This window comes from Pseudomonas tremae (assembly GCF_001401155.1).
In the GTDB taxonomy this organism is placed as follows: Bacteria; Pseudomonadota; Gammaproteobacteria; order Pseudomonadales; family Pseudomonadaceae; genus Aquipseudomonas; species Aquipseudomonas tremae.
Genome location: NZ_LJRO01000384.1, coordinates 1 through 115,343 on the forward strand (window position 1 = coordinate 1; position 115,343 = coordinate 115,343).

The 115,343-nt window shown below is 57.8% G+C and carries 98 protein-coding genes and 3 pseudogenes (1 of these 101 running past the window's edge); 53 read left to right on the forward strand and 48 right to left on the reverse strand.

The features are described 5' to 3' along the window. On the forward strand, nt 1-3,010 hold a 3,010-nt coding region (locus ALO43_RS21320; RefSeq protein ID WP_157062352.1), incomplete at its 5' end, for an AvrE-family type 3 secretion system effector. Nucleotides 3,011-3,056: 46 nt separating this feature from the next. On the opposite strand, the pseudogene ALO43_RS29400 reads toward ALO43_RS21320, so the two are convergent. Further along, nucleotides 3,057-3,211: pseudogene (locus ALO43_RS29400) on the reverse strand (type III secretion system chaperone family protein); the annotation flags it as partial. A gap of 878 nt (nt 3,212-4,089) precedes the next feature. On the opposite strand from ALO43_RS29400, the gene ALO43_RS21325 reads away from it, so the two are divergent. Continuing rightward, nucleotides 4,090-9,315, forward strand: coding sequence for an AvrE-family type 3 secretion system effector (locus tag ALO43_RS21325; RefSeq protein WP_412778928.1), 5,226 nt, complete (start codon nt 4,090-4,092; stop codon nt 9,313-9,315). A 60-nt stretch (nt 9,316-9,375) separates the two neighbouring features. Here the strand turns inward: ALO43_RS21325 and ALO43_RS21330 are convergent, their stop codons facing one another. The 3 genes from ALO43_RS21330 to ALO43_RS21340 form a co-directional block, all read right to left on the reverse strand. Further along, nucleotides 9,376-9,765 (reverse strand): type III secretion system chaperone, encoded by a 390-nt coding sequence (locus ALO43_RS21330; protein ID WP_005891541.1) that lies wholly within the window; start codon nt 9,763-9,765, stop codon nt 9,376-9,378. Nucleotides 9,766-9,844: 79 nt separating this feature from the next. Continuing rightward, nucleotides 9,845-12,082, reverse strand: a complete 2,238-nt coding sequence (locus ALO43_RS21335) for a hypothetical protein (protein ID WP_054998027.1) — start codon at nt 12,080-12,082, stop codon at nt 9,845-9,847. Further along, nucleotides 12,079-12,579, reverse strand: coding sequence for a CesT family type III secretion system chaperone (locus ALO43_RS21340; RefSeq protein ID WP_054998028.1), 501 nt, complete (start codon nt 12,577-12,579; stop codon nt 12,079-12,081). The genes ALO43_RS21335 and ALO43_RS21340 overlap by 4 nt, the downstream gene beginning before the upstream one ends. Before the next feature lie 295 nt (nt 12,580-12,874). Here ALO43_RS21340 and ALO43_RS21345 point away from each other — a divergent pair, with 295 nt between their 5' ends. Continuing rightward, entirely contained in the window at nt 12,875-13,738 is an 864-nt protein-coding gene (locus ALO43_RS21345; protein WP_054998029.1) for a hypothetical protein, read from the forward strand. Nucleotides 13,739-13,831: 93 nt separating this feature from the next. Here ALO43_RS21345 and ALO43_RS21350 read toward each other — a convergent pair whose 3' ends face one another. Beyond that, nucleotides 13,832-15,292, reverse strand: a complete 1,461-nt coding sequence (locus ALO43_RS21350) for a hypothetical protein (protein WP_054998030.1) — start codon at nt 15,290-15,292, stop codon at nt 13,832-13,834. Nucleotides 15,293-15,644: 352 nt separating this feature from the next. Here ALO43_RS21350 and ALO43_RS21355 point away from each other — a divergent pair, with 352 nt between their 5' ends. Continuing rightward, a complete protein-coding gene (locus ALO43_RS21355) occupies nt 15,645-16,589 on the forward strand; it encodes a bestrophin family protein (RefSeq protein WP_024691729.1) in 945 nt (314 codons plus the stop codon). 122 nt (nt 16,590-16,711) lie between these two features. On the opposite strand, the gene ALO43_RS21360 is transcribed toward ALO43_RS21355, so the two are convergent. Further along, on the reverse strand, nt 16,712-17,629 hold the full coding sequence (locus tag ALO43_RS21360) for a LysR substrate-binding domain-containing protein (protein WP_024671272.1): 918 nt from the start codon (nt 17,627-17,629) through the stop codon (nt 16,712-16,714). A gap of 186 nt (nt 17,630-17,815) precedes the next feature. Here ALO43_RS21360 and ALO43_RS21365 point away from each other — a divergent pair, with 186 nt between their 5' ends. From ALO43_RS21365 to ALO43_RS29405, 8 genes are all read left to right on the forward strand, one after another. Continuing rightward, nucleotides 17,816-18,565, forward strand: a complete 750-nt coding sequence (locus tag ALO43_RS21365; protein ID WP_024691730.1) for an SDR family NAD(P)-dependent oxidoreductase — start codon at nt 17,816-17,818, stop codon at nt 18,563-18,565. Between the two features lie 100 nt (nt 18,566-18,665). Then, nucleotides 18,666-19,967: an MFS transporter gene (locus ALO43_RS21370; protein WP_053480685.1), complete on the forward strand. Its 1,302-nt coding sequence runs from the start codon at nt 18,666-18,668 to the stop codon at nt 19,965-19,967. Nucleotides 19,968-19,985: 18 nt separating this feature from the next. Further along, the gene (locus tag ALO43_RS21375; RefSeq protein ID WP_024671275.1) at nt 19,986-20,834 is read left to right on the forward strand and encodes a transketolase; all 849 of its coding nucleotides are present in this window, start codon (nt 19,986-19,988) and stop codon (nt 20,832-20,834) included. Beyond that, entirely contained in the window at nt 20,831-21,850 is a 1,020-nt protein-coding gene (locus ALO43_RS21380; RefSeq protein ID WP_053480686.1) for a transketolase family protein, read from the forward strand. The genes ALO43_RS21375 and ALO43_RS21380 overlap by 4 nt, the downstream gene beginning before the upstream one ends. Before the next feature lie 47 nt (nt 21,851-21,897). Continuing rightward, the gene (locus ALO43_RS21385) at nt 21,898-22,857 is read left to right on the forward strand and encodes an alpha/beta hydrolase (protein WP_024671276.1); all 960 of its coding nucleotides are present in this window, start codon (nt 21,898-21,900) and stop codon (nt 22,855-22,857) included. A 135-nt stretch (nt 22,858-22,992) separates the two neighbouring features. Continuing rightward, nucleotides 22,993-23,280 (forward strand): YceK/YidQ family lipoprotein, encoded by a 288-nt coding sequence (locus tag ALO43_RS21390; protein WP_024671277.1) that lies wholly within the window; start codon nt 22,993-22,995, stop codon nt 23,278-23,280. 86 nt (nt 23,281-23,366) lie between these two features. Beyond that, complete coding sequence (locus tag ALO43_RS21395; protein ID WP_005891523.1) at nt 23,367-23,852, forward strand: P-loop nucleotide/nucleoside kinase family protein; 486 nt, start codon at nt 23,367-23,369, stop codon at nt 23,850-23,852. Between the two features lie 106 nt (nt 23,853-23,958). Continuing rightward, nucleotides 23,959-24,120 carry a DUF2986 domain-containing protein gene (locus tag ALO43_RS29405; protein ID WP_080268073.1) on the forward strand — a complete coding sequence of 54 codons (162 nt, stop codon included), beginning with the start codon at nt 23,959-23,961 and terminating at the stop codon, nt 24,118-24,120. Between the two features lie 66 nt (nt 24,121-24,186). Here the strand turns inward: ALO43_RS29405 and ALO43_RS21400 are convergent, their stop codons facing one another. The 3 genes and pseudogenes from ALO43_RS21400 to ALO43_RS29410 form a co-directional block, all read right to left on the reverse strand. After that, on the reverse strand, nt 24,187-24,633 hold the full coding sequence (locus ALO43_RS21400; RefSeq protein WP_005891520.1) for a GNAT family N-acetyltransferase: 447 nt from the start codon (nt 24,631-24,633) through the stop codon (nt 24,187-24,189). Between the two features lie 146 nt (nt 24,634-24,779). After that, entirely contained in the window at nt 24,780-25,406 is a 627-nt protein-coding gene (locus ALO43_RS21405; protein ID WP_024691735.1) for a glutathione S-transferase family protein, read from the reverse strand. A 106-nt stretch (nt 25,407-25,512) separates the two neighbouring features. Next, nucleotides 25,513-25,716 (reverse strand): annotated as a pseudogene (locus ALO43_RS29410) (ester cyclase); the annotation flags it as partial. A gap of 139 nt (nt 25,717-25,855) precedes the next feature. Here ALO43_RS29410 and ALO43_RS21410 point away from each other — a divergent pair. From ALO43_RS21410 to ALO43_RS21470, 13 genes are all read left to right on the forward strand, one after another. Next, nucleotides 25,856-27,280 carry a sugar porter family MFS transporter gene (locus tag ALO43_RS21410; protein ID WP_005891516.1) on the forward strand — a complete coding sequence of 475 codons (1,425 nt, stop codon included), beginning with the start codon at nt 25,856-25,858 and terminating at the stop codon, nt 27,278-27,280. Nucleotides 27,281-27,317: 37 nt separating this feature from the next. Then, nucleotides 27,318-27,698 (forward strand): glyoxalase superfamily protein, encoded by a 381-nt coding sequence (locus tag ALO43_RS21415; protein ID WP_024691736.1) that lies wholly within the window; start codon nt 27,318-27,320, stop codon nt 27,696-27,698. Between the two features lie 228 nt (nt 27,699-27,926). Then, on the forward strand, nt 27,927-29,732 hold the full coding sequence (gene atzF / locus ALO43_RS21420) for an allophanate hydrolase (RefSeq protein WP_024671280.1): 1,806 nt from the start codon (nt 27,927-27,929) through the stop codon (nt 29,730-29,732). Between the two features lie 15 nt (nt 29,733-29,747). Continuing rightward, nucleotides 29,748-30,857: a BMP family ABC transporter substrate-binding protein gene (locus ALO43_RS21425; protein WP_024671281.1), complete on the forward strand. Its 1,110-nt coding sequence runs from the start codon at nt 29,748-29,750 to the stop codon at nt 30,855-30,857. 9 nt (nt 30,858-30,866) lie between these two features. Further along, complete coding sequence (locus tag ALO43_RS21430; protein WP_024671282.1) at nt 30,867-31,979, forward strand: ABC transporter permease; 1,113 nt, start codon at nt 30,867-30,869, stop codon at nt 31,977-31,979. Beyond that, the gene (locus ALO43_RS21435; RefSeq protein WP_024671283.1) at nt 31,972-32,892 is read left to right on the forward strand and encodes an ABC transporter permease; all 921 of its coding nucleotides are present in this window, start codon (nt 31,972-31,974) and stop codon (nt 32,890-32,892) included. Before ALO43_RS21430 ends, ALO43_RS21435 begins: the two co-directional genes overlap by 8 nt. Nucleotides 32,893-32,917: 25 nt before the next feature. Then, on the forward strand, nt 32,918-33,934 hold the full coding sequence (locus ALO43_RS21440) for a formamidase (RefSeq protein WP_024671284.1): 1,017 nt from the start codon (nt 32,918-32,920) through the stop codon (nt 33,932-33,934). Between the two features lie 5 nt (nt 33,935-33,939). After that, nucleotides 33,940-34,626 (forward strand): biuret amidohydrolase, encoded by a 687-nt coding sequence (gene biuH, locus ALO43_RS21445; RefSeq protein ID WP_024671285.1) that lies wholly within the window; start codon nt 33,940-33,942, stop codon nt 34,624-34,626. 2 nt (nt 34,627-34,628) lie between these two features. After that, nucleotides 34,629-36,161 carry an ABC transporter ATP-binding protein gene (locus tag ALO43_RS21450; protein WP_005891504.1) on the forward strand — a complete coding sequence of 511 codons (1,533 nt, stop codon included), beginning with the start codon at nt 34,629-34,631 and terminating at the stop codon, nt 36,159-36,161. Further along, nucleotides 36,158-36,835 carry a cysteine hydrolase family protein gene (locus tag ALO43_RS21455; RefSeq protein WP_024671286.1) on the forward strand — a complete coding sequence of 226 codons (678 nt, stop codon included), beginning with the start codon at nt 36,158-36,160 and terminating at the stop codon, nt 36,833-36,835. The genes ALO43_RS21450 and ALO43_RS21455 overlap by 4 nt, the downstream gene beginning before the upstream one ends. Beyond that, nucleotides 36,835-37,230: an oxalurate catabolism protein HpxZ gene (gene hpxZ, locus ALO43_RS21460; protein WP_024671287.1), complete on the forward strand. Its 396-nt coding sequence runs from the start codon at nt 36,835-36,837 to the stop codon at nt 37,228-37,230. The genes ALO43_RS21455 and hpxZ overlap by 1 nt, the downstream gene beginning before the upstream one ends. Continuing rightward, nucleotides 37,227-37,913, forward strand: a complete 687-nt coding sequence (locus ALO43_RS21465) for a GntR family transcriptional regulator (protein ID WP_024671288.1) — start codon at nt 37,227-37,229, stop codon at nt 37,911-37,913. The genes hpxZ and ALO43_RS21465 overlap by 4 nt, the downstream gene beginning before the upstream one ends. Before the next feature lie 364 nt (nt 37,914-38,277). After that, nucleotides 38,278-40,521: a putative bifunctional diguanylate cyclase/phosphodiesterase gene (locus tag ALO43_RS21470; RefSeq protein ID WP_024671289.1), complete on the forward strand. Its 2,244-nt coding sequence runs from the start codon at nt 38,278-38,280 to the stop codon at nt 40,519-40,521. Nucleotides 40,522-40,627: 106 nt separating this feature from the next. Here the strand turns inward: ALO43_RS21470 and ALO43_RS21475 are convergent, their stop codons facing one another. Further along, on the reverse strand, nt 40,628-41,998 hold the full coding sequence (locus ALO43_RS21475) for a GntT/GntP/DsdX family permease (protein ID WP_005891494.1): 1,371 nt from the start codon (nt 41,996-41,998) through the stop codon (nt 40,628-40,630). A 364-nt stretch (nt 41,999-42,362) separates the two neighbouring features. Between ALO43_RS21475 and ALO43_RS21480 the strand changes: the two genes are divergently transcribed. Next, nucleotides 42,363-43,640 (forward strand): sensor domain-containing diguanylate cyclase, encoded by a 1,278-nt coding sequence (locus ALO43_RS21480; protein WP_053931932.1) that lies wholly within the window; start codon nt 42,363-42,365, stop codon nt 43,638-43,640. 33 nt (nt 43,641-43,673) lie between these two features. Here the strand turns inward: ALO43_RS21480 and ALO43_RS21485 are convergent, their stop codons facing one another. Both ALO43_RS21485 and ALO43_RS21490 read right to left on the reverse strand, forming a co-directional pair. Next, nucleotides 43,674-44,693 carry an SMP-30/gluconolactonase/LRE family protein gene (locus ALO43_RS21485; protein WP_005891491.1) on the reverse strand — a complete coding sequence of 340 codons (1,020 nt, stop codon included), beginning with the start codon at nt 44,691-44,693 and terminating at the stop codon, nt 43,674-43,676. Nucleotides 44,694-44,846: 153 nt separating this feature from the next. Then, on the reverse strand, nt 44,847-46,586 hold the full coding sequence (locus tag ALO43_RS21490) for a dipeptidase (protein ID WP_053480695.1): 1,740 nt from the start codon (nt 46,584-46,586) through the stop codon (nt 44,847-44,849). Between the two features lie 285 nt (nt 46,587-46,871). Between ALO43_RS21490 and ALO43_RS21495 the strand changes: the two genes are divergently transcribed. Both ALO43_RS21495 and ALO43_RS21500 read left to right on the forward strand, forming a co-directional pair. Beyond that, nucleotides 46,872-47,852, forward strand: a complete 981-nt coding sequence (locus ALO43_RS21495; RefSeq protein WP_024671292.1) for a YiiG family protein — start codon at nt 46,872-46,874, stop codon at nt 47,850-47,852. A gap of 77 nt (nt 47,853-47,929) precedes the next feature. Continuing rightward, the gene (locus tag ALO43_RS21500) at nt 47,930-48,904 is read left to right on the forward strand and encodes a DUF6508 domain-containing protein (RefSeq protein WP_054998031.1); all 975 of its coding nucleotides are present in this window, start codon (nt 47,930-47,932) and stop codon (nt 48,902-48,904) included. A 93-nt stretch (nt 48,905-48,997) separates the two neighbouring features. Here ALO43_RS21500 and ALO43_RS21505 read toward each other — a convergent pair whose 3' ends face one another. Further along, entirely contained in the window at nt 48,998-49,423 is a 426-nt protein-coding gene (locus ALO43_RS21505) for a GNAT family N-acetyltransferase (protein WP_053480696.1), read from the reverse strand. Between the two features lie 153 nt (nt 49,424-49,576). On the opposite strand from ALO43_RS21505, the gene ALO43_RS21510 reads away from it, so the two are divergent. Next, on the forward strand, nt 49,577-49,786 hold the full coding sequence (locus ALO43_RS21510) for a hypervirulence associated TUDOR domain-containing protein (protein WP_005891484.1): 210 nt from the start codon (nt 49,577-49,579) through the stop codon (nt 49,784-49,786). A gap of 122 nt (nt 49,787-49,908) precedes the next feature. On the opposite strand, the gene sodC is transcribed toward ALO43_RS21510, so the two are convergent. The 3 genes from sodC to ALO43_RS21525 form a co-directional block, all read right to left on the reverse strand. After that, nucleotides 49,909-50,427, reverse strand: a complete 519-nt coding sequence (sodC, locus tag ALO43_RS21515) for a superoxide dismutase family protein (protein ID WP_005891483.1) — start codon at nt 50,425-50,427, stop codon at nt 49,909-49,911. Nucleotides 50,428-50,682: 255 nt separating this feature from the next. Next, entirely contained in the window at nt 50,683-51,693 is a 1,011-nt protein-coding gene (locus ALO43_RS21520) for a zinc-dependent alcohol dehydrogenase family protein (RefSeq protein ID WP_005891482.1), read from the reverse strand. A gap of 56 nt (nt 51,694-51,749) precedes the next feature. Then, entirely contained in the window at nt 51,750-52,058 is a 309-nt protein-coding gene (locus ALO43_RS21525) for an ArsR/SmtB family transcription factor (protein ID WP_080268074.1), read from the reverse strand. Between the two features lie 144 nt (nt 52,059-52,202). Between ALO43_RS21525 and ALO43_RS21530 the strand changes: the two genes are divergently transcribed. Both ALO43_RS21530 and ALO43_RS21535 read left to right on the forward strand, forming a co-directional pair. Further along, a complete protein-coding gene (locus tag ALO43_RS21530) occupies nt 52,203-52,991 on the forward strand; it encodes a transporter substrate-binding domain-containing protein (RefSeq protein ID WP_024671296.1) in 789 nt (262 codons plus the stop codon). 116 nt (nt 52,992-53,107) lie between these two features. Then, a complete protein-coding gene (locus ALO43_RS21535; protein ID WP_005891476.1) occupies nt 53,108-54,088 on the forward strand; it encodes a hypothetical protein in 981 nt (326 codons plus the stop codon). Between the two features lie 88 nt (nt 54,089-54,176). Here ALO43_RS21535 and ALO43_RS21540 read toward each other — a convergent pair whose 3' ends face one another. The 9 genes from ALO43_RS21540 to ALO43_RS21585 all read right to left on the reverse strand — a co-directional run bounded on the left by ALO43_RS21540 (nt 54,177) and on the right by ALO43_RS21585 (nt 62,964). Next, complete coding sequence (locus tag ALO43_RS21540; protein ID WP_024691752.1) at nt 54,177-55,196, reverse strand: branched-chain amino acid aminotransferase; 1,020 nt, start codon at nt 55,194-55,196, stop codon at nt 54,177-54,179. Nucleotides 55,197-55,347: 151 nt separating this feature from the next. Beyond that, complete coding sequence (locus tag ALO43_RS21545; protein ID WP_024671299.1) at nt 55,348-55,989, reverse strand: CatB-related O-acetyltransferase; 642 nt, start codon at nt 55,987-55,989, stop codon at nt 55,348-55,350. A gap of 41 nt (nt 55,990-56,030) precedes the next feature. Then, nucleotides 56,031-56,915 (reverse strand): glycosyltransferase family 2 protein, encoded by an 885-nt coding sequence (locus ALO43_RS21550; RefSeq protein WP_024671300.1) that lies wholly within the window; start codon nt 56,913-56,915, stop codon nt 56,031-56,033. Between the two features lie 253 nt (nt 56,916-57,168). Then, on the reverse strand, nt 57,169-58,056 hold the full coding sequence (cyoE, locus tag ALO43_RS21555; RefSeq protein ID WP_005891467.1) for a heme o synthase: 888 nt from the start codon (nt 58,054-58,056) through the stop codon (nt 57,169-57,171). 10 nt (nt 58,057-58,066) lie between these two features. Further along, complete coding sequence (gene cyoD, locus ALO43_RS21560) at nt 58,067-58,399, reverse strand: cytochrome o ubiquinol oxidase subunit IV (RefSeq protein WP_002552345.1); 333 nt, start codon at nt 58,397-58,399, stop codon at nt 58,067-58,069. Further along, nucleotides 58,399-59,031 carry a cytochrome o ubiquinol oxidase subunit III gene (locus ALO43_RS21565; RefSeq protein ID WP_024671302.1) on the reverse strand — a complete coding sequence of 211 codons (633 nt, stop codon included), beginning with the start codon at nt 59,029-59,031 and terminating at the stop codon, nt 58,399-58,401. Before ALO43_RS21565 ends, cyoD begins: the two co-directional genes overlap by 1 nt. 2 nt (nt 59,032-59,033) lie before the next feature. Continuing rightward, nucleotides 59,034-61,046: a cytochrome o ubiquinol oxidase subunit I gene (gene cyoB, locus ALO43_RS21570; RefSeq protein ID WP_005891464.1), complete on the reverse strand. Its 2,013-nt coding sequence runs from the start codon at nt 61,044-61,046 to the stop codon at nt 59,034-59,036. Nucleotides 61,047-61,049: 3 nt separating this feature from the next. Further along, on the reverse strand, nt 61,050-61,991 hold the full coding sequence (gene cyoA / locus ALO43_RS21575; RefSeq protein WP_024671303.1) for a ubiquinol oxidase subunit II: 942 nt from the start codon (nt 61,989-61,991) through the stop codon (nt 61,050-61,052). Nucleotides 61,992-62,454: 463 nt separating this feature from the next. Next, nucleotides 62,455-62,964, reverse strand: a complete 510-nt coding sequence (locus ALO43_RS21585) for a disulfide bond formation protein B (protein ID WP_005891461.1) — start codon at nt 62,962-62,964, stop codon at nt 62,455-62,457. 566 nt (nt 62,965-63,530) lie between these two features. Between ALO43_RS21585 and ALO43_RS21590 the strand changes: the two genes are divergently transcribed. From ALO43_RS21590 to ALO43_RS21600, 3 genes are all read left to right on the forward strand, one after another. Next, nucleotides 63,531-64,427, forward strand: a complete 897-nt coding sequence (locus ALO43_RS21590) for a chemotaxis protein (protein WP_024671304.1) — start codon at nt 63,531-63,533, stop codon at nt 64,425-64,427. A gap of 65 nt (nt 64,428-64,492) precedes the next feature. Further along, nucleotides 64,493-64,966, forward strand: a complete 474-nt coding sequence (locus ALO43_RS21595; RefSeq protein WP_024671305.1) for a GNAT family N-acetyltransferase — start codon at nt 64,493-64,495, stop codon at nt 64,964-64,966. A 115-nt stretch (nt 64,967-65,081) separates the two neighbouring features. Next, nucleotides 65,082-65,834, forward strand: a complete 753-nt coding sequence (locus ALO43_RS21600) for a YkgJ family cysteine cluster protein (RefSeq protein ID WP_024671306.1) — start codon at nt 65,082-65,084, stop codon at nt 65,832-65,834. A gap of 17 nt (nt 65,835-65,851) precedes the next feature. On the opposite strand, the gene ALO43_RS21605 is transcribed toward ALO43_RS21600, so the two are convergent. The 7 genes from ALO43_RS21605 to ALO43_RS21635 form a co-directional block, all read right to left on the reverse strand. Then, nucleotides 65,852-66,076 (reverse strand): hypothetical protein, encoded by a 225-nt coding sequence (locus ALO43_RS21605; RefSeq protein WP_005891455.1) that lies wholly within the window; start codon nt 66,074-66,076, stop codon nt 65,852-65,854. 104 nt (nt 66,077-66,180) lie between these two features. Next, a complete protein-coding gene (locus ALO43_RS21610; protein ID WP_054998032.1) occupies nt 66,181-67,173 on the reverse strand; it encodes a fimbrial protein in 993 nt (330 codons plus the stop codon). 1 nt (nt 67,174) lies between these two features. Next, the gene (locus tag ALO43_RS21615) at nt 67,175-67,957 is read right to left on the reverse strand and encodes a fimbrial biogenesis chaperone (protein WP_005891452.1); all 783 of its coding nucleotides are present in this window, start codon (nt 67,955-67,957) and stop codon (nt 67,175-67,177) included. Continuing rightward, a complete protein-coding gene (locus ALO43_RS21620; RefSeq protein ID WP_083492222.1) occupies nt 67,954-70,497 on the reverse strand; it encodes a fimbria/pilus outer membrane usher protein in 2,544 nt (847 codons plus the stop codon). The genes ALO43_RS21615 and ALO43_RS21620 overlap by 4 nt, the downstream gene beginning before the upstream one ends. A 130-nt stretch (nt 70,498-70,627) precedes the next feature. Continuing rightward, the gene (locus tag ALO43_RS21625) at nt 70,628-71,380 is read right to left on the reverse strand and encodes a fimbrial biogenesis chaperone (RefSeq protein WP_024671309.1); all 753 of its coding nucleotides are present in this window, start codon (nt 71,378-71,380) and stop codon (nt 70,628-70,630) included. A gap of 62 nt (nt 71,381-71,442) precedes the next feature. Beyond that, complete coding sequence (locus ALO43_RS21630) at nt 71,443-72,027, reverse strand: fimbrial protein (RefSeq protein WP_024671310.1); 585 nt, start codon at nt 72,025-72,027, stop codon at nt 71,443-71,445. Nucleotides 72,028-72,388: 361 nt separating this feature from the next. After that, nucleotides 72,389-72,769 carry a hypothetical protein gene (locus tag ALO43_RS21635; protein ID WP_005891439.1) on the reverse strand — a complete coding sequence of 127 codons (381 nt, stop codon included), beginning with the start codon at nt 72,767-72,769 and terminating at the stop codon, nt 72,389-72,391. Between the two features lie 290 nt (nt 72,770-73,059). Between ALO43_RS21635 and ALO43_RS21640 the strand changes: the two genes are divergently transcribed. The 5 genes from ALO43_RS21640 to ALO43_RS21660 all read left to right on the forward strand — a co-directional run bounded on the left by ALO43_RS21640 (nt 73,060) and on the right by ALO43_RS21660 (nt 81,054). Next, nucleotides 73,060-74,226 carry an efflux RND transporter periplasmic adaptor subunit gene (locus ALO43_RS21640; protein ID WP_054998034.1) on the forward strand — a complete coding sequence of 389 codons (1,167 nt, stop codon included), beginning with the start codon at nt 73,060-73,062 and terminating at the stop codon, nt 74,224-74,226. Next, complete coding sequence (locus ALO43_RS21645) at nt 74,223-77,330, forward strand: multidrug efflux RND transporter permease subunit (RefSeq protein ID WP_054998035.1); 3,108 nt, start codon at nt 74,223-74,225, stop codon at nt 77,328-77,330. Before ALO43_RS21640 ends, ALO43_RS21645 begins: the two co-directional genes overlap by 4 nt. A gap of 10 nt (nt 77,331-77,340) precedes the next feature. Next, nucleotides 77,341-78,018 (forward strand): heavy metal response regulator transcription factor, encoded by a 678-nt coding sequence (locus tag ALO43_RS21650; RefSeq protein WP_024691763.1) that lies wholly within the window; start codon nt 77,341-77,343, stop codon nt 78,016-78,018. Further along, on the forward strand, nt 78,008-79,372 hold the full coding sequence (locus ALO43_RS21655) for a heavy metal sensor histidine kinase (protein WP_024691764.1): 1,365 nt from the start codon (nt 78,008-78,010) through the stop codon (nt 79,370-79,372). The genes ALO43_RS21650 and ALO43_RS21655 overlap by 11 nt, the downstream gene beginning before the upstream one ends. 149 nt (nt 79,373-79,521) lie before the next feature. Next, complete coding sequence (locus ALO43_RS21660) at nt 79,522-81,054, forward strand: sensor domain-containing diguanylate cyclase (RefSeq protein ID WP_024691765.1); 1,533 nt, start codon at nt 79,522-79,524, stop codon at nt 81,052-81,054. 68 nt (nt 81,055-81,122) lie between these two features. On the opposite strand, the gene ALO43_RS21665 is transcribed toward ALO43_RS21660, so the two are convergent. Then, nucleotides 81,123-81,593 carry a PA2169 family four-helix-bundle protein gene (locus tag ALO43_RS21665; protein WP_024671316.1) on the reverse strand — a complete coding sequence of 157 codons (471 nt, stop codon included), beginning with the start codon at nt 81,591-81,593 and terminating at the stop codon, nt 81,123-81,125. 219 nt (nt 81,594-81,812) lie between these two features. On the opposite strand from ALO43_RS21665, the gene ALO43_RS21670 reads away from it, so the two are divergent. Beyond that, complete coding sequence (locus ALO43_RS21670) at nt 81,813-82,052, forward strand: DUF3820 family protein (RefSeq protein WP_007248394.1); 240 nt, start codon at nt 81,813-81,815, stop codon at nt 82,050-82,052. A 133-nt stretch (nt 82,053-82,185) separates the two neighbouring features. Here the strand turns inward: ALO43_RS21670 and ALO43_RS21675 are convergent, their stop codons facing one another. Genes ALO43_RS21675 through zwf form a run of 3 tightly spaced genes read right to left on the reverse strand, consistent with a single transcriptional unit; the run spans nt 82,186 to nt 85,047 of the window. Continuing rightward, nucleotides 82,186-82,860: a bifunctional 4-hydroxy-2-oxoglutarate aldolase/2-dehydro-3-deoxy-phosphogluconate aldolase gene (locus tag ALO43_RS21675; protein ID WP_005891428.1), complete on the reverse strand. Its 675-nt coding sequence runs from the start codon at nt 82,858-82,860 to the stop codon at nt 82,186-82,188. 17 nt (nt 82,861-82,877) lie between these two features. Continuing rightward, complete coding sequence (pgl, locus tag ALO43_RS21680) at nt 82,878-83,591, reverse strand: 6-phosphogluconolactonase (RefSeq protein WP_005891427.1); 714 nt, start codon at nt 83,589-83,591, stop codon at nt 82,878-82,880. Then, the gene (zwf, locus tag ALO43_RS21685) at nt 83,578-85,047 is read right to left on the reverse strand and encodes a glucose-6-phosphate dehydrogenase (protein WP_024643926.1); all 1,470 of its coding nucleotides are present in this window, start codon (nt 85,045-85,047) and stop codon (nt 83,578-83,580) included. Before zwf ends, pgl begins: the two co-directional genes overlap by 14 nt. A gap of 227 nt (nt 85,048-85,274) precedes the next feature. Between zwf and ALO43_RS21690 the strand changes: the two genes are divergently transcribed. Beyond that, on the forward strand, nt 85,275-86,132 hold the full coding sequence (locus tag ALO43_RS21690; RefSeq protein WP_174518517.1) for a MurR/RpiR family transcriptional regulator: 858 nt from the start codon (nt 85,275-85,277) through the stop codon (nt 86,130-86,132). Nucleotides 86,133-86,290: 158 nt separating this feature from the next. Here ALO43_RS21690 and ALO43_RS21695 read toward each other — a convergent pair whose 3' ends face one another. The 10 genes from ALO43_RS21695 to edd form a co-directional block, all read right to left on the reverse strand. Continuing rightward, nucleotides 86,291-87,166: a D-hexose-6-phosphate mutarotase gene (locus tag ALO43_RS21695; protein WP_054998036.1), complete on the reverse strand. Its 876-nt coding sequence runs from the start codon at nt 87,164-87,166 to the stop codon at nt 86,291-86,293. A 109-nt stretch (nt 87,167-87,275) separates the two neighbouring features. Then, nucleotides 87,276-88,637 carry a carbohydrate porin gene (locus tag ALO43_RS21700; protein ID WP_005891420.1) on the reverse strand — a complete coding sequence of 454 codons (1,362 nt, stop codon included), beginning with the start codon at nt 88,635-88,637 and terminating at the stop codon, nt 87,276-87,278. 132 nt (nt 88,638-88,769) lie between these two features. Then, on the reverse strand, nt 88,770-89,930 hold the full coding sequence (locus tag ALO43_RS21705) for an ABC transporter ATP-binding protein (RefSeq protein ID WP_054998037.1): 1,161 nt from the start codon (nt 89,928-89,930) through the stop codon (nt 88,770-88,772). 2 nt (nt 89,931-89,932) lie between these two features. Next, on the reverse strand, nt 89,933-90,778 hold the full coding sequence (locus tag ALO43_RS21710) for a carbohydrate ABC transporter permease (protein WP_005891416.1): 846 nt from the start codon (nt 90,776-90,778) through the stop codon (nt 89,933-89,935). Beyond that, on the reverse strand, nt 90,771-91,679 hold the full coding sequence (locus tag ALO43_RS21715; RefSeq protein WP_005891414.1) for a carbohydrate ABC transporter permease: 909 nt from the start codon (nt 91,677-91,679) through the stop codon (nt 90,771-90,773). The genes ALO43_RS21710 and ALO43_RS21715 overlap by 8 nt, the downstream gene beginning before the upstream one ends. Before the next feature lie 99 nt (nt 91,680-91,778). Next, nucleotides 91,779-93,065, reverse strand: coding sequence for an ABC transporter substrate-binding protein (locus ALO43_RS21720; protein ID WP_024671320.1), 1,287 nt, complete (start codon nt 93,063-93,065; stop codon nt 91,779-91,781). 170 nt (nt 93,066-93,235) lie between these two features. Further along, on the reverse strand, nt 93,236-94,642 hold the full coding sequence (locus tag ALO43_RS21725; protein WP_024671321.1) for an ATP-binding protein: 1,407 nt from the start codon (nt 94,640-94,642) through the stop codon (nt 93,236-93,238). A gap of 61 nt (nt 94,643-94,703) precedes the next feature. Further along, nucleotides 94,704-95,441, reverse strand: coding sequence for a response regulator (locus ALO43_RS21730; RefSeq protein ID WP_005891408.1), 738 nt, complete (start codon nt 95,439-95,441; stop codon nt 94,704-94,706). Between the two features lie 50 nt (nt 95,442-95,491). Then, on the reverse strand, nt 95,492-96,457 hold the full coding sequence (locus ALO43_RS21735; RefSeq protein ID WP_005891407.1) for a glucokinase: 966 nt from the start codon (nt 96,455-96,457) through the stop codon (nt 95,492-95,494). Continuing rightward, nucleotides 96,454-98,280, reverse strand: a complete 1,827-nt coding sequence (gene edd / locus ALO43_RS21740; RefSeq protein WP_005891406.1) for a phosphogluconate dehydratase — start codon at nt 98,278-98,280, stop codon at nt 96,454-96,456. The genes ALO43_RS21735 and edd overlap by 4 nt, the downstream gene beginning before the upstream one ends. Nucleotides 98,281-98,499: 219 nt before the next feature. Here edd and gap point away from each other — a divergent pair, with 219 nt between their 5' ends. The 11 genes from gap to ALO43_RS21795 all read left to right on the forward strand — a co-directional run bounded on the left by gap (nt 98,500) and on the right by ALO43_RS21795 (nt 112,216). Further along, the gene (gene gap, locus ALO43_RS21745) at nt 98,500-99,501 is read left to right on the forward strand and encodes a type I glyceraldehyde-3-phosphate dehydrogenase (protein ID WP_005891405.1); all 1,002 of its coding nucleotides are present in this window, start codon (nt 98,500-98,502) and stop codon (nt 99,499-99,501) included. A 233-nt stretch (nt 99,502-99,734) separates the two neighbouring features. Beyond that, complete coding sequence (locus ALO43_RS21750; protein ID WP_024691770.1) at nt 99,735-100,193, forward strand: YbaN family protein; 459 nt, start codon at nt 99,735-99,737, stop codon at nt 100,191-100,193. Between the two features lie 104 nt (nt 100,194-100,297). Then, nucleotides 100,298-100,654, forward strand: a complete 357-nt coding sequence (locus tag ALO43_RS21755; RefSeq protein WP_005891403.1) for a DUF5064 family protein — start codon at nt 100,298-100,300, stop codon at nt 100,652-100,654. 243 nt (nt 100,655-100,897) lie between these two features. Continuing rightward, on the forward strand, nt 100,898-102,406 hold the full coding sequence (locus ALO43_RS21760; protein WP_005891402.1) for a sigma-54-dependent transcriptional regulator: 1,509 nt from the start codon (nt 100,898-100,900) through the stop codon (nt 102,404-102,406). A 175-nt stretch (nt 102,407-102,581) separates the two neighbouring features. Beyond that, the gene (locus ALO43_RS21765) at nt 102,582-104,312 is read left to right on the forward strand and encodes a PAS domain-containing sensor histidine kinase (protein WP_005891401.1); all 1,731 of its coding nucleotides are present in this window, start codon (nt 102,582-102,584) and stop codon (nt 104,310-104,312) included. Then, on the forward strand, nt 104,297-104,683 hold the full coding sequence (locus tag ALO43_RS21770; RefSeq protein WP_005891398.1) for a response regulator: 387 nt from the start codon (nt 104,297-104,299) through the stop codon (nt 104,681-104,683). The genes ALO43_RS21765 and ALO43_RS21770 overlap by 16 nt, the downstream gene beginning before the upstream one ends. 9 nt (nt 104,684-104,692) lie before the next feature. Continuing rightward, the gene (locus tag ALO43_RS21775; protein ID WP_024691771.1) at nt 104,693-106,810 is read left to right on the forward strand and encodes a putative bifunctional diguanylate cyclase/phosphodiesterase; all 2,118 of its coding nucleotides are present in this window, start codon (nt 104,693-104,695) and stop codon (nt 106,808-106,810) included. A gap of 308 nt (nt 106,811-107,118) precedes the next feature. Then, nucleotides 107,119-107,502 carry a glycine cleavage system protein GcvH gene (gcvH, locus tag ALO43_RS21780; protein ID WP_024671326.1) on the forward strand — a complete coding sequence of 128 codons (384 nt, stop codon included), beginning with the start codon at nt 107,119-107,121 and terminating at the stop codon, nt 107,500-107,502. Nucleotides 107,503-107,512: 10 nt separating this feature from the next. Beyond that, a complete protein-coding gene (gcvP, locus tag ALO43_RS21785; RefSeq protein ID WP_054998038.1) occupies nt 107,513-110,377 on the forward strand; it encodes an aminomethyl-transferring glycine dehydrogenase in 2,865 nt (954 codons plus the stop codon). Between the two features lie 97 nt (nt 110,378-110,474). Next, nucleotides 110,475-111,599, forward strand: a complete 1,125-nt coding sequence (gene gcvT, locus ALO43_RS21790) for a glycine cleavage system aminomethyltransferase GcvT (RefSeq protein ID WP_054998039.1) — start codon at nt 110,475-110,477, stop codon at nt 111,597-111,599. A gap of 404 nt (nt 111,600-112,003) precedes the next feature. Further along, a complete protein-coding gene (locus tag ALO43_RS21795) occupies nt 112,004-112,216 on the forward strand; it encodes a cold-shock protein (protein WP_005891387.1) in 213 nt (70 codons plus the stop codon). Between the two features lie 142 nt (nt 112,217-112,358). On the opposite strand, the gene lptG is transcribed toward ALO43_RS21795, so the two are convergent. Both lptG and lptF read right to left on the reverse strand, forming a co-directional pair. Further along, nucleotides 112,359-113,420: an LPS export ABC transporter permease LptG gene (gene lptG / locus ALO43_RS21800; RefSeq protein WP_024671328.1), complete on the reverse strand. Its 1,062-nt coding sequence runs from the start codon at nt 113,418-113,420 to the stop codon at nt 112,359-112,361. After that, nucleotides 113,407-114,534, reverse strand: coding sequence for an LPS export ABC transporter permease LptF (gene lptF, locus ALO43_RS21805; protein ID WP_024671329.1), 1,128 nt, complete (start codon nt 114,532-114,534; stop codon nt 113,407-113,409). Before lptF ends, lptG begins: the two co-directional genes overlap by 14 nt. A gap of 317 nt (nt 114,535-114,851) precedes the next feature. Here lptF and ALO43_RS21810 point away from each other — a divergent pair. After that, nucleotides 114,852-115,343, forward strand: a pseudogene (locus ALO43_RS21810) (leucyl aminopeptidase); it runs 983 nt beyond the window's last position.

Consider the following 115,343-nt stretch of genomic DNA (forward strand, 5'->3'; position numbering starts at 1 on the left):
TGCCCTCCCGGGAGGGCAGCCGGTCAAAGCGCTCTTCAGCAACGACAACAACGTGCTCAGCGCCCAGATCGAAGACGCCGAGGGCGAGGGCCTGATGCAGCTCAAGGCAGGTGAATGGCAACCTTTCGAGCAGCGCCCGGTGGCAGAAAATGGCTTGAACGATGGGTACTCGCGCATCAAGGGCTCAAACAAGACCTGGCGCCCAAAAGGCGGGATGACCGTCAGGATGGATTACAACTTTATGGGCCGCGGCGGCATGGAGAAACGCCACAAAGCCAGCTCCAGCGAATTCATGCGCGCCAACGTCGCCAAACCCACCCTCGCCTGGCCGCGCTGGATGAAGAACTCCGGTAACCATCTCAAGCATCGTTACCTTGGTCGCGTAGGCTTGAAAGAAGTTTATGAAAGCGAGTCGATTCTGTTCCAGCAACTGGAACTGATACATGAGGCGGGGGGAATGCCACCGGCGCCAGGTAAAGATCTGAAAACGCGCATTGCCGCGCTGGAAAAAAAACTGGGACCCGAAGGCGCCACGCTGATCAAAAAACTGGAAGCTCTGCGCGACGAGCTGGAAAATCACAGTTACACCGCGCTGATGTCTATCGGTCAGAGCTACGGCAAGTTAAAAAACCTCAGGCAGAGGGATGGCATTCTCAATCAGCATGGAGAGTTGGCCAAGCCGGCGGTACGCATGCAGTTTGGCAAGACGCTTGCCGCTAAGTGCGCAAAGCTCAACGTCAAAAGCTCTGGGCATGATTTAGTCAAAGAGCTGCAAGATGCCTTGACCCAAGTCGCTCCGTCCGCTGAAAACCCCACCAAACAATTACTCGGCAAACTCAAGTATCAAGGGCTGAAACTCAGCCATCAGAAAGCCGACATACCCATGGGCCAGCGCCGCGACGCCAACGAGGATCAAGGGTTGAGTAAAGCGCGTCTGGCGCTGGACCTGGTCACACTGAAGAACCTCGGCAATCTTCTCGACGAAGTGGAGAAGCCACAAAGCGATATCGACGTGCTGGAGAAGAAACTGGAGACGCTGCGTGATGTGACCTACGGGAAAAACCCGGTCAAGGTGGTCACAGATATGGGTTTTACCGATAACAGTGCACTTGAAAGCGGTTATGACTCGGTCAAGACATTCCTGAAAGCGTTTAAAAAACAGGACCATGCCGTAAGCGTCAATATGCGCGCAGCCACAGGCAGCAAGGACCAGACCGAGCTGTGCGAAAACTTCAAAAGCATACTCAAGCAACTGGAGCATGCCGACGACGAAATCAGTCTGCAGCGTAGTTATGGACTGAACCTCACCACCCCATTCATGATCCTTGCCGATAAGGCCACAGGCCCCTGGCCAATGGCAGGCGCCACTGCTAATCGTAATTACATACTCAACGCCGAACGTTGCGAGGGCGGAGTGACCTTTTACCTGATGAGCGAAGCTGCGGGGAGCATGAGTGGCGGTTTAGGCGCCGGTCACGATTACTGGCCGGGTTTTTTTGATGAAAAAGATCCTGCACGCAGTGTCGACGTCGGTAACCACCGTTCGCTAATTCCCAACTTTCGCCTGGGCGTAGACGTGACCGCCACTGCCACCGCCAGCCAGCGTGCCGGTGTGGTCTTCAATGTTGCGGATGAAGACCTCGGCTGGTTTGTCGACAACTTGTTCGCGGGCACACACAACCCGCTGAAAATGATGAAAAAAGCAGTAGACCATGAGGCCTATCAGGCGCGACGATTCACGTTTGATATCACCGGGGCCGGAACGGCAGAACTGCGCGCAGGTATCAACCTGACCCCGGATAAAAGCCCGACAGCCGACCCTGACAGCGATTCGTTTTCTGCAGTTGTACGCGCGAGGATCGCTGCAAACCTTACTGTTAATGCGCTGAACTACAACGATTACTCACTGATCCAGAAGAACGACAAGACTGAATTGCGTGAAGGCGGCAAGAACCGCCCTCGATTCTTCAATAGCCTGGCGGCGGGGGGACAGATTCGTGGCCAGATAGGCGCCACCCACACTGAATCTACAGGTCGCCCTGCCTCCACTCCCGGGCCGACAGCCGCCTCCCAGTCAGCCGCCAACAATTTAGGCGCAGCATTCAATTTCAGCGCCGATAGAAAAACTGTCAAACGGGTCAAGTTTCGCTACAACGTAGCCAAGCCGATAACCAACGAAGGTCTGACCAAGCTGTCAAAAAGCCTTGACGGTGCATTCAAGGACAACACGATCAAAGCAAAACTGGCCGAACTGGCCGACCCTCTGAATGCACGCTACACAGGCAAGAAACCTGACGAGGCCATTCAGGCATGGCTCGACGGGCTTGAAGAGTTGTTTGCCGATACACCACCGCCGAACGACGATGACAAGAAGTACAAGGCGCTCCGCCAGCTGAAACGCGCAGCGGTCGAGCATCGGGCGTCCGTCAACAAGCACAGCGTAATGGACAACGCACGTTTTGAAACAAGCAGAACCGATATATCGGGCATGACCAGCGAGAACATATTCACCAGGATCATGAATTTACTGGGCAGCGAGAGCGCTCCAGGTAACGCGACAAGGGTTATCGAACTCATACGCCACGACCCGAAACTTCGTGCCTTACTGAAGGAAATGGAGCACAGCGTCGGAACGTTGGCACGCGTACGACTGGAACCCAAGGACTCGCTAGTCGATAAAATCGATGAAGGCAGCCATGACGGCACCATGACTCAAAACGACCTCTCCCGTCTTCTGGAAGACCGCAACCAGATGCGCATCAAGCGGCTGGTGGTATTCCATACCGTGACTCAGGCTGAAAATTTCAGCTCACCTCTGCCCTTGGTCGGTTATAACAGTGGCGCAAGCTTAAGCATCACTAAAACGCTAGGACGCATCAACTTCATTTATGGCGCCGATCAGGATAAACCGATTGGTTATACCTTCGACGGGGAATTGTCACGACCATCCGCTTCGCTCAAGGAAGCAGCGGCCCAGTTGAAAAAAGCGGGGTTTGAATTGAAGAGTTGACAACGCAAACAGCGAAAAGCGCCGCATTGAAGCGGCGCTTTTTTATTCAGGCGTTTAGAAGAATACGTGCCTCGCGCGCCTGTGAAATAAACCCACTCGTCACGTCGCAGAACGCTGGCTCATCGAGCGCCCCCAGTTAACGCGGCGCACACAGCCGTAGTCACCCTGATCGACGGCGAACCAGCAACCGTGCAGGCGGACAGCAGGCATCTGCAGAGCTGGGCGACGATGTCTGCGCCACGACCTGGGGCTCATGTCGGCTGCGAAAACCCTTCATCTGAAACACTTCGGTCACTCCTTTTTCATGGAACCAGAGCCGCGCGTGCGCCACGCAGTCTTTGGATGATTTCAAGGACTCACCCAGGTATCGCTCGGCGACAGCGAGGACGAGGAGATTCAAAGTGCAGGCACCCACGATCAACCGGAACACCGGAAACGTTATTCAGGCACAGGCGGCTGCAGACCTTCGCAACTCATCCGACTTGCAGCAACGCGCCGAACAGCCCACCCAACGCTCATCACACTCGCTGGGGAGTCTGGGAAAACGAATGCTGAAAAGCGTCGGCAAAGTGTTTCAGAAATCCAGAGCACCGCAGCAATCAGCGGCCAGACCGCCCAGCACAACGAACACCTCAAGCTCACGCCCGCTTTCCAGTGACGCGGCCATCCAAAACGCCGCTCGGGGCTCTCGCCTGACGGGCGCTGACAATCCACCTAAATCAATCCTGCGCAACAGTTCAGATAAAGCGAGCAGCTCCGGGACAGCGGGGCCTGGCGCCGAAAAAGCGCTCAAGCAGACAGAGCCTGCCGACCGAAACAACCGCCGTGTGAGGTTCGACATTCCGGGAGAGCGCCTGGAACGCAGTGCTTCAGCCGAACTATCTGCAGAGTCAGCGGCTGATGAAGAAGCGGTCGCCAACGCTGTTCGTGAATCCCGACTTCCCGGTAGCCGTCTGCAAGGGCACGACGGCACGCGCCAGTCATTTATGGCTACCAATCCCAATCAGGCAAGCAGCTCCGGAACCAAAGTCGGCGATTTAGATGAGCCCGCGCGTAGGGCCGAACTATCTGTAGCGCCCATGACTGATGAAGAAGCGGTCGCCAACGCTATTCGTGAATCCCGACTTCCAGGTAGCCGTCTGCAAGGGCACGACGGCACGCGCCAGTCATTTATGGCCACCAACCCCAATGAGGCAAGCAGCTCCGGAACCAAAGTCGGCGATTCAGATGAGCCCGCGCATGATGCCGAACTATCTGCAGAGCCCATGACTGATGAAGAAGCGGTAGCCAACGCTGTTCGTGAATCCCGACTTCCAGGTAGCCGTCTGCAAGGGCACGACGGCACGCGCCAGTCATTTATGGCCACCAACCCCAATCAGGCAAGCAGCTCCGGAACCAAAGTCGGCGATTCAGATGAACCCGCGCATGATGCCGAACTATCTGTAGCGCCCATGACTGATGAAGAAGCGGTCGCCAACGCTGTTCGTGAATCCCGACTTCCCGGTAGCCATCTGCAAGGGTACGACGGCACGCGACTGTCGTTTATGGCCACCAACCCGAACGAGGCAAGCAGCTCCGGAACCAAAGTCGGCGATTCAGATGAGCCAGCGCAGGGTCCAAATCTGGGACGCAGCCGTGGCGGTCGCTTTGAGTTCAAGGACGAGCAATTGAGGCGCGATATAAAACCTCAAGGCACTATCAACCTGAATGCCAAGGGCAAGCCTGATTTCTCTACGTTCGTTACGCCAGGCCTGGACCTGTTGCTGAAGGATCTCCTTGCTAAATCGGGGCAAACCTATCTTGCTCGGCAAAGTCAGGATGGTGTAGCTGGGCACCAGTTGTTGCAATCAAATGGGCATTTGTTGCATCTGCTGCAGGACGACAGCTCACTGGCGTTGATTCGCAGCAGTGAGAAAACAATCTCGGTAGAGGGGAAAAAACCACCGGCTGTGAAAATGGAACGTTCGGGTGGCTATATTCACATTGACGGCCCTGGTGGACGCAAAAGCCAGGAGCTGCCTGGCAAGGCGCATATCGCCTACCTCACCGACGTACACCAGACTACCAACGGAGAACGCCTGCGTGTGCACGAGGGTCGTCTGTATCAGTTTGATCCGGTGACCACCCGCTGGGCTCCAAAGGACAGTGACGATGCTGCCTTCAATCACCTTACAACCGGCGGGAACGGCTCGGTCTACGCAAAAAGCGATGATGTCGTCGTCGACCTCTCCAGTACGTTCAAACCGATGGGAGAGGTCAAGGGCCTGAAGTCATTTTCGGTTGCGCCTGACAATACCGCCGCCATGCTCAGCGGCTCGGACGCTCAAACTGTCCTGCTGACCGACATGAGCCCGGTGGTCGGCATAATGACGCCGAAGAAGACCAAGACCCTGGAGCTCGACGGCGGCGACGCCCGGGCAGCAGCGGTCGGTCTGAGTAACGACAAACTGTTTGTAGCTGACACTCAGGGTAAGCTTTACAGCGTCGACCGCAGTGCATTCGAAGATGACCAACCGACGTTGCGCCTGATGCCAGAAAAGACCGGCTACAACCTGGCAGGTCATCCAATGGGCGGCCATGACAGCGTCACTGGGTTCATCAGCGGTGATGATGGCCGCGTCCATGCATTGATCAAGAACCGCAAAGGCGAGGTGCATTCCCATGCACTCGATGAACAGAACTCGAAGCTGGAAAGCGGCTGGAACCTGACCAATGCGCGGGTGCTGGACATCACTAGCGGCCTGACCGTTCCGGCAGCACCTGCCGCTGCAGACCGCCTTAACCTGGATCGCGGCGGGCTGGTTGGTCTGAGTGCGGGTCGTATTCAGCGCTGGGATGCGACGCCTCAGTGCTGGAAGGATGCAGGCATAAAGGGCATTGAGCGATTGCAACGTGGTGCCGACAGCAATGCCTATGTATTGAAGGGTGGCAGGTTGCTCAAACTAAACGTGGCGGCCAAGTACCCCAATATTGCCTTTGACAACAATACAGCCCTTGCCCCGGTAGAACGCTCGACCAAGATCGAGATGGGCAAAGAAGTCGAAGGTGTGGAAGGTCGTATAGTTACCGCCTTTGCCATGGTCAACGAGAAGCGCTTTGTCGCACTTGATGACCAGAACAGGCTGACCGCCCATAGCAAAGACCACAAGCCCATCGATCTGGACACTTCCGGAGTTGATGGTGAGATCAAAACGCTGGCGCTGGACGAAAAGCACAATCTTCACGCACTGACCAGTACTGGAAAGCTTTATTGCATGCCGAGGGCAGCATGGCAGGGGACCAAGCTGGGAGAACAGCTCAACGCTAAATGGACGCCCGTTGCCGCGCCAGGGGAGCAACCTGTCAAAGCGCTTTACAGCAATGACGACAACAGATTGAGCGTCCAGATTGAAGACACCGATGGGCATGGCCTGATGCAGTTTAAAGGTGACAAATGGCAGGCTTTTGAACCACGGCCCGTGGAAAAAAACGGCCTGACTGACGTTTACAACAAGATAGTGCGCAAGCACAAAACCTGGCGTATTCCAAAAACAGGTTACACAGCGAAACTGGAGGCCAATTTCTTAGGCCGCGGCGGCATGGAAAAAAGCTCCCGCCCCGCTCTCGGTGAGGCCATCCGCGCCAATGTTTACAAGAACACCCTGGAAACGCCTCGCTGGATGAAGAACGTCGGTAACAATATCCAGCATCGTTACCATGGTCGAGAGGGATTGAAGGAGGTCTACAAAAAAGAACTGATCCTTTTCAAGCAACTTGAACTGGTTCATGAAGCCGGGGGCGAGCCGCCTGCTCAGGGTAACGATCTGAAAGCGCGTATCGCACGACTGGAACTCGGCCCTGCGGGCGCTGACCTTTTGAAAGAACTAGAGACGTTTCGCGACGAACTGGAACAGCACGCGAAAACAGCACTGGAAAACATTGGCAAGGATTACGGCAAGGTCAAAAACCTGAGACAGAACGACGGCGTACTGAACCAGCACAGTGAGGCGGCGAAGCCGTCGATAAGAACTCAGATCGGCAAAAAGCTGACCAAAATGAATTCAACGTTGAACTTCAAAAGTTCCGGCCATGATTTTATTCAGGAGGTGGAAGACGCACTGTCGCGTATTGCCCCTTCGGCAGAGAACCCGACCGCCACAACGCTCAAGCTATTGAAGGAAAACGGAGTAAAGCTTTCTCACACCAAGACCGACATTGGTCTGGGGCAGCGTCGCGATGCCAATGACGATCACGGTTTGAGCAAGGCTCGCCTGGCGCTGGACCTTGTGACCCTGAAAGATCTTGGCACGCTGATCGACAAAGTTGAGCTGCTGACGCCACAAAGCGACATGTCCGGTTTGAAAAAGCAGCTGGAAACGTTACGCAACGTCAACTATGGAGAAAATCCGGTCAAGCAGGTCACCGACATGGGCTTTACCGATAACGCGGCACTGGAAGGCGCGTATGACGCGGTCAAGGCGTTCTCGAATGCATTCAAGAAACCCGACCACGCAGTCAGCGTCAACATGCGCGCGGCGACCGGCAGCATGGACCAGACCGAACTGGCCGACACCTTCAAGGCCATGCTTAAAAGCCTGGAACATGACGATGATGAAATAGGTCTGCAGCGCAGTTACGGACTTAATCTGACCAGTCCGTTCGCCATTCTCTCCGACAAGGCAACAGGCCCGTGGCCAAGCGCAAGTACCACTGGAAATCGCAACTACATACTCAATGCCGAGCGCTGTGAAGGTGGTGTAACGATGTACGTCATGAGAGAAGCGGCCGGTAATATCAGTGCCGGCGTGGGGGGCGGTAAAGACTTCTGGCCTACTTTTTTCGATAAAGACAGTCCTGCCCTCAAAGTCAACGTAGGCAACAAACGCAGCATGACACCGAACTTTCGTTTGGGAGGAGACCTGACGGCGACGGCGGCGGCCAGCCAGCGAGCCGGGGTGATTTTCAATATTCCGGACGATGAAATCGACGAATTCGTCGACGAACTGTTCGAGGGTAAGCTCAATCCTTTACAGTTATTGAACAAGGCAAAGGACCATGAAATCTATGCCGCTCGCCGCTTCAATTTCGACATAACGGCAGGCAGCAATGCCGAGTTGCGTGTCGGCTTTGGCCTGTCGAAGGACGGCAGTGTGCCGCTTTCTGCAGTGGCACGCATGGGCGTGGCTGCGAACGTCACGGTCAACCTGTTGAGCTATACAGACTATTCCCTGACTCAGAAGAACGACAAGACCGAGTTGCGCGAAGGCGGCAAGAATCGACCCCGGTTTTTCAATAGCCTGTCGTTCGGCGCCCAGGCTCGTGGGCAGCTAGGTGGCACCAATACCAATACCACAGCGACCCCGACATCCGCTGCCGGGCCTAGACCTGCCAGCCAATCAGCTGCCAATAACCTGGGGGGGACGTTAGGCGTGACCATTGATAACAAGACCGTCAAACGGGTCAAGTTTCGCTTTAACGTTGCAACACCGGTGAATGCCGAAGGCGTGAACAAAATCTCGAAAAGTCTGGGTGACGCCTTCAAGGATAGAAGCACCACAGCCAGGCTCGCAGAACTCAAAGACCCTCTGAGCAATCGGTACACGGGCCTGCGCCCGGACCAGGTCGTCCAGTCGCACCTTGATGGGTTGAAGGAACTGTTTGCCGACAGGCTTGCGCAGAACGACAAACAGTACAAAGCGCTTCGAGACCTGAAACGAGCGGATGCCCGACACGAAGCGTCTGCCAACAATCACAGCGTGCTGGACGGTGCCCGCTTCGAGACAAGCAGGGCCAACTTGGCCGGCCTTAGTCATGAAAACCTGGTTACCAGACTCAAGGCTCTGGTAGGAGAAGAACGCTCTAATGGCAACGCGACAAGGGTTGCCGAGTTCATGAAAAAAGACCCGACTCTCAGAGACCTTATCAAGCAGCTTGAGGGCAGCGTTGGCACCCTCGCCCGAGTACGACTTGAGCCGAAAGACGCTGTAATCGACGATATAGACGAGGGCTGCCGCAAGGGTACGCTTACACAGACTGAGCTCTCCAGCCTCCTGGAAAATCGCGACAACATGAGGATCAAACGGGTGGTGATTTTTCACTCTCCCCCACAGGTGGAGAACTTCATCTCGCCGACACCCATGGTCAGCTATAACAGCGGCGCGACGCTGGCGGTGACCAAAACGCTGGGGCGGATCAATTTCATTTATGGTCAGAATCAGGATACCCCCATCGGTTACACCTTTGACGGCGAGCTGTCGCGGCCATCAGAGTCACTTAAAGAGGCGACAGGTTTGCTGAAGAAAGCAGGCTTTGAAGTCAAAAGCTGATAAGTGAAACACATGAAAGCGCCGCACATAGCGGCGCTCTTCCTGATCGCAGGAGGAATATCAAGCGTGCAGAAAGGCACGCGCCTCACGTGCCTGTGAAATGAACCCACGCGTCACGTCACAGAACGTCGGCTCATCGAGCGACCCCAGTTCACGCTGCGCACACAGCCTTACATCACCCTGATCGACGGCAAACCAGCAACCGTGCAGGCGGGCGACATCGAAGTTAAGGCTCAGCAGGCGCTGCAAATCGGCAGAGCGCTCAGGGCAGCGCCCTACGCGGCAATGAAAAATGACCATCTCGCTATGCTCGGGCAACTCGATGACCGCAGCTTCGTTGTCCTGGCTGTCGTACAGGGCGCACACGCCGTTCTGCAGCATAAGCGGGGCGTCAAGCTGGGCACCAAGAGCACTGATAAAACGGGCGAAATCGGGTTGCGGGGTTTTCATCGTTATAGTCCTTTAAGGGGGGAAAGCGCTATGAATCAGCCGGGCAGCAGGCATCTGCAGCCTGTGCCCGGCTTCGGGTTTAACGTGAGGTGGGCAGGCCTTCTTCCATCGCGCGTAACTGCGCATCGTCGAGCGAAACGTCAGGTGCCTGCGGGCTGCCCGGTGGCGTTGTCTGCGCGACGACTTGGGGCTCATCGGCGGACGGGGGTTTTGCCGGGGTAAGCGCAGCGCGGGCTGACGACACTCCGTTCAGTACACCTTCCTCGACGACCCGAACCGTGTCCACAGCCATCTGGGTCGGCAATTGCAACGTACCTCTGCCCATGTGATAGGCGTTTTCCAAGGCTCTTGGAATGCCGCTCAACGTGCTCGGCTGGAACGTATGTGGCAGCGATGCCCTGTCCGGGTGACGGATATTGTTCAAGGCTGTTTCAGTACGAGCCAGCATCGGCGTTGCACCGCCCATGCCTGCCTCCTTCAGCGCCTTGGCTTCCGCCGTCACCGACTGGTTTGCATACAGGGTAGACAGGTAGGACACCGAACCAGTCGCAGCCAAAGCCATGTTACGCAGAATGGTTCCTGCACTCAGCCTGCCCTGCTCGCCTTTGGGCATGGTTGCCACTGGCGGCAATGAACTGGTCAACGCAGAGCTCTGGATGCCCGACAGAGCCTTGCTGTAAAACGCAGTGCGAACCGCGGGATCACGCGGGTCCAGGCCTTTAGCCAGATCCTTGGCCAGGTCGGCATTTTTTCTGTCTGGCGTGAAGACTGGAATCTTGCGTCCCTGCGGATCGACGTAGGTGGAGTTCAACTGTGCGATCGTTTGCGTAGTGGCCGAAATACCACCTGCCATCCCGGATGTGAGGCCTCTGGCAGCCAAGGTCTGGCCATTGATCTGATTGAGATCGTGAAGCATCTGGCGAACAGCCTGACCGCCACCGAAAGAGCTGTAAGGAATCATTTCACCCAGCGGGTGGGTGGACGTGACCTGAACTTTTTTCTGATTCAGGATAGCCCGCTCGTCTTCGACCAACGTTTTGTCATCGCTCATTTCCTGGGCAGTTTTCTTGACCAGCTTGCCGTTGTCATTCTTGAGTTCAAAAGGGTCCGGAATGACCGAGTTGGTGTCGATGCCCTTGAGTGGAACCATGTTCAAGCGCTCATTGAGGCCAGACGTCTGCCACCCGGCCTGAATCAAGGGTTTTACCAGATTGGTGACACCTTCATGAGCAACGCCTGCTACCAGCCCCACGACTGTGGCCTTCAGCATGCTGGCGTCGCTGCTCTTGCCGGGTACGGCATCTTTCATTAGATCGTTCATGGCCGAGCGGACGACACCCAGATGGGTCATTGACGCAATGAATTGCGGGATCGCGGCAGCCACAATCGGCCCGGCCCCCTTCCAGCCACCCACCGAATTGCGATCAGAATTTAGCGTCTGCACCAGAGTGTCCAGCTGCGCATGAGCGGCCACAGACTGAAGACGCTTGCCTTCCGGTGACTTGGGGAACCCGTCGCGCAGTTCGACCAGCGTAGCCTTGGCGTCGACCAGCGCCTGTTTGTCATTCTCACGAGTGAGTCGGCCACCGTCATCAGCATTTTCCAGCGCCGTGTTCAGATCCTCAATGTGGCTATCGATCGACGCAATACTTTTGCTCAGCCCCTCTTCGATGGATTTGCTGGCACGGCCCGCGTATTTACCCAGCGCTTCCTGACTGATAGCCAGAGCATTCTGGTCGCGCAGACTGACAGGCAGGCGCGAACCGTCAGGCCCGGATAAATTTGCCCGTGCGTCATGCATGAGCTGGAAGTGCTCCAACTGATCGGCGACTGACTGCGCAAAGCCTTTGATCAGTTGCCCGACTTCGGCCTTGTCGGGCGCCTGACCCGGCTGGGCAAACTTGCCTAACAGCTGCTGCAGGTCCGAGCCGTGAAACTTTTTAAGTTGATAGCGCTCAGGTGACAGTCTTTGAGCCATCTCTTCGAAGGGCACCTTTTCCGATCCCGGCCGAGATAGCGCACTGCCGATCAATAAAGCCGCACGCGGGCTGATCAGGGGCTCGCCACTTTCGGTTGAAGTCGCCGGCTCGGCCATGAATTCCTTCAATATTTTTTCGTGCTCCGGATCGACTTTGAGCCTTGCTGCGCCAGCCGCCGAGCTCTCTCCCACTTCTGCAATTGACTGGCGGGGAGTCAGCGGCGGGTTAGTGCCCGGGGTGACCGCATTAGGGTGAGGTGCAGCAGCAGGGCTTGCGGCATGTTGCTGGCTCCCCTGAACCATCTCGATATTGCCTGAGCCAACTCGTGTAATAGTCATTGGAACCTCCCGAGAGCAGAAGCACTTTCACGCTTTGTTGCTGAAGACACCGGCAGCGCTGCTGGTGCGCTCGCCGCGTCGGTCTGGCCCTGGGCCATGAAGCCATGCTCACGCCACTCTTTGGCCAGTTCGGCAAAAGATCTCATCAGCAGCAGAACGCCTTCGGCAGAGGAACGCTCGATCCCTACCGACCCCATCAGCAACACCCTGCCGGTCTGAGCATTAAAGGAAAATACCGGGCTGTGGGCACCGGAGAACATGTGAAAATTGATGTCCATCAAGGCCAATAGCACGGTGTCACGATTGCGTGAAGGCAATCCGCCCATGTCACCGTAGATCAACACAGCACTCCCCTCGTCGCGGTCCTGATATTGAAGGGTGAAATCCACGTCGCTGATTTTGAAATTGGCAGATTCGTAAAAGCGCTCGGGATTAGAGATCAGGCTGAGCGCACAGATCTCGTTGATAAGCGTGTGGTACTGATCATTGTTGGTCATCTCACGGCCTCCGGTTGGAATGAAGCCACGCCCTATTCGATGGGTGTGTTAGCACTGTGTCGAAGCCAATAGCATTTTGGTTCCTTGCGTTCGGCACCCTGACAAAAAACGCCGCAGCGCAGAAATTGTCATGCGATACCGGTGGAACCCATCATCTCGCGTTGCCACTCACCTCAGGCAACACCAAGGCGAAGTCCTCGTCGATCTATAGAACTGACAGCGGCACGGCGAACAACGCCGGTAAATCCGGACTACAACGCCGGTTCATCTGTCCATCCCATAGAGGTAAAGCACCATGACCATCGGCATCAACTCAATGCAAGCGTCAAACACGCTGGACTTCTCGGCGCTGAATAGAGAGGGGTCACAAAACAAGGCGCTTAGCGAGCAAAATACTCAGAAAGCCGTAGACCCAAGCTCGTTGCTGTTTGCCAGTGACAAACAGAAAGACGTCAACTTCGGACAGCCCGACAACTCTGTTCAAAATTCGCAGGACGGCGGCAAGGCAGGCGACAGCCAGTCGAAGATAATGAAGCTGCTTACCGAGCTGTTGCAGGCGCTGTCGGATATGCTCTCGGGCAAGGATAAAAAACAGGACGCCGGCCAAGAGCAGAACAATGGTGGTGGCGGTGGCAACCAGGCGCCCAGCAACAATGGCGGACTCGGTACTCCGCCAGCATCAGGCGGCGGTGGCGGTACTCCTGCTGCAGCGGGCGGCGGCAGCGGTGGCGGCGCACCTGCTGCGGCAGGCGGTGGCGACAGCGGCGGTGGTGCACCTGCTGCTGCGGGCGGTGGCGGCGCACCAGCCGCTGGAGGCGCTCCGCAATCCCTTGCAAGCGCTGACGGCCCTTCGAACAACACCGGCGATGCAGCCAAGGGTAGCAATCCCCTTGAATCTCTGCTCACAGAACTAGCGGCTAAACCAGGCCACGCTGGCTCGGCTGCGGAATTGGCAAGCGCTACAGATCCATCTGGCAAAGTCGATTCGGTAAAAGACGCTTCCAAGGCTGGTGCAGGTGCCGCAGCCACTGGGCACGGTCAGACCGAGCCTGTCGACAAGTCGGCGGCCAAGGGAGACCCTGCTGACAAGCAGAATACAGCTAACGTCGCCGCAGCCGACGCCAAGCCTGAATCCGACAAAGCCAAGGTAGCTGCCTGACAGGGAAGCCTTTCCGGTAAAAGCACCGGTAAATGAAAGGGGCGTATTCTTTCGAATACGCCCCTTTCCGTTAACTGCAATGTTTCAAAATGCTTATGATCGGCCTGGCTGGAAAGGCATTGCGCTCGGTGATCCTGCCGCGATACCGCCTTCTTCGATATCAGGCTCACGAACGTTTCGACGACGTAACGAGTCGCGCAAGGAAGTCGCCGTAGCGGCAATCATCTCGCCGCCGGCGTCTATGCGTGCCTTGGCCAACTGTACTGTCTGCACTGTCTGCTCAGCCACATAGCCTGTCGCACTGGACGCAGCGGATTTCACCTTGTCCTGTATGAACGATTCAGCTTTTTTGACAGCGGGATCAGTTACCACCGCTGCCGTGGTCCAGCCTGCAAACACCCCGACAGAGCCTGCCAGGTTGGTTGCCTGGCTGACTGCTGCCTTGGCAGCCGGGTGAGTGATATTTTTCGTCGCCATTTCCTGCAACTTGCCCACCCCGGCAAAGCCACCCGCCAGTGCGAGACCGTTTTGCGCCAGGCTGGTGGCCGATACCAGACTTCTCACCGCTTTCAAGCCATCGGTGGCGACGTCCAGCGGCAAACCGGCCACCCGCTTGCCTGCGTTGAGCGCTGCGCCGGAGTAGCTGGCGGACTTGATCGCGTTGTAGGCATCGAGCCAGTCGGTTTCTTCATTCAAGTCGGCCTTGGGTTCCTTGTCCTTGATGCCCAGTACAAATGCCCCGCCGCGCTGATGATCACGCGCTTGCACACCGACCATGTGATTACCAAAAGCTGCGTTGGCAGCAAGCCCGCCTGCCGCCGACACACTGATATCGACAGCGCCCTGCACGGCGGGGTTAGATGCCAGCGCCGGAGCAAGTACGGTACGCACAGCATTCCTGGCCGTATAGGTCTGAACGCCTAAGCTCATATCCAAAGCCTGCCGCATGACACTGGGCGCATGGCGCTTCACCGACGCGGCCATTGCATCATGCAGCTTGTCTGGCGATGTACTCAAGTAATGCAGGTCGCTGGTTGCTCGGTTCATGACCGTGGTGCCGACCTGATCCATGACCCCCGACAATGCGCCGGGAAGCAGCGGTGCCAAAGGCTTGAGCGGAGCCGGCAACCAATTGCCCTCGCTGACCGCAGGCCGAATGTATTGCAGCACCGACGCAGCGGCAAAGGGTGCGGCCCGCAACGCTGCCGACGCAGTGGCTGCCATCCTGTCGAATTTTTCCGCCTTGGCGAAGGTTTCGGCGATGCTTGCAGGGGTTTCCCCCGCATCAAACAAACGTCTGGCGCGCGAATCGACAATGTTATCGATCTGCTCGTTGTGAGCATGAACGGCGTCCTGATCAGCGGATGGATCGTTTAACGGCAGCTTGTGTGCAGCGAACACGTGATCTTTCAGGTAATCGGTAATGCCCTGCAGATTGGCATGCTCGGCCGAACTGAGCGACCGTACCGAACTGGAGGCGAAAGATTCTCTTGCGCTCTGAAAGTTCTCTATTTCAATGCTGGGGCGGGGACTGTCGGATCGATTGATAGGCATGGAAATTCCCTCTCTGTATGCGCAGGCTTTATGACGTCGCGCTGGGATGGGCTTATCCGGACGACTTGCATGCGTACAGGCAAGGCAATTAAGCGTCGGTCCAACGGAGACAGAGATTGCGAACGTCCGGTGCCCGTCAGTGAAAAGGACCGACGAGACTGTGTGGTTTCACATTCGTTGCAGTTCCACACCAGCGTGGTATGCCCCCAAAAGCGGTCTCGCGTGGCCTGCTCGAATTCATTTCAAAAACAATGAAGAATTAAGCGAATTTTAAGGCTGAGTGCGTAAGTTTGCGGCGTGGCGTGTTCATTGATCGCACACAACCTCTTCCAACCAGCAAAGGAGTGCCGCAATGCTTGGTCCTTACGAAAAAAAATGGCTGTGCATCACAAGAACGGTAACTTACGTTGGCTGGTCGCTGTTCTGGCTTTTGCTCTGGGACGTGGCCGTGACCGTAGACGTCATGCTGGTAGAAGGCGCCGGTATCGATTTTCCGCTGATGCCACTCACCCTGCTCTGCTCGGCGCTCATCGTGCTGATCAGCTTTCGCAATTCCAGTGCCTACAATCGCTGGTGGGAAGCGCGCACCTTGTGGGGCTCGATGGTCAACAGTTCGCGCAGCTTTGGCCGCCAGGTGCTGACATTGATCGACGCTGAACGTGAAGACCGCGATAACCCGATCAAGGCCACCCTGTTCAAGCGTCACGTAGCTTACTTGCGCGCACTGCGCGCGCACCTGAAAGGCAATGTCGGCACGGCGAAACTCGACGGTCTGTTGTCTCGGGAGGAAATTCACAAGGCCGCGCAGAGCAATAACTTTCCCAATGACATTCTCAATGGCTCCGCAGCGATCATCTCGCAAGAGTTCGCTGCCGGACGCATAGACAGCATCCGCCTGGCCAGGCTGGAGTCGACCATGGTCGAGCTGTCCAACTGTCAGGGCGGGATGGAACGCATCGCCAATACGCCGCTGCCCTACCCTTACGTCTATTTCCCGAAGCTGTTCAGCACCTTGTTCTGCATCATCATGCCGCTGAGCATGGTAACGACTCTGGGCTGGTTCACCCCGGCGATCTCCACGGTAGTCGGCTGCATGCTGCTGGCGATGGACCGTATCGGTACCGACTTGCAGGCTCCGTTCGGCAACAGTCAGCACCGGATACGCATGGAAGACCTGTGCAACACGATCGAAAAAAACCTGCACTCGATGTTCGAGACACCCGAAAAACAGAGAATGGTGATTGACCCGCAAGGTCGGGACGGTAGCGTGTGGCCAACTCATCGATTTGCCGTTTGATGATGCTCGCAGACATGCGCAGAAAGCCGAAAGACTCCGGTTGTTTCTGATCTAAGGTGCTGACGGATGTAGACGGTTCGGGGGTGAACCCCTGAACCTTACGGATCAATCAGAACGGCAGCTTAAAAAACAAACCCCTGACCCAGTTCACTTTCCATCCACTCAAGAAATCGCCTGACTCTGGGAAAGCTGGAATGGGCTTTGGGAAACACCAGATGATGTGCGGCTACCGGAGCAGTCAGTTCCTGCGGGGCCACTTCGACCAGTTCGCCAGTGGCCAGGTACTTTTGCGCCAGCAAAGTACTTTCCAGCGCAAACCCCAACCCGTGACTGGCCGCTTCAAGTGTCATGTACGATCGGTCAAAACTCAGCGCGTAGGGCTTCTCCGGGCGAGCCAGCCCATGTCGGGCAAACCATTCGGGCCACTTCAACAAAGTAGCTTCGGAAAGAATCAACTCGCGGTCGAGCAAATCAGCTGCGCTGTCCACCGTGCGGCGCGCCAGCAGGGTCGGTGACGCCAGTACGGCGAACTGCTCGTCGCGCAGAGTGCGAACTTCATAACTGGGCCAGTTTGGCCTGCCATGGCGAATATCGACGTCGATCTTATCCCGGCTGAAATGCAGCGACTCATACGAGCACGACAGGTTGATCTGGATATCCGGGTGGCTCACCCGAAATGCCTCCAGCCTGGGCATCAGCCAGAGCAGTCCGAAACTGGGCGCAGAATGCAGACGCAGGCAATCGAGACTGACGTCGCTGGCTGCACGCTCGGTGGCGACAGCCAGGCTGTGCAGCACTCCGGAGACGTCTTTCAGATACTGCTCACCAACCGGTGTCAGCGTGACCCCACGCGCAGCCCGGACGAACAGTTGCCGGCCAATCAATGCTTCGAGTCTGGCCAGTTGATGACTGATCGCTGAAGGGGTCAGGTCCAGCACTTCGGCGGCTCTGGCCAGGTTGCCGAAGCGGGCTGTCTGCTCGAAGGCCTGAAGCGCTTTCAGCGGTGGCAGGCTCAGAGGTGCATCGTCATCAGGCCGCATTGGCGCTCCGCTGTAACGGTTTATTTGAATTTCATGCATTCAACCACTCGCCTGACCGCTTGACGAGAGGTGAATTTTTTTCAGCATCCAGTGATTTTTGCGGCATTGCTCACAGCCCACACCGGGAACACTCTGAATCATCGATCACCAGAATCGACCCCATAAAAATAATCAGAGGTAACCCTCATGCTTCTTCAAGGCAAAATCGCAGTCATCACTGGCGCAGCATCCGAGCGCGGTATTGGCCGTGCCACCGCAGTCACCTTCGCTCAGCACGGCGCCCGAGTGGTAATTATCGATCTCGATGAATCTGCCGCACGTGATGCTGCCGCCGCGCTGGGTGAGGGGCATCTTGGACTGGCGGCCAACGTCGCTGACGAGCAACAGGTTCAGGCAGCCGTCGCCAAGGTCATCGAGCACTACGGCCGCATCGATGTGCTGGTCAATAACGCGGGCATCACCCAGCCCATCAAGACCCTGGACATCCGCCCTACCGATTACGACAAAGTGCTCGATGTCAGCCTGCGCGGCACCTTGCTAATGTCGCAGGCCGTGATACCGGCCATGCGCGCTCAGTCCTCGGGCAGCATCGTGTGTATGTCGTCGGTTTCCGCACAGCGCGGCGGAGGTATTTTCGGTGGTCCGCATTACAGCGCAGCGAAGGCCGGCGTACTGGGCCTGAGCAAGGCAATGGCCCGGGAATTCGGGCCGGATCAGGTGCGCGTCAATTCCATCGCCCCCGGCCTTATCCATACCGACATCACAGGCGGGTTGATGCAGGATGAGCGACGCCACGCAATCATCGACGGCATTCCGCTGGGCCGTCTGGGTGCAGCGCAGGACGTGGCCAACGCAGCGCTGTTTCTGGCCAGCGACCTGTCGTCCTACCTCACCGGTATCACGCTGGATGTGAATGGCGGCATGCTGATTCACTGACCGCGAGTAGACGGGCTGGCAGACAGTCCGTGTTTGTTCTGGATCCCCGATACTCCGGGCGGTTGCCTGGCGATCTATAAAAACAAGAGATCAGACCATCATGATAACCACCATGACGCTCGACGCGGCTTCGACCACGCGCGCAAATGCCTACCGCAAGACCGCCTGGCGACTGATGCCGTTCCTGATGCTGTGCTATCTGTGCGCGTACCTGGATCGCGTCAATGTCGGCTTCGCCAAACTGCAGATGATGAACGACCTGGCCTTCAGCGAAACCGTCTACGGGCTTGGCGCCGGAATGTTCTTCATCGGTTATTTCCTTTGCGAGGTGCCCAGCAACCTGATCCTTCACCGCGTCGGTGCCAGACGCTGGATCGCCCGCATCATGATCTCCTGGGGCATCATTTCCGCACTCTTCGCCTTTGTCGAAACTGCCTGGCAATTCTACGCCCTGCGCTTTCTGCTCGGGGTTGCGGAAGCTGGCCTGGCACCCGGACTGCTGCTCTACCTGACGTACTGGTTCCCCTCCTATCGTCGCGCGCGCATGACCGTGCTGTGGTTCATCGCCATTCCGCTGTCCGGCATGATCGGCGGCCCCCTTTCGGGCTACATCATGACCAGCTTTGCAGGTTTCCATGGCTGGGCGGGCTGGCAGTGGATGTTTGTTCTGGAAGCGATTCCTACGGTCGTTGTCGGCTTGCTGGTGCTGAGTTACCTCAAGGATGGCGTGCACCAGGCAACCTGGCTCTCGCATGAAGAAAAACAGCTGCTAAACAAGGAGCTGGAAGAGGACAACAGCCAGAAGGTGGTACACGCTTCAGTCGGAGCATTCATTCGCGACCGCCGTTTGTGGCTGTTGGCGTGCATCTACTTCTGCGTGGTGATGGGCCAGTACGCGATCACCTTCTGGCTACCGACGCTGATCCGTAATGCAGGCGTTTCCGACCCATTGCATATCGGCCTGATGACCAGTCTTCCCTATCTGTGCGCGATCATCGTGATGCTGTTGATGGGCCGCAGCGGCGACAAGCACCGCGAGCGGCGCTGGCACCTGGTCGGCCCGATGATTGCGGGTGCGTTGGGGCTGAGCCTGGCGGCGCTGTTCGGCGGCAATCTGCTGCTTTCGGTGCTTAGCCTGTGCCTCGCGGCAGCAGGCATCCTGTCTGCGTCCTCGATGTTCTGGATGCTGCCCACCACCCTGCTTGGCGGCGTGTCTGCCGCCGCCGGCATCGCCGGGATCAACAGCTTCGCCAATCTGGCGGGCTTCTACTCGCCCTACCTGATCGGCTGGATCACCACCACGACCGGCTCAAGCGCCATCGGCATGTACCTGATCACCGGCGTGCTGTTCATCGGCGCGTACCTGGTGCTGCGTATTCCTGCCGCCTCGGTCAATCGTTGAGTCAACGGAGTAACCAACATGACAACCCACGCTTTATCTACCCCCTCCAGCTCGCTGGCGCAGCGGGCTCACAATATCCGCCGACATGCATTGCGCATGGGCCAGGTCCAGGGCCAGGGTTATGTCGGACAGGCACTCGGCGCCGCCGACCTGCTTGCCGTGTCCTACTTTCACGCCATGAGCTACAAGCCTGAAGACCCTGAATGGGAGCTGCGTGACCGTTTTTACCTGTCGATCGGCCACTACGCGATTGCACTGTATGCAGCACTAATCGAAGCCGGGATCATCCCGCTTGACGAGCTGGAAACCTATGGCTCGGATGACAGCCGTCTGCCCATGTCAGGCATGGCGACTTACACTCCGGGAATGGAAATCACCGGCGGCTCGCTGGGCCATGGTCTGGGTATTGCCGTAGGTGCCTGTCTGGGCCTGAAGCGCAAGAACTCCCGTTCCTTCGTCTACAACCTGCTGTCGGACGGCGAACTGAACGAAGGCTCCACTTGGGAGGCGGCCATGTCGGCCTCGCACTGGAAGCTGGACAACCTGATCGCGATCATTGATGTGAACAACCAGCAGGCAGATGGCCACGCCAGTGAGGTGCTTGCGTTCGAACCCATCGTCGACCGCTGGCAGGCGTTCGGCTGGTTCACCCAACGGGTCGACGGCAACGATCTTAACGCGTTGGTAGCAGCCTTCGACGCGGCTCGCCAGCATCAGGGCGCGCAGCCAAGGGTAATCATCTGCGACACGAAAATGGGCAAAGGCGTGGCGTTTCTGGAAACCCGCGAAAAGACCCACTTCATTCGTGTGGACGAGCATGAATGGGACATTGCGCTGAGCAACCTCGACGAGGGGAAAACCGTATGAGTTCCACTGATCAAAAGGCGACACCGGTCGTCGTCGCGAAGAAAAAACTGACCACATCGGCGATGATTGCGTCTATCGCCTCAGAAGGCCAGGCCACTCGCCCGGCGCCGTTCGGGCATGCGCTGGCGGCACTGGCAGACCAACGCCAGGATATCGTCGGGCTGTCAGCTGACCTGTCCAAATACACCGACCTGCATATCTTCGCCAAAGCTCACCCGGAACGTTTCTATCAGATGGGCATGGCCGAGCAACTGTTGATGAGTGCGGCTGCGGGCATGGCGCGGGAAGGCTTTGTGCCATTCGCCACCACCTACGCGGTGTTCGCGTCCAGGCGCGCCTACGACTTCATCTGCATGGCAATTGCCGAAGACAACCTGAACGTCAAGATCGTCTGCGGGCTGCCAGGCCTGACCACCGGTTACGGCCCCAGCCATCAGGCAACCGACGACCTGGCGATCTTCCGGGCCATGCCCAACCTGATGATTGTCGACCCGTGCGATGCACTGGAAATCGAGCAGGCCGTGCCGGCAATCGCTGCGCATCAGGGCCCGGTGTACATGCGCTTGCTGCGCGGTAACGTACCGCTGGTGCTGGACGAGTACGGTTACACGTTCGAGATCGGCAAAGCCAAGACCTTGCGTACCGGTAACGACGTGCTGATCATTTCCACCGGTCTGATGACCATGCGTGCGCTGGAAGCAGCCAAGGCGCTTCAGGCTGACGGTGTCGATGTTGCAGTGCTGCACGTGCCGACCATCAAGCCGCTGGACGAGCAGACCATTCTGGCCGAAGCCGGAAAACCGGGACGACTGGTGGTGACCGCGGAAAACCATTCGATTATCGGAGGGCTGGGCGAGGCTGTGGCGACGGTACTACTGCGCAATGGCGTGACGCCGACCTTCAGACAAATCGCCCTGCCGGACGCCTTTCTGGATGCTGGCGCGCTGCCTACACTGCATGATCGTTACGGCATTTCGACACCAGCAGTCTGCACGCAAATCAAAGCCTGGCTTTAAACACTGACATGCGCAGGGATACTTTCCCTGCGCATCGGAGGTAACCGTTGGACGCACATGAATTGCTGGACCCGGCCTATCACTCGTTCATGGATGAGCCTTCGAGCAACTGGACATCTGAAACCCTGCCTGGCATCAGGACCAGGGTGGGCTCCGCATGGACGACGACAACGGCGTCTCGCAGTGAACAATACTGGACCGCCGGCGAGCCAGGCGAAGGTATCAGGCTGTGTATCTACAGGCCCGGCCTGCCGCCCGGCAACAGCAATAACAGCAAACTCCCGGCCATCCTGTATATCCACGGTGGCGGCTTTGTCCTGGGCAGCCCGGAGATGGCCGACGATTACCTGGCAGAGCTGGCAATAGAGCTCCAGGCCATAGTCGTTGCAGTCGATTACCGGCTTGCACCCGAGCATCCATTCCCGATCCCGCTCGAAGACTGCCACGCAGCGCTGGAATGGACATTCTGTAACGGCCCGAAACTGAATATCGACATCCGTAACGTGGTGATCATGGGCCACAGCGCAGGCGGCGGGCTTGCTGCCGCACTGGCGATTCTTGCAAGAAACACAGCTACCCATGAAATAGGCGGACTGGTCCTGATCTACCCGATGCTGGATCACAGAACAGGCTCGCCCGACTCGTCATCGCCCAACCCGACTACCGGCACGTTAAGTTGGTCGCGCCAGGCCAACCATTTTTGCTGGGAATGCCTGCGGGGCAGTTACGCACTGAATGACGATCGCGCGACACTGTTTTCGCCAGCGCTGGCCGACGATTTAAGCGGCTTGCCTGCAACGTTTATCTGCGTCGGCGCACTCGATCTGTTTCTGGAAGAGGACCTGGCTTTCGGGCTGACCTTGTCGCGCTCGGGAGTGCCCGTAGAGCTGCACGTCTATCAGGGCGTGCCGCACATGTTCGATCAACTGCCAGGGGAGCAGACCAGGCAGGCAACGCAAGACATTACCCGTGCGCTCGGCAGGATGATTGCCGCAAAACCGGCTTGAGTGGTGTAGCGGCCTTTGCTTGCGGCCCATGAAGCGTCCCCCTAACTTGCACCGTGCTCAGCGGTGGCTGGATCGATGTCCGAGCAACTGAGTAGAATGGCACTCACTCTGAATCAGTACGCGACAAGGGAATGTATGATCACGAGATGTCTGCTAATTTTCATGTTTTTATCACTCAGCGGCTGCTGGAGCCTGGCATATCATCTGGATGGTGAACGTTGCATCTACCCCGGTACACGACATGGATGGGCGTGGGGCACCAAAGATGTGGCGTCTACCTGGCCCTGGCTGATAGACGTACCGTTTTCTCTGGCACTCGATACGCTGTTGCTACCTTATGACCTCACAGCTTTTTTGCCCGATAACCTCGGCGGCGATGATCGTCGGTGTGAATTCAGTGACTCGCTGAACGTGTTGGGTTGATCTGCATGGCAGATGTCAGAAGCATCCCGGTCTAAACGTTCCCCTAGGGATGCATACTTCGCGGTTCGACAACAGGACGCATCTTCATGCCAGCTCCGGCACTTCACCTCATGTGCGGCAAGATTGCATCAGGTAAATCGACACTCGCAAAGGCACTTTCCGTAGAGCATTCAGCCATTCTGCTGAGCGAGGACAGCTGGCTTTCAGGACTTTACCCTGACGACATCAAGTCAGTGGCGGACTATATAAGGCTTGCACGCAGGATTCGCGATGTTCTCGGTCCGCTGGTCGTCAGCATTCTGAGATCAGGTGTTGCGGTGGTTCTGGACTTCCCTGCCAACACTGTCGCAGATCGCAAGTGGCTTCGCAGTCTGGCGGACGATGCGCAGGTGCCGCACTGTCTGCATTATCTGGACGTCGACGATGATGTCTGCCTCGCCCGGCTGCACGCCCGCAATGAGAAAGCCGAGCATGACTTTTCAGCCACTGACGCGGAGTTCAGGCTCATCACCAGCTACTTTCGTGCTCCGGATGCAGCAGAAGGGCTGGATGTCAGGGTGCACGTTCAATGAATGAACGACGCAGAGCCTAATGTCATGCAAACCCGTTCAACGCATTGGCGCGGCAGCGATATTCAAGCTGATACCATTGCGCGACCTGCACGCCGAGTAGATCAATATGAATCGCCGTAAAAAGATACAACAGCTGTTGAAAGCTTACGCCAAGAAGGCCAGTGCCAAACTGGCGCCAGCGAGCAAGACAAAGTACGTAAGCAAGGCTGACCGGTTGAAGATGGCAGCGGAGTCGGATCAAGATCCCGTTATAGCAAACGAGCACTGATTAATGACGCCGTGGTGTAAGGATCTGTGGGAACGACAGGAGAGCGAAGATCAGGCAAGGCAGACTTCAAGCATCTTCAAGAACCCTGACGTGGCTCGCATGCCTGTCGTTCACGGGTTGAAAACCGCAGCGTAGGTAGAATCCGGCCGCACTTGAAGTATCAGTGAACAGGCGTACGACAGAGAAGCACTCGGCCGCATGCTCGACAAGATGGTTCACCAGCGTTGTTCCAATGTTCTGGCCTCTTGAGGCGCTTGATACATAAAGCCTGCGCAACCTGCCAACTTCCCCCTCGATAAAAGGATCGCGTGAAAGACCTCCAATGCCCACCAGACAGCCGTCCAGAAATGCGGCCATGAGGCATTCTCCTTTCCCATCGAACCGATTTGTCCCGGACTCCCATTCCTCCACCAGCCGGGCAAGAAACCTGAACCCTTCCGCATCAGCCTCTTCTTTCAATATCAGAACCTGTTGAGGCAAACAGCTGATTTTCCGGATCTCAACCTTGTTCACCCGATAACCTTTATGGAAGTGGATTACACAACTCGCGAGCCACGACGTCAAAGACCGCAAGGCCAGGCAGCGGGAGCAAAAACAAACTTTCCTTACCTGACCTTCTGTAAGCCTGCAGCACCAGCATTTTAGTGGCGGCTGGCTAATTACTTGGCAAACGCGTATTCACCGCCCTGCTCCAGCGCCTTGCGATACGCAGGTCTGGCCTGAAGTCTTTGCACCCAGGCGGAGACATTCGGGTACGGCTGCAGCATGCCTTGGGCGTTGGCAAATTCGCCGATGAAACTCATCTGAATATCCGCGCCGCTCAGCTCGTCGCCCAACAAGTAAGGGGTCAGCCCCAACGAATTGTTCAGGTAGCCCAAGTAGTTGGCCAGCTCGGACTCGATTCGTGGGTGCAGCGGCGCGCCAGCATCACCCAGGCGTCCAACGTACAGGTTGAGCATCAACGGCAGGATGGCCGAACCTTCGGCAAAGTGCAGCCATTGCACGTATTCATCATAAGTAGCGCTGGCCGGGTCCGGTTGCAGGCGGCCATCGCCATGACGACGAATCAGGTAATCGACAATCGCGCCCGACTCGATTACCACGTGCGGGCCGTCTTCGATCACAGGAGATTTGCCCAGCGGATGGATAGCCTTGAGTTCCGGTGGCGCGAGGTTGGTTTTCGGGTCGCGCTGATAGCGTTTGATCTCGTAAGGCAGGCCCAGCTCTTCAAGAAGCCAGAGAATACGTTGCGAGCGTGAGTTGTTAAGGTGATGGACAATAATCATGCAGGGCTCCGCCGGGTGAGAGTGATGTGTCTAGAAAAGACTGCCTCACAGCCAGGGAGTGCCCTGAAATGAATGATATTCGATGAATGCTGCCGACCCCGAGGCTTCAGATACCTCGGTCGCTCGGCGCAGCCAATGGCTCGCAACGTAGCTCGCGTTCCACGACAGCCTTGTCGATGACCGACCAGACATCGATAATTTTGCCGTCGCAAAACGTGTAAAAAACATTCTCTGAAAAGCTGATACTTCGGCCCTCGGCATCCAGCCCCATGAACCGGCCTTTGGGTGAGCAGTTGAATACCAGCCGGGCATGGGGTTTTCGGGCAATGAAACCCGCAGTAATTGCATACCCGACCGTTTTTGTAGGGAACTAGCAAGACCGACACCGCCCTAAGCCTGACATCTATGTACTGGCACGACGCTGGTTTCAAACGAAGGACTTCAGATTCATGTCTTCAGGTAGCACTTCAGTATCAGCGGCTGATCAGCAAGGTCGGCAAAACATCTCACCCAACAGACTCATCTTCATCTCCGTGCTCGTGGCAACCATGGGCGCACTCGCGTTCGGTTATGACACCGGCATCATTGCAGGTGCCCTGCCCTTCATGACGCTGCCTGTCGATCAGGGCGGGCTCGGTCTGGATGCTTACAGCGAAGGCATGGTCACTGCCTCGCTGATCGTCGGTGCCGCATTTGGCTCGCTTGCCAGCGGCTACATCTCTGACCGTTTCGGACGGCGTCTGACGCTGCGCCTGCTGTCGGTGCTGTTCATCGCCGGCGCGCTGGGCACCGCCATTGCGCCTTCCATACCGTTCATGGTGGCTGCGCGCCTTCTTCTGGGTATCGCAGTGGGCGGCGGCTCGGCAACAGTGCCAGTGTTCATCGCTGAAATCGCGGGCCCTTCACGTCGTGCCCGGCTGGTCAGTCGTAACGAACTGATGATCGTCAGTGGCCAGTTGCTCGCCTATGTGCTGAGCGCGGTCATGGCGGCATTGCTGCACACACCGGGTATCTGGCGTTACATGCTGGCCATCGCGATGGTGCCCGGCGTGTTGCTACTGGTCGGAACATTCTTCGTGCCGCCCTCGCCACGCTGGCTGGCGTCCAAGGGTCGTTTCGACGAAGCGCATGACGTACTGGGGCAACTGCGCACCAACAAGGAAGACGCGCAGCGTGAAATAGACGAGATGAAAGCGCAGGACGAGCAGGCTCGCCACCGTCCAAAAGCCAAGGAGTTATTGCGCCAGCGCTGGGTCATCAAATTGTTGCTGATCGGTATTGGCCTGGGGTTCACCGCGCAGCTAACAGGTGTGAACGCGTTCATGTACTACACACCGATCATCCTTAAAAATACCGGGATGGGCACCAACGCGGCGCTGACCGCGACCATCGGCAACGGCGTGGTATCAGTCATCGCGACCCTGCTGGGGATATGGGCCATTGGCCGTTACGGGCGTCGGCATCTGCTGATGACCGGTCTGGTTATCGTGATTCTGATGCAGGCTGCACTGGGCTGTGTATTGCAATTCATGCCGCAGAACCTGACGCAGAGCTACACCGCTCTCGCCTGCATTCTGGTGTTTCTGCTGTTCATGCAGATGTGTATTTCGCCGGTGTACTGGCTGCTGATGTCTGAGCTGTTCCCCATGCAGGTACGAGGATTGCTGACCGGTACGGCGGTGTCGATGCAATGGTTGTTCAACGCATCGGTAGCGTTTACCTTCCCTATCGCAGTCGATACGATCGGCAACCCGACGTTCTTTATCTTCGCGGCCATCAACGTCGGCTCACTGATATTTGTCTTCCTGTGCCTGCCGGAAACAAAAGGCAAGTCGCTTGAGCAGATCGAGAAGCACTTGAAGAAAGAGCTCTAACCCTCTTGAACAGTCGCCCTCACCTAAAGGATTAGCCATGTCCACGACCGAGCAAGCCACTGCCACTTTCAGCAGTGCCATCCCGATACTGCGGATGTTCGACGAACGCAAGGCGCGTGAGTTTTACCTCGACTTCCTCGGTTTCAGCGTAGAGTTCGAGCACCGCTTCGAGGCTGATCTGCCGCTGTATCTGGGGATCGTCCGAAACGGGCTGCACCTGCACCTTTCCGAACATCATGGCGATGCCTGCCCAGGGGCGGCAGTGTTCATACCGACTCAGAACATCGAGCAATTGCGCGATGAACTGATCAGCACACGGTATGGTTATGCGCGCCCGGCTATTGTTCAGCAAGGCTGGGGCAAGGTACTGGAAGTCTGTGACCCTTTCGGCAACCGGATCAGGTTCTGCGAGAGCTGAGCAAACGCTGTTGACGTTGCTCAGGTCCTGAGTTTGAGCTTACGAATAACCAATCCGGCATGCCCCATCGTTGGGCATGTCGGGTTTTTCAAGCGCAAGCATGACGCATGATTGCGTCGAAAAAGTCTCTTCCCGCGTTCCGTTCCCCTGCAAACCAAGGCTCGGCCAACGTTGGCCCATAACCTGCAAATGTGTCTATTCATCTTGTATACATGAATGAACACCACTATGACCGCACTCGACATTTTCGAATTACAGTCGGCTTTACGCTCAGGCGATGTGAACCTGAAAGCGTTCGTAAACACCCTGACGACGCACATTGATAAGGACGATCGACCAGAAGTCTGGATTCATCGCGTGTCCTTGCCAGACCTCATCGACCGGGCGGCAGCGCTGGATGAGTTGGCCAGAGCGCTGGGCGAGTCGGTGTATGAACAACTGCCGTTGTTCGGTGTGCCGTTTGCGGTCAAGGACAATTTTGATGTAGCTGGAATGCCTACCACGGCCGCCTGCCCGGCGTTCGCCTATGTGCCCAAGGAGAATGCTCACGTCTTACAGCTGCTGCTCGACAGCGGCGCGATTCTGATCGGCAAGACCAACCTCGATCAGTTCGCCACCGGGCTGGTAGGCGTCAGGTCGCCCTACGGGCCGGTGCGCAACGCACTTGACCCGGCCTACGTCAGCGGCGGTTCCAGTTCGGGATCGGCGGTGGCGGTAGCACGTGGTTATGTGAGTTTTGCACTGGGCACAGACACGGCTGGCTCGGGCCGAGTGCCTGCAGGCTTCAATGGCATCGTCGGGCTCAAGCCCAGTCTTGGACTGTTCAGCAGTCGAGGTGTTGTGCCTGCTTGCCGTACGCTGGACTGCCCGTCCATATTTGCCAGGGATGTGATGCAGGCCTGGCAAGTGGCGCAGGTTATTGCGGCTTACGATTCGCTGGACCCAGGCAGTGTTGCTGTTCAGGCTTTGCCGGTGCTGCGCCGGGCCCGACGTGTCGCGGTCGCACGGGACTGCGAGTTCTTCGGCGATACACAGGCGCAAGCGGCGTATGCAAAAGCGCTGGAGGCCTTGCGCGACGATCCACTGGTAACCATTACACAGATCGATTTTGACGTTTTCGCCGAAGCAGCAGCCCTGCTCTATCAAGGACCGTGGGTGGCTGAACGGCGTGCGGCAGTGGGAAAATTCTTTGACACCAACGCCGACGATATCCATCCGGTGGTGCGCGGCATCATGCAGAGCGCTGCATCCTTCGACGCAGTGGATACCTTCAACGCCCGTTACCGTCTGGCAGAACTGACCCGCACCGCAGAGCAATTGCTGGCAGAGGTAGATGTGCTGGTGGTGCCGACCGCACCGTGCATGCCGACCATCGAGGCGGTGTTGCAAAACCCGGTCGAACTCAATTCCCGACTCGGTTATTACACCAACTTCGTCAACCTGATGAACATGTGCGCCATTGCCATTCCGGCGAAAGATCGTGCAGATGGTTTACCAGCGGGCATCACCCTGATCGGGCCGGCGGGTGCCGATCAGCGTCTGGCAGAGATGGCAGCGGCCTGGCAGCCACTGTTCGGCAATGCAGACCAGAGCGAGGCCATTGCGATGGCTCCCCTGCCCTGCAGCAGCCCGACCGTGCAGGTCGCTGTGGTTGGCGCGCACCTGGTCGGTCAACCGCTCAATTGGCAACTGCTGGAAAGCAGTGCCCGCCTGCTGCGCGCGACCACCACCAGCGCAGACTACCGCCTGTACGCACTGGCAGGCACTTCTCCGCCAAAACCGGGCCTGGTGCGCGTGGCTGCCGAAGGCGCCTGCATCGAAGTCGAAGTCTGGGAGATCCCGCTGAGCCTGTTCGGGGCTTTCGTCGCGGCCATTCCTGCACCGCTAGGCATCGGCTCGCTGCAATTGGCCGATGGCCGGTGGGTCAAGGGCTTCATCTGTGAACCCGCCGGCCTTGAAGGCGCGCTGGATATCACTGATTTCAAAGGCTGGCGCGCCTACCGCGCCGCGCAAACATCTTTCATCGCTCATTGATCAGGGGTAGCACGCATGTCGAACGTCGATCGTCGCAGTTTCATCAAGTTGGCGGGCATTATCGGCCTGAGCGCAGCGCTGCCTTTTGGTCGTGCCTATTCAGCCGACGCACCATTGGTGGTGGGTTTTATCTACGTCGGCGCTCGCGACGACTTTGGTTACAACCAGGCCCACGCTCAGGCAGCCGCCATTATCAAGACGCTGCCCAACGTCAAAGTCATCGAAGAGGAAAACGTCCCGGAAACCGTGGCGGTGCAGAAAACCATGGAAGCCATGATCCGTCAGGACGGCGCGACACTGATTTTCCCAACCTCATTCGGCTACTTCGAGCCGCATGTGGTCAAGGTCGCGAAAAAGTACCCGGACGTGCGTTTCGCCCACTGCGGTGGCCTTTGGCAGAAAGGCCGGGATCCGATGAACGCTGGCAGCTTTTTTGGCTATATCGACGAAGCGCAGTACCTGAACGGCGTGGTTGCCGGGCACATGAGCAAGAGCAAAAAGCTCGGCTTTGTGGCCGCCAAACCCGTGCCTCAAGTGCTGCGCAATCTCAACGCATTCGCCATGGGCGCACGCTCGGTAGACCCGAGTATTGTCACCACGGTGATTTTCACCGGAGACTGGTCGTTGCCGGTCAAGGAAGCCGAGGCCGCCAACGGCTTGATCGATCAAGGCTGCGACGTGCTGACCTGCCATGTGGATGGTCCTAAAGTCATCGTCGAGACTGCCGAAAAACGCGGCGTCATGACCTGTGGCTATCACGCCAGCCAGGCGGCGCTGGCACCCAAAGGCTACCTGACAGGCGCCGAATGGAATTGGGAAACACCTTATCGCGCCCACGTCGCAGCAGCCCAGAGCGGCGCGCCGATGATCAACTTTCTGCGTGGCGGGCTCAAGGAAGGCTTCGTAAAGACTTCCGCCTACGGCCCGGCCGTCAACGCTGAAGCAAAGCAACAGGCAGACGCCATCAAGGCGCAGATGCTGGCAGGCCAGTTCGTGATTTTCAAAGGGCCGCTCAAGGACAACAAGGGCGCGTTAGTGATTGACGATGGCGTGACACAAACCCAGACCGACATTGCGCTGGAAAGCATGAATTACTTGGTCGAAGGTGTGCTTGGCCAGCTCTGAGGAACGTTCATGAGTTCATCCAAAAGTCTGCGCGGTCTGGCCAGCGCGCTGTTGCCGGGGCTGCCTACGCTACTGGCAGTGTGCTCCTCGTGCGTACTGTTCGGGCTGTTTCTGGCTGTTCAGGGCAAGCCCGCGTGGCAGGCTCTGCAGTTGGTCGGCGAAGGCGCGTTCGGCTCCTGGTTCGCGCTGGAAAATACCTTGCAGCGTGCAGCGCCGTTGATGCTCACAGCGCTCTGCGTCGCCCTGCCTGCCAGGGCCGGGTTGATCATCATCGGGGGAGAAGGCGCGCTGGTACTCGGTGGACTGGCGGCGGCAGTTACACCGCTATGGCTGGGCCATCTGCCTCCAGCACTGATGCTCGGCGGCATGGCCTTGGCGGCGATGACCGTGGGTGCTCTGTGGATCGGCCTGAGTGGCTGGATGCGCCAGCGCCGTGGGGTCAATGAGACGATCAGCAGTCTGTTGCTTTCCTACATCGCTCTGGCGCTTTTCCGACAACTTGTGGAGGGCCCGCTGCGTGATCCTGCAAGCCTGAACAAGCCCTCGACCCCACCGCTGGACGATGCCTACCTGGTCGGTACGATCAGCGACGGTTTTGAGGTGCATTGGGGCCTGGTGGCGGGTGTGGTTGCCTGCCTGCTGGCGTATGTGCTGGTGCGCCACAGCGTCAAGGGCTTTGCTCTGGCAGTGGTCGGCGGCAACGTGCGTACAGCCCTGATGATCGGCCTGCCGGTGGACCGTCTGATTCTGCTCAGTTGCCTTATGGGTGGCGCGGCAGCAGGACTGGCCGGCATGTTCGAGGTGACGGCGGTGCAAGGCAGCGCGAACGCCGCGTTGATTGCAGGCTATGGCACCAGCGGCATTCTTGTGGCATTCGCCGCGCGCCATCATCCGCTGGCAATTATCGTCTGCGCCGTACTGCTGGGCGGGCTGGAAGCCAGCGGCGGACTGCTGCAACGGCGGCTTGGCCTGCCGGATGCCACCACGCTGATTCTCGAAGGGCTGCTGTTCACCAACCTGCTGCTGTGGGAAGCCCTTGGCGGGCGCATTGCCGCCTGGAAAATCAGGCTGACGACGCCGCAGCCACCGGTCGATGACAAAGGAGCGTTACAAAATGTCTGACATCGACCTGAGCACCTTTCTGCTTGCTTTGCTGGCCGGTGCGATCCGCGTCGGTACGCCGTTTCTATTCGTCAGCCTGGGCGAATGCCTGACCGAGAAAAGCGGCCGGATCAATCTCGGGCTGGAAGGCATTCTGGTTGCCGGTGCGATGTCGGGCTATGCCGTAGCGTGCCTGAGCGGCTCGGCATGGCTGGGGGTCTGCGCAGCGGCCGGGGTCGGCATTCTGTTGGGCCTCCTGCACGGCCTGGCCTGTTCGCTGCCAAGGGTCAACGACATCGCATTCGGCATCGCCCTGATTCTGCTCGGCACCGGGCTGGCATTCTTCCTTGGCAAAGCCTTTATCCAGCCACAAGCGCCGATGCTGCCTTCACTGGCGCTGGGGGCCTGGAGTAACGAAGAGCGCGTGCGATCGGCGCTGAACATCAACGTGCTGTTCTTCGTCGGCGCTGCACTGGCGTTCGTCCTGCACTGGGGGCTGCGTACTACGCGGTGGGGGCTGATGCTGCGGCTGGTCGGCGACCATGCCGAAACCGCCCAGGCGCTGGGCTATCGTCCGCTCAAGGTACGAGTTGTGGCCACCGCAATCGGCGGCGGGCTGGCCGGGATTGGCGGGGCCTATCTGTCGCTCTACTACCCCGGCAGCTGGAACGAAGGCTTGTCCAGCGGTCAGGGGCTGATGGCGGTTGCACTGGTGATTTTTGCCCGCTGGCGGCCATTGGCGTGCCTATGGGCGTCGCTGCTGTTCGGTGCCGCCGGGGCCATCGGACCGGCCTTGCAGGCTGTGGGCATCAGCACCGGCTACTACCTGTTTGCAGCAGCACCTTACGCGCTGACGCTGGTGGTGATGTACGCCACTTGCCGCCGCGGGCGTACGCTCAATGGCGCGCCCGGCGAACTCAGCCTGACGCGATGAACCGATCTTTTCGAGGAGGCATGACATGGCCAGTGGTCTTGGTGGTTTGAACAAATCGCCCAACGGCGTGGTGATCGGCCTGGCGCAACTGGCGCTGCCCGATCCCCATACCCGCGAGGCATTGTGGGTGCAAACCCAGAAAGTGGTTGCCATGGTGGCAAAGGCGCGGCGCAGCAACCCAGGCATGGACCTGATCGTGTTTCCCGAGTATTCCCTGCACGGCCTGTCGATGAGCACCGCGCCAGACATCATGTGCAGCCTCGATGGCCCGGAAGTCATGGCGCTGCGCGAGGCGTGCAAGGAACACAGCATATGGGGCTGCTTCTCGATCATGGAGGCCAACCCCCACGGCAACCCGTTCAACAGCGGCCTGATCGTCGATGACCTTGGCGACATTCGCCTGTACTACCGCAAGCTGCACCCGTGGGTACCGGTAGAGCCCTGGGAGCCGGGCGATCTGGGCATTCCGGTATGCGACGGTCCGCGCGGCAGCAAGCTGGCGTTGATCATCTGCCACGACGGCATGTTCCCGGAAATGGCCCGCGAGTGCGCCTACAAAGGTGCCAACATCATGCTGCGCACCGCTGGCTACACGGCTCCGATCCGTCACTCGTGGAAAATCACCAACCAGAGCAACGCGTTCACCAACCTCATGCAGACCGCGAGCGTGTGCATGTGCGGCTCCGATGGCACGTTCGATTCGATGGGCGAAGCCATGTTCGTCGATTTCGACGGCACGATCATGGCCGAAGGTGGTGGTAGGGCCGACGAAATCGTCTGCTGCGAACTGCGACCTGATCTGGTCCGCGAGGCGCGTGTGCATTGGGGTGTCGAGAACAACATCTATCAGTTCGGTCATCGTGGCTATGTGGCGGTCAAGGGCGGAGCTCAGGATTGCCCTTACACCTACATGCGCGACCTGACCGCTGGCCAGTACCGTCTGCCATGGGAGAACGACGTGGTGCACACCGACGGCCGTTCATGCGGTTTTGCCGCACCCGAGCGCGAGTTCAAACCCACGCCCAGCAGTTGGAAGGAGTAAACGCCATGAGCGAACGTCATATTGCCTCGGCGCCCTACCCCTGGCCCTGGAACGGTCAACTGCATGCACACAACACGGCGCTGATCGTGATCGATATGCAGACAGATTTCTGCGGCGTGGGTGGCTACGTGGACAGCATGGGCTATGACCTGGCGCTGACCCGTGCGCCCATCGAGCCGATCAAGGCGCTACTGGCCGTGATGCGGCCGCTCGGCTTCAGCATCATCCATACCCGCGAAGGCCATCGCCCGGACCTCAGTGACCTGCCAGCCAACAAACGCTGGCGCTCGCAGCGCATCGGTGCAGGAATCGGCGATGCAGGCCCCTGCGGCAAGATACTGGTACGCGGCGAACCGGGCTGGGAAATCATCGACGAGCTGGCACCGCTGCCCGGCGAAATCGTGATCGACAAGCCAGGCAAAGGCTCGTTCTGTGCCACCGATCTGGAGCTGATCCTGCGCACGCGGGGCATCGATAACCTGATCCTGACCGGTATCACCACCGATGTATGCGTGCACACCACGATGCGCGAAGCCAATGACCGCGGTTTCGAATGCCTGCTGCTTGAAGACTGCTGCGGCGCGACCGACCCTGCCAACCATGCCGCCGCATTGAGCATGGTCAAGATGCAGGGCGGCGTGTTCGGCGCAGTCGGCCATTCGTCGATGCTTCACGACCTGTGGGAAGCATGAGTATGCGTGCCCCGAGCCTGGAAACGATCGGCGCCAGCAAGTATTTCGGCAGTTTTTGCGCACTGAACGCAGTGTCGTTCAAAGTCCGCGCCGGCACCGTCCACGCCCTGCTCGGCGAGAACGGGGCCGGCAAGAGCACACTCGTCAAAGGCATCATCGGCTACAGCGCGCTGCAATCAGGCAGCATTCTGGTCAATAACCGGGAATACGCGATCAACAGCCCTCGAGACTCTCACCAGTTGCAGATCGGTATGGTGTATCAGCACTTCACCGTCGCGCCGGGGCTGAGCGTTGCTGAAAATCTGGTGTTGTCGCGGGATGATCTACCGTGGCGTATCCACTGGGCCAGCGAGTACGAACGCCTCGAAGCGTTCATGGCGAAAATGCCATTTCGGCTCGATATTCATCGGCCGGTCAGCAGCCTGGCCGCCGGTGAGAAACAGAAGCTGGAGATCCTTAAACAGTTGTATCTGGAACGCCGGCTGATCATTCTCGACGAGCCTACCTCGGTACTCACCCCCCAAGAGGCCGACGAAGTACTGGGGCTTATGCAGGCGATGGCGCACCGTGGCGAACTTACTGTGCTGATGATCACCCACAAATTTCGTGAGGTCAGCACCTATGCAGACGACGTGACGGTACTGCGCAAGGGTCGCTGGGTGGGAACAGCGGCAGTGGCCAAGACCACTACTCGGCAAATGGCCGCCTGGATGATGGGCGAAGCCGAGGTTCGCGGCGTAAGCAACGAGCGCCCGGAGATGCCCTCACGTACACCTCAGTTGCAGGTAGAGCGCCTTGATGTACCTGGTGACAAGGGCACCCTGGCCGTGAAAAACCTTTCTCTGGCCGTTCATCCGGGCGAGATCGTCGGTATTGCGGGCATCTCTGGCAATGGCCAACGCGAACTTACCGAAGCCCTGCTCGGCCAGCGGCCATTCAGCGCAGGGAAAATAGCGGTTGATGGCCAGCCCTATCACGCACGGCGCGAGCAGATGCAGCGCCTGCGGGTGTTCAGCCTGCCCGAAGAACCTTTGCGCAACGCCTGCATCGGCACCTTCAGCGTCGCCGACAATCTGGCACTGCGCAACTTCGATCAGGCGCCATTGTGTAAGGGCTGGCGCCTTGATCGACGAGCCATCGGTGCTCAGGCAAAAACCTTGATCAAGCAGTTTCAGGTCTCGCCCAACGACCCGAACAGGCCAATCGGCACCTTGTCCGGAGGGAACGTGCAACGTGCGGTACTGGCCCGCGAGCTGACCCATGACGTGGCTGTGCTGATCGTCGCCAACCCTGTTTTCGGCCTGGATTTCGCCAGCGTGGCGCTTATTCATCAGCGTCTGATAGATGCGCGCAACAACGGCACAGCGGTCCTGTTGCTCAGTGAGGACCTTGACGAGCTGCTCAGCCTGGCAGACCGGATCGTGGTCATCCACGACGGCGAACTGGTCTTTGAAACCCGCGCAACAGTCGCCGATCGCACCGAACTGGGCCGCCACATGGCCGGCGCCGATCAGCCTTCGGAGCAACCGGCATGATCCGCATCAATGCGCGCCCGGACAGTTTCAGTTGCGAGCTGTCGCAGACCGCCGTGGTGATCATCGACATGCAGCGAGATTTTCTCGAGCCCGGCGGGTTTGGCGCTGCACTGGGCAATGACGTCACACTGCTGCAAGCCATCGTACCTTTGGTGCAGCGGCTGCTTGCGCTGGCTCGCGAACAGGATCTGATCGTGATTCATACCCGAGAATCCCACCCTGCGGACCTGTCCGACTGCCCACAGGCCAAAATTGATCACGGCTTGCCAGGCTTGCGCATCGGCGACCCTGGCCCGATGGGACGCATACTGATTCAAGGGGAACCCGGTAATCAGATTATCGAGGCGCTGACGCCCGTTGCCGGCGAGTGGGTCATCGACAAGCCGGGCAAAGGCATGTTTTTCGCCACTGACCTGCACCTGCGCCTCACTGAGGCGGGCATCACTCATCTGATTTTCGCTGGCGTCACCACTGAAGTATGCGTGCAGACAAGCATGCGCGAGGCCTGTGATCGGGGTTATCGCTGCCTGCTGATCGAGGACGCGACCGACAGCTACTTTCCGGCCTTCAAACAGGCCACGCTGGACATGATCACAGCGCAGAACGCAATCGTCGGCCGAGTGGCATCGCTCGCCGACGTGCAGCAGGCTCTACCTGCAAGGAGTACGCAGTAATGGACATCAACCTTCCTCACGTAGTCGCCGAAGTCACCCATGCTTTCGCAGATTACGAACGCGCGTTGCTGGCGAATGAACTGACCACGCTGGATGCGTACTTCTGGAACTCCGAACAGGCTGTGCGCTACGGCGTCGCAGAGAACCTGCACGGTGCCGACAGCATTGCGCGATATCGACGCCAGTGTCAGCCAGTCGGGCCGGGGCGCACGCTGCTGCGTACGGAGGTCAGCACTTTTGGAGAAGACTTCGCCACCGTCAGCACCGAATTTCACGATGGCGTTACTCAGCGTCTGGGGCGGCAAATGCAGACCTGGGCACGTCTGGACGGCGGCTGGAAAGTCGTTGCTGCACATGTCAGCATTGACCTGAGCAGCCTGGAGCCACGCCCTTGAATCCCCCGAACACCACCAATGCACTGGCAGAAGACGTCTATCGCCGGCTGAAACAGGAGATTTTCGACTTTTATCTGCTGCCCTATGACAGGTTCACCGAAACGCAATTGGCGGACCGTTACCAGGTCTCCCGAACCCCGGTGCGCGACGCGCTGTACCGCCTGCAACGCGAGGGTTACCTGGACGTGGAGTTCCGTCGCGGCTGGTCGGTCAGGCCGCTGGATTTCAACCAGATCGACCAGCTCTATGACTTGCGTATCGTGCTTGAGTGCGCGGCGATCGAACGTATCTGCGCATCCGCCGACGTGCATCCCGAGCTCACCACTCTGCGAGAGCACTGGTTGATTGATCGCGACAGTTGGCAGACCGACATGCAAGTCGTCGCCGACCTCGACGAACAGTTCCACACCCAACTGGTCGCAGCCTCGGGCAATCTGGAAATGGCCCGTATTCATCAGGAAGTCACCGAACGCATCCGCATCGTCAGGCGGCTCGACTTCTTCAAAAGCGCCCGCATCGAACACACCTACCTTGAGCACGCCGCCATTCTCAATGCACTTCAGGCGCGCAAGCGCGACGAAGCGCTCCTGCTACTGCGCTCGCACGTGGAGATCAGCAAACTGGAAGTGCGCAAACTGACGATATCCATGCTCAGCGACGCGCGACGGCGCTATGAGGCGTGAGAAGAACGCTGCCGCCTTCTAGAACACTTCATTCACACGCCTCATTCACCATCCGTTGATCATCGCCGCGCCATGGCCGTTATGGCGCGCGGCCCGCTATGCTCCGCCACATGGGCCAATGAATAACAGCCTGATTGCGCGTTCGTCGCAATGACCACTCAGGCAGCCTGATTTCCCGTCAGCGATGCTCTTCTTCGTGCAAGCCATCATCAACTCCGCATCTCCGTCAGGCCAGTTGCTGTCTTTTGCAACCTTTCATTGGCGTGCCGGTCGGACTATTCAGCAATTGATGGCATTTAGTTATCACCCGGCATTGAGGCGATGAAATACCGGGCACCGTTGAGTGAATTACAGGAATAGTCAGATGAGCCATCAGGGCGACGAGCGCGACCAGAGCGCACCTTCGAATCATGACCGCATCGCAGAGGTGTTGAAGGCTGCCGCCCACTCTGCGTGCTGTTCTCTGGGTTCGCTGATGGTGCCAGGGGCATCAGGTTGGGAACAGACTGCCCGCTTTGGCAGCGGAGACTGTTCTGTCGACGAGGTGTCGCTAAGAACGCTGTCGTCTTATGGCGATGTGGTATGGGTAGGCCACGACAGCCCCAAGGCCCCTCTGCAAGACAGCGACCGATGCACCCTGATCTACGTTGCCATACGCGGGTCGATGCGCGAGTTGCTGGGTGCTGTTCTACTGAGCAGTAGCGACCCCAAAGCAAGCTTCAGTGCTGCGCAACGGTACGCGCTTCAGACCCACGCGGCTCACCTGAGCACCTACCTGCAACCTGATCGTGAGGCCGAAACCACCAACCCGCTGTTGGGCTCCATCGAAAGGCTGCGGCTGCTTGAATCAGTGGTCATCAATGCCAACGACGCGATTCTGATCACCGAAGCCGAGCCGATCGATCTGCCGGGGCCTCGCATCGTCTATTGCAACCCGGCGTTCCTGGCTATAACGGGTTTTACCGAAGCAGAAGTCATCGGGCAGACACCCCGGATACTTCAATGCGAAGACACCAGCCGTGAAACCCTGGACGTAATCCGCGAAGCGCTCACTCACTGGCGGCCGGTCGAAGTCGAACTGGTCAACACGCGCAAGGACGGCAGTCAGTTCTGGGTCGAACTGAGCATCGTGCCGGTGGCCAACGAGAAAGGCTGGTTTACTCACTGGGTCTCCGTGCAGCGGGATATCACCGAGCGCAAGGAGTCTCAGCACCTGGCTCAACGAGCGCGTCTGGAATGGGAAGAAAAACTGGCCCTGCAGAGCCGCCTGGAAGAGCGCGAGCGCATCTCGGAGGAGCTCGCCTATATCGCGTTCCATGATGAACTGACTTCACTCTACAACCGCGCCTACCTCATGAATGAGTTGACCCAGGCATTTGAAAACCTTGACCCGCAATACGAACGTGCGACGGTGCTGTTTCTGGACCTGGACGGGTTCAAAGTCGTCAATGACAGCATGGGCCATCTGGCCGGCGACCAGTTGCTGAAGCGCGTGGCCAACCGGTTGCAAAACTGTGTACGTTCCAATGATGTGCTGGCACGAATTGGTGGTGACGAGTTTGCAATATTGCTGATGGGCAAGGATCAGCCGGAGACGGCAGTCAGAATGGCAGAGCGCATTGTCAGTCAGTTGCATGCAGCCATTCAGATCGAAGGTCAGGACATCTTCATATCCTGCAGCATCGGCATAGTCACCGCCTGCGACAGCCACTCAAAGCCGGAGGACTTGCTGCGTGACGCAGACGTAGCCATGTATTCTGCGAAGAAACAAGGCAGAGGACGCTGGAGCATCTTCAACGCCTCGATGCGCGAAGCGGCAATTGATACGCTGGTGATCCAGAACGCCTTGCGCCAGGCCCTCGAAGACAAGGACTTCCTGGTTTTCTACCAACCCATCTACAGCAGCGACAGTGAAGATCTGGTGGGCGTCGAGGCGTTGGTCAGATGGGATCACCCCTCAATGGGCATTATTTCACCGGATGCGTTCATCCCTATTGCCGAAGACCTCGGCATCATTCACGAGTTGGGCGAATGGGTCATGAACAAAGCCTGTAGCGAGGTGCAGGCATGGCGCAAGGCGTTCTCTCATCTGGACTTGAGACTCAACGTCAATGTGTCCGGGAAAGAACTCAGCCATCCCGGATTCGTCGATCAGGTTACCCGGATCATTGCGGTAACCGGGTTGCCTGCAACGCAACTTCAAATAGAAGTCACCGAATCGGTCTTTCTTTATCAACCGGACGAGATAGCAGAGATTCTCCGCCAGATTCGACAGCTCGGCGTGCGGGTGGCACTGGACGACTTCGGCACCGGTTACAGCTCACTGGGCTACATAGACCGTTACCCTATCGATGCAGTGAAGATAGACCGGTCTTTCGTCTCGCGCATGATGACCTACGACCGGAGCGAGGCGATCGTCAGCAGTATCCTGTCTCTGGGACGTGCGCTTGATCTGGATATAACCGCTGAAGGCGTGGAAACAGAGGAACAGTACAACCGTCTGCATAAAATGGGCTGCCCGTATTTTCAGGGCTACTTTCTGAACAGACCCATGCGGTCAGAAGCACTTGAGCACGTTATCAGGTCTGTCGCGGTATGCGGTGCCTGACCCCGCAATCAAATGATTTGCTGCAGGGTTTGTGGCCATCAAGCGGGGTAGAGGTATGCCTACCCCCGTTACATAAACGGCCATTTCACCGAGGCGGCCAACTCCCTCACACCAGCCAGTGCCACAACAGCAACGTTCCTATCAGCCCTGTCACCGAGACAATCGTTTGCAGCACGGACCAGACCCAGAGGGTCTGCTTCAGTTGCAGGCCAAAGTATTCACGGACCATCCAGAAGCCGGCATCGTTTACATGGCAGAAGAACACCGAACCTGCACCAATTACCAGGGCAATCAGCGATGCCTGGATCGGCGCAAGCCCGGCCATCATCGGTGCAAGAATGCCCGCTGTGGTGGTGGTCGCCACAGTGGCTGAACCAGTGGCCTGGCGCAACGCCACGGCGATCAGCCAGGCCAGCAGCAGGTAAGGCATATGCGCGCCTTCTGCGACCTTGCTAATGGTCTGACTGACCCCGGCATCCAGCAATGTCTGTTTCAAGCCACCACCGGCACCGATGGTCAGCAACAGTACGGCGATAGGCGCAAGGCTTTTACGCAGCGTCCCGCCGACATGCTCGCGGGATAGCCCATTCGCCCAGCCCAGGCAAACCGTTGCTGCCAGCACCGCGATACCCAGAGCGACCAGCGGCTCACCGAGAAACTTCAAGGTCAGTGCGATGTTGCTTTCAGGCTCCATCGTCACCTTGGCCAGGGTGCTGCCGAGCATGAGAATCACTGGCAGCAGAATAATCAACAGCGAGATGCCGAACCCCGGCTGGCGACGGTTATCGGGTCTGGCACTGAACAACTCGCCCAGCTCGGCGGGTTCTTCAATGTGCATGCGCTTCGACAACCAATTGCCATACAGCGGGCCTGCGAAAATCACCGCTGGCACCGCAATGCAGAACCCCAACAGCATGGTCAGGCCCAGGTCTGCGTGCAAGGCACTGACCGCGATCAGCGGTCCTGGGTGGGGTGGCATCAATGCGTGCAGCGTGGTCATGCCAGCAAGTGCCGGAATAGCGATTTTCAGCAGCGGCTGCCCGGACTGACGCGCCATCACGAAGATGATCGGCACCATCAGGACCAGTCCCACTTCAAAGAACAACGGCAGGCCAATGACCATTGCCACCAGCGCCATAATCCAGGGCAGCGTCCTGCCCTTGCCCAACTTGAGCAAGGTGGAAGCAATCCGGTCCGCAGCACCGGACTCGGCCATCAAGGCCCCCAGCATCGCACCCAGCGCGATAATGATCCCCGCTTCACCGAGAATGCTGCCTGCACCCTTGCTGAATGCCTTGGCAACCGACTCGGCGGGCAAACCAGCGCCTATTCCGGCGATGAACGTACCCACGAGAATCGATAGAAACGGAGGAAGCCTGGTAGCGCTGATCAGCACGATGATCGTGGTGATCGCAATCAGGCAACAAATAATCAGTCGGGTGTCATGGAACACCCAGGCCGCAGAAGACAGATCCAACACAGTACCCCTAACGTTTGGTATCCAGCTCAGGCGCTTTCAACGCCGAGAGACAGAAAGATTCGAAACAATTGGTTTCAATTCATCAAAAGATACCGGAATACCCACAAGCGTCGCAGCTAAATATTCAGTTTGCCGACTTCGTCTGCACTTGAGTGCCTGGCAGTTTCGGCAGTCGTCCGGGCCATGAAGTCCATCCGTTCCAGGCAAGATGCGCCCTACAACTGATGTGGGTATAGTGGAAATGCAACGAGCGTTCAGAGTGTGCGGTCAAAGCGACAGGGCCTGCGATCAACCCGGCATTGCCTCACATTTGTCTGGTCAGCGCCACGATCAGTTAGCGGATCACTCGACAGGAAATCAGATGACCTCATCCAGCCAGCGTCTTGCCCTGCTTGAAGCCGTGGTCGAGCAGTCGTTCAATGCGGTACTGATAACCGACGCCAAGCTGACCGAAGGGGGTCCGTTCATTGTTTATGTCAATCCGGCATTCTGTGCGATGACGGGTTATACAGCAGAGCAATTGATCGGCCTGTCGCCAAAATTCCTGCAAGGTGCGGACACCGACCCTCAGGTAATAGCGCGGATGCGCCAGTGTTTGAGCGATAAACTCTTTTTTGAAGGATCGACAGTCAACTACCGCGCCGATGGCAGCCCGTATATTGTCGAGTGGAAAATCTCTCCGGTGCATGACGATGCAGGCAACCTGTGCAACTTCGTGTCGGTCCAGCAAAACATCAGCCCTCGCGTCCAGGCTGAGCGCGAGCAACACCTGTTGGCACAAGCACTGAATGCGGCGTTAGACCCGATTATCATCACAGATCGCAACGCGCTTATTGTATTTGCCAACGAAGCTTTTCAGCAGGTCACGGGCTACAGCTCGACAGAGATCATTGGTCAAAACCCGCGAATGCTTCGTTCAGGCAAACACGATGAACTGTTTTATGGACAATTCCATGAAGCGCTGGCAAGCGGCGAGCCGTTTCGCACCACCTTCATCAACAAGCGCAAGGACGGCTCGCTGTTTTATGCGGAACACAGCATCTCTCCGCTGCGCAACGTCGAAGGCACCCTCACTCATTACGTCAGCATCAGCCAAGACGTGACGACACGGCTGGGTCGCGAACAGAAGTTACTGGAGATTGCTCACAGCGATACACTCACTGGCCTGGACAATCGAAGGTCCGCCGAACATACCCTGGAGCGCATGATCAGTACCGCGTGGATAACGGGTAATCCGTTCAGCCTCATCATCTGTGATATCGACCATTTCAAGCGAGTCAATGACCAGCACGGACACCCTGCTGGCGACGCCGCCCTGAAAAGCGTTGCGTCCATGTTCAAACACCAGATTCGTACGCACGATGTGGCGGCCCGTTGGGGCGGCGAAGAGTTTCTGATCCTTGTGCCCGACAGCTCACTGAAACAGGCAGTCGAACTGGCGGAGCGCGTTCGCAAGGGCGTTGAAGGTCTGGAGATACCGGAAACCGGCTCGGTGACCATTTCTCTAGGCGTGGCAGCACTGGACCCCGGAGAAACGGCAGCGAGCCTCATTCAGCGAGCGGAAAAGGCGCTTTATCAAGCCAAGCGCCTTGGCCGGAACCGTGTAGAGAGTGCGAAGACCGACCACACGGCTTATTGATACGACCGCGTGCCGTGATCTGACGCCCTGGTCTTATGGCCGCTGGCTACCGGCAACCAGCACGGGCACTCTCAGCACCTTATTGGCGGCGGTGATGTAAACCCAGTGCTGTGACCCTGTCGAACAAAAAGCGAGGTTGCCTGTGTCCTCGGCATCAACCTTTAGCCTGCCAAGCAAATCTCCTTTGGCAGAAAACACCTGAACGCCCTCTTTACTGCTGCTCCAGACATTACCCTGCGCATCGACCTTGACCCCATCCGGGATACCGGGCGCAATGTCAGCGAATACTCTACCGGCGCTCAGCGCGCCATCACGCACTTCATAGACCATGATTCTGTGAGCCAGCTTCGAGTTTTTGAAGTCATGAGCCAGTTGGGAATCGGCCACGTACAACAGATGTTTATCAGGTGAAAAGGCCAGACCATTGGGCGAATGAAGTCCAGGTGTATCAAGCCTGGTCAGGGTGTCGCGCTCCGGATCGTAATGGTAGAGATACTCCCCGCCCTGCTCCGGCTTGCCGCCATAGCTCTCTGCCTCGTTCAAGACACCAAAGGTCGGATCACTGAACCAGATGCCGCCACGATCATCGACTACGACATCGTTGGGACTGTTCAACCGTTTGCCCTGATACCGATCGACCAGCGTGCGCCATTGACCATCCGGCTCCTGGCGCACAATCGCACGCTCACCGTGGGAGGCTGCAACGATATGGCCCTTGGAATCCCGCGCCCGCCCATTCTGATAATGAGCAGGATCCAGCAAGGTGCTGACGCCACCCTGCTCTTTCCAGCTCATGACTTTGTTAGCCTTCACGTCACTCCAGATCACGCCACCATCGGGCAGGCATAAAGGACCTTCCGCCCACTGCGCATCGGCAGTCAGCAGGTGTGCTTGCGCATCGGGCTGAACAAGTGCCGCAAACCGCGTGTCGAGCGCCTCGACTTTTACGGACGACGTCACATCAGCAGCCATCGCTGCGCCGGCAGCCAAAAGCGCAACACCCAAGACCAGCACTGAGGTTTTCTTGCCCGGATGACTTGAAAATCGATTCATGTGCTTCGTCCTGTCATTCAATAGGCGCAAAGGCCAGAGCCACGTTTGGCAGCAGCTTCAGGCTTGAGTTTCAACGGGCAGATTCATAACCGTATTGAACAATAAGCCGGAAAGACAAGGCCTGCCCATGACGGCAGGCCCGAAAGGGTCACATCAAAGTGTTGGCAACTGCCCGATGCGCCCCATCATTTCGGTAACGATCTGCAGGTCCAGCAAGAACTGCTCGGTGGTCTTGAACTCGTTGTCCGTGTGACCGGTGTACTTGACTTCAGGTCTGGCGAGACCGAACTGCACGCCATTTGGCAGTTCATGTACCGAAGTGGCGCCTGCCGAAGTACCAAACGCATGTTTCATGTCGAGGTTTTCGCTGGCCACGGCGAGCAACGCCTTGACCCACTCACCTTCAGGGTTGCGATACATGGGCTCGGCAATGGAATAGTCGAAAGCTGGCTTGATAGCGGTTTTCTGGCTCCAGGCCGCCAGCTTGCCGGCAATTTCAGACTTGAGCACTTCAGGGGATTTCCCCTTGGGCACACGCAAGTTGACCGCCAGTTTGAATGCCTTGTCATCCAGTCCAACGTACGTCAGGGAAGCGGTCAGCGGCCCCATGAATTCGTCGGAAAAACCGATGCCGAGCTTTTCGCCCAAATAGTCCAGGCCCCAGTTTTCGGCAGCATAGCGAGCGGCGTCCGTAATATGATTGTGCTTGAGCGCGACCTTGCCTTCGAGGCTGTTGATGAAGTCCAGCATTCTCGCTACCGGATTGACGCCGGACTCGGGCTCTGATGAGTGAGCGGAAACACCGGTAACCGTCAGTTTGACGTCCTTGCCTTCAACCCTTGTGGCGATTTCGAAGTTGCCACCATTGCGCTGTACATAATCGGCACCGGCCTGTTGCAGGCTGGCCGCCAGTTCAGCAGGTTTGTCGCTCACCAGCGTAGCGACCGATTTTGACGGGATCTGATTGGTGGCCATGCCTCCGGTCATCGATACGATCTCGGCGCCCTCGCCCTGTGCGGCGCGCTTCGCAAAACTCGCCATGACAGTGCCATAGCCCTTTTCCGCGATCACAACCGGATAACCGCCATCCAGTGCCAGGTTGTAAGCAGGTGTCGGATTACGCTCGAAATAATAGGGAATAGCATCACCAGCGGTTTCTTCGGTGGTGTCTATCAGCAACTTGAAGTTTCTCGCCAGCGGCAGCTTTTCTTCCTTGATAACTTTCATGGCATAGAGCGAAACAACGATGCCGTTTTTATCATCTTCAGTGCCGCGTCCGTACATGCGATCGCCGATCAAGGTGACGTGGAACGGGTCCAGACGGGTGCCGTCAGGCAATACCCAGTTCTCCGGCGTCACCGGCACTACGTCGGCATGAACGTGAATACCCACGACTTCATCACCACTGCCGTCCAGTGAGATTTCATAGACGCGATTATCGATGTTGCGAAACTTCAGGCCGAAGCTTTCGGCGAGGCCCTTGATCTTGTCGGCGATCTTGATGAACTCAGGGTTTTCATGCTGAGCCACACCGTCTACACGAACTGTCGGAATGGCGACCAGTTCGCGCAGGGTCTCCGTGGCGGCGCTGCCGTATTTCATCCGCGCATAAAGGCCGAGCAGGCGATGAATTTCGTTCTGCTGATCTTCGGACAGCTTTTTGTTGTCGAGGAAGGCGCTAATCGCAGGACCGATATTGGCACTTTTGGCGACGTCATCCTTGGCCAGATTTCCCAGAAACTGCCTGAAGTCAGTGACCGGGGTATTACTGAACGTCTTGACGATGACGGCACTTTGTTGCGCACTGAGATTGGCAAAGGCCGAAGTGGAAACCACCGAGAGACTGGCCAGCACCAGCGTGGCTGCGGCCAGTTTTTTGAGGGCAAAGTTCATTATTGAAAGCATTCCTTGGCAGGCATGAAGAGGAATATCTGATCGATCGATCAGAAAGCTTTCAAACTTACACCACAAGACAACATTGCGGGAACCCCGATATGGCATACAGAACCTGCGAGAAGCGACGCACTGTTTTCCTCGCACATTGAAGACTTCACGTCCTGTTGCACAGCGCAGCAGACACTGTTGGACCCCGCCCCGACTGTGACATCATCCACGCCTGTCTGTGAATTTGCACAGGCCATGGAACGACGATATTCCCACACACGGAAGGAAAACAAAGTGCATTCAAGAAACCGGCTGGCAGCGTTACTGATGTCGATAAGCCTCTCCCTCATCGGGTGTGACAAAAGCGACGCACCTCAAAACGTCTTACAGCCCGGCAGCCCGCCGCAACAGCAAATGAGCGCCGAACAGGCAGAGGTCGAGAAGTACAATAAGTACGTGAAAGCGGCCAATTACGGCGCTGACTTTGGTGAGTTGCTGGAGAGTCGTCTGAACGAATACCCGAAGAAGCTTGCGCCGGGTAAAAAACTGACCAGTTACGATCTGTTCACCGCCTACTCCATCAATGGCTGGCAACAGAACCTGAAAGAAGCGCTCGCCATCGAGTCCCCCATGCCGGAACTGGATGAGCCAGCCAAAGGCATGCTGGATGCATTGGCCAGGCTGGAGCCAATCCACGCCGAACTTGAAAACTATGCACAGTCCAAAGGCTTTCTTGCCGACGATGGGAAGAAGGCCCGTGACATGGAACCTGCACTTGAAGCCGGGATGAAGGATGTCGCAACCTCTCAAGCCGCTTTTTTTGACGGAATAAGCAAGCGCGACGACATCAACATCCGCACTGCATTTGAAAGCGCAGAAAAAGACTCGCAGGCCTACTACCGAGCCGGCATCGTAGTGTATGCAAAAGAGTCTGCACGACTGGCCGGTGAGTTCTTCAAGAACGCCGGAAGCGAAGAAACAGCAAAGCCTTTCGAAGCAAGCCTGAACAAAACAGCGCAGATGATCGAGAACTGGGACAAGAAGTCCCGTGCGCAAAAACGTCCGATTGGCTGCGTTTCCATCATGAACGACCTGAACGGCTTCGTCGGCAAAGGACGTGAGGCCATCAGCGATGCGCGAAGCGGTAATTACAAACGTGAAAACAGCAGCGAGATGCACTGGAGAGTGGCCAACCCGATCAAGCGTGGCTACGACGATGTACAAAGCGCTTTCGGTCGCCTGATCAACAGCATGAACAACGATGAGTGCATTTAACGTCACACGGTCACTCGCAGGATGCGCGAGGACTTCATTGAAGGGCATCCTGCGAGACATCTCATGAGAGCGCTCGAATGATCATGTTGCTGCGCTACCTTAAAGCTCGCTTCGGTCACAAACCTCCTGCACCGCCGCCTCTGTCTGCCAGTGCCCCGGCTACCGAGCCAGTGAATCAGGGGCAACTTATGTCTCGCGTGCAACAGAACCTGGCCTGGCTGCCGGTTTATAAAGAGCCTGAGCCGTTAAATCTAGCGCCCCCCGCCTGCCCGCCCTTGGGCAGGGAAAACGAGCCATTGCTTGCCCGCTACCGCGCTTACATCACGCAGGTAGAACATGCAGACAGATCCACGCAGGACGATACATCCCGTGAAACAGGGCGCAAGTTAGCTCAAGAGTTACTCGATACGGCAATCACCTTGGCCAGTATGAAAGCCGATAGTTCGCCCTCTATGTACTGGCTGATACAATCCGCAGCCATCGCCTCACTGTTTGCTGACGGCGTCCAATCGCAAGCGTTTCAGTATTACAGAGAACAACTGCAGCAGTACAAGAACGCACGAAAGACCGCCGGGCAAGTAATGGCGTTTGATATCTATGTGGAACGGCATACGCCAAAGCACGTCAGGACGTTCCTGCCACACCCGTCAAGCGAGACGCGCTCACCCGACGAACCTGTACCAACGCCTGAGGATATCGATGAACTGTTGTCGTATCTGCCACGGTTGTACCCCTGCGGGATAGCCATCAAGACGTATGTCGTCAAGGAGAACACGTATTGGCCGGAGTACTTCCAGGTCGTAAACGACTTCTATCGTGCCGCAGGCAAAGACTGCTGGACAGACGTTGATTATATAAGTCATGGCGCAGGAGACATACTCGAAAACGATGCTTATATCACTCAGGCAAACCTTGCAGACATAAAAACCATGCTCACCTATTGCACCAGGGGCGAACGCTTTTGCGATGGACACCATGGCGGAATGATCGAGAAAGGCTACATTATCAAGATCCTGCACAGACTGACCATACTGCGCGGCATGTACGACTGACGCTCAGGCCTTAATCGCGAACCGAACGTCTACTGCGACGAGAGAATGAGAGGTGTCTGGTGCGCACGCTTATCGCGCTTATCACATAAAACTCTATCTTTCGAATGACTTCAGTAGTGTATTACGGCTCCAGGGCCCGCAGTAGTCGGGGAGACACGCGATCAGCTTGTAACCGCAGCGCGCATACCACTTGGCGACATCGTCATCCAGCGTTTCGATTAAAGCGTCCACACAGCCTCGCTCGATGGCCAAACCTTCAATCCTGCGCAACGTCTCTGCCCCCAGGCCCTTTCCGCGAGACTGAGCGTCAATCCACAGGTAGCTCACGAAGAGTCGCCGGAACTCGGTGCGACCTGTCGCACCGCCAATCAGTAGATCGTTTTCCATGACCATGCAGGCGATCAGGTCAGCCAGCCCCCCTTTCGCCTCTGACATTGCGCGACCGTGTTTCAAGACCTCGGCACCCACGACCTGAATTTGATCATTGGTAATCTGTACGCCTGTAAGCCACTCCCTCATGTCATCTATTCCTTTATTTTCGGCAGAAAATACATGAGCAAGATAAAGGCCAACCAGACGGTCAACATGCTGAATTCTTCAGCCACTGACAAGTCCGAGTATTAATGGGCGACAGCAACAGATCGTCCGCTCATCTATTACGAGGGCATCCCGATGACTACTGCATTCAAGGTTGGCGACGCTGTACGCTGGAATTCCGAAGCGGGCGAGATACACGGCAAGGTCACGAAAGTGCATGTAAAGGATGTCGAATTCATGGGCAAACACCGGCCGGCCTCCAAGGATGAGCCGCAGTTCGAAGTGAAGAGCGACAAGACCGGGCATTTGGCGATGCACCATGCGGAAGCGCTCAAGCTCGCTTGAGCGTTAATAAAGTACGAGGCACATGCGCCACGATCTGAAAACAGTTGTAAGCACCTGACGTGCTGGCGCTTTGGGTGTTTTCAAAGCGCCAGACGGCGGAACTGTTTTTCAGAAGGCCCTTATCAGATCACACCGCACGCTGCACGGTCCCCGCCGCCGCCCAATGGCTTGGGCATGTCGGAGTGGTTATCGCCGCCAGCATGGACCATTAATGCGTGGCCTTTGATTTCTGACAGCTTTTTCAGGCGCGGAGCCAATACCGGGTAGTTCGCGGTGCCGTCGGCCATGACATACAGCGCAGGCAGATCGCCCAAGTGGCCATTTGCGTAAGGACCAAGATGCTTGCCGGTCTTGGCAGGATCAAAGTGGCCGCCCGCTGCCAGGGCAGCAACCTTCACGCCGTCTTTGGTGCCTGCATCGCAACTGCCGTTTTCATGCACATGAAAGCCATGAACGCCTGCGGGCAGGTCAGTCAGTTTAGGCGTGAACAGCAAGCCATATTCCGTTTCGCTCACAGAGACACTGCCGATGGGTTTGGGTGCGCCATCTGCACTGACGAGATTGATCGGAACGTCCAGCGATGCAGCCTGAACGCTGAAGGAAAATACGCCAAGCAGGCCTAGCCAAAGATGAGGTTTCATAGGTTTCAATGCGTCCCTGATCAGGTAATCGAAAGGGACGTTGCTTCAGGCAAGGTGAGTCTGTAAGCCGCGCAACGTCCTTGAGGTCACAGAGGGTGTGACCAGAATCAGCGCAATTCTATGCAAAAAGATGAGCGAGGACCGCTCGGGAAAGTAATGCAAAACGTCACAACCGACCTGCCGACATTTGTCGACAGGTCGGTGATAGAGCCCTTTGCGCGGCTGTCCGCGCAAAGGGCCAGCGCTGAAAGCTACTCAGATATCCAGGCAGATCTTGCCGAAATGCTGGTTGGTCTCCTGATACTTGAACGCTTCGACAATGTCGGTCATCGGGAACGAACGATCCATGACCGGGCGCATGCCGTTGGCATCGATTGCGCGAATCATATCCTGCTGCTGAGTGCGGCTGCCCACCAGAACTCCCTGCATGCGAAGCTGCTTGACCAGCGCCGGGACGAACTCCAGTTGACCGGCTACACCACTCAGAATACCGATGACCGAGATGTGGCCAGCAACGCGTGCTGCGTTCATGGAATGCTGCAACGTAGACGGACCGCCTACGTCAATGATGTGATCGACACCACGGCCGCCAGTCAGCTTGCGGGCCGTCTCACCCCAATTGCTGTCCTTGCGATAGTTGATCAGGTGATCGGCACCCATTGCCTGCAGACGCTCAAGTTTTTCATCACTGGAAGACGTTGCGATCACGGTTGCGCCTACCATTTTGGCGAACTGCAAGGCGAAGATCGACACGCCTCCAGTGCCTTGCACCAACACAGTGTCACCGGCTTTCAACGCATCATCGACCATCAACGCGCGCCATGCAGTCAGGCCCGCAGTGGTCAGGGTAGATGCTTCGGCATGGCTGTAGCCCACTGGTGCATGGGTAAAAGAGGTCGCACGGGCAGTCACCTGCTCACGGGCATAACCGTCGACGCCATCACCAGGAACGGTGACGAACCCCTCAACCAACGGCTCACCGCTGATCCATTCAGGGAAGAACGTGCTGACCACGGAATCGCCAACCTTGAACTCGCTGACGCCCTCGCCTATGGCAGTCACGACGCCTGCACCGTCGGCCATGGGAATGCGGTTCTCGCTCGGTGCCCACATGCCGGTAACGACAGCGTAGTCATGATAATTGAGCGAATTGGCATGCAGACGCACGGTGATTTCGCCGGACTTCGGTGCCAGCACTTCGCTTTCGCCAACGCTGACCTGATCGTAGCCGCCGCCAGCCTGCACGTAGATGGTTGTGTTGCTCATGGTCAATCTCCTATCAATTCAACATTACGCAAAATGACGAAATGTATAAATAAAACTTATAGTTCTTTCTTGAGCCTATCGGCAAACCGGTCGATGGCCTGTTCGTCACGACGGAAGTAAGTCCACTTGCCAATCCTCGTTGCCTGAACCAGCCCGGCACGCTGCAGAATGGCCAGGTGCGCGGATGCGGTGGAGGCCGACAGACTGGCCTTGGCCTGAATATGCGACACGCACACCCCTATCGCCGGATCACCGTGGTCCTGTGGAGGAAAGTGGGCTTGCGGGTCTTTCAGCCACTCCATGATCAACATGCGAGTGTCATTGCCGACCGCTTTGATTTGCTCAAGAATCATGGGGGACAACATTACGCTTTTTTACGAAATGTTCAACCCCTTTGTAGAAGAAATACCCGTGGCACAGAAATTGATTACTGCTTCACACCGGTGTGACAAATGAAGCACTCTGTCGACCTTATAAAATCAAATGCACTGCCGCGAGCATCCCGCCCCATGATCAATCTGAAATACAGCGCACTGACCGCCCTGCTTTTGGGCATCACAGGTCTGGCTCAGGCTGAGGACTCAGCCTCGCACCTGGACAAGGTTCTGCAGGAGGGCCAACTGTCGGTCTGCACCACAGGCGACTACAAACCCTACACATTGCTGCGTGAAGATGGTGAATACGAAGGCATCGACATCACCATGGCGCGCTCGCTGGCCAAGAGCCTTGGAGTAAAAGTGCAGTGGGTGCCCACGACCTGGAAGACCCTGATGCCGGACATGATTGCCGGGAAGTGCGACATTGGCATGGGTGGTATTTCAGTCAGCCTGGAGCGGCAGAAGAAAGCCTTCTTCAGCAATACCCTGGATGTCGATGGCAAGATTGCGCTGGTGCGCTGCGAAGATCAGGCGTCGTATCAGACCGTCGAGCAGATCAACCAGCCTTCAGTGCGCTTGATCGAACCCGCCGGCGGCACCAATGAAGCGTTCGCTCGTGCTCACCTGCCGAAGGCCTCGCTGGCTTTTCACGACAACAAGACCATCTTCCAGGAGTTGCTGGATAAAAAAGCCGATGTGATGATCACCGACGCCTCAGAAGCGCTTTACCAACAGAAACGCATGCCGGGTCTGTGCGCAGTCAACCCGACCCGTTACATGCAATACGGTGAAAAGGCTTACCTCCTGCCCCGCGACGACATGGCCTGGAAAAGCTATGTGGATCAATGGCTGCACCTGAGCAAGGCCACCGGTGAGTACCAGCAGGCGCTGGGTGAGTGGCTGGCGGTGCCTGTCGAATAGGCAGACCGAGCGGTCCGTGGAATTGGCTTGCTGCGTGCGTGATGCACAATGGTTGCAAGGCGTGTCCCGGTGAAATAGCTTGTTGCAGACCAATACCCGGAAGGCAGTCCACGAGCATGAAGCCCAGCAAGCCCATTACCCGCGCGTTTTGCGTCGAGCTGCAACAAGAGCTGTCGATTGCAGCCGCCCGGCGGGAGTACTTTTCTCAAGAGCCGCCACGTACGCGCTTCGAATTTCTCTGCTCCAACGAAGCTTGCCGGGCACTCGGTGCCAAGGTGACCGGGGTCCGCTATGACGTGAAGCCCCAAGACAACCCGACGTTCGTCGCCGCGCATTTTCGCGCCAACCCACATTACGATCACCATCCGGATTGCGAATGGGTAGACGAGACCGCTGACGAGAAGCCGGAGGATCCGGTTGAAGAAACTGACGTCCAGACGCGCTTGCGCAAGGCCAAACGCAAGCTGGATGATTACATTGATGTATTCGATCCGACCATCAAGGAGCCGACCAAGGAGGAGTCTGGACTGGAAAAAGCGGGCACCCGCGAACCCCGACTCCCCGCAGCCACCCCATCGGCAGAAACTGTCACGCCCAAGAAGCCCCGTTACAGCGAGACCCGCACCAATAACCTGGAACGGCTCGTGGACAGCTATCGGCAAGCCAAGGCCGAACTGCCGCTGGAAGACTTCAAGTTGCTGAAACTGAAGATTCCCGGTCAGGGCGAAGTATCGTTGCGCTCATACTTTCGCCACATCAAATTCGCCAAACCAGGCGACAACGGCCGCGTGTTGTTTGGCGGCGGACTGATAGAGCAGCGCTACGGGCTGGGTTTCAAGTTCAAGTTTTTCGACCGCCTCGAAGGCAAACTGGTCACGCTGTACGTGTCACCTGCGCAGATGCAGGCCTATCGTTCCAGCCGCTATATCAGCGAGTTGCTGAGCCATGCCGATGACGTAAAGTTTTTCACGATCTATGCACTGGGAACACTTACCCAGAGCCCGTCGGGCAAGAGTTACAGCGTCGAGGTCAATGACCTGCGGCACTTGTCGATCGTGCTGGGGCCAGCGAAGGAGCTAGAGAAACCGCCAGGATAATGAACTAACTTTTGAGCAATGCAGATGCCGCCAGTGCCGCCCCCACGCGCTGCGTGGGAACGGTCAACTGTAGCAAGTTCTCAGCTCATCAGACCTTGACGATCCAGCCGGCAGGCGGCTCGATGTCGCCCGATTGAACGCCGGTCAGTTCCTTGTACAGACGCTGGGTCACCGGGCCAACTTCGGTCTGGCTATAGAACACGTGCAGTTTGTCGTTGTAGGAGATCCCGCCGATCGGGGTAATCACCGCAGCTGTTCCGCAGGCACCCGCTTCCTTGAACGTGTCGAGTTGATCGATGAAGACATCGCCCTCTTCGACCGTGAGACCGAGTCGGGACTGCGCCAGCTCGATCAGCGACAGGCGGGTGATGCCCGGCAGCACTGATGGAGACTTAGGCGTCAGGAACACATCGTCATTGGTAATGGCGAAGAAGTTCGCCGAACCCACTTCTTCGATCTTGGAATGGGTCTGTGGGTCGAGGTAGATGCAATCCGCGAAGCTGTGCTTCTTGGCCTCGGAACCGGGCATCAGGCTGGCGGCATAGTTGCCACCGACCTTGGCAGCACCGGTGCCGTTCGGCGCGGCGCGATCGTAGCCGGAGATCACGAAGTTGTTCGGCTTGAGGCCACCCTTGAAATAGGCGCCAACCGGAATGCAGAAAATCGAAAAGATGAACTCAGGCGCGGTTCGCACGCCAATGTTGTCGCCCACACCAATCACGAACGGGCGCAGGTAAAGCGCGCCGCCGGAGCCATAAGGCGGAATAAAGCGTTCGTTGGCTTTGACAACCTGCTTGCAGGCCTCGATAAAGACATCGGTCGGAACATGGGGCATCAGCAGACGAGAACAACTGCGCTGCATGCGCAACGAGTTCTGGTCGGGACGAAACAGGTTGATCGAACCATCTTTGCAGCGATAGGCCTTGAGCCCCTCGAAGCATTGCTGACCATAGTGCAGCGCCGTCGAGCCTTCACTGATATGCAGTGTGTTGTCTTCAGTCAGCGCACCCTGATCCCAGGCACCGTCGCGCCAATGAGAAAGATAGCGTTTGTCAGTCTTGATGTAATCGAAACCCAGCGTGTCCCAGTTGATGCTTTCTTGACTCATAACGCCCTCTATCATTTTAGCGACTGCCTGGACGAGTCAGGCCAATGCCTTATTCTGCCAGATCATTCAGCGTCTGAGGTTTGAAATAAATGCAAACCGACATGGCATTTATGACGCGTCGCCAAAAGCATGCGCTGTCGGTGTACGACGGTTATTTATCCGCAGGAGAACGAGATGCCTGGCGCTGGCGAATGTAGTCGACAAACGTATTCATGTCCGCACTGCACAAGGTTCGCGCCACGGATTTGACCTCTTCCATTGGCCAGTCCCACCAGGCGGCTTGCAATAACAGTTCGCGGACGTCCTCTTCAAAACGCCACCGGATGAACTTGCAGGGGTTGCCACCAACGACCGAATAAGGCGCCACATCCCGCACCACCATTGCGCCCGCGCCCACGATGGCTCCATGACCGATCGTGACCCCCGACACAATGATGGCGTTGGCGCAGATCCAGCAGTCACTGCCAATCACAACATCGCCTTTGCTGGGCGCGTAATCTTTGATATCCGCTACTTGCTCGACCATCGCCGGAAACGGATAGGTCGTGATCCAGTCGGTACGATGTTCGCCGCCCAGCAGAATCTTCACCCCTTCGGCAATCGAGGTGTAGGCACCGACCCTCAGTATTGCGTCGTCACCAAAATCGACAATCTCCGGTATGCCGTAAGTCCCCACGCCTACCACCGCACGCGGGTACTTCAATCTGATTTTTTCGGCATGTCGCTCCAGCTTGTCCATTTGGCGCAGCTGCCTGCGCACTTTCCTTGTTTTCAGAAGCTCGATGAATTTCATGGTTACCTTGAATCATTTCCATTTCGAACAGCCTTACCGCATTACCGGTAGCTGAAGAGTAAACGCATGCAGCGCCGCCAGGTTGTACGATCGGCATATTTAAACGGGATAGAGCGCAGCAGTTTCCAAGCATATCGCTTGTCTGCAACCGCTGCGTATTTGAGGGCCTTGTTGACCAGCAGTGTCCTGCCCCTCTGATATTCGGGATGGTCGCGGTAAGGCTCGATAGCCCTCAGATCGGCGTCCAGCAACACCTTGTACTTGCGCGAAAGATTGTTCGGATGACGGCGGTAGCGTGTCACGATCTGGGGAATGACGTGCATTTCATATCCCAGATGAGCAATTCTCAGGGTTGCCTGAAAATCCTGGACCTTTATCTCCGGGTCGTAACCGTTCGCATCGCGCATGGCTTTCATTCGGTACAGCGCCACCGGCGCTCCCACCACCACCGCGCCACGTAATACGTCGTCGAAACTCAGGTATTCGATGTGATCCCGGGACTGACACTTGATCATGTTGCCGTCACAGTCCATGTAGCTGACAAGCGCGCCGACACAGCCCACCTCGGGGTGCTTGTCCAGATACTCCGCACGAAGGCGCACCGACGATGGAAGCATGATGTCGTCAAGGTCGGGCGTGGAAAGGTACACACCCTGCGCGTACTGAAGGCCGTGATTGAGCGCAGCACTGACGCCCTGATTAGCCTGACGGTAGAGCTGAAAAGAATAGCGCTGCTGCAAGGACTCAAGCATTGCGATGCTGTTGTCAGTGGAGCCATCGTCTACAACGATGACTTCGAAATTTTCGTAATCCTGGGCAAAGATGCTCCGAATCGCGTCCTCCAGAAATCGCTCGGCGTTATAACAGGGCGCGATGATAGAGACTAAGGGCTTGGGCATACGGATCTGACTTTCCGAAAAACTCATGGGTACCTGCCAATCCACTGATCGGCCCTCGAAAACGGGAACCAGATCTATAATAGATTGTATGAAAACCGGCACATCATGCTGCAAGCTGATACTTTTTTCCATTTTTGGGCACTTACACCCTGTAACCGGTCGTTTATGCATCCTTTTGAAGGTCTTTCGCCGAGCTGCTCAGGTTAGCCAAGGCAGGATATTCGGCAAAAAAAAACCCATTCCTTTCGAAATGGGCTTGGGTGTTTCTCGTCAGGTGCGATCAGAAAGCGTAGGTTACCAACAATTCCTTTGTCACCTGGAAGTCCACCGACATCATCACGCTCAGGGCAGTAATGGTGAAGATGGAGAACACGAACAACTTGCGAGCCCAGACAGTATCGTCAACGGCCTTGTAGCCCTTCCAGGCCATGTACAACCAGTACATACCCATGCCCGCCGCGACAGCGAGATAGTTCAGCCCCGCATAACCGCCTACCGTCAACATAAGGGTCGCCACGAGGAACGCCAGAATGTAGAGCAGGATGTGGCGCTTGGTGACCAGAATGCCGCGTTTGACCGGCAGAACCGGAATCTTCGCCGCACTATAGTCATTGAAACGGAAGATCGCGATCGCATAAGAATGCGGCATCTGCCAAAGGCTGAACATCACCAGTAGCGTCAATGCCGCGAAATCGAAGCTGTTGCTCACTGCACAATAACCGATGACCGGAGGCATTGCCCCCGAGAGGCTACCGACAAGTGTGCCGTGAACGGATCTGCGCTTCAGGTACAGGCTGTAGAAGCCGACGTAGATGACGAAGCCAATCACCGCGAACAGTGCAGCCAGTGGGTTGGCCTTGGTGTACAGCAAAGCAACGCCCGCAACACCAAGCACGGTGGCGTAGAGCAAGGCCAGTTTCAAAGAAACCAGGCCCTGAACCAGGACCCGGTTGCGGGTCCTTTCCATCCGCTGGTCGATATCGCGATCGATGCAGTTATTGAATACACAACCTGACGCAACCACCAGGGAAGTACCGATTACCGCAGCGAGGAACACGCTGAAGTCGATATTTCCCTTGGAAGCCAGAAAAAAGCCACCTGCCACCGAAAGCACGTTACCGAAAATGATCCCCGGTTTGGTGATTTGGATAAAGTGCTTCAGTGACATCTGGTATTCCTCAATGCGCCATCATTTCGCGGTGGACGCTGAAGATGATCCACAGCGACAAGCCAACCAGCAGGACGATAACCATCGTGGTAAAGGCGAAGGCCATCACGTTGTTGCGCTGCACGCTGGTGAAGTCCAGGTGCAGGAAGTAATGCAAATGCACGAGGATCTGGATGATCGCGAAGACCAGGACGATCGCAATCGTCATGTCCTTCGGCAGCGAAGGCGACATCACCAGGGCAAACGGAATGGCGGTCAGGATGATCGACAGTACGAAACCGATGATGTACGACTTCACGGAGCCGTGACTATTGTCTTCAGCGGAGTGATGCGAATTCGACATTACAAAGCTCCCATCAGATAGACAACGGTGAACACGCCGATCCAGACAACGTCCAGGAAGTGCCAGAACAGGCTAAGGCAGCTCAGGCGCGTCTTGTTGGTGTTGGTCAGGCCCTTTTTCTGGACCTGGAACATCATGATTGCCATCCAGATCAGACCGCTGGTCACGTGGACGCCGTGCAGGCCGACCAGCGCGAAGAACGCTGACAGGAAGCCGCTGCGGCTCGGACCAAAGCCTTCGTGGATCAGGTGATGGAATTCATAGACTTCCATCCCGATGAAGGAAGCGCCACACAGGAAGGTCAGTGCCAGCCAGCCCAGCACCTGACTCTTGTTGCCCTTGTACAGCGCCAGCATGGCAAAGCCGTAGGTGATACTACTGACCAGCAGGAACGCGGTTTCCACTGCCACGAATGGCAGCAGGAAGATGTCGTGGCCCGACGGGCCACCCGCGACACTGTTGACCATCACGGCGTAGACCGCGAAGAACGAGGCGAACAACACGCAGTCGGTCATGAGGTACAGCCAGAAGCCGTAGACCGTCATGCCACCGCTGTCGTGGTGATCGTCATGCCCGTGATCATGGTCGTGACCGTGATCGTGGGCTCCGGAGTTGATAGCAATATTTGACATGTTTAAACCTGTTCCAGCGAGGACTTGACAGGAGTGTATGCACCATTGGCCGCCAGGACCTTGTGATGCTCACCTTCAATACGCGCTACATCTTCAGCAGGCACCATGTAGCCCTGATCGTCACGTACGGCATGAGCGACGAAGACTGCGATGGTTGCTACCAGGCTTACGCCTACCAGCCACCAGATGTGCCAGATGAACCCGAAGCCGAAGACCGTCAGCAACATACCCATGTACAGGCCGGTAGCCGTGTTGTTAGGCATGTGGATCGCCGAGTAGCGGGCAGGAACCTGGTAAGCGGTACCGGCACGTTTGGCATCGGTGAACGGATCGATGTCGTCAGCCTTGGGCAGCTCGGCAAAGTTGTAGAACGGCGGTGGCGACGAAGTGGACCATTCCAGGGTATGGCCATTCCATGGGTCACCAGTCAGATCGCGGTTGCTGTCGCGGTCACGGATGCTCACGAACAGCTGGATGAGCTGCGAAGCGATACCCATGGCAATCAGCACGGCACCGAACAGCGCGACGTCCAGGTAGATGTTCCACTCTGGCATGTCGGTAGCGTTGAGGCGACGGGTCATGCCCAGGAAGCCCAGCGCGTACAGCGGCATGAACGCGACGAAGAAGCCGACGATCCAGAACCAGAACGCTGCCTTGCCCCACTTCTCGTTCAGTTTGAAACCGAACGCTTTAGGGAACCAGAACGCGAAGCCGGCGATGTAACCGAATACCGCACCACCAATGATCACGTTGTGGAAGTGAGCAATTACAAACAGGCTGTTGTGCAGTACGAAGTCAGCACCAGGGATCGCCAACAGAACGCCGGTCATGCCGCCGATCGAGAAGGTGACCATGAAGCCCAGGGTCCAGAGTACTGGCGCGGTGAAGCGCAGACGGCCCTGATACATCGTGAACAGCCAGTTGAACAGTTTCACACCCGTCGGGATCGCGATGAGCATCGTCGCCAGACCGAAGAAGGCGTTGACGTTGGCACCCGCACCCATTGTGAAGAAGTGGTGCAGCCAGACCATGAACCCAAGGATACAGATCGCACCGGAAGCGAAGATCATCGACTTGTGGCCGAACAGTCGCTTGCCGGAGAACGTCGAGATAACTTCCGAGAACACACCGAAGGCCGGCAGGATCAGAATGTATACCTCAGGGTGACCCCACGCCCAGAACAGGTTCACGTACATCATGGGGTTACCACCCATTTCGTTCGTGAAAATGTGGAAGTCCATGTAGCGGTCAAGAGTCAGCAGCGCCAGGGTAGCGGTCAGGATCGGGAAAGAAGCCACGATCAGGATGTTTGCCCAGGTGCAGGTCCAGGTGAAGATCGGCATGTCCATCAGTTTCATGCCAGGGGTACGCATTTTCAGCACGGTCACGAGGAAGTTGACCCCCGTCAGCGTCGTACCTAACCCGGATAACTGTAGCGCCCAGATGTAGTAGTCAACCCCCACACCAGGACTGTATTGCAGCCCGGAAAGAGGCGGATACGCAACCCAGCCGGTCTTGGCGAATTCACCGACACCCAGAGACAGGTTGATCAGCAGCATGCCTGCTACCAGCAACCAGAAGCTCAGGGAGTTCAGGAACGGGAACGCCACGTCGCGAGCGCCGATCTGCAGAGGCAGAACGATGTTCATCAGACCCGTGAAGAACGGCATCGCCATGAAGATGATCATGATCACACCGTGAGCGGTGAAGATCTGGTCATAGTGCTCAGGCGGAAGGAACCCTTCGGCACCGTTCTGGGCCATTGCCAGTTGAGTACGCATCATGATTGCGTCGGCAAAGCCGCGCAGCAGCATGACCATGGCAACGACGATGTACATCACGCCGATTTTCTTGTGGTCAACGGAAGTGAGCCACTCAGACCACAAGTATGTCCACTTGCGGAAATAGGTGATCAACCCGACAACCGCAATACCGCCAAGCGCGATCATGGCAAGTGTCACCATGACTATCGGCTCGTGGAACGGTACCGCTTCCAGACTTAATTTGCCAAACATCGTTTACTCCTCTGCCCCAGCAGCTGAATTTTTGCCTTTTTCCGCACCAGCGTCACCGGCCACTTCTTTCTCGCCAGCGACGACCTTCTTGCCTGGATTCATACCTTCATACTTGTCGATGACGATCTGGAACAGGTTCGGGGTGACCGAGGAAAAGAGTTCGACGGGGTTACGTTCGCTCGGTTTGATCAGCTCGGCGTACTCAGCAGTGCCAAGCTTTTTGGGTGAGTTCTTGACTTCACTGACCCAGGCGTCGAAATCAGCCTGACTGGTGGCAGTGGCCTTGAACTTCATACCAGTAAAGCCCGCGCCGCTGTAGTTGGCCGACATACCGTTGAACTCGTGATTCTCGTTGGCAATCAGGTGCAGCTTGGTGTGCATGCCCGCCATCGCGTAGATCTGACCACCCAGGCCGGGGATGAACAGCGAGTTCATCACACTGTCCGACGTGACCTGGAAATTGATCGGCGTCTTGGCAGGGAACACGATCTTGTTGACTGTGGCGATGCCGTAGTCCGGGTAGATGAATACCCACTTCCAGTCGACCGAGATAGCCTGAATGGTGACCGGCTTGACGTCAGACTCAAGTGGACGGTAAGGGTCCAGCTCGTGCGTAGAGACGTAAGTGATGTACCCCAGGAAGACCAGCAGCAGCATGGGTACGCCCCAGACTGCGATTTCGATCTTGGTGGAGTGCGACCAGTCCGGCGTGTACTTGGCAGCCTTGTTCGAAGCGCGATACTTCCAGGCGAAGATCAGGGTCATCAGGATGACCGGGATCACGACGATCAGCATCAGCAACGTAGCGATTATAATCAGGTTGCGTTGCTCAATACCCACCTGCCCTTTTGGATCGAGCAGAGGTACGCCGTCGCATCCAGTGAGCAGAAGCATACCGAAAAGGGCCAAGAAGCCAAAAAACCTGGGGTACCTTTTTTTACTCATTTCACGACCTCTAAAAGCAGCTTGCGCGGTGCAGTTGGGTTTCGACCGCCAACACTTCGCCCTGCCAGTGCCGGCTAATTTTTTTGAATTGAACAAGAGCCTGCCAGTACGCACAGCGGCATATCGACAAGTCCGGGTTGAGCAATGGATTCTTGTTTTTGAGTTGCTGGAACTGCCCGTCATTCAGGGCAGACGCTTTCGACGCGGCCATTATACGCCCTCCGAGGCAAGCGTTGCGCTGCCTGTTCAGAGTGCACAGGGGACGCTCCAAGCCTCAAAATGCTGATCGTTCAGCCAGGCTGGACGACAAGTGTTGGGGATTGTAGATATGTAAATTTTTAATGACTATGCCTAATTTTGTAACAGTTAATCTCGTAGCCAGTAACAATAACTCTGAAAACCTTCTCTCAAGCCCGAAAAAAGCCTCGTAATCACGAGGCTGTTTTCACGAAAGCCCCTGTATTTAGTATGGTTTGCGGCGGTTACGGATAATGCACGCCGGCACCAGAACCGCAGTCAGTACGAACGCTACCAGCGCCCACTGCGCGAGAGATAATCCGAGTACTGGCGGATATGGCGTCGTACAAAAGCCGCTCACCTGAAACCCTGTAGGAAACAGTGTAGCCAATGGCAGGCCATCCACAATCGGCTGAAGCACATCGATTCCGCAGCTCTCGGACGGATGGGCGAGAATCCAGACATGACGGCCGGCGGCGGCGATACCGCCCAGCGCGCTGAGGGTCACCAGCGTTTCGAACGCCGTGACACCGCGACGCCCGGACATGGCGGCACCGATGAACGCGAAGATCGCGATGAACAGCAGTGCATAGCGCTGCAGGATACACAGAGGGCAAGGCGCCTCACCCAGCACGATCTGCATGTACAGGGCACCGCCGATAAGGGCCAGGCAGATGATCCCCAGCAAAACCAGAAAGCGCTTCTCGCGTCTCAGGTACAACGTGTTGTCGCTCATTCACATACCTTACTGATGAGTGGTTTGCCATTGCCGCGCCAGTCGCGGGCAAAGGTTTGAGCAGGAGGGCACCGCCCAGACGCTCTGATGCGTGCGCGATGATCATCTGTCTGGACTGGCAACTCAAGCATTCGCCATCCATACGGGCTGATTTGCCAGCCGGATGGTCTTTAGCGGGCTTTTTACCGAAAACCGAAATCGAGCCCTTCTATATATAGAAGGATGCGTCAGTTTGTCGCACCACCTCTTCTATATATAGCTGCGGTATTTTGCCGCAGGCTGAGTTCTGGTCAACAAGCCGGCCGTGGGAGAGGCGGACGGCCTATGCCGGACGCTGAAGCGACAACGTGTCGCACCCCTGTATGGTTTGACGTTCCGGAAACCAAAGTGCCACTATTGGCGCCTGACCTGAGGCAATCGACCACTCAGTCGAGCGCTGCTCTCTGGACGCGGCTTACGGCTGACTGTTAAAAATCCTCAAGCAAGCACGCCACAGGTCGATAACCTGAGATAGAAAGTTGTTTGCCGCTTCCAGGCGACGAAACACCTACAGCCAGAAGGTTAATATGTCCAAGAACGTCCGAGCAGATTCACTTTCGCTGCTCCTCTTCACGTTGCGCAGCGGCAAGCTGATGGCGATCAACCTGCTCAAGGTCAGCGAGATCATCCCCTGCCCTCCCCTGACCCATCTTCCTGAATCGCACCCGCACGTCAAAGGCATCGCGACATTGCGCGGCTCATCGCTGTCGGTCATTGACCTCAGCCGTGCAATCGGCGAGCGTCCGCTGGCCGACCCGGACGGCGGCTGCCTGATTGTCACCGACGTCAGCCGCTCGAAACAGGGCCTGCACGTTCAGGCGGTGAGCAAGATTGTGCATTGCCTGACTACAGACATTCGTCCGCCACCCTACGGGTCCAGCAGCAAGTCGTTCATTACCGGGGTAACCCAGGTCGACGGCGTTCTGGTTCAGGTGCTGGACATCGAAAAAGTCATTCACGGTATTGCCCCGGCGCAGATCGCCGTGCAGTCTACGGAACTGGCGAAGGAAGATGCAGAGGTGCTCGGCAAGGCGCGGATTCTGGTCGTCGACGACAGCCAGGTTGCGCTGCAGCAGTCGATCATCACGCTGCGCAATCTCGGTATCGAATGCCACACGGCTCGTAGCGCCAAAGAAGCGATCGACGTGCTGCTGGATCTGCAGGGTACTGCGCGACAGATCAACGTGGTGGTGTCCGACATCGAAATGTCGGAGATGGATGGCTACGCCCTGACCCGTACACTCAGAGACACACCTGATTTCAGCGACCTTTACATTCTGCTGCATACGTCGCTCGATAGCGCGATGAACAGTGAGAAGTCGCAGATTGCCGGGGCCAACGCTGTCCTGACCAAGTTCTCGTCACCCGAGTTGACCAAATGCCTGATCGAGGCCGCGCGAACGGTAGTCGCTCAAGGGCTCTGATCCCTGAAGCCGCAGCCGAAACACGCACTGACATGACCGATGCATCTGCTGACCACTACTGGTTGATGCGTCGGGATCTCTGCCTACCAATCCCCTCCACGCCCTGGCCTTCGGGTGTCTTGCCCAGCGCACTGACACTTGAGCGCGCGCCAGAAACTCACAGTTTGCTGGCATCGGGTTATCGCACAGGGCAAGGCAGCGTCCCGGATTATCACACCTGGCGGAGCGCATTCGAGCGCGATCCTGAGTTCGATCTGTCACGATGTTTTCTGGCCATTTCCGAAGATACAGTCGCAGGGGTGATCATCTGCTGGACCAGCGCCTTCGTCAGAGATCTGGTGGTGCACCCCGAGCTGCGAAACAATGGCATCGGTTCTGCCTTGCTCAATCACCTGTTCGCCCATCTGGCCGCCCCTTCGAATACCCGCGGCGAAGCGGCAGTGGACCTTCACGTGACGGAAAACAATCATGTAGCCCGGCGTCTCTACGAAAAATCAGGCATGTCCTACGTCAGGCGCTTCCCTCTCCCGACTCCCTGACGCTTTCAGCGAACCATACTTCGCTGGCGCACAACTTGCTTCCTGAGCCGTATAAGCCGGACAAATGACTGATAACCGTCATTTGCCGCCTATTCTCGAACGGATCATTGAAGCAATGGACATTAAGTTTTCCTGCGTAGGTTGCGGCGGATGCTGCACTGACCATCACGTGCCCCTCACGCTCGTCGAAGCCGCGCAATGGGCGGCAGACGGCGGCAACGTGATCGTGCTGACCGAAGCGTTTTTGAGTAATGGTTACGGTGTTTCAGAGACGCAACGCAACCATGCTTCCCGGCGCTCGACCGAAGTAGACTGCGGCAATACGAAAGCCTTCGTGGCAATCACCTTCGCAGCCTATAACGTCGGACGTTGCCGGAATCTTGACGAAGAAAACCTGTGCCGGATTTACGAGCGCCGACCGCTGGTATGCCGGATTTATCCGATGGAGATCAATCCTCACATTCCGCTACGACCTGAGCTAAAGGGCTGCCCGCCTGAATCGTGGGAACAGGGCCCAGACCTGATCGTCGGCGGCACGCTGGTCGATACCCAACTGGCCAGCCTGATTGAACAATCCCGTCAGGCTGACAGGGACGAGATAGCGGCCAAACAGCTCATATGCCAACGACTGGGCATGCGTACCACTGCGCTCAAGGGCAACGGATTTGTCGCGTACCTGCCTGACATGAAGGCATTCGCTGCCGCCATCGAGCAGCTCGCTGACAGCAACGATGCCGTGACAGAACGCGCAGACTGGGCGTTTCATGTGGCCGGACAGGATGCCTTGGCGGCCTTGCAGCAGGAGGGTGCTGACGTGACAGACCGGGAACCGGCATCCTACTTGTTCATTCCGTTACAGGCGGCCTGAAACCGACAACCCGGATATCAGCGTTTACCCATTGACCTTCGGGTACCGGCCGGGGCCACGCCTGGGGTCTTGTGGTGGCCGTGTTTGTTGGCTTTCTGATGCCAGGCCTGCTCCTTTTTCGCCTGAGCGAACTCCGAAGGCTTGAACGGAAAGCTGAAAGGCGCAATGACCGCCTTCTTTTCAGTGTCTGCAACGGAGTCGGTTGCGGCGTCTTGAACAGGAGTTTGTTCAGGCGTGGTCATGGTGTCACCAGAAAGTCGAATTAGCCGGGCACACGCCCGCGGTCGCGCAGCATACATCAAACGTCCGGCTACCGCGCGAGCCTCCTGTCCAGTCGTTGACGCACTTACTTGTAGAACAGATCCACCATCATCTCCGCACTGAACGGCCCAGGCTGGCGGGGCTTGCCGGTCCAGAACAATCGGGCTTCGAAATTTGCCGTGGCATCCTGGGTTTCGCCCAGCAGATCAGCCAGATGAAAGGCCTCGTTGTACGGCACAGGCTGCCCGCTGACCGCGCTGTTGATCGTGAAACCCACCGAATTGTTATCGACCGGAACCAGTAAATTACCCTCCAGACTGCCCGATACGGGTCGAAAACGTGCGTCGATACTGAAGGGAGATTCACAGGTCCGGCTGGTCGACAGGGAAAAGGGCTGTATAGCCACCGGCTCGTCGATACCCCCCTGAAGCATGGCGACGTCGCCGAAATCCACGTTTTCCGGGAGCACTTTCAGATCGGCATCACACGCCACAAAGCGCAGTCCTCTCATGTTATTGATGACATAACTCAAGCTTCGTCCTGGCGCCGTATTCGGATTTGTCTCGCCGCCCAGTTGAAAAAACCGGTAATCGAGCAGATTGCTCGCCACCCCGGAAGGCGGCGTTGCGCCGAACTTCTGGATAAATACGGAAAACGGCAGGCTGAAACGTACCGCAGGGCAATTGTCGAGGGTGCCTCCAGTGCAAACAGGCAGGCGATTACCGGTACTGATTCGGCCACTGCCTTGCAGATAGTCGGCGCCATTGAGTGTCAGCCCGGCCCTTATGCCCTGACCGATTTCACGATTGTCAGGGTTCAGGTGGATAAAAACCTCTTCGTCGGTCGATTGCGAACCGTCCCGGGTGCATTCGACCTGAACAGCCCTCGGCTCGGAGCGCCATACCACTTCCCCATTAGGCGTCGACTCGGGGATTGCCACCGCACTGTCCAGATCCTCATGAACCTCGGTTTCTACCGCCCCCTGAGTAGTACAGACCAGCGCGAAAACGGAAGCAGGAGTGAGCATCACCAGCAATAGCAAGGGGCGCAGCCAGAGGCTGGCGGGCAGCAATTTCATATCAGCATTCTTCCTGAAAGACGTTTTTCTCCAGCAGACGAGCCCTGTAGGTCGCCTGCCCGTTCACGCGTACGCAATAGCCTCGCTGACCGCCGTAATCAGTCAGGGCTCCGTACGAAAAAAGAGTATTTGCAGAAGGCAAAAAGCTCTTCGGTAAAACCAGTTGGAAATGTTCGCCAGGCGCAAGCAGCAGGTGATCACTGAACAGAACACCGTCCATGCGCAGGCCTTGCAGCGATGCGTGATAAGGCGTCGGGTTACTGACAGTGAATAAGTGGCTGCCCGCATTGCCAGAGTTCAAGGTCCACAACAGCTTGCCAGCGGTATCGGCCGGATCTCCGTCCAGGTCTGGAGGTCGATAGAACACGTTGATGCGCTGACGCACGGCGATGTTCAGTTGGCGAATACCTTGCTGACGGCGAGGTACTTCCAGCACATAAAGATGCAGCAAGGACTCGCGTTGCTGCGGCATGCCTTGGCCCTGATACAGGACACGCAGCGTCTGACGCCCACCTGCCGTCAGTCTTACTAGTGGTGGAGTGATCGCGAACGGCAGCGATCTGCGCAGATTGTGTGGCGTATCGTCGTTATCTCGCGGATCGCTCAGCCAGGTCTGAAGCAGCGCCTCGCCCTTGCCGCGATTGCGCACTTCAATGAAGGCCTCGGGGTCATGCCCGTCGAAGATCAGCCGCGTACCGCTCAATGAAATCGCGCCTCGCGCATCGACACCGCTCGCCAGCAGCGCAATCAGAATCATCGCGCACAGCCCGTTGCTGACGTTCATTGGCAGGCCACGCTGATGCGCTCATAAGCGCGGGCCGGATCTCTGGGAGGCAACGAAAAGATTGCCTGACAGCGTTGATCGGACCAACGTACTAGCAGGCTGCCACTGTCGCGTTCGCTGAGCACCAGCGCCTGACTGCCAGCATCGACCACCGCCAGCGCCCTGCCCTGCTCGTCCTCGACACTGGCACCCAGCGGCACCTTGCTGCCATCTGCACGTACCAGCTCGAACTGGACACGGCGACCTGTCGCAGCCTTGAACCGCACCACAGGAATGGCACCGCGGCGCGGTACGATCTGCGTGATGGCATTTTCCAGGTCCACATCGGCCCCCAGTTGCCGGGTATCGAGGCTGACCCAGTTGGTCCGATAAGCTTGGGCATAAGGTAGAACCGCGTAACCGTTGCCTGCGGTTTCGACGTTACCGAACGACCTCAGTCGAGCGCCGCTGACACCTGGCACCTGAACCAGCGCAAAGGTTTCGCCCAGCGCCTGCCCCAGGTTGATACCCCCGGCATGGGCCACCACCGACCCCGACGCCGACAGGCTCAAGGCATCGTAGTCCCGTCCCTGACTGTACCCGGCTTCAAAGCGGCCGGTCCCGGTGGAAGTGGTGATCTTGCCAGCACCGAAGCTGCCTGAATTGCTGTCCTGACCGGTCTGTACCGAATAGAACGTATCCCGATCCGCCAGTACCTGACCATTCAGCCCGGCCTGAAGGTTGTACGCCCCGGAACTGTCGCGCACGGCATTGAAAGACAAACGCGACGAAGCAGAATTAGACCCGAGCGGCAAGGTCACGCTCAAGGCGACGCGATTGTCAGTGCGCGCCTGGCCACTTCGACCAAAATCCTCGTTGCGCTCGATGGATACACTGTAATTCACGGTATGCCAGGCCGCGTTGTAGGACAGATAAAGCTGTCGCGTCTTGCCCGGCAGGTTCCAGTAACGTTGCTCGGATGCGGTCAGGCTCAGCGAGGCGTCCTGATCAGACAGAATCTGGGTGACACTGAGCTCGAGTCGATCCCGGGCCAGACCAGCGACCAGCGCCCGACCTTGCGGATCGGTTTCGCTGACGTGCTGACTGAGGGTCCGGTAGTTCTCGGTCGAATAGCGATAACCCGCTATCGCCAATGTCGTATCGGTCGCGTCCAGGGTGTTGGCGTAACGCGCCCGCACGCTCTGGCCGCTGCGGGAGCGTTGCTCCGGTTGACTGACCGAGCGAGTTACATCCAGCGACACCGCGCCCACGCCGGTATTGATACCGACGCCCAGGTTGGCGGCCTGATAATCCTCCGCCAGCTGTAACCCGCCGAAACCGGTCGTTCGCTCGGAAAGCCCGTAGATCAAAGCCCCGCTGGTAAACCCCGGCGATGCCTGGCCATCATCGTTGTTGTCGACCTGCCCGACAGCCAGGCTGTAACGCAACGATCCGAAGGGCACCATGATCGGCAAGGACGCGTAGGCCTGGGTGAACGACCTTACGCGCCCGTCAGCTTCAATGACCGAAACCGACAGGTCGCCATTGGAGCCACTGGGGTAGATATCGGTGATTTCAAAGGGCCCGGGCGACACGCTGCCGCTATACAGCAGAAAGCCGTTCTGACGAACTTCCACCGTGGCGTTGGTTTCGGCAATCCCGCGAATGACCGGGGCATAGGACCGTTCACTGTCAGACAGCATGCCCTCATCGGAGGTCAGCGCAGCGCCTTGAAAGCGAACACTGTCGAACACTTGCGCGTCGGTAAATGTTTCCCCTACCGTGAACTGGCTTTTCAACGACGTGACATCGCGCTGCGCAAAGGTGCGGTTGCTGCGGTATCGCCAGGTCTGATGGCTGCCCTGCGCCAGTGAAGACTCGTTGCGCAGTCGCCAGGCCCCCAGGTTCAGGCCATTGCGCAGCCCCATATAATACTGATGTGTCGCCAGACCTTTGTTACGGCGCCTGTTGCCATTGAAGTTGTAATTGACGAATGCTGCCGTCGCGCCTTGCTGCCATAGTTCAGGAGATACATAACCACGGGCGCCCCGCGCCATGACGGCTTGCGGCACACTGATAGCAAGTCGCAGCGCACCGGGCTGATAATCGACACGCGCAAACCCGACCCGTGCAGGAAGGTCGAAACAGGCCTGATCAGCCTCGGTAGTGTCGGGCAGACGACTCAGGTCCAGACCCAGACTGTTCAACAGTTCAAGCGACAGGCAAGGTTCAACAAGACCGGACACACTGTTTTTCGAAAAAGTGATATCGCGTCTGCCACTCAATGTTCGGTTGACGTAGATATCAACCCGATAAGTACCGGGCAATACGCTGCTGGTACGCAAGAACGCCTGCAGGTCTGGAGGCTGATCGCTGCCCTGAATGAACGCCGTATTGAACCTGACAGGCTCATCGCCACGGGAAACCTCGGGCTGGGCCGCGAACGCATTGATCGAAGCCATTAACGTCAACCCCATGCAGATATGCAAATGACAGCGTCCGGGGAGAGGGAACGCTAACGCTGCGATAGCCCCTTTATGATCTTTCTTGCGCCATTCCATAGCGGTCTTCACTCTACTTCGGCTGTTTCGCGCGCCGCGCAATCCTTTTGCGCAGACGCAGGTCTGCCGGGCCGACATATCGCGTAAGCCCAACGGTTTGAATAATGAAAGCTGCTGACTGCGCGTCAGGTTATCGGGATAACACCTTGTTCGCGTAGCCGGGTTGTTGATTAAACAACGTTGCCTGATAAGGCACTTGTCCACCGTAGTCATTGATACTGACGAACTTCAGTACCCACGGGGCGGTACCGGAATTGTGCAGCAACGGAATAGTCAGGCGTTGAAGCGGCGCCAGCATCTGACTGTCGATAACCGCCAGTTCAGTACCTTGCCGGTGCAGAGAGATACCGAGCATAGACACATGATAAGGCCCCGGGTTTACGACCGACAGGTTGTCAGGATCACTGAGTTGCCACTGCAACTTTTCGGGCGCCTGCTGTGGGTCGCCCACTAACCCGTCGGGTCGGAAAAATACTTTTATTCGCTGGCGTATCGCAATCTGCAACGTGTTCACCGCTGCGGCTTGAGGTATTTCCTGAACATTGAGCCACAGCACCGACTCACGGTCCGTCGGCATATCCGCCCCCGAGTAAATGATGCGCACGAGTTGCCTCCCGCCTCCCGCCATACGTGTCAACGGCGGTGTCACAATAAACGGCACATGCGATGCGCTTTCTTGATGAGCACTTTCCGGCGTCGGCGACTCAAGCCAGGACTGCAAGAGAATTTCGCCGCTGCCGCTGTTATGAACCCCTAGGCTGACTTCCTTCTCATTGCCCTGATAAATGACGCGCGTGGTATTCAACACGATGCCTGCCTGCGCGGAGACAACCGACAACAGCAGCACCGTGAGTATCACGCAGCGCGATAAGTAACCCGACATACTGACGTTCGCCTTGATTCGATAAAGAACAAGGCGGGCAGCGCCCGCCCTGCCCGACACTGTTACTCGTAATCCAGCACGAACGGCATGAAACCGTCAGCGTTACCCGGATTGGTCGGGGTGCCGTTAAGCACGTACACCGCGCCAAAATTGATTTCTGCGGTCGCCCCGCTGGCACTTTCCTTGACCAGCGTGGTGTCGATGGTTTCGCCGCCGCTCAGGTCCATCAGTACGTTGGAAGCATTGAGCAGGCCGATACCCACACCGTCCGCCGCCCCGGTGGTACGCAGAAGTTTGGCGTCGTTATTATCCAGACCGCTGCCATTACGGGCAGTGAGGCGCATTTTCACCATGTTGTACTGGTCGGCGCCCGCGCTGCAGTTGACCAGCAACTGAATAGGCGATGCTGTTTCAAAGCGACTTTCGCTGGAGAGGCCAATGTCCGAGAAAGAGACGTTGCCCAGGTCGACATTTATTTCACCCGCTCCAGAGCCGGCCGTGACGCCCGTGCCCGGTCCCACATCGCAAGAGATATTGGTCAGTGTCCCGCTGAACACCAGTTTACCGTTGTTGGCAGCGTTGGCGGTGCCCGCCATCCCAAGACCCATGACGCCCAGAACTGCCAATGTAAGAGAAAGCTTTTTCATGCTAACGACCTTCCTTGTGTTATGTCGTGTGTGCCCACTATCGGACGCCAATCACTATAAAGATCGCGCTCTTTGATCGCTGTCAGGGTAATAACTTTTACCCCGCAGACAATGCAACATATTGCGCAGGATGGGTCTGTAGGAATAACGACAAGTCGTTCGCAGGCCGCGATAAACAAGGGCATCAAGCAACAGCAGACGGAAAAGGTCAGCCTGCTGTTTGCGGCTGCACTTCATTGACGGTCATGGCAGGAGTGTTATCGGCAAGCGTATATAAGGGACGCTCGAATCAAGCTTTGAACTGTCCCGCGCTGACGCGAGACAGTTAGCAAGAGAAAAACATACAGCGAACACCGACTGCTTATTGGTAGTTCAGGGTAATCACGGCAGCGCGGCCCTGTGACGACGTTCCGTCAGGCTTGAGTGTGTCAGGCAAGACTTGATAATACGCAACGAATGGAACAGCGTAGGCGGTGCATGCATTACCGTCCGTGCTGACGTATACATCAATGCCCGGTGCAACTTCGAGCATACGAGTGCGGGCGGCAGCGGCATGCCCGTCAGGACGTGAAACCTGACAACTGCTGTTGACGATACTGCCGTGCAGGCTAAGCATGCCGTCTTTTGCCGAAGAGACCGACGGCGCAACCATTAACGGCAGCGTTATCACTGCTGCCAGCAGGCCTTTAGGGCGAGTCAACATGTTCAACATTACTTTCCAGCCTGATTTTTCACGTCTCATGGCGTACTCCACTCACAGGATCATCTATCGAGTTAAGTTGGCGGGAGAATCAGCTGTCAGAAGTTTTCCCGATGCAGGTAGGAATTGCCCTAGGACTTTATAAACATCTGGACAAATCGCCCTTCAACAAATATATCGTCTGCTGTCTGCATTTCTTGACCGGGTACCACACCCGTGGAGCGCTTTCTGACAAACCTGACAGCTGAAAGTCATTCTGCTGACCGGGTTTGCAGGCTATAAGTAAGCGATAAAGACATCATTCCCACAGCGACCTTTGGCGTTTTCTTCACATGCGCAGACAGACCCTGACCGTCTCCCTTGTTGTACTGCTGGTAGTGTGCGCCGCCGTGGCCAGCTGGAAGCTGACACGCTCGACCACAATCCCCAGGCATATTGCTGCGGCGGTGCCGGTCAAGGTGATCACCGTAAGTGTCGAAGACGTACCGCGCTTCGTGACGGGTATCGGATCGGTGCTGTCACTGCAGAGTGTCGTGATCCGCCCCCAGGTCGATGGCGTGCTGACTCGCGTGCTGGTCAAAGAGGGTCAACAGGTGAAGGCTGGCGAGCTGCTGGCGACACTGGATGATCGCTCCATTCGCGCCGCGCTGGAGCAATCACGCGCACAACTTGCGCAAAGCAAGGCACAACTGGACGTCGCGCAACTGGACCTCAAGCGCTATCGCCAGCTCACCGAAGACAACGGCATCTCGCGACAGACCTTTGATCAGCAACAGGCTCTGGTCAAGCAACTGGCTGCCACGGCGCAGGGCAATGAGGCCAGCATCAATGCCGCGCAAGTACAGCTTTCCTACACCCAGATTCGCTCACCGGTCGCGGGACGTGTCGGTATTCGCAATGTCGATGAGGGCAATTTCCTGCGTGTCAGCGACGCCAACGGGCTGTTTTCGGTGACGCAGATCGATCCGATTGCGGTGGAGTTCTCCCTGCCCCAGCAGATGTTGCCCACGCTGCAGGGGCTGGTTGCCGAGCACACAGCGGCAGCGGTCAAAGCCTATCAGGGCGACGGTGCAGCCAACGGCCTGCTGTTGGGCGAAGGCACACTTTCGCTGATCGACAACCAAGTGTCGGCAACCACCGGCACGATCCGCGCCAAGGCGCAATTCAAAAATCCCGGCGAGCAGCTCTGGCCCGGGCAGCTGGTCACCGTGAAGATCCAGACCGGCATCGAACTCAACTCTCTCAAGGTGCCGCCACAGGTTGTGCAGCGTGGCATTGACCAGCATTTCGTCTACCGGGTCATTGCCGACAACAAGGTGGAGGTCGTGCCGGTCAAAGTGCTTTATCAGGACAGTGAGCAGACATTGATCAGCGGACCTCAGGCGGGCGACGTTCTGGTCAGCGACGGGCAGTCGCGGCTGAGGCCTGGCGCGACTGTCGAAGTGGTCGGCGCCCCGACAGCGGAAGTGGCAAGCGCGCAAGCGGACCGAGCACCATGACGGGCCGCGGCTCGGTCTCGGCCTGGTGTATCGACCACCCGGTCGCCACGCTGTTATTGACCTTTGCAATCGTGCTGCTGGGCGTCATTGCCTTTCCGCGCTTGCCGATTGCGCCATTGCCGGAAGCGGAATTCCCGACCATTCAGATTACCGCGCAGCTCCCCGGTGCCAGCCCGGAGACCATGGCCTCCTCGGTAGCTACACCGCTTGAAGTGCAGTTCAGCGCGATACCCGGTATGACCCAAATGACTTCTAGCAGCGCACTGGGCTCCACCAACCTGACCCTGCAATTCACGCTGAACAAGAGCATCGATACAGCTGCTCAGGAAGTCCAGGCCGCGATCAATACCGCTGCGGGCCGCCTGCCAGCCGACATGCCCAGCCTGCCAACCTGGCGCAAGGTCAACCCGGCTGACAGTCCGGTACTGATTCTGAGTGTGAGCTCCAGCCTGATGCCGGGGACCGACCTGAGCGATGTCACCGAGACCATCCTGGCGCGTCAGCTCAGTCAGATCGAGGGCGTCGGTCAGGTCTACATCACCGGTCAGCAACGTCCCGCAATCCGGGTGCAGGCCGCACCGGAAAAACTCGCTGCGCTGGGCCTGACCCTGGCAGACATCCGCCTTGCCGTGCAGCAGACCAGCTTGAACCTGGCCAAAGGCGCCCTGTATGGCAAGGACAGTATTTCGACCCTGTCTTCCAACGACCAACTGTTCAAACCGCAGGACTACGCGCAGCTGATCGTCTCGTACAAGAACGGTGCTCCGGTGCAGTTGAAGGACGTGGCGCGGGTTGTGGCAGGCTCTGAAAATGCTTACGTCAAGGCGTGGTCTGGCGATCAGCAAGGCGTCAATATCGCCATATTTCGTCAACCCGGCGCCAATATCGTCGAAACCGTCGACCGCATCCAGCGCGAACTGCCGCGCTTGCAGGAAATGCTGCCTGCAGCGGTGGACGTTTCGGTGCTCAACGACCGTACCCGGACTATCCGGGCGTCGCTGCACGAAGTGGAACTGACCCTGCTGATTGCAGTGTTGCTGGTGGTCGCCGTCATGGCGTTGTTTCTGCGCCAGCTGTCGGCCACGCTGATCGTCAGCGCGGTACTCGGCGTCTCGCTGATCGCCAGCTTCGCGATGATGTACCTGTTCGGCTTCAGCCTTAACAACCTGACGCTGGTGGCCATCGTGGTCGCAGTCGGTTTCGTGGTGGATGACGCCATCGTTGTGGTGGAAAACATCCATCGTCATCTCGAAGCCGGGCAAGGCATGCGCGAGGCGGCCATCAAAGGCTCCGGGGAAATCGGCTTTACCGTGGTGTCGATCAGTTTCTCGCTGGTGGCCGCGTTCATTCCGTTGCTGTTCATGGGGGGCGTGGTCGGACGGCTGTTCAAGGAATTCGCGCTGACCGCCACAGCGACCATTCTGATCTCGGTCGTTGTCTCTCTGACCCTAGCCCCGACGCTCGCAGCGTTGTTCATGCGCGCACCCACGCACCACCCGCACCAGAAGCCGGGGTTCGGCGAACGCTTGCTCGCGGCCTACGAACGGGGCCTGCGCAAGGCGCTGGCGCACCAGCGGTTGATGCTTGGCGTATTCGGCCTGACCCTCGCGCTGGCAGTGGTGGGCTACGTTCTTATTCCCAAAGGGTTCTTCCCGGTCCAGGACACCGCTTTTGCGCTGGGTACCAGTGAGGCCGCTGCGGATATTTCCTACCCGGACATGGTGGAAAAGCATCTGCAACTGGCAAAGATCGTCGGTGCAGACCCTGCGGTGTTGGCGTTCTCTCATTCGGTGGGTGTATCTGGCAGCAACCAGACCATCGCCAATGGCCGCTTCTGGATTTCGCTCAAACCGCGGTCCGAGCGCGATGTCTCGGTCAGTGAATTCATTGACCGCCTGCGTCCCAAGCTGGCGAAAGTCCCCGGCATCGTTCTGTACCTGCGCGCCGGGCAGGACATCAACCTCAGTTCCGGCCCTAGCCGCAGCCAATATCAGTACGTGCTCAAAAGCAATGACGGCGCCCTGCTGACCACCTGGACCGAACGCCTGACCGAGAAACTGCGCAGCAACCCGGCATTTCGCGACATGTCCAACGACTTGCAACTGGGCGGCAGCGTGACCCACATCGATATCGATCGCAGCGCTGCCGCACGTTTCGGCCTGACCACTGCCGATGTCGATCAGGCTCTTTACGACGCATTCGGACAGCGGCAGATCAGCGAATACCAGACCGAGGTCAACCAGTACAAGGTCATCCTGGAACTCGACGCCCAGCAGCGTGGCAAGGCCGAAAGCCTGGCCTACTTTTACCTGCGCTCGCCGCTGACCAACGAAATGGTGCCCCTGTCGGCACTGGCCAAGGTCAGTGCTCCGCGCATGGGGCCATTGTCGATCAGTCACGACGGGATGTTCCCTGCCGCAAACCTGTCGTTCAACCTGGCATCGGGCGTCGCGCTGGGCGACGCAGTGCGCATGCTCGATCAAGCCAAGAACGAGATCGGCATGCCGGCCTCGATCATCGGCAGCTTCCAGGGCGCGGCGCAGGCTTTTCAGAGCTCTCTGGGCAATCAGCCGTGGCTGATCCTCGCCGCACTGGTGGCGGTGTATATCATTCTTGGCGTGCTTTACGAGAGTTTCGTCCACCCGCTGACGATCATTTCCACCCTGCCCTCGGCGGGTATCGGCGCACTGTTACTGTTGTGGCTGATGGGTCAGGACTTCTCGATCATGGCACTGATCGGCGTGGTGCTGTTGATCGGCATCGTCAAGAAGAACGGCATTCTGCTGGTGGATTTCGCGTTGCAGGCGCAACGCGAGCAAGGCCTCTCGCCGCAGGACGCCATTTACGAAGCCTGCATCACGCGTTTCCGACCGATTATCATGACCACCCTCGCGGCCCTGCTCGGCGCGTTGCCGCTGATGCTGGGTTTCGGGGTCGGGGCCGAGTTGCGCCAGCCCTTGGGGATTGCCGTAGTGGGCGGTCTGCTGGTAAGCCAGATGCTGACGCTGTTCACCACGCCGGTCATCTACCTGCAGCTGGAGCGGCTGTTCCATCGACGCCAACCTGCGCCCGCCGCCGTACCGGCACCGGCCCTGCACAAGTGAGAGTCGCCCGATGCGCGTGCTGATTATCGAAGACGAAGAGAAAACCGCAGACTACCTGCGCCGCGGCCTGACCGAACAGGGCTACACCGTTGATGTGGCGCGCGACGGTATCGAAGGCCTGCACCTGGCGCTGGAGAATGACCACGCCATCATCATTCTCGACGTGATGCTGCCAGGCCTCGATGGTTTCGGCGTACTGCGTGCATTACGCGCGCGCAAGCAGACGCCTGTCATCATGCTGACCGCTCGCGAGCAGGTCGATGACCGCATTCGCGGCCTGCGCGAAGGTGCTGATGACTATCTTGGCAAGCCGTTTTCGTTTCTGGAGCTGGTCGCCCGCCTGCAAGCACTGACCCGCCGCAGCGGTGGCCACGAGCCGGTGCAGATCACCATCGCCGACTTGTGGATAGACCTGATCAGCCGCAAGGCGACACGCGCGGGGATGCGCCTGGACCTGACCGCCAAGGAGTTCTCGCTGCTGAGTGTTCTGGCCAGACGTCAGGGCGACATCCTCTCCAAGACGTCTATCGCCGAGATGGTTTGGGACATCAATTTCGACAGCGACACCAATGTGGTCGAAGTCGCCATCAAGCGCCTGCGTGCCAAGCTCGACGGCCCGCACGAACACAAGCTGCTGCACACCATTCGCGGCATGGGCTACGTGTTGGAGAACCGCAGTGCGGGCTGACTCGATCGCCCTGCGCCTCAGCGGATTGTTCGCGCTGGTCGCTCTGTCGGTATTCATGCTGATTGGCTGGGCCTTGTACCTGCAGGTCGACAAGAGCCTGGATCTGCTGCCTCGCGCCGAGGTCGATGCACGCTACAGCGTGCTGGAATCAGCGGTGGGGCGTTACGGCAATCCCGAGCATTGGGGCAAGATCAAGGCAAAACTGAAGTTGCTCAGTGAGGAAGACAAGCGCCTGCGTTTCTGGGTGGTCAGCGACGATCCGGTTTATGAGTTCGGCAATCCTGGTGCTGATATTCGTCGATTCGCGCAGGGGCCGCCGGGCATGCACGACCTGAAACTGGCAGACCACCCTTTTGCCTTCAAAGTGCTGGTCAGCGAGTTCCCGCCCAAGGAGCAACGCCCGGCACTGCGCTTTCTGACGGCTATCGATACCGAGACGTTCTGGCACACCCAGCACTCACTGCTGGTCGCGCTGATCAGCCTGGCCACCCTTGGCGTTCTGCTGGCTTCGGCACTCGGTTACTGGGTCGCACGCATCGGCCTGCGCCCGTTGACCACGCTTTCGGAGGAAGTCCAGAAGCTGGCGCCGCCGCGTCTTTCCGGGCGTCTGCAGCTTTCGCCATTGCCTCCCGAGCTTGAACAGTTCGTCGCCTCTTTCAACTCGACGCTGGAGCGCGTCGAACAAGCCTACTCGCGGCTGGAGTCATTCAACGCCGACGTGGCGCACGAGCTTCGTTCGCCTTTGACCAATCTGATCGGCCAGACCCAGGTGGCGCTGACCCGCGGCCGTTCTGCGGAGCATTATTTCGAGGTGCTTCAATCCAATCTCGAAGAGCTAGAGCGGCTGCGCTCGATCATTAATGACATGCTGTTCCTGGCCAGCGCCGATCAGGGCACCAGAGTCGAGGCGCTGACCTGCGCGTCGCTGGCTGAAGAGGTGGCCACAACCCTTGATTATCTGGATTTCATTCTGGAAGACGCGCAGGTTCGGGTGGATGTTCAGGGCGATGCCAGCGCACCGATCGAGAAAGCTCATCTGCGCCGCGCCTTGATCAATCTGCTGCACAACGCTGTGCAGCACACCGCCGCCGGGCAAGTCATTGAAGTCACTATCGAATCGCATGCCGGGTACGTCAGTATCGCCGTCAGCAACCCGGGCCTGCAGATTGCCGAAGAACATCTGCCCAGGCTGTTCGAACGCTTCTACCGGGTAGACGCCTCGCGCAGCAACAGTGGCGCCAATCATGGTCTGGGACTGGCCATCGTCAAGGCGATTGCATTGATGCACGGCGGCACAGTCTTCGTGAGCAGCCATCAGGGCACCAATACATTCGGCCTTCAACTTCCTCGCTGACGCCCCGCTGTACGCCGCCTGAATATATTCGTGTTGCCGTCTTATAAGAATGCAGGCGGCATGTTATATAGCCTGCTCTATAATCAGCCGAAACAATTTTCTCCGACTCTGTCACTTCCCAGCACCTTTTCCTGCAGGTAAAGCAACCGATGATGTTGTCTGCGTCCTCTCGGCCGGACCGGCCCAACTGGCCTCGCCCTGAGCTCATGTTGATCCTCGGCAGCTTGCTGGCGATGCTTGCCATCCTCGCCATTGTTGCGTCGCTGTTGCTCCGGGAGCGTGAAGACGCCGCGCAGACTGCGGCGCGTGCGGCGGCCAACATCGTGCAACTGATTGACGCAGACGTCATGCACAACGCAGAACTTTACGACTCTTCCCTGCAAGGCATGATCAGCAGCTGGCAGCGCCCGGACATAAAGAATCTGTCGCCAGAGCTTCGCCAGCTTGTACTGTTTGATCGCTCCACGGCCGCCTCCTACAAGGGCGACCTGGTCCTGCTCGACAACAAGGGCAACCTGTTGGCGGACTCGCTATCGGTCACGCCGCGTGACGATAACTTCTCTGACCGTGCGTATTTCAAAGATCATGCTGCGGACCCGTCGCCGGACCTTCACGTCAGCACGCCTTATAAAACCCGCTGGGGCTACAAGGACTGGTGCATCAGCTTCAGCCGACGCATTTCAGGCCCGCACGGCGAGTTCCAGGGAATCGCCAGCGCGGCCATGCGCCTGATATATTTCAAACACTTGTTCATGAGCCAGAACCTGGGCGCAGGCAGCAGCATCAATCTGATCAATGCCAACGGCATTCTGATCGTGCGCTACCCCGACCTTGAGGGTCAGGACCTGATCGGCAAGGACTACAGCCATACGGCCAACTTCCAGCGCATTCTCAAGGAAGGCGATGGCAGTTTCACTGGCATATCGTCTCAACTGAATGCGCCTCGCCTGTACACGTTCTCGCGAGTGGGCACTCTTCCACTGGTCGTAGTGATTGGCCAGTCCGAAGAAGCGGTCTATGCCGTCTGGACACGCAACGCATGGCTGGTCGCAACGGCAACCGGCGTGTTGTGCATAGGGATTCTATGGCTGACCTGGCTGCTGTCTCGCGAACTGCGACGCCGACGTCGTGCCGAAGATGCGCTGGCAGATCTGGCCGCAACTGACGGTCTGACCGGGCTGGACAATCGCCGCCAGCTTGACGAAGCCATGGAAACCGAATGGGCGCGTGCGCAACGTTCGGGCAAGCGCCTTTCGCTGTTGATGATCGACGTCGACCATTTCAAGGCATTCAACGAGCGCCATGGTCATCAAGGTGGCGACGAGGCCTTAAGGCTGATTGCGCAGACGATTGCTCTTAATATCCGTAGGCCAGGTGACCGTCTGGCGCGGTATGGCGGCGAGGAGTTTGTGGTGGTGCTGCCGGAAACCGATGTCACCGGGGCCATGATCATCGCGCAAAACATCCGCCGCTCGGTTGAATCACTGCCGCTGTTCAAGAATGCGGAGCACTCGTTAACGGTGAGCATCGGCGTTGCTTCGGGGGTCGTTCGCCAAGGCGACAAGCTGGAGACGTTTTTCGGCATTGCCGACAAGGCGCTTTACCGGGCCAAGAACAATGGTCGTAACCGGGTAGAACAGTGGGCAGCCGCTTCCGATTCGGAGACCCCGAACAAAGCCTGACAAGTTTTGTGCAGGCATAAAAAAACGCCAGACTGGCTGGCGTTTTTCGTCACCGCAAGGGCATCGAATTACGATGCGGCGCGGGCTGCGTCACGCAGAGCTTTGACTTCGTCGTGGTTCTTCAGAACGCCTTCATGCTGCTTCTTGATCACAGCGATAACGTCTGGGGAAACGCCTTTCTCATTCGCCTTCTCGATAGCCTTGCTATAGGCTTTCTTGGCGACGTCTTCGCCGCGCTCTACTTCTTCCAGTACAGCTTTGTCATCGTTGCTGGTGAAAGCAGTTTTCAGCTTTACCCATGCCTGATGCACGTCAGCCGATACGCTGGTGGAGTCTTCCGGCTTGCCACCCAACTGGTTTACATGCCGCTGCAGTTCGCCAACAGCAGTGGCAACCTCACCGGCACGACGAGCCAGAAACTCCTTCACCTTTGGGTTCTTGGCGTTGTGGGCTGCGGTTTCGAAGCCTTCCTTGCCGTCGATGCTGGTTTCGATCAGGTCATTCAGGATAGAGATCGTTTCTTTGTTGATATCAGTCATTTGATAATTTCCTAATGGCAGGTTGATACGAAAATTGCTTCTGCCTAGAAGATTGCAGTCGTCATGCCAATTTTTTAAAAATTATTTTCATTTAAAATTCAGTAACTTACGAAATTTTCACATCTCCTTTATCGTGATATCTGCATGAACTGTCATTTGGCCTGCATGCAGAATGCACGTATCGTTCACGTCAAGATGAATGAACAGAGCCAACCCCACATGAATCCCGAAAAACTCAAATTGCTGGTCACTCAGGAAATGCCGTTCGGCAAATACAAGGGACGACTCATCGCCGACCTGCCTGGGCATTATTTGAACTGGTTCGCGCGGGAAGGCTTTCCCAAAGGAGAATTGGGCGGTCTGCTGGCGCTGATGCAGGAAATCGATCACAACGGCCTGAGCGCGCTGTTGGACCCGTTACGCACGCGTCCGCGGCAGTCGTTCAAGGACAGGGGATAGAGAAGAGAACGGTCTAGCCGGAAAAAATCGGTGCTCCGGACCAGGGAGCACCGCAAAGCCATACAACCAACAACAACTTCTTTGTCAGGGCCAGCAGCGTGGCTGGCCCCCGAAAAGCTTTCGATCAGAAAAATCAGTCAAACAACGCCAGTGCCTGAGCGGTGGCTTCCTGAATGCGACCCCAGTCGCCGTTCTTGACCCAGGCGTTGTCGATCATCCAGGTCCCGCCCACGCACATGACGTTAGGCAAGGCCATGTAGCTCTTGAGGTTCTGCTCGTTGACGCCGCCGGTCGGGCAGAAGCGCACCTCATTGAATGGCGCGCCGAGCGCCTTGATAGCCGCCACACCGCCGCTGATCTCGGCCGGAAACAGCTTGAAGCGACGATAGCCCATGGCGTAGCCAATCATGATCTCCGACGCACTGCTGATGCCTGGCAGCAAGGGCAGCGGGCTGTCGAGCGCCGCCTGCAGAAGCTCCTGGGTGCTGCCGGGGGTCACGATGAACTGCGAACCCGCCGCCTCGGCGTCAGCCAGCATCTTGCAGTCCAGAATGGTCCCTGCCCCCACGCACAGTTCAGGACGCTGTTCACGCAAAATGCGAATGGCGCTCAGACCGAACGCCGAGCGCAGGGTAATTTCCAGAGCAGTCATGCCGCCAGCGGCCAGGGCGTCGGCCAAAGGCAATACATCCTGATCACGTGCAATAGTGATGACCGGCAGAATCTTCGCCTTGGCGCAAAGTTCGTCGATCACGGCAATCTTGTTCGCCATGCTGGTGAGCGGCTGATTATTTTCGTTCTGTGTCATGGCGACGGTTCCTTTGCTTATGGGCACCAGTAAATCTCGAGAGACGGGTTAAGGAAGGCGCGCACCGGCATTTCGGCGAGGTTATCACCTGCCAGCGCCGCACGCAGGGTGTCTAGTTTGGCCTGACCGGACACCGACAGGATCGGCGAACGTGCAGACGCCAACAGACGACGCGTCAGGGTCAGACGCTGATGCGGCACGCTTGGTGCGAGCATCGGCAGGCAGCGGCGCTCGCCATTGAGGTCCAGCGCTTCTGCCAGATTCGGGCTGGCGGGGAACAGCGACGCGGTGTGCCCGTCGTCGCCCATGCCCAGAATCAAGACATCGATAGGCGGCAGCTCGGCCAATGCCTGATCAGCAACTTGTGCCGCGTCTTCGACGCTGGCTGCCACGTTGTACAGGCCAAGAAACTTCGCTTTCGACGCAGGGCCTTGAAGCAAGTGACGATGTAGCAGGCCGGCATTGCTGTCGGCATGTTCGGTTGGCACGAAACGCTCGTCGGCAAGGCTGACGACCACCTTCGACCACTCAAGTGGCTTCACAGCCAGGCTTTGGAAGAACGCCACCGGGCTGCGTCCACCCGACACCACCAGAGTGGCCTGACCGTTTTCGCTGATCGCCTGCTCAAGGCGCCCGGCCACATCGCTTGCCAGCGCATCGGCCAGTTGCTGCGGGGTGTCGAAGTCACGTGCCACCAGCCCTGCTGGCAGCTCAAGGTCACATATCGCCATACCAGGATCTCCCGTCGCGAGTAATCAAGGCAATGGAGCTCATCGGCCCCCAGGTTCCAGCCGGGTAAGGCTTGGGCGCATCGCCCGCCTTCTTCCAGCCGGCGATCAACTGATCGCACCATTGCCAGGCGTACTCGATTTCATCTTTGCGGACAAACAGGTTCTGATTGCCACGCATGACTTCCAGCAACAACCGCTCATAAGCGTCGGGGACACGAGCGCTGCGGTAGGTGTCGGAAAAATTCAGTTGCAAAGGGCCGCTGCGCAACTGCATGCCTTTGTCCAGCCCCTGATCCTTGGTCATCACCTGCAGAGAAATGCCTTCATCAGGTTGCAGGCGGATGATCAAGCGATTGCTGATCTGCAAACGCTGCTCAGGGGCAAAGATGTAGTGCGGCGGCTCTTTGAAGTGGATCACGATCTGCGACAGCTTTTGCGGCATGCGCTTGCCGGTACGCAGATAGAACGGTGTGCCCGACCAGCGCCAGTTGCGGATGTCGGCACGCAATGCCACGAAGGTTTCGGTATCGCTCTGGGTGTTGGAGTTTTCTTCCTCCAGATAACCTGGCACGGCCTTGCCTTCGCTGTAACCGGAGGTGTACTGGCCTCGCACCACCTGGGTCGCCAGGCGCTCAGGGGTAAACGGTGCCAGGGCCTTGAGCACCTTGACCTTCTCGTCGCGGATACTGTCAGCCGACAGGTCGCTGGGCGGGTCCATGGCGATCAGGCAAAGCAGTTGCAGCAGGTGGTTCTGAATCATGTCGCGCAGCTGACCGGCCTGATCGAAGTAACCCCAGCGGCCTTCGATACCGACTTTCTCGGCGACGGTGATTTCCACATGGGAAATATGGTTCTGGTTCCACTGGGTCTCGAACAGGCTGTTGGCAAAACGCAGGGCAATGAGGTTCTGTACCGTGTCCTTGCCCAGATAGTGGTCGATGCGATAGACCCGGTTTTCCGGGAAGAACTGCGCAACCGCATCGTTGACCCGGCGTGAAGAAGCCAGGTCATGACCGATGGGCTTTTCCAGCACCGCACGCGTACGTTCGGCCAGGTTGACCGACGCGAGGTTCTCGCAAATCGCGCCGTACACCGAGGCCGGCGTGGCGAAATAGGCGATCAGGGTCTCGGCATCACCAACGCGCTCGGCCAGAGCGACATAGTCCTCGGCCTTGAGGAAGTCGACGTGCAGGTAGCTGAGGCGCGCCAGAAAGCGCTGAGCGTTCTCGGCTTCGAGCTCCGCCTCGGGAATGAAGCGGCGCATGGATTTTTCGATGTAGGCCAGATGCGACTGCTCGTCGCCCGGCTCACGCGCCAGGGCAAGAATTCGTGTGTCTTCATGCAGCAGTCCAGCGCGATCAAGCTGATAAAGAGCCGGGAACAGCTTGCGTACCGCGAGGTCCCCCAGGGCACCAAACAGGGCAAATGTACACGGTTCAACCGTAATCAAGGGCATAATGTTGGTTCTTTTATCAAGTTAGGCTACAAATACCTTTTTTAAAGGCGTTACTCAAGGCCATATGTAGTAATAACCACAACATTCTGCCTAAAAGCATATTCCAGTGGTGATCAACACAGGCCCTCAGTACGATAGGCCACCTTTGCTACAGGCTAAAGGGCTAATAAAAGCTCAGGCCAAAACCGTTGGTGAATCAGCCCCGACAAGGACTTTGAATGGACCGCATTAGAAACCTTCTGGAGCAGATCCAGAGCCGACTCGACGAGCTGAACAAGGCCGAACGCAAAGTGGCCGAGGTGATTCTGCTCAACCCGCAGATGGCCACGCGGCTGAGTATTGCAGCGCTTGCTCAGGCGGCGAAAGTCAGCGAACCCACGGTCAATCGTTTCTGCCGTTCGTTCAGTGTCAGTGGCTACCCGGAACTGAAGCTGCAATTGGCGCAAAGCCTGGCCAGTGGCGCAGCGTATGTGAGCCGTGCAGTAGAAGCCGACGACAATCCCGAGGCCTACACCCAGAAGATTTTCGGCAGCGCCATTGCATCGCTGGACAGCGCTTGCCAGCAGCTGGACCCGGCGCTGATCAGCAAGTCGGTGGACATGCTGATCCAGGCGCGGCAAATCCACTTCTTCGGGCTGGGCGCTTCGGCTCCGGTGGCGCTCGATGCGCAGCATAAATTCTTCCGTTTCAATCTGGCGGTCACGGCGCACGCCGATGTACTGATGCAACGGATGATTGCGTCGGTGGCACACACCGGTGAGTTGTTCGTGATCATTTCCTACACTGGCCGCACTCGCGAACTGGTGGAAGTGGCGCGTATCGCACGAGCCAACGGCGCGTCGGTACTAGGCCTGACTGCTGCAGGTTCGCCGCTGGCCCAGGCCAGCACCGTGAGCCTGAACATCCCGCTGCCCGAAGACACCGACATCTACATGCCGATGACCTCGCGGATCATTCAGCTGACCGTCCTCGACGTACTGGCCACCGGCATGACCCTGCGCCGCGGCGTCGACTTCCAGCCGCACCTGCGCAAGATCAAGGAAAGCCTGAACGACAGCCGCTATCCGCTAGAGGAACAGGGCTGAGACCGGCTCAAGACCGGACGCAGAGCATCAGCCACAAAACTATCGTTCCAACGCTTCGCGCGGGAATGCAGTTCGGGACGCTCTGCGTCACACGGAGGCTCTGAGGCATCAGATGGATCGGGGTTCGACTCAGGTTACATTTGCGCCCCCTCGTGGCCCTAACCCGCAAGGCTGGCCTGCAACTTGAGCTGCACTTGCTCGCCCGGTTGCAGGCTGAAGGCATCGCCGGAGCCTGAGGCGGCTTCGACGCGTACGAAGCCTGTGGTTTCACTTCCGCACACACCCAGCAGCGGTCTGCTGCCGGGGTGCCAGACCACGGTATTGGCGCTGTCGCCGGTGTCGATGTTCAGCCGGCGTTGCCAGGTCGGGTCCTGGAGCTGCAAGGCCCCGGCATGCTCGAAGACCCGCTGGCAGCCACCTGACACGCGCAGTTCGCCTTGCTGCTGACACGTCTGACGGCTGAGCTCGTCATACCCCTGAGCCCCATCGAGCCCGTCCAGCGCCACCTCGGCAACATCGCTGATCCGCCAGTAGGCATGCAATGCATGGCTGAAATGGCAAGGCTCACTGTCCTCGTGACAGGTGCTAAGGCGCAGTTCCATGCCCTGCCCCAGCTCGGCATGCAGATCTGCCTGCCAATCCCACAGCTGCAAACGCCAGTGCAGGCTCACGCCCTCCTCGCTTTCGCGACTGTCGATCAGCTTCCAGTCGAGCAGGCGCCCCCAGCCATGCGCAGGCCAGCCGCTCTCGCCGGGATGCCGGCCATACCACGGCCAACAGACTGGTACGCCGCCGCGAATGGCACCCACCTGTGGCCATTGCGCAGCGCACCACAACCAGGGCTTCTGGTCACGCGGCTGGAAATGCAGCAATTGCGCGCCTTGCCGACTGAAGACTGCCTGACACTGCGGATGGTCAATCACCAGAACGTCGCGCAGCTGACAACGCTCCCACTCGAAAATAGGTCTGGCACGTCGGGATCGGAAGAAACGTTGCAATGGATGTTCAGGCAGTTGCGCGTCGTGAGTGGTCATCGCCAATCGCGTCCCTGAAAAATAAAAGGATCAACCCATAAAAAAACGGGCAGCCAGGCTGCCCGTAAAGCACACACGACCTTTGATCGCGTTACGCGTCAATCAATATTCAGAACTTCGATTGAATCTTGATGCCCGCCACGAGAGCGTCATCAACCTGATCCACACCGCCTGGATGCTTGACGTACTGCAGGTTAGGACGCACGGTCAACCAATTGGTAACGTGGAAGCCGTAGTAGATTTCCGAGTTGTACTCGGTGCTCTGGACCGGCAGGAAGCCTGGGTTGTCGAAATCATTGATACCGCTGATCTGGTTGGCCAGACGTACGCGATCCTGCACATCGTCATTGACGTGGATACGGGCGATACCGATACCGATGTCATCTTTCGGACGTGAGTTGAACGGACCTTTGTAGGTAAAGCCGATCTGCTGATAGTTGTCGACGAAGTTGGTGGCCTTGTCATGCACGGTGGCGTTGGCAAAGATACTCAGGCCGCGCGATGCGTCGCCTTCGTGAGTGGTCAGTTGTTGCTGAGCCACGACCCACCAGCCATGCTTGCTGTCATGCGATTTGAACGCAGCGCCAGTGGCCGCTTGCGGCTGACCGTTTACGTCTTTGTAGACGTCATCGGCATTAGGCGTGCTCTTGTAGTAACCAACACGGTACTCACCTGGCAACGAGTTGATAGTGGGCGTCCATACCAGTTCGACCGGCAGGATCATGCCTTTGGTGCCGCTACCGCTGAGTTTGAAGCCGTTACCGGTTTCCAGATTGGAAGGGTTCTGCTCGTACACACCTACTTGTGCATACACTTCCGGGGTGATGTTGTATTTGATACGCAGAGCGTTCTGGCTGACTGGCCAGTTGTACCAGGTGTTTACGTAGTTACCGACCTGCGAACCACAGAACGACAGGTTCTGGAAGTCGCACGGGAAGCTGTTGAAGTCTTCGCCCGGCCCGAAACGACCGACCTTGACGTCCAGCGCGCCGTCGAAATACTTCTGTTTGACCCACATTTGGGTCAGACGCCAGGTCTGGCCGCGGCCCCATACTTCCTGAGAGGAACTGAGCGTGCCGGCACGAGGATCGCCGATCCGGTCATTGGAGATGTTGCGCCCGCTACGTTCGGTGATCGCCAGCTTGAACTCCGCATCATGCCAGCCGAGAACCTTCTGCAGATCGACTTTCATGCCCAGCGCGAACTGATCGCTGTAACGGCCGGTGGTGTCGTCGTTGGAACCACCTTTGAGGTTGCTGGCCATCTCGGAAACGTATTCCAGCGAGAAGTCATAACCCTTGTCCAGCAACTCGGTGCGCTTGCCGCCCCAGTCGCCGGACATCCACGGTGAGTCAGCGGCAAACGGCTCTGCAGCGTGAACACTGCTGGCCAGCCCCATCGCACCCAACGCCGACAGCTTGCATGCCAGCTGGAGCCGGGAAAGCGATTTACCTTTGGTGATCTTCTTCATCCCATCAATCCTCGTTTTATTGTTATTAGCTTCGGTAAACGTCTTGCTTCATTCACTGCTTGTGTCCAATGACAGGCCGTTTACCTGTGCGGTAAATGGCCGGCCAGCGGTACCCGGTATTGAATCAATCTATCACTTGCGGTTCAACTGCGAGACGTTGCTCACCCGCTCGGCAGACGGTTGCTTTCCAAGAACCCCAAGACGCTCACCGCTCTGGGCGTCGAAAATCAGGACCTTGGAAGGATCGAATTGCAGCGTCAGGCTCTCGCCCACCTGGGGTGCGACATCCGGAGCAAGACGGCAGCAGACCTTGCTCTGGTTGAGCATCACGAAAACCAGTGTATCCGGGCCAGTAGGCTCGGTGACCTGCACTTCAGCACGAATGGTTGGCAGCCCACTTGACTCGTCGGACGCCAGCATAATCTGTTCTGGCCGAATGCCAAGAATGATTTCACGCTCTTCCAGCCCGGCATCGGAAACACCGACCGGCAATTCGCAACGCGCCTGACCACTGTCGAGCATTGCAAGCAATTGGCCATCCTTGCGCTGCAGGCGCAGCGGGATGAAGTTCATCGGCGGCGAACCGATAAAGCTGGCCACAAACAGGTTGGCCGGGTCGTTGTAGATCTGCTTGGGCGTACCGAACTGCTGAACGATACCGTCCTTCATGACCGCCACTTTGTCGCCCAGCGTCATGGCTTCGATCTGGTCGTGGGTGACATAGACCGTGGTGGTTTTCAGGCGCTGGTGCATCAGTTTCATTTCAGTACGCATCTCGACCCGCAGCTTGGCGTCGAGGTTGGACAGCGGCTCATCGAACAGGTAGATCTTCGGCCGACGCGCCAGCGCACGCCCCATCGCGACGCGCTGCTGCTGACCACCGGACATCTGCCCCGGTTTGCGATTGAGCAGGTGCTCGATCTGCAACAACTTGGAGACGCGGGCGACCTCCTCGTCGATGGAGGCCTGCGGCATCTTGCGAATCTTCAGCCCAAAGGCAATGTTTTCGCGGACCGTCATGGTCGGGTACAGCGCGTAGGACTGGAAGACCATCGCGATGTCACGGTCTTTCGGGCTGGTGCCGCTGACGTCTTCGCCATCGATCAGAATCGCACCACCGCTGATGCTTTCAAGCCCGGCGATGCAGTTCATCAGCGTGGACTTACCACAGCCGGACGGTCCGACCAGAATCAGAAACTCACCGTCCTTTATCGACAGTTCGATGTTCTTCAGCGTGTCCGGCAAGTTGCTGCCGTAGGTCTTGTTGACGTTGCGTAATTCGAGAGTCGCCATGATTACCCCTTGACCGCGCCGGCCGTGAGCCCACGCAGGAAATACTTGCCAGCCAGTACGTAGACCAGCAGTGTCGGCAGACCGGCGATCATCGCCGCCGCCATGTCAACGTTGTATTCCTTGGCGCCTGTACTGGTGTTGACCAGGTTGTTCAGCGCCACAGTGATCGGCTGGGAATCGCCGCTGGAAAACACAACGCCGAACAGGAAATCGTTCCATATCTGGGTGAACTGCCAGATCAGGCAGACCATCACGATGGGTGTCGACATCGGCAGAATGATGCGCCCGAAGATGGTGAAGAAACCCGCGCCATCAAGGCGTGCAGCCCGCACGAGCGCTTCCGGAATACTGACGTAATAGTTGCGAAAAAACAGCGTGGTGAACGCCAGCCCGTACACGACGTGGACGAACACCAGCCCTGCCGTGGTGTTGGCCAGGCCCATCTTGCCCAGCGTGAAGGACGCCGGCAGCAGGACGGTCTGGAAGGGCAGGAAGCAACCGAACAGCAGAAGCCCGAAAAACAGCTGCGAGCCCTTGAAGCGCCACATCGACAGGACATAGCCGTTGAGCGCACCGACTGCCGTGGAGATCAGTACCGCCGGGACCGTGATCTTGATCGAGTTCCAGAAGTAGCCGTCGACGAGGTCCCAGGCCTTGATCCAGCCAATGGCGGTGACCACGCTCGGCAGGCTCAGCAGGTTGCCGGTGCCGATGTCTTCGGGCGTCTTGAAGCTGGTGAACAACATCACCACCAGCGGTACCAGATAAATCAGGCAGGCCAGCGTCAGCACAGCGTAGATAAGAACGCGACTGAAGCTGATGCCCGGTTTGCCAACATGACTAGTCATGGCGTTTGGTCCTCAGCTCGGAATACAGGTACGGCACCAGAATCGCCAGGATGGCGCCGAGCATCAGAATCGCACTGGCAGAGCCCATGCCCATCTGACCGCGACTGAAGGTGAACGAATACATGAACATTGCCGGCAGGTCCGAGGAGTAACCAGGGCCGCCTGCAGTCATCGCGGCCACCAGGTCGAAGCTCTTGATGGCGATGTGCGCCAGAATCATGACCGCGCTGAAGAACACAGGACGCAGACTGGGCAAAACCACCCGCCAGTAGATCATCGGCAGGCTGGCGCCATCCATTTGCGCCGCACGAATGATGGACTGATCGACGCCGCGCAGGCCCGCCAGAAACAATGCCATGACGAAGCCGGAAGATTGCCACACGGCGGCAATGACCAGGCAGTACACAACGCGATCCGGGTCGACCAGCCAGTCGAGACGAAAACCTTCCCAGCCCCAGTCGCGGAGCATCTTGTCCAGACCAAGGCCCGGGTTGAGCAGCCACTTCCAGGCCGTACCGGTGACGATCATCGAGAGCGCCATCGGGTACAGATAAATAGTGCGAATCACGCCTTCGCGTCGGATGCGCTGGTCCAGCAGGACAGCCAGCAGCACCCCGATCACCAGGCTGATTGCGATGAACATTCCGCCGAACACTGCAAGGTTCTTGCTCGCGACCCACCAGCGGTCGTTGTCCATGAGGCGCGCATATTGCGCCAGACCGACCCATTTATAGGACGGCAGAAACGTCGAGTTAGTGAACGAAAGCGCAAATGTCCAGAGGATGTAGCCATAAAAGCCGACCAACACGATGAACATGCTGGGTGCCAGCACCAGTTTGGGTAGCCAGCGTTGCAGCGCATCCATTGGCGAGGCTTTGCTGTGCGCAGCGACAGAGCTCATCGGGAGTATCCCTTATGTCGAATTCAGGCCGCAGCCATGAGTGAAATCCACAAAGGATTTCAGCACCATGAACTGCGGATACAGGCTGAACGGTAAGTATTACTGCGCCGACTTGACCGCTGTCGCCAGTTTCTTGGCTGTTGCCGCCGGATCAGCTGACGGGTCGTTGATGTAGTTGGTGATCACATCAAAGAACGCGCCCTGCACTGCCAGCGTAGTCGCCATGTTGTGCGCCATGCTTGGTTGCAGACCGCCGGTCTTCGAGTCAGCCAGGAAGTCCTTGGCAGCAGTTTGCGCACATGAGTCAAAACCGTACTTGTTCATGTCGGCAAGCATGTCTTCACGAACCGGGATCGACCCCTTGTTTATGCTGAAGACTTTCTGGAAGTCCTCACCCATCGCAACCTTGGCCAGATCCTGCTGAGCAGCAGTCGTGCCCTTGTCTTTCTGTTTGAAGACGGCCAGCGAGTCAATGTTGTAAGTGAACGCCTTGTCGGTGCCAGGGAAGGCTACGCACTGGTAATCCTTGCCAGCGACCTTCTTGGCAGCTGTCCATTCGCTCTTGGCCCAATCGCCCATGATCTGCATGCCGGCCTTGCCGTTGATGACCTTGGCAGCTTCGAGGTTCCAGTCCTGACCCTTGCCGTCGGCATCCATATAGGTCGCGACTTTCTTGAGTTCGGTCAGCGACTTGACCATGCCTTCGCCGGTCAGCGCATCCTTGTCCAGATCGACCAGGGCTTTCTTGTAGCCATCAGCCCCCATGACCGAGAGCACCACAGCTTCGAACACGGTGCTGTCCTGCCAAGGCTGACCACCATGTGCCAGTGGAATGAAACCGGCTTTTTTCAGCTTGTCGCCCGCAGCGTAGAACTCTTCCAGAGTGGTGGGCGCCTTGTCGATACCTGCTTTCTTGAAGACTTCAGGGTTGATCCACAGCCAGTTGACGCGGTGAATGTTCACCGGGACAGCGACGTAATCACCTTCGTACTTCACGGTATCGGAGACTTTCTTGTCCAGCAGGGAGTCCCACTTTTCGGTCTTGGCGACGTCTTTCAGCGCGTCAGTATCCAGCAGACCGGTAGAGGCCCATTCCTGAATATCAGGACCTTTGATCTGCGCGACGCCTGGCGGGTTGCCAGAAACGGCGCGGCTTTTGAGTACGGTCATGGCCGTGGCACCACCACCACCGGCAATAGCACCGTCTTTCCAGACGAAGCCATCTTTTTCAACTTGTGCCTTCAAGACATCAACCGCAGCTTTTTCCCCACCCGACGTCCACCAGTGCACGACTTCAACAGTGCCTTTGGATTCAGCGGCAGTGGCGCTCAGAGGGAACAACGAAGCGAGAGAGATGACAACAGCGAGACGTGACATGGAATTCATCGAATTGACCTTTCTTGTTGTTATGCATGAGCAAGTCTGGTGCTTGCGCTTCGTGGGAGTCTAACCAAGACAGACGCTGCGACAGTAACGAAGGGATGCGCAAATGTCACAGCATTGTTACATTCGACGACACCTCGCCCGCAATGGGCCAAAAGCCACTGAGCTACGGGTCAATCTGCGGTCCTCGGCAGGTACAACGTCACTCGCAGCCCGCCGTCACGCAGGTTCTGCAGACTGACTTCGCCGCCGTGACTGTGAGCGATGTTGCGGGCGATCCCCAGACCCAGGCCGTAGCCCTGCTGCTGACTGCCTGCAAGACGAAAATGCGGCTCGAAGACATGTTCCAGACGCTGCTCCGGCACCCCTGGACCTTCATCATCCACGTGCAGAATGAATGCCTGTGCGCTGTCCTCGACCTTCAGATGCGCCCGGTGCCCGTATTTGAGGGCGTTATCGATCAGATTGCCGATGCAGCGCTTGAGGGCCAGCGGTTTGCCGGAATAGGCCGCCAGCGCCTCGCCATGCTGTGTGACACGCCCGTCACCTTCAGGATACAGCCAGGGCTCGACCAGGCATTCGATCAGTGCATTCAGGTCCACGGGCTCGATGTTCTCGTGGATGTCGGTGTCCTTGACGCACTGCAGCGCGCCCTTGACGAGCAATTCCAGCTCATCCAGGTCGCGGCTGAACTTGCGTTGCAAAGGTTCGTCTTCCAGCAGCTCGACGCGCAGCCGCAAGCGGGTAATGGGTGTGCGCAGGTCATGGGAGATAGCACTGAACAGCTGCCCCCGCTCGGTCAGGTAGCGGCTGATACGGGTGCGCATGGCGTTGAAGGCACGACTCACCTCGACCACTTCACTCCCTCCGCCCTCGACCACCGGCTCGACATCCGCACCCAGCGACATGTCTCGTGCAGCGCTCGCAAGGCGCTTGAGCGGCCGGCTTTGCCAATGCACCAGCAAACCGATGAACAACAACAGAAATGCGCTGGTCAGGACAATGAAAGACACTTGCTGCAGCGGCAGTTCCTGCTCTTCCAGCGAGGTATAGGGTTCGGGCAGCAGAGAGGCGATGTAGAACCACTCTCCGGGGGCCATTTCGATCTGCGTGACCAGCACCGGCGGGTTTACCGGCTCAAGTGTCAGCGCGTAATGCGCCCAGGAGCGCGGTAGCTCATCGAGCTTCAGGCCGCTGTTGAAAATTCGCAGTTCGTCCGGACGGGCAAACCACACGGTAATATCCGGGCCGTTGCCAAGGCGCTGGCGCAGTACGTCACCCACCACATCCAGCACCGCCTGCTTGCGGGGTGTGGGCTGCATGATTTGCATGTCCAGCGGGTGATCGTTGAGCGAGACCACGAAGCGTGTGCCGCCCATGCTGCGCAGTTGATCCAGCACCATTGGCCGGTAAGCCAGCGGCAGCGAACGAAAATAACTGACGCTGGCAGCCATCGAATACGCCAGGCTACGGGCACTGGTGACCAGCCCTTCCATTTGCGTAGCGCGCAGCTGGGACAGCCAGATCACGCTGGACAGGGCCTGCGCCATGAACACCGCCAGCAACGTCAACAGCAACATGCGCCCCAGCAACGAGCGCGGTAGCGGCAAGCCGTTTTTTTTCGGGCCTGCAGCGGGCGGGTTAATAGCCGTTACCCGCTTGCGAGTTGACGTTCGCCGCCAGCAAATAACCACTGCCGCGAATGGTACGAATCAGGCGCGGCGACTTGCCGGTGTCACGCAGGCGCTGGCGCAGGCGGCTGACGGCCATGTCGACGATGCGTTCCAGCGGCATCAATTCCCGTCCGCGGGTGGCGTTGCCGATGGTGTCTCGGTCGAGAATCTGCTGGGGGTTATCGAGAAATAGCTTGAGCAGCGCAAAGTCGGCACCGGACAGAATCACTTCTTCGCCATCGTTGTGAAACAGTCGATGGCTGACCATGTCCAGCCGCCACTCATCGAACAGAATCACGTCGCCGCCTGGACGATCCTGTCCGAACTGGGCACGCCTCAGCAGCGCCTTGATCCGTGCCTGCAACTCGCGCGGGCTGAACGGCTTGCCAAGATAGTCGTCGGCCCCCAGCTCCAAGCCGATGACACGATCAGCCTCGTCAGAGCTGGCGGTCAGCATGATGATAGGGACGTGCGGCTGTCGCGGATGCTGACGAACCCATTTGCACAGGCTGAAGCCGTCTTCATCCGGCAACATGACGTCGAGGATCAGCAGATCGCTCGACGCCTCGTTAAACGCGCGGCGAAAATCAGCGCCGTCACCCACCGTGCGCACCTGAAAACCGGCGCGACTCAGGTAGGTGTCCAGCAACTCACGGATCTCCTGGTCATCGTCCACCAGCAGGATCGATTTACTGACTGAACTCACGTTGGAGCGTCCTTTTTGGGCTGTAGAACCTTGTTGTTATGCGATCTTACTCAGATCTGTGCCCCAAAAGCTTGTTGCAAGGCAACACCAGCGCCGGTCAGGCCAGGAAACTCGGCAGTGACCAGCCACACCGGCAGGCCTTTGAAGTAGTCGCTCATCACACCCTTTTCGGCCATGGCGCGTCTGAAACCGCTGTTGATGAAGAAGTCAGAGAAACGCGGCACCACACCGCCGACGATGTACACCCCGCCCAGGCTGCCCAGCGTCAGGACGTTGTTGCCCACCACCCTGCCGAGGAATACGCAAAACTGCTCCAGCACCGTTGCGGCAACCGGATCGCCCGCCAGCGCTGCCGACGTGATCGCAGCAGGCGACTTGAGCGCCGGCTCGATATCGTCCAGCGCGCAACTGACCTGGTACAACAACAGCAGCCCTGCGCCACTCAAAACAACTTCAGCACTGACGTGTTCATGCTCGGCCATCAAGCGCGCCCACAACAGGGCCTCACGCGCAGTACCAATAGGCAGATCGGCATGCCCACCCTCGCCCGGCAAGGCCATCCAGCGGCTGCCTTCCAGCTTGATCAATGTGCCAATGCCCAGCCCTGTGCCAGGCCCGACCACCACGCACGGACGATCCGGCTTACCCTGGCCGTGGCAGACAGTCAGATACTCGTCGTCCTTGAGCCGGGTCATGCCCAGCGCCATCGCAGTGAAATCGTTGATCAATAGCAGATGATCGACTTGCAGATCAGCGCAGAAGGTCTTGCGGTTCAGTCGCCAGTGGCTGTTGGTGAACTCGAAATCATCGCCATCGACCGGTCCGGCAACAGCCAGACACACATGGCCGATATCGCCACGCTGCAGCTCAAGATCCTGAAGATAAACCTCGATGGCTTTTTCCGGACCAGCATAGTCAATGGTCGGGAACACCCGGACAGAATGCAGCGTGTCGTCTTCCCAAATGGCAAAACGTGCATTGGTACCGCCTATATCACCGACCAGGGCCAACTTCACTTAAGCGTCTCCAGACTAGAGGTAAAGGCGCTGGCGCCCTGCTCTGCCGAGCTGAAGGCCATGCGCATGAACCCGAAAAGCTCGCGACCGCAGCCGACACTGTTATCGATCTGATTCACGGCTGGTTCTCGGGCGGCCAATTCTGACGCTTCGACCAGCACTTGTAACGTGCCTTTTACGCCATCGACGCGGATGACGTCGCCATCGCGCACGAGTGCCAACGGTCCGCCATCGAATGCTTCAGGGCAGACATGAATCGCTGCCGGAATCTTGCCCGAGGCGCCCGACATTCGTCCATCGGTCACCAGCGCGACCTTGAACCCCCGATCCTGCAGGACACCCAGAAACGGGGTCATCTTGTGCAGCTCGGGCATGCCATTGCAGCGCGGCCCCTGAAAACGCATTACGGCGACGAAATCGCACTCCAGCTCGCCAGCCTTGAACGCATCGGCCAGCTCTTTCTGGTCCTGAAACACTCTGGCAGGCGCTTCTACGATCTGATGCTCCGGAGCGACGGCGGAGACTTTCATAACCCCGCGACCGAGATTGCCTTCCATCACCCGCAGCCCGCCTTCCGGAGAAAACGGACGGGACACCGGGCGCAGAATGCTCTCGTCCAGACTTTCGAGCGGCCCTTCGCGCCAGACCAGCTTGCCGTCTTCCAGGAAAGGCTCGCGGGTATAACGGCTAAGACCATAACCGGCCACGGTGTTGACGTTTTCATGCAACAGGCCGGCGGCGAGCAGCTCACGGATCAGGAACGACATACCGCCGGCCGCCTGGAAGTGATTGATGTCGGCTTTGCCGTTGGGATAGACGTGGCTCAGGGTCGGCACCACTTCAGACAGATCGGCCATGTCCTGCCAGGTCAGTTGAATACCGGCGGCCTGCGCGATGGCCGGCATGTGCAGCGTGTGGTTGGTCGAGCCGCCAGTGGCGTGCAGTGCCACGATGGAGTTGACCAGCGAGCGCTCGTCGACGATTTCGCCGATCGGCATGAAGTCGCCGCTCTGCATGGTCATGCGTGTCACCTGGCGCGCGGCTTCGGCGGTCAGCGCATCGCGCAACGGCGTGTACGGGTTGACGAACGAAGCACCGGGAAGGTGCAGCCCCATGACTTCCATCAGCAACTGATTGGTGTTGGCCGTACCGTAGAACGTGCAGGTGCCGGGGCCGTGATAGGACTTCATTTCGGAGTCCAGCAGCTCTTCGCGGCTGGCCTTGCCTTCAGCATAACGCTGCCGCACGTCGGCTTTCTGTTTGTTGGAAATGCCCGAGACCATGGGCCCGCCTGGGACGAATACCGTTGGCAAATGACCAAAACGCAACGCGCCCATCATCAGGCCCGGGACGATCTTGTCGCAGATGCCCAGCATCAGCGCGGCGTCGAACATGTTGTGCGACAACGCAATGGCCGTAGACATCGCGATCACTTCGCGGCTGGCAATGGCCAGTTCCATGCCGGGCTCACCCTGGGTCACGCCATCACACATGGCAGGCACGCCACCGGCAAACTGGCCGACCGAACCAATGTCACGTAAAGCCTGTTTGATCTGGGCAGGAAAGTGTTCGTAGGGCTGATGCGCCGAGAGCATCTCGTTGTAGGAGGAGACGATGGCCACGTTGGCGGCGTTCATCAGACGCAGATTTTGCTTGTCTTCCGGGCCGCAGGCGGCGACCCCGTGTGCAAAGTTGGCACATTGGAGCTTACCGCGCATCGGGCCATCGCTCGCTGCGCCGCGAATCAATTGAAGGTAGCGCTGACGGGTATCGCGACTGCGAGCGATGAGCCGCTCGGTTACTTCAAGGATGCGGGGGTGCATGTGATGAACTCCAGGCTAACGTCTAAGGTCACCCGTAAAGACAGCTCCGGTTTTCGAGCAGCGATTGTCAGGAAGCAGAACCCTGATCTCGATCAACTGGGAGTGCCTTTCAGGCTTGTAGTTGTAGATAAAACAAAATATTGCCACTAAAAAGGCTTGTTTTCTATTTCTATGAGAATAATCTTGTAATTCCAACAACAAATTCAGAAGGACGGCTGTATGACTCTTCGTATCGCAATCAACGGTTTTGGCCGCATCGGCCGCAACGTCCTACGCGCACTGTATACCCAAGGCTACCGCCAGGACCTGCAGGTCGTCGCCATCAACGATCTTGGCGACAGCGAAATGAACGCACACCTGTTGCGTTTCGACACCGTACACGGCCCGTTCAGCGGCACGGTCGAGTGCGACAAGGACAGCTTGACCGTCAATGGCGACCGTATTTCGGTCAGTGCCATTCGCAATCCGGCCGAGCTGCCCTGGAAAGCTCAGGACATCGATGTGGTGTTCGAATGTACCGGGCTGTTCACCAGCCGTGACAAAGCTGCTGCACACCTGACCGCCGGCGCCCGCAAGGTGATTATCTCCGCCCCGGCCAGCGGTGCCGATGCCACCATCGTCTATGGTGTCAACCACGACACGCTGCGCCAGTCGCACCAGATCATCTCCAGCGCATCCTGCACCACCAACTGCCTGGCGCCGGTCGCGCAGGTGCTGCACCGCGAACTGGGGATCGAAAACGGCCTGATGACCACCATTCATGCCTACACCAACGACCAGAACCTGATCGACGTCTATCACACCGACCCGTACCGCGCCCGCTCGGCCACGCAGTCCATGATCCCGAGCAAGACCGGCGCTGCCGAAGCGGTAGGCCTGGTGCTGCCTGAACTGGCTGGCAAATTGACCGGCATGGCGGTGCGCGTTCCGGTGATCAACGTTTCGCTGGTCGACCTGACCGTGACCCTGAAACGCGAAACCACTGCCGATGAAGTCAACGCATTGATGAAAGAAGCCAGCCAGCATTCCAAAGTGTTGGGCTACAACACCCTGCCGCTGGTTTCGCATGACTTCAACCACAACCCTCTTTCGTCGATCTTCGACGCCAATCACACCAAAGTGAGCGGCAAGTTGCTCAAAGTGCTGTCGTGGTATGACAACGAATGGGCCTTCTCCAACCGCATGCTGGATAACTGCCTGGCTCTGCATAACGCGCAGTAACAAGCGCGTAAAGCTGACGCGGGGCGTCACGAAAGGTATTCCCGCGCTGGAGTGTGATGAACGATAAGTGTCTGGGCACGATGACCATCGTGCCCACGCTCCAGCTTGGGCACGCAGCTCTGGACGCTCTGCGTCCGCTCCCGAAAAGTGTGACGCAACGCCAACCGCCACTTGACCAACGTGCTTCTACAGAACGTTCATGCAAACGCATCGACTCCGAAACGGCCACAGGCATGAAAAAGCGCCCGGTGCTGTTAAGCTGGCCGGGCTTTCCGAACCTGCCTGTAGAGACCATGACGTACAAACCACCCGGCTCCCGACTTTCACGCCTTTTATATGGCATCCTCGCCTATACCGCTCTTGGCATAGGTATCGTTGCGATCTTCGTTCCTGGCCTGCCGACCACAGAGTTCATTCTGCTGGCGGCCTGGGCAGCCACACGCAGCTCGCCGCGACTGAACGCCTGGCTGGAAAACCATCGTGTGTTCGGGCCGATCCTGTACAACTGGCGTAATGGCCGACTGGTCGCCCGCAAGGCCAAGATCAGCGCCACCATCAGTATGCTGGTGTGCGCCGTGGTGATGTTGAGCCTGATCGGTCACGCCTGGTGGCTCTACCTGGCTCTGACCGGCATGGCGTTGGGTAACCTATGGATATGGTCCAGACCGGAACCCGCCAAAAAAGCAGATTGACGAGCAAGGCGCGGGCAGTCGCAAGACCGCCGCGCATCAGGCTGAACCGCGCAGACACAGCCAGTGTCTGAGTGAGCACACTCATCGTTTGATGGAGCACGTCCATGTACGAGCCAGGTCATCTACACCTCAGCCACGTCGCGCTTCAGCCTTCGGATATCAGCTATGACATCCACTTGCGCTATGAAGTAAACGAAGACCCGAAACAAGGCACCAGCATGCATTTCAGCATGCAGGGCCAGATCAATGGCAAGCCTTTCGAAGAGCAATTCCAGCTGACCCGCGACCTGGCGTTCAATTTCGCTCATGACGCGAGCCGCATCGCCATCAGGCACGGCCTGCCCAACTCTGCCTCTCTGCCCATCGCCCAGCACAAGGACTACGACCGGATGTTCGCGGACATCCGCGACAAGCTGAACGTCAAGTCAGGCGATCCGGTAAAGCCGGAGCATCTGGAATAAGCCAACGCTGGAGAATGCGGCCCGGAAAACACCCTCGTGCCCATGCTCCGCGTGGGCATGCCCTTCTGGACGCTATGCGTCCGTTCCTGAATGAGTAGCATCGCGTAAATACATGACGCATAGCGTCATTCGCGCTGGAGCGCCAGGAACGATAGACGTCCGCTAGAACATCAGCGGATTTCACCAAACCTGCCGCCACAAGGCATACTTGCCGCCCTCCCCTCTGCAAATCGTCATTGTCCCATGCGCATCCACGTCAGTTTCATCGACCGCGTCGGCATCACCCAGGAAGTACTGGCCATTCTGGGTGGGCGCAATCTGAACCTGGATGCAGTGGAAATGGTACCTCCGAATGTCTACATCGATGCGCCGACCCTCAGCCACCAGATGCTCGAAGAGCTCAAGGACGCGCTGTTTAGGGTGCGCGGCGTGGAAGCGATCACGGTAGTGGACATCCTCCCCGGGCAGCGCCGACACCTGCAACTGGACGCGCTGCTCGCGGCGATGACCGACCCGGTGCTGGCGCTCGACAGCGCCGGGCATGTACTGCTGGCCAATCCCGCGCTTATTGCCCTTATTGGTCGGGAACCTGCGGGCGAACCCATCGCCGAGCTGTTTGCCGACCCTGGCCTGCAAACGGCCTTGCTGGAAAACGGCTTTCGTCTGCCATTGCGCGAGATCACGCTCAACGGCGAAGCGCTGCTTCTGGACGCCACACCAATCACCGAAGCAGGCGCGCTGATTACCCTGTATCTGCCCAGTCGCATCGGCGAACGCCTGTCGGCGTTGCACCATGATCACGCCGAAGGTTTCGACGCGTTGCTGGGCGACTCGACGGCTATACGGACCCTTAAAGCCAGGGCACAACGGGTGGCAGCGCTGGACGCACCGTTGCTGATTCAGGGCGAGACCGGCACTGGCAAAGAGCTGGTTGCCCGCGCCTGCCACGCCAGCAGCGCCCGCCACGGCGAACCGTTTCTGGCGCTGAACTGTGCGGCGTTGCCGGAAAACCTCGCAGAAAGCGAATTGTTCGGCTATGCCCCCGGCGCCTTTACCGGGGCGCAGCGCGGCGGCAAGCCGGGGCTGATGGAACTGGCTAACCAAGGCACAGTGTTTCTCGATGAGATCGGCGAAATGTCGCCTTATCTGCAGGCCAAACTGCTGCGCTTTCTCAACGATGGCAGCTTTCGGCGCGTCGGCGGGGATCGAGAGGTGAGGGTCAATGTGCGCATCCTCAGCGCCACCCACCGCGATCTGGAGAAAATGGTCAGCGAAGGCACCTTTCGTGAAGACCTGTTCTACCGTCTCAATGTCCTCAACCTCGAGGTCCCGCCGCTACGCGAACGCGGCCAGGACATTTTGTTGCTGGCCCGCTACTTCATGGAGCAGGCCTGCGCCCAGATTCAGCGTTCGATGTGCCGCCTGGCGCACAGCACCTACCCTGCCCTGCTGGGCAACCGCTGGCCAGGCAATGTGCGTCAACTGCAGAACGTCATCTTTCGTGCTGCCGCGATCTGTGAACACACTCAAGTGGATATAGGCGACCTGGACATCGCAGGCACCGCCGTGGCTCGCCAGAACGACAGCCCGATCGACAGCCTAGAAAACGCTGTCGAAACATTTGAAAAGGATCTGCTGGAAAAACTCTACGCCGACTACCCTTCGACCCGCCAACTGGCAGCCCGCCTGCACACCTCACACACGGCCATCGCTCACCGGCTTCGAAAGTATGGAATATCCGGCAAGTCATAGTCGATTGATGCTCGACGGAAAAAATACTTCCGAATAGATTCATTTAATTATCAAATCTGCCGATAGCGTTCTGGTATGGTCCATAAACCTCTTATCATCCATTTGAATGGATGTCCGTAGATGTTCTTGCGGCCGTTTTGGAAAACGGGGGTCATGTAGTTACGGGAAAGAACTAATGGAAAACCCGCCGCTCGACTACTCAACCGCCGAGCCTCAGTCTCGTGCCGAAAAGATCGTGGAGTCTCGCCGGCAGAAAACACTCATCAAGACGAGTGCCCTCCAGGACGCCATTTTCAACAGCGCCTATTTTTCCAGTATCGCGACCGATGAACACGGGGTCATTCAGATATTCAATGTCGGCGCCGAACGCATGCTCGGTTATCACTCGGAAGATGTGGTCGACAAGATCACCCCGGCCGACATCTCCGACCCTGCCGAGCTGATCATTCGCGCAGCTGCGCTTAGTCATGAACTGAACACCCCTATCACACCGGGCTTTGAAGCGCTGGTGTTCAAGGCTTCGCGCGGCATTGAAGACATCTATGAGCTGACTTACATCCGCAAGGACGGCAGCCGTCTGTCGGCCATGGTGTCGGTGACATCGTTGCGCGACAGTGCAGAAACCATCATTGGCTACCTGCTGATCGGCACCGACAACACTGCACGCAAACAGGAAGAAGAAACCCAGGCGTTGCTGGATCAGCGGTTACGCGACCAGCAGTTCTACACCCGCTCGTTGATCGAATCGAACATCGATGCACTGATGATGACCGACCCGCAGGGCATCATTTCCGACGTCAACAAGCAGATGATGGCGCTGACCGGGCGAACCCGGGATGAACTGATCGGCGCGCCCTGCAAGAACTTTTTCACTGACCCGGCAAGCGCCGACGCTGCGATCAAGCGCGTGCTCAGCGAACACAAGGTCAGTGATTACGAACTCACCGTACGCGCCTACGATGGCACCGAAACTGTCGTGTCTTACAACGCGGCGACCTTTCACGACCGTGACCGCAAGCTCAAGGGCGTGTTCGCCGCCGCCCGCGATGTGACCGAGCGCAAGCGTTTCGAGCGCACGCTGGAAGAAAAAAATATCGAGCTGGAGCACGCCAGCCATATGAAGTCCGAGTTCCTGGCCACCATGTCCCATGAGTTGCGCACGCCGCTGAACGCTGTCATCGGCTTTTCAGAGGCACTCAAGGACGGCATGGTCGGCGACATGACCGACGATCAGCGACGTTACATTGGTGACATCTTCAACAGTGGCCAGCACCTGCTGTCACTTATCAACGACATTCTCGACTTGTCCAAGGTCGAAGCCGGCATGATGACGCTGGAGCTGGAGCCCGTCGATCTGGACGAATTGCTGAGCAACAGCCTGCTGATCGTTCGCGAACAGGCCGCGCTGCAACGCATTCAATTGAAGCTCGAGACCGACGCAGACTTCGGACTGCTCGAGCTGGACCGGCGCAAGACCAAGCAGATCGTTTACAACCTGCTGGCCAACGCCGTGAAGTTCAGCCAGCCCGGCGGCTGGGTGATCCTTGCGGTGCGTCAGGTGCCACGCTCGCAGGCAGGTGTTCTGGAAGGTGACTGGCCAACATACGGCTTCGAGCTGCCGAGCAGTGACAACGAGCATTTTCTGGAATTGAGTGTCAGCGACACTGGAATCGGCATCGCCCAAAGCGATATGAACAAGCTGTTCAAGGCTTTCAGCCAGATTGACAGCGGCCTGGCGCGCAAATTCGAGGGGACCGGGCTTGGCCTGGCGATGGTCAAACAACTGACCGAACTGCACGGCGGCTGCGTCGCGGTCGCCAGCGTCAAGGATCTCGGTACGCGTTTTGTGGTCTGGCTGCCGATTCGCCCTCCTGCCAGCGAGGAAGCTCAATGGCCCAGATCCTGATTATCGAGGACAACGCTGCCAACATGCGCCTGGCCGAATTGCTGCTCAACAGCGCTGGTCATGGCGTGATGTGCGCGACGGACGCAGAAACAGGCCTCAAGCTGGCCCGCGAGCGTCAGCCGGACCTTATTCTGATGGACATCCAGTTGCCTGAAATGGATGGCCTGAGCGCGACTTTTCTGCTCAAGCAAGATGTTGCAACTGCGGCAATCCCGGTTATTGCCCTGACCGCGATGGCCATGAAGGAAGACGAAGAAAAAATCCGGCGGGCTGGCTGTAATGCCTACATCATCAAGCCCCTGCGTTATCAGGAGCTTTACCGGGTCATCGACGCCTTGCTTGAAAATCCACCCTCACGGCCAATCACCTGAGCACTCGTCATGACCCTACCCGCAGCAACCATCCTGATAGTCGATGATGACGTTCACGTCCGTGACCTGCTTGAGGTTCTGCTGCGCAATCAGCACTACGAGACGCTGACGGCGGAGTCAGGTGAGCAGGCGCTGGCCATGATCGACGAGCGAGCGCCCGACCTGATCCTGCTCGACATCATGATGCCAGGCATGGATGGCTACGAGGTCGCCAGCCAGCTCAAGGCCAGGAAAGGCACGGCCAACATCCCGATCATCATGCTCTCGGCGCTCGATGAGCAAAGTGCTCGTCTGTCAGGCCTGGAAGCAGGTGCCGAGGAGTACCTGAATAAACCGGTGGAAAGCGCCGAACTGTGGCTGCGCGTGCGTAACCTGCTGCGCCTCAAGGCGTTTGGCGACTACCTAAAAAGCCACAGCCTGATCCTTGAAGATCAATTGCAGCAGCGCACCATCGACCTGGAGCGCTTCCGTACAGTGATGGACGCGTCTGACGATGCTATTTTCCTGATCAATCGCAACACCATGAGCCTGATCGAATTCAATCGCAGGGCATGCCAGCTGTTGGGCTACTCCGCTGAAGAACTGTCGCACAAGACCCCTGCCGAGCTGGGCGAAACGTCCATGGAAAACCTGGAAGAGGTGTACGACCAGATCATTGCCGGCAAAGGCCCCAGCGAACCGCTCGAAACGCAGATCCGTGACAAAAGCGGGCGGGATGTCGAGGTGGAGATCCACCGCCAGGCCTATCGCACCGGTGAAGACTGGGTCATTGTCGGCATAGTGCGCGACATCACCCGGCGCAAGGAAAGCGATCAACGCCTGCTGACCATGGCCCATTACGACACGCTGACCGGGCTGCCGAATCGGGATCTGTTTTTCACCAGCCTGCAGATGGGTCTTACTCAGGCCGCCATCAGTCGCTGGAAGCTTGCGGCACTGACAGTCAATCTGGACGGTTTCAAGACCATCAACGAAACCTGGGGCCACGTTCTGGGCGATCAGGTGTTGCTGGAAGTCAGCCATCGTCTATCGGATTGTTTGAATGCCAGCGATACCCTGGGACGCGTCGACGGCGACGAATTTGCCCTCATTCTGATGATCCGTGATGGCCAGACCGATACCCGACAGACACTTGAACGCATCCGCAAGGCCTTGCGCGTGCCCATCAAGGTCGAAGACCAGAGCATAGTCATGACCGCCAGCATCGGTATCGCCCTTTATCCGGAGGATGGCGAAGACGCCCGTGAACTGATCCGCCACGCCTACACGGCAATGAACAGCGCGAAAAAATTCGGCGTCGACAGCTATCGGTTCTACACCGCCCAAATGAACGCCGAAGTGTCGGCACGCCTGGACCTCGAAGCCGCGCTGCGGGATGCCGTGGAAAAAGAGGCATTCGAGATTGTCTATCAGCCCAAGCTCAACCTGGCTGATGGTCGTATCTGCGGACTGGAAGCATTGCTGCGCTGGCCGCGTCACGGGCTACCCGGCGTTTCACCTGCCGTATTCATTCCTGTGCTGGAAAACCTCGGCCTGATCGCTGAAGTCGGTAACTGGGTGCTCGACCGCGTCTGCGCACAGATTGCCCAGTGGCATCGCTCTGGGCTGGGGCTGTTTCAAGTGGCGGTCAACGTGTCTGGTCAGCAGATATCCAACAGCAGCCTGGTCGCCGACATACGCCTGGCGCTGACAAGGCACCAGGTCGAGCCGCAATGGCTGGAGGTAGAGCTGACGGAAAGCTCGCTGATGGAAAACACCTCACATACCATCGCCACACTGGAAACGCTCAGGGCCAGCGGCGTAAGTATTTCCATTGATGACTTCGGTACCGGCTATTCAAGTCTGGCTTATCTGCGCCGCTTCCCCATCGACAAGCTTAAAATCGATATCGCCTTCATTCGCGAAGTCACCAGCAACCCACAAGACGCAGCGATTGCAAAAGCGATCATCGAACTGGCGCACAGCCTGGCATTGAAAGTCATTGCCGAAGGGGTTGAAACGCCGGAGCAGCTGACGTTCCTGCGCGAAAACCGCTGCGACCAGATTCAGGGCTACCTGATTAGCAAGCCACTGCCACTTGCAGAGCTCGAAGCATTTTTGAGCAGGTCGGAAACACAGTTCGGCTAACGGCATCGTCAATCGTCAATCGTCAGGTGACGTGCTGGCCGGCCACATTCGCCGCCGGAACGAAACCGTTACGTCGTAATGATTTCATTCCAACACCCTGAGCTCCCCTCGTTTCAAGGCATTGATCGTGCAAGCATTTCCAGAGCGAACCAGCTGTAGCGATTTCGCTACAGCTCAGACTGCTCAGGCTTCCGGCTTTATACGCAAGCTCATGATTCAAAAAGAAAAAATAAATATGGCCGCGAAATTGCTAGCGTTAACTCATATTGCTCGCGTTCTGCGCGGGCCCTGTTCTTCGAGGAGTTTGTATGAGCGAGTTGCGATTCACCGTTGACCATGAATGGCTGCGTGCCGAAGCAGACGGCAGTATCACGGTAGGGATCACGCCCTATGCGCAGGAATCACTGGGCGACGTGGTTTTTGTGCAGCTCCCGGATTTGCAGACCTACACTCAACACGCCGAAGTATCGGTGGTGGAATCGGTGAAAGCCGCCAGCAGCATCAACATGCCACTGGACGGTGAAGTCGTCGAGGTCAATTCCGCGCTTGATGCTACGCCCGAGCTGGTCAATGAAGATGCTCTCGGTGCAGGCTGGTTCTTTCGCTTCATTGCGCAAGATGCCAACGCCATTCATGGCCTGCTGGATCAAGACGCTTACGACCGCCTGATCAAAGCCAACGCCGAAGCCTGAGGAGCGAGCCATGACTGACCGTATTCAACTGAGCACTGCCAACGAATTCATCGCCCGTCACATCGGCCCACGCGCCGAAGACGAGCAAGCCATGCTGCAGACGCTGGGTTTTGACTCCATCGAAGCCTTGAGCGACAGCGTGATCCCGGAAAGCATTAAGGGCACCAGCGTTCTGAACCTGCCAGCCGGGCAAAGCGAAGCTGACGCGCTGGCCTCGATCAAAGCCATTGCCGGCAAGAATCAGCTGTTCAAGACCTACATCGGCCAGGGTTACTACAACACTCACACCCCTGCGCCTATTCTGCGCAACCTGCTGGAAAACCCGGCCTGGTACACCGCTTACACGCCATACCAGCCAGAAATTTCCCAGGGTCGCCTGGAGTCCCTGCTCAATTTCCAGACGCTGATCAGCGACCTCACCGGCCTGCCGATTGCCAACGCATCGCTGCTCGACGAAGCCACCGCCGCCGCCGAAGCAATGACCTTCTGCAAACGCCTGAGCAAGAACAAGGGCAGCCAGCAGTTCTTCGCTTCCAGCCACTGCCACCCGCAAACCCTCGATGTATTGCGCACCCGTGCCGAGCCGCTGGGGATTACCGTCGTGGTCGCGGATGAAACCGAGCTAGGCGATGTCAGCGATTACTTCGGCGCGCTGCTGCAGTACCCGGCCAGCAATGGCGACATTTTCGATTATCGCGAACTGGTCGAGCGCTTCCACGCTGCCCACGCGCTGGTGACTGTCGCCGCTGACCTGCTGGCCCTGACCTTGCTGACCCCGCCGGGCGAATTCGGTGCCGATGTCGCCATCGGCAGCGCCCAGCGCTTTGGTGTGCCACTGGGTTTTGGAGGACCGCATGCGGCCTATTTCTCGACACGCGATGCGTTCAAACGCGACATGCCGGGCCGCCTGGTCGGCGTGTCGGTAGACCGTCATGGCAAACAGGCTTTGCGCCTGGCCATGCAGACTCGCGAGCAACATATTCGTCGTGAGAAAGCCACCAGTAACATCTGCACCGCGCAAGTGCTGCTGGCCAACATCGCCAGCATGTACGCCGTCTATCATGGCCCGCGCGGCCTGACACAAATTGCCAACCGGGTTCATCAGTTCACTGTGATCCTGGCTAAGGGCTTGAGCCAGCTGGGCTTCAAAGCCGAACAGGCGTTCTTCTTCGACAGCCTGACCCTGAACACCGGCAACAAAACCGCTACCCTGCACGCTGCCGCCCGCGCCCGACACATCAACCTGCGCGAGATCGACGACCAGCACCTGGGCCTTTCGCTTGATGAAACTACCTCGCAATCGGCTGTCGAAGCGCTGTGGGAGATCTTCGCCAGCGATGGCCAGACACTGCCTGACTTCTCTGTATTGGCTGAAAGCGGCCTGTCGCGCCTGCCCGCAGCCCTGCTGCGCAAGTCGGCAATCCTCAGCCACCCGGTGTTCAACCGCTATCACTCCGAAACCGAGCTGATGCGCTACTTGCGCAAGCTGGCGGACAAGGACCTGGCGCTGGACCGCACCATGATCCCGCTGGGCTCATGCACAATGAAGCTGAACGCTGCAAGCGAAATGATTCCGGTGACCTGGGCCGAGTTCGGCAACCTGCACCCGTTCGCACCTGCCGAGCAAAGCGCCGGTTATCAACAACTGACCGATGAGCTGGAAGCCATGCTCTGCGCAGCCACCGGCTATGATGCCATTTCGCTGCAACCCAATGCCGGTTCGCAGGGTGAATATGCCGGCCTGCTGGCCATTCGCGCTTACCACCAGAGCCGTGGCGATGAACATCGCGACATCTGCCTGATCCCGTCGTCGGCCCACGGCACCAACCCGGCGACCGCCAACATGGCCGGCATGCGCGTGGTGGTAACCGCCTGCGACGCACGCGGCAACGTCGATATCGAAGACCTGCGCGCCAAGGCCATTCAGCACAGCGAACAGCTTGCGGCCATGATGATCACTTACCCGTCCACCCACGGCGTATTCGAAGAGGGCATTCGCGAAATCTGCGGCATCGTTCACGACAACGGCGGCCAGGTCTACATCGACGGCGCCAACATGAACGCGATGGTTGGCCTGTGTGCGCCGGGCAAGTTCGGTGGCGATGTGTCGCACCTCAACCTGCACAAAACCTTTTGCATCCCCCACGGCGGCGGCGGCCCGGGCGTAGGCCCGATCGGCGTGAAATCGCACTTGGCACCGTTCATGCCCGGCCATGCACGCATGGAGCGCAAGGAAGGCGCGGTATGCGCGGCACCGTTCGGCAGTGCTAGCATTCTGCCGATCACCTGGATGTACATCCGCATGATGGGCGGCGAAGGCCTCAAGCGTGCCTCGCAGCTGGCGATCCTCAACGCCAACTACATCTCGCGTCGCCTGGAAGAACACTACCCGGTGCTGTACACCGGCACCAACGGCCTGGTTGCGCACGAATGCATCCTTGATCTGCGGCCGATCAAGGACAGCAGCGGCATCAGTGTCGATGACGTGGCCAAACGCCTGATCGACTTCGGTTTCCATGCTCCGACCATGTCGTTCCCGGTTGCCGGGACCTTGATGATCGAGCCGACCGAGAGCGAGTCCCGAGAAGAACTGGACCGTTTCTGCGACGCCATGATCAAGATCCGTGAAGAAATCCGCGCGGTCGAGAACGGCTCGCTGGACAAGGACGACAACCCGTTGAAAAACGCGCCACATACTGCCGCAGAAATCGTCGGTCAATGGAGCCATCCTTATAGCCGTGAACAGGCGGTGTACCCGGTCGACTCGCTGATCGAGAACAAGTACTGGCCTCCGGTCGGGCGTGTCGACAACGTGTTTGGCGACCGCAATCTGGTCTGCGCCTGCCCGTCCATCGAGAGTTATCAGGAAGCTTGATCGCCCCGCTGCCCGCTCGCACCCTTCCTGCCTGATTCATGGGCCTGAGAAGCGCAAGCGGGCAATGCGGCATGGCCCGTCTACCAAGGAATTGAACATGTCTACTGAAACCCTGTTGACCACGCCTCTGCATGACCTGCACCTCGAACTCAGCGCCAAAATGGTGCCTTTCGCTGGCTACGATATGCCGGTTCAGTACCCCGCTGGCGTGATGAAAGAACACCTGCACACTCGCGCTCAGGCCGGGCTGTTCGATGTATCGCACATGGGTCAGATCCGCCTGAGCGGCGCCGATGCCGCCAAATCGCTGGAAACCCTGGTGCCGATGGACATCATCGACTTGCCGGTCGGCATGCAACGCTACGCCATGTTTACCAACGAGACCGGCGGTATTCTCGATGATCTGATGGTTGCCAATCTCGGCAACGATCAACTGATGCTGGTGGTCAACGCCGCCTGCAAGGATCAGGACCTTGCTCACCTGTGCAAGCACCTGGCAGGTCATTGCAAGATTGAGCCGCTGTTCGAGGAGCGTGCCCTGCTCGCGCTGCAGGGTCCGGCCGCTGTTACCGTCCTGGCACGCCTGGCCCCCGAGGTCGCGGGCATGACGTTCATGCAGTTTGCCAGTGTCAAGCTGCTGGGCATGCAATGCTACGTCAGCCGTTCGGGCTACACAGGCGAAGACGGCTACGAGATTTCGGTCCCTGCGGAACACGCTGAAACCCTCGCCCGGTGTCTGCTGAAAGAGCCGGAAGTAGCGCCGATCGGTCTGGGCGCGCGCGATTCCCTGCGCCTGGAAGCAGGTCTGTGCCTGTATGGTCATGACATGGATGCGCAAACCTCGCCGATTCAGGCCAGCCTGCTGTGGGCAATATCGAAGGTGCGACGCGCCGACGGCGCGCGCGCTGGCGGTTTTCCGGGCGCCGAACTGATTTTTGCCCAGCAAGCCAACGGCGTGGATAAAAAACGTGTCGGCCTGCTGCCTCAGGAACGCACGCCAGTCCGGGAAGGCACGCAAATCGTCGATGAGCAGGATTCGGTTATCGGCAAGGTGTGCAGCGGTGGCTTCGGGCCAAGTCTCGGCGGCCCGTTGGCGATGGGTTACCTGCACAGCGATTACACAGCGCTGGATACACCTGTCTGGGCGATGGTGCGCGGCAAGAAAGTGCCCATGCGGGTTAGCAAAATGCCTTTCGTTGCGCAGCGTTACTTCCGCGGCTAAATAAAGGCGTCAAAAAAACAGCTCTGTGAATGTCAGCAACTTCGCTGTTTCCAGTACTCCCGACACTCGGAAACAGCGCATTAATAAATAGACGAAAAACGCACCTATAAAGTGCAAAAAGTTATATCGGTTTTCTGAATGCACTGTATGAGTGAGCGCCTGCTCACCGCGCCAAAGCCCCGGAAACAGGGTCCCGGAGCGGTAAACATCAGGGACTTGTTTTTGTAACTGAAGTTGGCGTAGAGTTTCCGGACTGTGTTTGCATGGGTCGCTGAATCTGGGCCTGGGCAGTAGCTCTAGGTTGCTACAACCCGCTCTACGTTTCTTACTTCCTGCAACCAGCCCCAGTGCTTTCTTGTTTGAGAAAGGCTGTCACTAATTAAAGCGTCAAAGGAAATAAGACAATGGCTGAACGTCAGAGCGGTACCGTCAAGTGGTTCAACGACGAGAAAGGTTTCGGTTTCATCACGCCTGAGAGCGGCCCGGATCTGTTCGTACACTTCCGCGCTATTCAGGGCAACGGCTTCAAGAGCCTGAAAGAAGGCCAGAAAGTGACCTTCGTTGCCGTACAGGGTCAGAAAGGCCTGCAGGCTGACGAAGTACAGGCTGAAGGCTGACTCCTACTCAGCTTCGGCTACACACAAAAGCCCTTGGCATTGCTGCCAAGGGTTTTTTTATGGGTGCAATCTGTTCTCTACGCGCGTAACAGGCGCCTATGAAAAAGCCGACTTGATGTCGGCTTTTTCAATCCTGCGGACGTTACCCGGCGCGACGCAGCAACAGCAAGCCGGCCAGCGCACACGCCGCGGCAGGCAGCAGTACCGCCAGCAACGGCGGGAAGCCGAACAACAGACTCGATGGGCCGAGCAGGTCCTGAATGATGCGGAAAGTGAAACCGACCACAACACCGGTGAACACCCGCTGCCCCAAGGTGACCGAACGCAGCGGGCCGAAGATGAAAGAGATCGCCATCAGAACCAGCGCCACGGTCACGGCAGGCTGCAAGACCTTGGTCCAGAACGCCAGCCAGTAACGGCCATTGCTCAGCCCCTGATCGGCCAGATAGTGGGCGTAGCTCCAGAGCCCGCTGATCGACAGAGACTCGGGTGGCATGATCACGGTGCTCAGCAGTTGCGGGCTGAGCGACACATCCCAGCGCTCTTCCGGTGTATTGATGACTTGTGTGCTGCCTTCATTGAAATGCGTAGTGCTGACGTCCTTCAATTCCCAGTAGTCGGTCTTGAAATGGGCCTCTTTGGCGAAGCTCGAGGTCAGCATGTGGCGCTGATCGTCGAAGCGGTAGCGCGTCACACCCAGCATCAGCCCGTTGGGCTGCACGGTATTGATGTGAATGAACTCGTCACCCTGACGATGCCACAGACCATGCCTTGCGCTCTGCGCATCACCCGAGCCCTGAGCCAGCGAACGCGCTGCCTGAGCCTGGTTTTCAGCGTAGGGCGCTACGTACTCGCCTACCAGCACACCGGCAACCATCAGGAACAGCATCGGCTTCATGACCGCCCAGACAATACGCCCGATGGACACACCGGCGGCACGCATGATGGTCAGTTCGCTGCTGCTGGCCAAAGAACCCAGGCCGATCAGGCAGCCGATAAGGGCTGCCATCGGCAGCGTGTCATAGACGCGCCGTGGTGCGGTCATCAGGACGTAGCTGAGAGCATCCGCAAGCGTGTAGGTGTCATTGATATCGCCCATCTCGTCGATGAAGGCGAACAGCGAAACCAGTCCCAGAATGATCCCCAATACCGCAAGAATCGCCAGAAATACGCTTTTACCGATGTACCGATCAAGCTTGACCACGAGTCACCTCCGTGACACTACGACGACTCGCCATCTTCAGACGCAGAGGCTCCCAATAGAACAGCACCAGACCAATGCACAGGTAAATGGCATGCACCCACCACATGCCGAGGCTGAGCGGCAGCTTGCCCTTCTCGAGCGAGCTGCGTACCGAGATCAGAATGGCCAGATAAGACATGTACAGAAGGATGGCCGGCAGCAGCTTGAGGTAACGGCCCTGACGCGGATTGACCCGTGACAGGGGAATCGCCATCAGCGTCACGATGAACACTGACAGCGGCAACGAAATGCGCCATTGCAACTCGGCCACGTTACGCGGCGTGCTGCTGCCGACCAGTTCGCTGGTCGGGATGGCTTCGCGGTCGGTGATTTCTTCACTGATTTCAGGCTTGGGCAACGCCGCGCCGTAGGTGTCGTACTTGACCACGCGATAATCGGCAGCGCCCGGATTGCCGTCGTAGCGATAGCCGTTTTCGAGGATCAGGAAGCGACTGCCATTGGGCTGGACCTCTTGGTGGCCCTTCTCGGCGACCAGCACGGTGATGCCGTTGTCCTTGCTCTTGTCGCTGGACATGCGCTTTTCGGAAATGAACACACCGCCCAGTTGCGAACGGTCTTCCGACAATTCTTTGGTGTAGGTGATACGCGTGCCGTCACGCAGCGCCTGGAAGCGGCCCGGTACCAGCGTATCGAACTCGGTCATGGCGTCCTGCTGATTGATCAGCAGCGAAAACTGCGTAGCGCCCTGCGGTGCCAGGCTGAAACTCAGCCAGGCGACCACCAGCCCGACCAGCGCAGCCGGCCCCATGGTCATGGCGAGCAGACGCTGCTGGCTCATGCCGGTTGCGGCCAGCACGGTCATTTCGCTTTCCAGGTACATGCGGCCGTAGGCCATCAGGATTCCGAGGAACAGGCCCAACGGCAGGATCACCTGCAGAAAGCCCGGCAGGCGAAAGCCCATGATCATGAACAGCACGCCCGGATCAAGCGCACCGGAAGCGGCTTGCGCCAGGTACTTGATGAAGCGCCCGCTCATGATGAACACCAGCAATACGGCGCTGATCGCGCTCAGGGTAAGCAGCACTTCTCGGGACAGATAACGGAAGACAATCAAACCAGACACTCCAGAGTTGTCAGGCTCAGGCAGCCAAACAGGGAAAATTGTGAGCCACGGCAACCAGAAATTCACGCCGGCAAAAGGCGTGGGCATCAAAAAATATGCGGCATTATCCTGTGAATGTACGTTTCTGTCACTGCGCACCGGGGATAGTTCGCAGATACACGTAAAGCAGCCAGCTTTGCGGGGTTGTCAGCAGTCATGCAGCAGGGTCAAACTGCAGGGCTTATCGCAGGCATCGCCTCTGAAACACATCGGCCGTGCAGCGTACGTCATTCATACAGCGATTCTCATCGCCTACTCGGGGACCCCACATGGAATTGGTTGTTAAAAGCGTAAGCCCAGAAACCTTGAAAACTGCAACGCTGGTGGTCACCGTCAGTGAAAGCCGGGTGCTGGCCGGTACAGCGAAGACTGTCGACATCCTCAGCGGCGGCGCCATTTCCGCATTCCTGAAGCGTGGCGATCTGGCGGGCAAATCCGGCCAGAGCCTGTTGCTGTCCGGGCTGCCTAACATCAAGGCAGAACGCGTACTGCTGATCGGCACCGGCAAGGACGGCGACCTGTCGGACCGCCAACTGAAGAACTGACGTGCCTTAAAGGCCTGGGCGGCAGTGATGCTGCGATTGCTCTCGATGACCTGTCCGTGAAAAACCGCGACACCTACGGCAAGGCTCGCTTGCTGGTCGAAGCACTGGCAGATGGCGAATACGTCTTCGACCGTTTCAAGACCCAGAAAGCCGAAGCCCGTCCGTTCAAGAAAATCACCTTGCTGACTGACAAGGTCAGCGTGGCTGATGTCGAGC

Coding starts and splice junctions, on each gene's coding strand:
- ALO43_RS21375 (WP_024671275.1), top strand. CDS start 19,986: ATGACAACCCACGCTTTATCTACCCCCTCCAGCTCGCTGGCGCAGCGG.
- biuH (WP_024671285.1), top strand. CDS start 33,940: ATGAGCGAACGTCATATTGCCTCGGCGCCCTACCCCTGGCCCTGGAAC.
- ALO43_RS21365 (WP_024691730.1), top strand. CDS start 17,816: ATGCTTCTTCAAGGCAAAATCGCAGTCATCACTGGCGCAGCATCCGAG.
- ALO43_RS21355 (WP_024691729.1), top strand. CDS start 15,645: ATGCTTGGTCCTTACGAAAAAAAATGGCTGTGCATCACAAGAACGGTA.
- ALO43_RS21595 (WP_024671305.1), top strand. CDS start 64,493: ATGCGTCGGGATCTCTGCCTACCAATCCCCTCCACGCCCTGGCCTTCG.
- ALO43_RS21340 (WP_054998028.1), bottom strand. CDS start 12,579: ATGACCAACAATGATCAGTACCACACGCTTATCAACGAGATCTGTGCG.
- ALO43_RS21630 (WP_024671310.1), bottom strand. CDS start 72,027: ATGAAAAAGCTTTCTCTTACATTGGCAGTTCTGGGCGTCATGGGTCTT.
- ALO43_RS21660 (WP_024691765.1), top strand. CDS start 79,522: ATGATGTTGTCTGCGTCCTCTCGGCCGGACCGGCCCAACTGGCCTCGC.
- ALO43_RS21370 (WP_053480685.1), top strand. CDS start 18,666: ATGATAACCACCATGACGCTCGACGCGGCTTCGACCACGCGCGCAAAT.
- ALO43_RS21670 (WP_007248394.1), top strand. CDS start 81,813: ATGAATCCCGAAAAACTCAAATTGCTGGTCACTCAGGAAATGCCGTTC.
- ALO43_RS21510 (WP_005891484.1), top strand. CDS start 49,577: ATGACTACTGCATTCAAGGTTGGCGACGCTGTACGCTGGAATTCCGAA.
- hpxZ (WP_024671287.1), top strand. CDS start 36,835: ATGGACATCAACCTTCCTCACGTAGTCGCCGAAGTCACCCATGCTTTC.
- zwf (WP_024643926.1), bottom strand. CDS start 85,047: ATGCCCTTGATTACGGTTGAACCGTGTACATTTGCCCTGTTTGGTGCC.
- ALO43_RS21620 (WP_083492222.1), bottom strand. CDS start 70,497: ATGGAATGGCGCAAGAAAGATCATAAAGGGGCTATCGCAGCGTTAGCG.
- ALO43_RS21380 (WP_053480686.1), top strand. CDS start 20,831: ATGAGTTCCACTGATCAAAAGGCGACACCGGTCGTCGTCGCGAAGAAA.
- ALO43_RS21600 (WP_024671306.1), top strand. CDS start 65,082: ATGGACATTAAGTTTTCCTGCGTAGGTTGCGGCGGATGCTGCACTGAC.
- ALO43_RS21755 (WP_005891403.1), top strand. CDS start 100,298: ATGTACGAGCCAGGTCATCTACACCTCAGCCACGTCGCGCTTCAGCCT.
- pgl (WP_005891427.1), bottom strand. CDS start 83,591: ATGGCGATATGTGACCTTGAGCTGCCAGCAGGGCTGGTGGCACGTGAC.
- ALO43_RS21335 (WP_054998027.1), bottom strand. CDS start 12,082: ATGACTATTACACGAGTTGGCTCAGGCAATATCGAGATGGTTCAGGGG.
- ALO43_RS21530 (WP_024671296.1), top strand. CDS start 52,203: ATGATCAATCTGAAATACAGCGCACTGACCGCCCTGCTTTTGGGCATC.
- sodC (WP_005891483.1), bottom strand. CDS start 50,427: ATGAAACCTCATCTTTGGCTAGGCCTGCTTGGCGTATTTTCCTTCAGC.
- ALO43_RS21545 (WP_024671299.1), bottom strand. CDS start 55,989: ATGAAATTCATCGAGCTTCTGAAAACAAGGAAAGTGCGCAGGCAGCTG.
- ALO43_RS21500 (WP_054998031.1), top strand. CDS start 47,930: ATGATCATGTTGCTGCGCTACCTTAAAGCTCGCTTCGGTCACAAACCT.
- ALO43_RS21345 (WP_054998029.1), top strand. CDS start 12,875: ATGACCATCGGCATCAACTCAATGCAAGCGTCAAACACGCTGGACTTC.
- ALO43_RS21535 (WP_005891476.1), top strand. CDS start 53,108: ATGAAGCCCAGCAAGCCCATTACCCGCGCGTTTTGCGTCGAGCTGCAA.
- ALO43_RS21775 (WP_024691771.1), top strand. CDS start 104,693: ATGACCCTACCCGCAGCAACCATCCTGATAGTCGATGATGACGTTCAC.
- ALO43_RS21675 (WP_005891428.1), bottom strand. CDS start 82,860: ATGACACAGAACGAAAATAATCAGCCGCTCACCAGCATGGCGAACAAG.
- ALO43_RS21585 (WP_005891461.1), bottom strand. CDS start 62,964: ATGAGCGACAACACGTTGTACCTGAGACGCGAGAAGCGCTTTCTGGTT.
- ALO43_RS21710 (WP_005891416.1), bottom strand. CDS start 90,778: ATGACTAGTCATGTTGGCAAACCGGGCATCAGCTTCAGTCGCGTTCTT.
- ALO43_RS21410 (WP_005891516.1), top strand. CDS start 25,856: ATGTCTTCAGGTAGCACTTCAGTATCAGCGGCTGATCAGCAAGGTCGG.
- ALO43_RS21720 (WP_024671320.1), bottom strand. CDS start 93,065: ATGAATTCCATGTCACGTCTCGCTGTTGTCATCTCTCTCGCTTCGTTG.
- ALO43_RS21440 (WP_024671284.1), top strand. CDS start 32,918: ATGGCCAGTGGTCTTGGTGGTTTGAACAAATCGCCCAACGGCGTGGTG.
- cyoD (WP_002552345.1), bottom strand. CDS start 58,399: ATGTCGAATTCGCATCACTCCGCTGAAGACAATAGTCACGGCTCCGTG.
- ALO43_RS21405 (WP_024691735.1), bottom strand. CDS start 25,406: ATGATTATTGTCCATCACCTTAACAACTCACGCTCGCAACGTATTCTC.
- edd (WP_005891406.1), bottom strand. CDS start 98,280: ATGCACCCCCGCATCCTTGAAGTAACCGAGCGGCTCATCGCTCGCAGT.
- ALO43_RS21725 (WP_024671321.1), bottom strand. CDS start 94,642: ATGTTGCTGTTGACGTTGCTGGCGGTGTTCATGGCGCAGGCCCTGTCC.
- ALO43_RS21610 (WP_054998032.1), bottom strand. CDS start 67,173: ATGAAATTGCTGCCCGCCAGCCTCTGGCTGCGCCCCTTGCTATTGCTG.
- ALO43_RS21665 (WP_024671316.1), bottom strand. CDS start 81,593: ATGACTGATATCAACAAAGAAACGATCTCTATCCTGAATGACCTGATC.
- ALO43_RS21615 (WP_005891452.1), bottom strand. CDS start 67,957: ATGAACGTCAGCAACGGGCTGTGCGCGATGATTCTGATTGCGCTGCTG.
- ALO43_RS21325 (WP_412778928.1), top strand. CDS start 4,090: ATGACTGATGAAGAAGCGGTCGCCAACGCTATTCGTGAATCCCGACTT.
- ALO43_RS21450 (WP_005891504.1), top strand. CDS start 34,629: ATGCGTGCCCCGAGCCTGGAAACGATCGGCGCCAGCAAGTATTTCGGC.
- ALO43_RS21765 (WP_005891401.1), top strand. CDS start 102,582: ATGGAAAACCCGCCGCTCGACTACTCAACCGCCGAGCCTCAGTCTCGT.
- ALO43_RS21750 (WP_024691770.1), top strand. CDS start 99,735: ATGAAAAAGCGCCCGGTGCTGTTAAGCTGGCCGGGCTTTCCGAACCTG.
- ALO43_RS21395 (WP_005891523.1), top strand. CDS start 23,367: ATGCCAGCTCCGGCACTTCACCTCATGTGCGGCAAGATTGCATCAGGT.
- ALO43_RS21795 (WP_005891387.1), top strand. CDS start 112,004: ATGGCTGAACGTCAGAGCGGTACCGTCAAGTGGTTCAACGACGAGAAA.
- ALO43_RS21415 (WP_024691736.1), top strand. CDS start 27,318: ATGTCCACGACCGAGCAAGCCACTGCCACTTTCAGCAGTGCCATCCCG.
- ALO43_RS21760 (WP_005891402.1), top strand. CDS start 100,898: ATGCGCATCCACGTCAGTTTCATCGACCGCGTCGGCATCACCCAGGAA.
- ALO43_RS21360 (WP_024671272.1), bottom strand. CDS start 17,629: ATGCGGCCTGATGACGATGCACCTCTGAGCCTGCCACCGCTGAAAGCG.
- cyoB (WP_005891464.1), bottom strand. CDS start 61,046: ATGTTTGGCAAATTAAGTCTGGAAGCGGTACCGTTCCACGAGCCGATA.
- cyoE (WP_005891467.1), bottom strand. CDS start 58,056: ATGTCACTGAAGCACTTTATCCAAATCACCAAACCGGGGATCATTTTC.
- ALO43_RS21695 (WP_054998036.1), bottom strand. CDS start 87,166: ATGACCACTCACGACGCGCAACTGCCTGAACATCCATTGCAACGTTTC.
- ALO43_RS21590 (WP_024671304.1), top strand. CDS start 63,531: ATGTCCAAGAACGTCCGAGCAGATTCACTTTCGCTGCTCCTCTTCACG.
- gcvH (WP_024671326.1), top strand. CDS start 107,119: ATGAGCGAGTTGCGATTCACCGTTGACCATGAATGGCTGCGTGCCGAA.
- ALO43_RS21505 (WP_053480696.1), bottom strand. CDS start 49,423: ATGAGGGAGTGGCTTACAGGCGTACAGATTACCAATGATCAAATTCAG.
- gcvP (WP_054998038.1), top strand. CDS start 107,513: ATGACTGACCGTATTCAACTGAGCACTGCCAACGAATTCATCGCCCGT.
- ALO43_RS21650 (WP_024691763.1), top strand. CDS start 77,341: ATGCGCGTGCTGATTATCGAAGACGAAGAGAAAACCGCAGACTACCTG.
- ALO43_RS21470 (WP_024671289.1), top strand. CDS start 38,278: ATGAGCCATCAGGGCGACGAGCGCGACCAGAGCGCACCTTCGAATCAT.
- ALO43_RS21700 (WP_005891420.1), bottom strand. CDS start 88,637: ATGAAGAAGATCACCAAAGGTAAATCGCTTTCCCGGCTCCAGCTGGCA.
- ALO43_RS21645 (WP_054998035.1), top strand. CDS start 74,223: ATGACGGGCCGCGGCTCGGTCTCGGCCTGGTGTATCGACCACCCGGTC.
- ALO43_RS21550 (WP_024671300.1), bottom strand. CDS start 56,915: ATGAGTTTTTCGGAAAGTCAGATCCGTATGCCCAAGCCCTTAGTCTCT.
- ALO43_RS21390 (WP_024671277.1), top strand. CDS start 22,993: ATGATCACGAGATGTCTGCTAATTTTCATGTTTTTATCACTCAGCGGC.
- ALO43_RS21425 (WP_024671281.1), top strand. CDS start 29,748: ATGTCGAACGTCGATCGTCGCAGTTTCATCAAGTTGGCGGGCATTATC.
- ALO43_RS21640 (WP_054998034.1), top strand. CDS start 73,060: ATGCGCAGACAGACCCTGACCGTCTCCCTTGTTGTACTGCTGGTAGTG.
- ALO43_RS21525 (WP_080268074.1), bottom strand. CDS start 52,058: ATGTTGTCCCCCATGATTCTTGAGCAAATCAAAGCGGTCGGCAATGAC.
- gcvT (WP_054998039.1), top strand. CDS start 110,475: ATGTCTACTGAAACCCTGTTGACCACGCCTCTGCATGACCTGCACCTC.
- ALO43_RS21330 (WP_005891541.1), bottom strand. CDS start 9,765: ATGAAAACCCCGCAACCCGATTTCGCCCGTTTTATCAGTGCTCTTGGT.
- gap (WP_005891405.1), top strand. CDS start 98,500: ATGACTCTTCGTATCGCAATCAACGGTTTTGGCCGCATCGGCCGCAAC.
- ALO43_RS21485 (WP_005891491.1), bottom strand. CDS start 44,693: ATGAATCGATTTTCAAGTCATCCGGGCAAGAAAACCTCAGTGCTGGTC.
- ALO43_RS21540 (WP_024691752.1), bottom strand. CDS start 55,196: ATGAGTCAAGAAAGCATCAACTGGGACACGCTGGGTTTCGATTACATC.
- ALO43_RS21520 (WP_005891482.1), bottom strand. CDS start 51,693: ATGAGCAACACAACCATCTACGTGCAGGCTGGCGGCGGCTACGATCAG.
- ALO43_RS21565 (WP_024671302.1), bottom strand. CDS start 59,031: ATGTCAAATATTGCTATCAACTCCGGAGCCCACGATCACGGTCACGAC.
- ALO43_RS21480 (WP_053931932.1), top strand. CDS start 42,363: ATGACCTCATCCAGCCAGCGTCTTGCCCTGCTTGAAGCCGTGGTCGAG.
- ALO43_RS21635 (WP_005891439.1), bottom strand. CDS start 72,769: ATGAGACGTGAAAAATCAGGCTGGAAAGTAATGTTGAACATGTTGACT.
- ALO43_RS21455 (WP_024671286.1), top strand. CDS start 36,158: ATGATCCGCATCAATGCGCGCCCGGACAGTTTCAGTTGCGAGCTGTCG.
- ALO43_RS21770 (WP_005891398.1), top strand. CDS start 104,297: ATGGCCCAGATCCTGATTATCGAGGACAACGCTGCCAACATGCGCCTG.
- ALO43_RS21715 (WP_005891414.1), bottom strand. CDS start 91,679: ATGAGCTCTGTCGCTGCGCACAGCAAAGCCTCGCCAATGGATGCGCTG.
- ALO43_RS21625 (WP_024671309.1), bottom strand. CDS start 71,380: ATGTCGGGTTACTTATCGCGCTGCGTGATACTCACGGTGCTGCTGTTG.
- ALO43_RS21490 (WP_053480695.1), bottom strand. CDS start 46,586: ATGAACTTTGCCCTCAAAAAACTGGCCGCAGCCACGCTGGTGCTGGCC.
- ALO43_RS21430 (WP_024671282.1), top strand. CDS start 30,867: ATGAGTTCATCCAAAAGTCTGCGCGGTCTGGCCAGCGCGCTGTTGCCG.
- ALO43_RS29405 (WP_080268073.1), top strand. CDS start 23,959: ATGAATCGCCGTAAAAAGATACAACAGCTGTTGAAAGCTTACGCCAAG.
- ALO43_RS21350 (WP_054998030.1), bottom strand. CDS start 15,292: ATGCCTATCAATCGATCCGACAGTCCCCGCCCCAGCATTGAAATAGAG.
- cyoA (WP_024671303.1), bottom strand. CDS start 61,991: ATGAGTAAAAAAAGGTACCCCAGGTTTTTTGGCTTCTTGGCCCTTTTC.
- atzF (WP_024671280.1), top strand. CDS start 27,927: ATGACCGCACTCGACATTTTCGAATTACAGTCGGCTTTACGCTCAGGC.
- ALO43_RS21705 (WP_054998037.1), bottom strand. CDS start 89,930: ATGGCGACTCTCGAATTACGCAACGTCAACAAGACCTACGGCAGCAAC.
- ALO43_RS21605 (WP_005891455.1), bottom strand. CDS start 66,076: ATGACCACGCCTGAACAAACTCCTGTTCAAGACGCCGCAACCGACTCC.
- ALO43_RS21435 (WP_024671283.1), top strand. CDS start 31,972: ATGTCTGACATCGACCTGAGCACCTTTCTGCTTGCTTTGCTGGCCGGT.